Origin of the sequence: Vreelandella aquamarina, from assembly GCF_020075495.1 — a bacterium.
GTDB lineage: Bacteria > Pseudomonadota > Gammaproteobacteria > Pseudomonadales > Halomonadaceae > Vreelandella > Vreelandella aquamarina_A.
Genome location: NZ_JABYQT010000004.1, coordinates 1 through 113,358, shown reverse-complemented (window position 1 = coordinate 113,358; position 113,358 = coordinate 1). Strand labels below are relative to the sequence as shown.

Sequence of the window (113,358 nt, the reverse complement as noted above, 5' to 3'; positions counted from 1 at the left end):
CGCACAAAGTCTTGATCGCACTCGAGAAGCAACTCTGGGTGTGCTGGGTATTCACAATCCAGGCCTGCGCAATCACTTAAGCCAGAGTATGGTGAACATTTTAGGGGATGATGGATGTTTCCTGGCACCGCCAGTTTTTGAGCACACCTTTGGTTGGGAAGAGTCGAATTTAAAATTGCAAGATCTGCAGGGCAAGTTGCTTTCGAAAAGCCTGCTGGACACCTTGGAGAAGCCGCACTATCGACCAGATCCGAATCTTTCTGCCGAAAAGCGACCTTACAGATTCTCTAGGCACCAATCTCCCTACACCCATCAGCTAAAGGCCTGGCGTACTCTTCTCGACGAACACCCGCGCTCGGCTGTCATCACCACCGGTACCGGTTCGGGCAAGACTGAATGTTTCATGGTACCTATTCTTGAGGATTTGATTCGAGAACATGAGCGCAGCGAAGCTGCCCTGGTTGGCGTCCGCGCTCTTTTCTTATATCCGCTCAATGCACTAATCAATTCTCAGCAGGAGCGACTCGACGCCTGGACTTATAAGTACGGCAACAACATCCGTTTCTGCTTATACAATGGTAAGACTGAGGAACACGCTGATAAGGTCCGTAAGGATCAGCAGCAGAAGCCCAACCAGATTTTGTCGCGGGAGTTACTACGGAGAGAACCGGCCCCCATCTTGATGACTAACGCCACAATGCTGGAGTACATGCTGGTGCGTCAGGTGGACAATCCCATCCTGGAAATCTCGCGCCAGAAACAATCGCTACGCTGGATCGTACTTGATGAAGCGCACACATACGTGGGCTCCCAAGCTGCCGAGTTGTCCCTGTTGCTTCGGCGAGTGGTGCAGGCATTTGGTAAGCAGTCTGAGCAGATCCGCTTTGTTGCTACCTCAGCCACTATCGCTGGAGCAGATGCCAAGGAACGTCTGAAGCGCTATTTGGCAGACCTTGCGGATATACCGCTTGAGCAAGTAGATGTTATTGGGGGCTCGCGTGTCTGGCCGGATCTTGCCTTCGCTTCGTCAAACAAAGAAATAGCTCTGCAGACAATCCGTCAGCTCGAGCCGGAAGTTGAAGTATCACCGGCACGCTTCGAAATGCTTAGTCAAAGCAGTATCTCCCGACGTTTGCGTCACGCGGTTATTAGCTCAGATAAGCCTCTTGATCTCAATGATCTTATAAATGAGGTCGCTGACCAACTGCAGGGATACAGCAAGAGCGAACAGCAGCAGGAGGTACTCGACTGGCTCGATACCATGACGGGCACTCGACCAGCCGAAAATCAGCCGCCGTTTCTTAAGCTGCGAGTCCACCTGTTCCAACGCATGCTGCATGGCCTATGGGCCTGCGTCGATCCTAATTGCTCTGCCAAGTCCAATCATCTGCAGAGCTGGCCCTTCGGCAACGTCTATGTGAACCAGCGAACGCACTGCGTATGCCATGCGCCAGTTTATGAACTCGGCTTCTGCGACGATTGCAAGACGCCGCACCTGTTGGCAGAAGATCGCAGTGGAGAACTGCACCAGCCCAGCCCTTATGCAGGCGATGAGTTCGCCCTCAATCACGAAAACGGTGGCGAGGACACACCAGTCGAACTGCTGACATCGAGTGTCGCCAGCACGCGCCTGATCATTGCCGGGCTGGCGACTGCGCATGAACCTTACTTCTCGATCACTCTTGATCTTGAGAGCCGGAAGCTCGGAGTCGTGAACGCTGAACGCAATATCGGCATCATACTTACCGAGGAGAAGGATTGCTGCTGCAGCCACTGCGACAACTCGTCGTTTGGCACCAGTGATTTCCTGAGAAAGGCTTACCTCGGTGCACCGTTCTACATTGCCAACGCCGTGCCGACCGTCCTGGAATTCTGCCCTGATCCTGACAAGGCAGATTCCGAAGGCCGCTCCCCCGAAGAGCTCCCGGGGCGCGGGCGTAAGCTGATTACATTCACCGACAGTCGTCAGGGCACCGCACGCATGGCGGTGCGAATGCAACAGGAAGCCGAGCGCTCGCGGCTACGTGGGCTAGTGTTTGAAACACTAAGGAATGCACAAGCCAAGGCCGATGCTGTTCCTAAAGACACGCCTAACGGTAGTCCAGTTGAATTGCTCACTCTGGCTGAAAATCTGGAAAAACAAGGTTTGGCTGGCATGGCGGCAGAATTGCGTCAGCAAGCCGAACTTTTGCAGAGCGGCTCCGTACCTACCAAGGCCGAAATCATTCCGTGGCCACAGATGGCCGGCACTATCGCGGCAGCCAGGGATATCGACAAATTCATCCTGCGTTACAACCGCTATGCCAATCCGGCGCTGTTCGATGGCAGCGAAGGTGGTCTGACCATGGCGCGCCTGCTGATGGCCCGCGAGTTCTCCCGGCGACCCAAGAACCAAAATAGCACGGAAACACTGGGACTGATCAAGGTCGGCTACCAAGGGTTGGAGAAGGTGACGACCACTCCACCGCTGTGGGTTGATACACGCGCCATTCCCGCATTGGGCGCTGCAAATGATCCCCGAAGCGTTCTGACGCTGGATGACTGGCGCGATTTCCTCAAGGTTGCACTCGATTTCTACGTCCGAGAGAACACTTTCATTCCGATGGAAAACAAGATGCGCCGCTGGATGGGCAGCCGCTTCAGTCCTAAGGCGCTTTACTCGCCCAAAGGCGACGTGCAGGAAAGCAGTACCATCCGGAAGTGGCCGCAGATCAAGCCTGGCACGCCCCACCGTCTGATCAAGCTGCTCGAACTGGCAACCGGGCTGAATCGCGACATGAATGTGGATGCCGATAAGATCAATAGCTGGTTAGACGCGGCGTGGCTGGCGCTGGTCAATGCTGGTATTCTGGAGCCATCCGATACTGGTCACCGTTTGCGTTTGGAATCCCTTACCTTCTCGTTACCTACAGAAGGTTGGGTCTGCCCGTTGACCCGGCGCATCTTCGATAACACCTTCCGTGGATTGACACCCTATTTGCCGCGAAAGCTGCTAAATCAGGATTACCGTTGCCAGAAGATCCAGCTTCCTACCTTGAGCACTCTAATGCCGAACGGCTCACCAGTGCTCAAGCAAGCTCAGATCCGGCAGCTGGTTGCAAAAGATCCTGTCATCACTAATTTAAGAAAAGAAAGCCTGTGGACGGATATCAGTGACCGAACAGTCGAAGGCGGTTTCTACTACCGAACAGCCGAGCACTCGGCACAGCAGTCGGCAAAACGACTGGATGACTATGTCGAGGAGTTCAAGCGCGGCGATATAAACGTACTGAATTGCTCCACCACCATGGAAATGGGTGTGGATATCGGCGGTGTTTCTGCTGTGGTGATGAATAATCTGCCGCCCCATCCGGCCAATTACTTGCAGCGCGCAGGTCGCGCCGGACGACGCAGCGAAGCTCGGGCGATCGCATATACGCTATGCAAAGCCGATCCGCATAACCAGCGAGCATTCTCCCATCCGAAGTGGCCGTTTGTGACCGCAATTCCAGCACCGAGCATTACCCTCAGTTCTGCTAGGATCGTACAGCGTCATATCAACTCTCTGTTGCTTTCGTTATTCCTGCGTACGCACAGCAGCAATGATGGCGACCGAACAAAACTAACTCTGAAATGGTTCTTCGACTCAGACGAGTCGCCCTGTCAGCAGTTCATGGCTTGGCTCATGGCAAGCTCAGAAGAATATGGTAGTGCCGTGAAGCAACTTGCAAGGGGTACATGCCTGAAAGGACGTTCGCTCAGCTCAATCACTGGCGAAACACAACAGGCGGTGCGAGACATCAAGGAGTACTGGCTGGGTGAACACCGCAATATCGACCATAAGTTGAAGTCAGTCAGTGAGGGCCCCTATAAGAAAGCTCTGACTCTGGAGAAACAGCGCCATGAGAACGAGTATTTACTGCGTCATTTGGCATCATCCGCATTCTTGCCGGGCTACGGTTTCCCTACCGATGTTGTGAGTCTCAAGACATACAACGTAGAAGATTTCATGCATCTGCAGCGAAAGGACAATGTTAGCCGCGAGGACAACATTTTCAACAACAAGGAAATGCCATCGCGCAGCTTGAATATCGCCATTAGAGAATACGCCCCCGGCGCTCAGGTGGTTATTGATGGACGTGTTTATCGTTCTGCTGGGGTCAGCCTGCAGTGGCATGGCGACGGGAAGATCAATGAGGCACAAAAGTTCGATGTAGCTTGGCGCTGCCCGGAGTGCGGAAGTTCTGGGGTGATCGAAAATGCCTATTCTAACAATAGCGGATTGTGCTGTTCGCATTGTACAACCCCGATTCCGTCAGCCGAATTATGTATGGTGTTGCGTCCAGGTGGCTTCTTGACCGACTTTTACGAGGAAACCACCAACGATGTTACTTCGCAGAAATTCATCCGCGTTGAGCGTCCACGTATTCAACTGAATGGTGAAAGTACTGCGTTACCCGACCAACGCTGCGGATTTGTGCGTTTTGGTCATGATGGTAGCGTTTTTCACCATTCAACTGGCGAGTATGAAAAAGGATATGCTGTCTGCATGACCTGTGGACGTGCAGAGTCGATGCTTGCCTCGGGCGAAATTCCCAAGGACTTGCAACCTGATAAAAGCCACCGCCCGGTTGGTGGGTTAGCCGGTAGTCACAAGGAGCGCGATTGCTCAGGCGAAACGGTGAAGCCCAACATTCATCTGGGCTATCAGATTCGAACTGATGTGCTTGAAGTCTTCCTGAGAAATCCCATTACTGGAGAGTGGCTAAGCGATACTTCTGAAGGTCGTTTAGTCGCTACGACACTGGGTGTTGCTATGCGCGACGTTATCGCAGATCAGATCGGTATCGCCAGCAACGAAATGGGATTCGGCTATCGCCTGGACCGTGACAGGGAAACTAGGGAGGGCCGCGCTGTCATCCAGTTGTTCGATGAAGTCAGTGGGGGGGCCGGATTCGTACTGACTGGTTTGGCTGATATTTCGCTGCTGCTGAGTAAGACTTTGGATAGGTTACGATGCCCTGCCAACTGCGAGAATGTTTGCTCGCACTGTTTGGCCAGCCAGGATAGTCGTGTTGAACGTGAAGAACTGGATCGCAATTTGGCGTTGCAGTGGATGAACGATTCTAAACTGATTGAGCATCTGGGACTTCCCGATGTATTTACTGGTTTGCATGGTGCTCGCTACTGCTCGGTTGGTCCGTTGCGCGAACTGAGTTACGCCATCAACTCATTGGATCATCGTGATCAAACAGCATCGATTTTGCTTTGCCTTCACGGTTCCTGTGAAGATTGGGATATGGATCATCCCCGTTTCCGGGAACAGGTGCTGGCGTGGGCCATTTCAGAGAGACGCAAAGTCCGCCTTGGGATTGCGACGAATGCTCTGTTAAGCACCGAGCAAAAGGAAACCTTTGCACTGTTTGAGCGCTTAGGAATTGAGCTAATCAAGCTGAATCCCACAGAGTTTCAAGCTCCGTACCTAATTGCACAGCTCCCTTCACAATCTGGTGTTCAGAGCCTGTACAGTAGCACTGACAGCGTTGGAACACCTGGCTCCGACTGGCTACAAGGTCAGGCTGATGTGGTGTGGGCTACCAGCAAACTTATACCACCCGTCACCGGGAGTTCTATCGATAGCAGTAACTGGCACCAACAGCTACAACATGCGCGTGTCGTTGAAATTTCTACGCAGCTTGATGGGCCTGTCAATACTCTGGAAAAACGCCTTTATTCACTGGTCGAAGCTGAGATGCCAGAACTGGCCGACTTGATCTCCAATGACCAGGCGATTTCCATCAGTTACTCGGATCGCTACCTAAAATCGCCCTTGTCGCTGATGCTCCTTACGGGTTTCCTGGAGTTGTTCCGGAGTGATGAACTTCAGTCTCTATCAATACAGACGCTAGCACCGAGCAGTAACCAGCCCAGCTATCTGCTTGGCCATGACTGGATGCGAGCGGATGACCAGAAGACCATAATCAAGCTCTGGTTCGAAGAGCAGTTCGATATCGCACCGGACATTATCCTAATGAATAAACCACGTGATCTTCTGCACTGTCGAATCATTACTGTGAAGTGGGAGTCGGGTAAATCCAGCAAGATCCTGCTGGATCAGGGTATGGGCTACTGGCGTGGAAGGATGCCATACAGGGATCAAATGAACTTTGATTTCAATGCTTCACATCATGATCAGAGAGAGCTCATGTATGATAAATATAATTACGTTCAAATGCAGCCGGGTGGTGAATGGCCAACTTTCATGAGCTGTGTAATTGATTGATCAGAAAAGTCATTATTTGTTTTAAGCCGTTTAATTACGGCTTAACATACGATGTCTGGCATTCTTTTTTTCTCAGTCAAATGAATGACTATGATTACTAGTTGTTGAGTCAAAAAATAAAGCTTATCTCACTACTGGGGCTGCCTCGCTGGGCAGCCCCATTTTATTCAGGCATATCTCTACACATATCCCATTTCGGCGAACGATCTACACCCATCACTACCCACCACCACATGATCAATCACCCGAATATCCATCAGTCCAAGCGCTTCCTTCAGGCGCTCGGTAACCATCCCAAAAATCAGTGCATGCGTCATTAGAGTTCTCCGCCCTACAATAAGGTAAATGGAGAGCGACATGAAGAAATCACGGTACAGCGAGTTACAGATCGTCAAGATCCTGAACGAGGTTGAGAACGGTCGACTGGTCAAGGAAGTCTGCCGGGAGTACGGCATCTCCGAGGCGACCTACTACAACTGGAAGTCTAAATACGGCGGCATGGAAGCCTCTGACGTGAAGCGCCTCAAGAAACTTGAAGAAGAAAACCGTCGGCTGAAGCAGAGGTATGCTGAGCTGAGTCTGGATCACAAGCTGCTGAAGGATGTGATCGAAAAAAGCTGTAAAGCCAGCCGTTCGACGAGAACTGGTTGATTACCTCAAGCAGACTTATGGTGTCAGCATCCGTAGAGCCTGCCGAATCGCTGGCATCAGTGACTCTGTGTACCGGTATCGGCCCAACACCTCTCGGGATGAACCGGTGATGGCAGCGCTTCAAAGCGCCACTGACTGCTATCCCGCCTACGGCTTCAGCAAACTGTTCAAGGTGCTGCGACGCTGGGGTCATGGATGGAATCACAAGCGGGTCCACCGGCTGTATTGTGCACTCAACCTGAATAAACGGCGACGGGGCAAGAAACGGTTTCCGACACGCAACCCGGAGCCATTGAGCGTACCCGCCACCGTTAACCGATGCTGGTCCATGGATTTCATGAGCGACAGCCTGTTCTGTGGTCGCCGGTTCCGGACGTTTAACGTAGTGGACGACTTTAATCGGGAGGTATTGGCTATCGAGATTGACCTGAACCTGCCAGCACCGAGGGTCATACGGGTTCTGGAACGCATTATCGCTTGGCGAGGCTACCCAGCCAAACTACGCATGGATAACGGCCCGGAATTCATTTCGACTTTTCTGGCAGATTGGGCTGAGCAACACGGTATCGAGCTAGAGTTTATCAAGCCGGGCACATCGACTCAGAATTCGTATGTTGAGCGCTTCAATCGGACGTACCGGGATGAGAGCCTGAACATGTATGTCTTTCGGAACCTCACCGAAGTCCGAGAACTGACAGAATCGTGGATGACGGAATACAACGATGAGCGTCCCCACGCTTCACTGGGAGACCTGACGCCATGGGAATACCTAGCGAAACACCAGTGGGCGGAAAGCTCTAATCAGCGATGCCACTAAAACTGGGATGTTTACAGGGTGCTTGAGCCGCTTCTCTAATTCCTGATACCAATCGTCGAACAGATCCTGCACTGTACTGATGGTTATTTTTTCTTCACGTTTGCGCTCGGTAAGAGGGTCTTTACCGCTACGAATCGCCTTCTGAGTCTCAACCACTGCTCACGAGCTTCAGCTAAGGAAAGGTGAGAATATTTACCCAGCGACATACCCCGGCGCTTACCCGCGAAGGTATAACGGCACATCCAGTAGGCAGCTCCTGCCTTAGGAATCATCAAGTACAAGCCGTTGCCATCACCATAGCGCCCTGGTTTGGATTCTCTGATCAATGACTGAACCTTCGGCAGTAAAGCTTCCCATCCTCCCCTCCGCTAAAGTCCCAAGAATTTTCCATTTTTAACAATACATTCAATGTATTGTGCCAATACTGGGTAGTATTTTAACGATATCCTGTCTCACTGATGGGTAGCATGGTATTTTACTACCCACTTAGCGGTGGCTTAAGCTGGATCGTGGTAGATAAACGTAGACAACGTCTGATATTAAATAATTACAAAACAATATCTTATATATCTACATAGACAACCGTAGACATTACTCAATATTCTGAATCTGTTCCCGCATCTGCTCGATCAGTACCTTCAACTCCACCGCGCAGCGGGTCGTCTCCGCCACCACGGATTTTGACGAAAGCGTGTTGGCTTCGCGGTTGAGTTCCTGCATCAGAAAATCCAGGCGGCGGCCTTTGGGGCCTTTTTCGGTGAGCTGGCGGCCGACTTCTTCCACGTGGGCGCTCAGCCGGTCGAGCTCTTCGTCCACGTCGGCCTTTTGGGCTACCAGCACCAGTTCGGCTTCCAGGCGTTGGGGGTCGAGTTCGGTCTTGGCGATTTCCAGGCGCTCCAGCAGCTGGGCGCGCTGGCGTTCCAGAATGTGCGGCAGCAGGCGTTTGACCGTAGCCACCTGCTCGCTGACCGCCGTTAGCCGAGTCGTGATCATCTCGGCGAGCTTCTCGCCTTCGCGGGCGCGGGCGTCGATGAGTTCATCCAGCGCCTGGGTAAACAGCACCTTGGCCGTCGCCTTGATCGCATCCTGGTCCAGGTGCTGGGTTTCCATCACGCCGGGCTGGTTGAGCAGTGCCAGCGTGGTGGGCGCTACGGCGCTGGGCACCTGCTGCTGGATGGCTGCCAGAGCGTCGGCGATCTCTTTCAGCCGCTGGCCGTTTAGCGTGGGCGCCTGGGCAGTTTCTGCGCTCTCGAAGCGCACGCTGCACTCGACCTTGCCGCGAGCAAGGCGGCTTCGCAGGGCCTCGCGCAGTACCGGCTCAAGGTCGCGCAGGCTGTCCGGCAGGCGAAAGTGCGGCTCCAGGTAGCGCTGATTGACCGAACGAATCTCGATCTGCAGCGTGCCAAAGGGGGCGGCCTCTTCAAGGCGGGCAAACGCGGTCATGCTGTGTACGCGATGGGTCGTGGCCATGATTCAATCCTTTGAGAGCGCATTTTCTCTCAGTCTACCTGATAAGGGCGGGGTTGAACGGCAAGACGTGTACAATGGAAGGCTTTTCCTGATTACGCGCTTATATGAAGTGCTTTTTGTGAGGTGCCATGCGTCCTGATGTTGTCCGCCCCAGCAATCGCGCAGCTGACCAGCTGCGTGACATTCGCCTGACCCGCGATTATACCCGGCACGCGGAAGGCTCGGTGCTGGTCGAGTTTGGTGATACCAAGGTGCTGTGTAATGCAAGCGTGGAAGCGGGCGTACCGCGCTGGCTGCGCGGCAAGAACCAAGGCTGGATCACCGCCGAGTACGGCATGCTGCCCCGCGCTACCCATTCACGCAGCGGCCGCGAAGCCGCGCGTGGCCAGCAGGGTGGGCGTACGCTGGAAATTCAGCGCCTGATCGGGCGCAGCCTGCGTGCGGCGGTGAATTTGAAGAAGCTGGGCGAGTTCACCATCACCGTGGATTGCGATGTCATCCAGGCCGATGGCGGTACGCGCACCGCGTCGATTACCGGCGGCTGTGTGGCGCTGGTGGATGCGATTCGCTACCTGCAGCGGGAGAAGAAGATCAAGGGTGATCCCTTCAAGCAGATGGTCAGCGCGGTCTCGGTGGGTATCTACAAGGGCGTGCCGGTGCTGGATCTGGACTACCCGGAGGACAGCAAGGCGGATACCGATCTGAACGTGGTGATGACCGAAGGCGGCGAGCTGATCGAGGTGCAGGGCACCGCCGAAGCCGGCGCGTTCAGCCGTGCCGAACTCAACGCCATGCTGGATCTGGCCGAAAAGGCAGGTAGCGAGCTGCTTGAGCATCAGCGTGAGGCGCTGGGCATGCGCGGCTAGCGACGCGTGAAAGCATCAACGCAAAGAGCCGACCAGGGTCGGCTCTTTGGTAACGACGACGCGGGAAAGATGCTTAAAGGGCGAGATCGTACTCGACAATCAGCGGGGCGAATTCGGAGAACGTCGCCTCTTTATCGATCCATGCGTCAACCACGTGGCGACGGAAGTTGGGGCCGACCAGCTGGTAGTCGATCCGCCAGCCTTCCTGGCGATCACGCGGCACGTCCTGGTCGAGCTTCGGCCACCAGGTGTATTCGCCAGCGTCGCGATTGATTTCGCGGAAGGTGTCGATAAACCCGGTCGGGCCGAGCACCTGATCCATCCAGGCGCGCTCTTCGGGGCGGAAACCAGAGGTGAGCTGGTTGTCCGACCAGTTGGCTAGGTCAACGGTCTTGTGGGCAATGTTCCAGGTACCGCAGATGATGTATTCGCGGCGTTTGCGCGACATCTTCGTCAGGTACTCCTGGTACTGGTCCATGAACGCCTGCTTGGCCTTCTGGTCGCTGCCATCGGGCATCAGGAAGGTGGCGATACTGAAGCGGTCGTAGTCCGCCTGCAGAAAGCGCCCTTCATGATCGCACTGCGGAAAGCCCAGGCCGTACATGATGGCCTTGGGGATCTTGCGGCAGTAGAGCCCGACACCGGCAAATCCATCCTCTTCGGCATCCAGGAAGTAGCCTTCATAGCCTTCCGGATAGAGGATGTGGTCGCCTAATTCAAAACTCTTGGCCTTGATGTTCTGCACGCAGACCACATCGGCGTCCTGCTGAGCCAGCCAGTCCAGGAAGCCACGGTCGACGGCATCACGTATACCATTAACATTGATGCTGGCAATTTTCATAAATCGTCCCTTTTGCGTCGCTGCTGTATGATACCCGACGTTTAGACGTTTGGGTAAATAGACCCTCTCATTCTTGCCATTTACCTGCGTTTTATTGTCGCCTCAGTGCTGACGTAAATCCCCTGCCTAATGAGGAACGCCGTGGCTACCACTCTACAACCCTACCAGCGCGAATTCATTGCCTTTGCCATCGAGCAGGGTGTTCTCAAGTTTGGTGAGTTCACGCTCAAATCCGGCCGAGTAAGTCCTTACTTTTTCAACGCGGGCCTGTTCCAGACCGGCCGCGCTCTGGCCAAGCTGGGCCGCTTCTACGCCCAGGCGATCATGGACAGCGGCCTGCACGCCGACGTGCTGTTCGGCCCGGCCTACAAGGGCATTCCCCTGGCCGCCGTGACCGCCGCCGCACTGGCCGACCATCATGACCTGGACATGCCCTACGCCTTCAACCGCAAGGAGGCCAAGACCCACGGCGAAGGCGGCAGCATCGTGGGGGCCGCGCTTTCCGGCGATATCCTGATCATCGATGACGTGATCACCGCCGGCACTGCCATTCGTGAAGTGATGGGCATCATCGAGCAGAGTGGTGCCCGCGCCGGTGGCGTGATCATCGCGCTTGACCGCCAGGAGCGCGGTCAGGGCGAGCAGAGTGCCATTCAGGAAGTGCAGGCCGAATACGCCGTACCGGTGGTCAGCATTGTCTCGCTTGAGCAGGTACTCACTTATCTGGAAGAGCACGCCGGCGGCGAGATGCTCGCCTACGCCGAGGCCGTGCGTGCCTACCGTGACCGCTACGGCATCGCGGGCTGAACGGCTTTAGACCTCAAGCGCGCCAGCGTAGTTCTGCTGACGCCAGGCTTCGTAGCTCACGATGGCCACCGCGTTGGAGAGATTGAGGCTGCGATTGTTGGGCTGCATGGGAATGCGCAGCTTTTGTTTCTCGGGCAGTGCCTGGTGAACCTCGGCGGATAGTCCGGCGGTTTCCGAACCGAACAGCAGCACGTCGCCAGCAGCAAAATCCGCTTCGCTGTGCGCCCGTGTGCCTCGGGTGGTAATCGCCCAGATACGCCGGCCCTGCATTGCCTGTTGAAAGGCGGCAAAGTCGGCGTGGCGAGTCACGTTGGCCAGGTCGCGGTAATCCAGTCCCGCCCGGCGCAGCTTCTTCTCTTCAAGGTCGAACCCCAGCGGCTCGATCAGATGCAAACGACAGCCGTTGTTGGCCACCAGGCGCATGATGTTGCCCGTGTTGGGCGCCATGCGCGGCTCGAACAGCGCTACTTCAAACATTGCCTTCTACCCTGGTCATTGCCCTGGGTGTACTCACCCAGGGCCACTGATTGTAGTGAAAAAAGCCGTAGAAGATAACGCTACTCGCGCTGGCAACGCTAATCGGTGTGCGCTTCATCCTGCGGTGTTGCCAGCTTGTCGCGGGCAGCAAGCTGACTGCGAAGCTCGGCGACCCTTTCCACGCTGACCGGTGCGGCCCCATTTCCCCAGCTGTTGCGAACATGATCCAGCACGGTGGCGATCTCTTCGTCGTTCATTTTCCAGGCGAACGACGGCATACCGGCACCGGTCGGACGTGCCTGGGTATGTGCCGCGCGCCCTCCCATCAACATGACATGGATAAGGTTGGTGGGATCATCGGCCAGCAGTGCATTGTTGCCCTCGAAAGCAGGCACGATATTGGCCATACCTTCACCGGCCACGCCATGACAGGCCGAGCAGTTCACTTCATAAGCCAGCGCACCACTTTTCGGCCCCTCGTTATTCAGGGTCATCGGTTCGTGGCGCACGTTGCTGGAAGGCGCAGTGGCTTTCAAGTAACTGGCCACCGCCTCGAGATCATCATCGGTGAAGTACTGGGTGGAGTGCTCAATCGCCTCGGCCATCGGCCCTGTGGCAAAACTGGTGCTGTTAGCGCCGGTTTTAAGATATTCCACCAGCTCTTGGGTACTGGTGCTGCCGATTCCGGTATGCGGGTTCGAGGTAATATCCGGGGCAAACCAGATATCCAGCCCGCCGCCCGACAGATACTCACCGTCTTTCGGACCACCCAGAAAGTTACGTGATGTATGACAGGTAGCACAATGGCCTGGCCCATTCACGATGTAGCGGCCACGATTCCACTGTTCATCCTGATCCGGGTGTTCATCGAACCCTTCATTATCAAAGAAGAGAACGTTCCAGCCAGCCATCGCCAAGCGGATATTGTACGGAAAACCCAGATCGGCGATTTCATCGATAGCATTATCGACCGGCTCGATCGTGGACATATACGCCCACAGGTCGTGCATGTCACGATCAGTAAGCTTGGTGTATTCCGTATACGGCATGGCCGGGTAGAGCAGCCCCTTGGAGCCTCTGCCGTGGCGCAGGGCATTGAAGAAGTCGCGCTCGGTCATATTGCCGATGCCGCTGTCGATATCGGGCGAAATATTGGAGGCCACGATGCCACCAAAAGGGGTGGAAACCGTATAGCCACCACCAAAATTCTCCTCATGGCAGGCCATGCAATCTCCCAGGCGCATCACGTACTCGCCGCGGGCAATGGCGTCCTCATCCTGGCTGGTAAAGTCTGCCAGGCGCGTTTCATCATCGGCTACATCGGAGCGCGAAATATCAAACGTCGGCCATGCCCAGACGAACGCTCCCGCCACCACAACCGCCGCGCCAACCCCAAGGGCGATGGCCGTTCTTTTTCTATTCGACATCGCTTAGCTCTCCACCAGAGGACCGGGGTTTTGGACATAACGCTCATGAATCGCACGCGCCGTACGAATGGCTAGCGCCCCTACGGTACCGGTGGGGTTGTAGCCTGCGTTATTGGGAAAGGCGGAAGCGCCCACGACGAACAGGTTATGGGCGTCCCAGCTCTGCAGCCACGGATTGACCGCTGATGTAGCCGGGTCGGCGCCCATGGGCACGCCGCCAATCACGTGGTCAGAAGCGATCTTGGCCGTGGTAAAAGGCTCCGCGGCGAAATTGAATGGCGTGATGTGTGAAGCGCCCATCTGCTCGGCGATCTCTACCGCGCGATCCATGGTGTAGGCCGCCATGTTGCGGTCGTTTTGCGCGTAGTCGTAGGTCAAGCGCAAAAGCGGTACGCCGAACTTGTCCTTGTAGTTCGGGTCGAGGTCCAGATAGCCGGTACGCGTCGGCATCGAGCTGCCCTGGTTAAACAAGATACCGTAGTTCTGGTAATACTTGGCGTAGGCCTTCTTGAAATCACTGCCCCAGCGCGGCGTACCTTCCGGCAAACTTTCTGCCCGCGCAATCGGCAGACCATCGCGAGAGAGCGTCAGGATACCCGCCCCGCCGATGAAATCCAGATCGGAGTGATCAAAGTTGTCACCGTTATAATCGTCGATCTGCGAACCCAGTGCGCCTGCGCCGACGAAGGGGTTGATCTGCTCATCTTCGAACCACATGTGGGCGCCGGAGATGGTCTGGAACGAGAAGTTACGGCCAACCACCCCCTCTTGAGTATTGGGGTTGTAGGGTTCGCTGATTTCGGAGTTGAGCATGATGCGCGTATTGTCGACCATGAACGCGGTCAGACAGACGATATCCGCTGGCTGCTCGACCTCACGACCGCCCTTGTCGATATACGTGACACCGGTGACGGTCTGGCCATCTTCAGCCTTGTTGACGCGAATGACGCACCCTTCAGTGATGACGCTGAAATTGGGGCGGCGCATCAAAGCAGGAAAAATGCATGCCTGGGGCGATGACTTGGAGTAGTTGCCACAGCCGTAGGCCAGACAGAAGCCGCAGTAGCTGCAAGCGCCCATGGCAACGCCCAACGGGTTGACCCAAGGCTCGGAGAGGTTGGCCGCCGGAATAGTGAAAGGGGTATGTCCCATTTTACGAGTAGCGTCGTTGAAAATCTCCATCATGCGCAGGGTTTTCAACTCAGGCGTTGGATACTCGCGAGTACGCGGGCCTTCATAGGGATTGCCGCCGGGCTTGATTTCACCGTTGATATTGCCCGCAGTGCCTGAAATACCGGCAATTCGCTCGAAGCGGTCGTAAAAAGGTTCGAGCTCGTCGTAAGTGACGCCCCAGTCCTGCAACTGCAGCTCGCCATCTTCGGCGCGTTCGATACCGTAGCGCTCGATGGTGCGGGTACGTACTTCAAAATCCCACGGGTTGAACCGCCACGCCATACCAGCCCAGTGAAAGCCGGCTCCCCCCACGCCTTTGCCCAGCTCCAGGATACCGTAATCGCGCTGCGGTACCGCCACTTGATCAAGGCGATTACGAAAGGTCATGGTATTGTCTTTCGGCGGCGACAGTAGCTCCTTGCGACTGCTCCAGCGCAGCTCATCGGGGTTGACCGCCGGAGGGGTATGGGTCGAGGTGTCCTGCCAGGCGCCGCGATCGATCGCGACGACGTTGAGACCTGCTCGGGTCAGCTCTTCTGCCATTAGAGCCCCTGACCATCCGAGCCCGACGATGACGACGTCGGCTTTGGGTCGCTTGCTTGCCATGGTCTTGTTCCTACCGATTTTTTAAGTATAGAGGTTGCTGTCTGCCAGGAGCACTGCCGAATCTGGAAGCTCGGCAGCCGCTTGCCGTGACTAGTCCTGAGGGATCAAGCTAACCGGAATCAGGTCGAGTTTTTCACCAGTCCGATCCGCATAAAGACGGTAGTCGTAGCGAGCCCCGGGAAAACCGATCATCTTCCAGCCCGCCATATCACGGTTACCGCCATAAATGGGATCAGAGAAATAGCCTTCACGAACGCTGAGCAGCATCATTTCGAAAAACGCCTTGGTGTGAACCCCTTGACCAAGATCAATGTCTCCCTGCTCCATGCCTGTGAGAATCTCGTCCTGACGCTCAGGGGCAAGGTCGGCAAATTCCGCGTCTTCGTTGTCGCTAACCCACTTGTTCAGCGCCTCGAGGCCGGTTTCGTAGCGCTCGCGAGGGGTGGCGATAAACTGCGGCAACTGAGTAAGCTCTTCGGCATGAGGCTGAAGCGGCGTATCACGGTACATCGTGGCGCCTTCGCCCCAGGGGCCGGCGAGCTGTGCGTCCAGGAACTCGATACAGCCTGCCTGAGTGGCACTGGGGCCCAGCTCATCAGCAGGAATGAAGCGATCAAAAACCGCAGCCAATGTACGGCGATGCGCATCATTATTGAGTACCTGAAGGCCACCCGTATGCGAAGGGGTCGGCACGAACTCTTCATCGAGTACGGTTCCCTGCGGAAATCCTTTGACTTCGTTAGCCCCTAGATAGGGAGCAACAGTAACGGAGGCAGTTAGCGCGCCTAATGAGCGAAGCGCTTCTCGTCGATTCATTTTCATCATGGGCTCCTTACGCCAAGACCTACGGCACGATTACCAGAGAAGGGAGCATACAGACCTGTCGCACACCTGTAGCTACCTAGGGTTGCCATCGCGTGTGAGATCAGGTGGTTTTCGAGGGGAATGTTGTAGCGAGCATCAAGGCGGACATAGTTAGTTTGTTAATATTATATTCAATTTTCGACGGCTTTTGTTGATGGAATATAACTTTTTATAAGCTGGTGCAGCGGCGCTCGCCTTCAGGCGGCTTCTCCCGCTGGGGGCCGAGCCTGTATGATACGGGCTGAACGCCCAGCATCTTCCCTCTCTGTCAGGTCGCCTCAATGTCCAAGATTCTTGAACGCATCCAGCGCCTCAATCCGCGCCAGCAGGAAGCCGTGCGCTACATTGATGGCCCTTGCCTGGTACTGGCAGGTGCAGGCTCTGGCAAGACCAGCGTGATCACCACCAAGATCGCGTATCTCGTGCAGGAGTGCGGCATGAGCGCCCGGCGCATCGCCGCGGTCACCTTCACCAACAAGGCCGCCCGGGAAATGAAGGAGCGCGTGGGGCAGATGCTCAAGGGCCGTGAGGGGCATGGTCTGACCGTGTCGACCTTTCACACCCTGGGGCTCAACATCATCCGCGGCGAGCTGAAGACCCTGGGCTACAAGCCGGGCTTTTCTCTTTTTGACCCGGAAGACGCCAAGGCGCTGTTGCGTGACCTGATGAACAAGGATGCCCAGGTGGACGCCGAGCAGATCAATGCGGTGCAGGCGAAGATTTCCACCTGGAAGAACGACCTGGTGTTGCCGGGCCAGGCACTATCGTTTGCCGAAGACGAAGACGAGCAGTTCGCCGCGCGGGTCTACGAGGCCTATAACCGCCACCTGAAAGCCTACAACGCGGTGGATTTCGACGATCTGATCCTCTTGCCCGTGGTGCTTTTGCAAAACGACGGTGAGGCGCTGGCCCGCTGGCGGCGCAAGATCCACTACATGCTGGTGGACGAGTACCAGGACACCAACGTCTCCCAGTACCTGCTGGTGAAACTTCTGATGGCCGAGCGCTCGACCTTCACCGTGGTGGGCGACGACGACCAGTCGATCTACGCCTGGCGCGGGGCGCGCCCGGAGAACCTGGTGACCCTGGGCGAGGATTTCCCGCGCCTGAAAGTGATCAAGCTGGAGCAGAACTACCGCTCCACCGGCACCATCCTGCGCGCCGCCAACACCCTGATTGCCAACAACCCCCACGTCTACGACAAGACGCTGTGGTCGGACATGGGCGACGGCGCGCCGATCCGCGTGATCGTCAACCGCCACGAAGAGGCGGAGTCCGAGCGGGTGGCCAGCGAAATGCTCACCCGGCGCATCAAGGAGAAGGCCGAGTGGCGCGATTTTGCGGTGCTCTACCGCGGTAACTTCCAGGCCAGGCTTCTGGAGCTCAAGCTCCAGCACTACCAGATTCCCTACAAGCTCTCCGGCGGCACGTCATTTTTCTCGCGCAACGAGATCAAGGACGCCATGGCCTACCTGCGCCTTCTGATCAACCCCGCCGACGACAACGCCTTTTTGCGTATCGTCAACGTGCCGCGCCGCGAAATCGGCCCCGGCACGGTCGAAAAGCTCGCCAACTACGCCACCGAGCGCTCGATCTCGCTGTTCGCCGCCTGCCACGAACTGGGCCTCGAGCAGGTGCTGCCGACCCGTGCCGTGGAGCGGCTTTCACGCTTCACCCACTTCATCGACGGCGTGCGACAACGCATGGATCAGGGCGACGCGATTGCCGCCATCCGCGACATGCTGCGCGACATGGACTACGAGGCGTGGCTCTACCAGAACGCCAGCGCCCCCACCATCGCCGAGCGACGCATGGCCAACGTGTGGATACTGATCGACCAGCTCGAGAAGTCGCTCGACCGCGACCCGGAAGAGGACGACGACTCCACCGCCACGGAAACCGACGGCGTCGAGGCGGCGATTTCGCGCCTGGTGCTGCGCGATATTCTCGAGCAGCAGGCCGAAGAGGACGATTCGGACAAGGTGCAACTTCTCACCATGCACGCGTCAAAGGGCCTCGAGTTTCCTCACGTCTACCTGATGGGGCTGGAAGAAGACCTGCTGCCTCATAGAAACGCCATCGAAGTGGGCACCGTGGAAGAGGAGCGCCGGCTGGCTTACGTGGGCATCACCCGTGCGCGGCGCACGCTGACCCTGACGCTTGCCCGCCAGCGCAAGGCGTATGGTGAGTTGATGGATTGCCAGCCGAGCCGTTTTCTCGACGAGCTGCCGGCGGAGGATCTCGAGTGGGAGGGCCGTGCCGACAAGGAAGACCCGGACAAGAAACAGGCCAGAGGCAAGGACGCGATTGCCGGGCTGCGCTCGCTATTGGGCTAGCACTTAGCGCAGCCAGCCATAGGATATCGCTACCTTCGGCAACAGCGCTCTCACGCAACGAACCTATCCACAGGCGGATGCCAAAAGCGCCTGTGGATAGATCATTCGACCTCGCTGATCATGTAGTCGACCGCTGCCCTTATTTCATCATCGCTGAAGTTGAATCGACCACCCTTGGGTGGCATGGCGCCTAGCCCCTTGATGGCACTGGTGTAGAGCGCGTCGGTGCCCTTGGCAAGCCGCGCCGCCCAGGCGTCGTGATCGCCGGTGGCCGGGGCGCCCGCTATACCTGCCTGGTGGCAGGCACCGCAGCTGGCCCTGGCGTACAGTGCCTCACCATCCAACCCGGTGGCTTGCTCGCCTTGTTCAGGCGCGTCGTCTGGTTCATCACGCGTCTCGGAAGCCGCCTGCTGGGCTACGCTGCGCTGGCATGTCTGCCCTTCGAAACAGAGTGTACCCACCGGCGCGAGACGCTCGGCGAGCGCATCGTGCTCGGCGTCGCCGTCCGCCTGCGCCATCGTCGCGAAGAGTCCCAACGCCGCCATACCGCCCAATACACGCTTGAAATTCACTTGACCCCCTTCTGGCCGCGCCAGGAATTAACCACGGCTTACGTGCAGATACTACCCGCTTTTCAGCGGGCAGCAGGACGCATTTTTTTGACGCAAGACAACCAGATGATCGATAGGTGAAGCTCACCTATCGTCGAACGAGTAGAGAAGTGACCGAAAGAGCCGTATGGAAAGGGCAGTACGAGAAGAGCGATCAGAAGATCAGCTTGAAGACACCGGTGAGGGTCAGAAGGCCAACGGCAAAGATAAAGATAATAACCCACAGCAAGATTTTCATTTCTTTTCCTCCATGATTAAAAGAAGCATTCCTGAGTGATACGGCTCCAGTATAGAAGATAAATGCAAAGATTGGCTAACATCGCCCGCCGGCGCGCCAGGGCCTAGTTTCGCCACGCCAGCAGGCGCTGTTCGGCATGACAATCGAACCCTGCCTGTGCGTAAAGATGCCGGGCAGGCGCATTATTGGCATCTACGGTGAGCAGCAGTTCCGGCGCGCCCGCCTCACAAGCCATGCGCAACGCGGCAATCAGCACCGCCCGGCCAATCCCCCGGCCCCGCCAGCGGGGCGCCACGCCCATCAATAAAAGCTCCCACTCCGCCCCTGGTGCCAGCAACAGCACGCCCACCCGCTCGATGCCTACATTGACGCTATACCAGTGGCGCGGCGCCGCGGGTGCCCGTTGATGAAAACCGGCCAGCAGCGCTTCTGCCCCCAGCGCATCATACAGAGCGGGGCTGTCCAGCGAGCCCTGGCTGATCAGATCAAGCAACGCGTGTTGTGCCGATGCATTCAGCGCTTCAAAAGGCTCCAGCCGAATTGATACCGCAGGCTGACAGGTGTCTGCTTGGCCACCCAGCTTGACGGCCATGTGACGCAGCGCCGCCAGGCGAATCATGCCAAGGTCGAGCAGTGCAGTCTCCCAGGCGTAGTGGCTGGGCGGCAGTACCACGTGGCAAAGCGTCAGGCTGTTTTCTGCCACAAAAGTGCGTGCCGTCTGAAGCAGAGCCAGGCTTGCCGGACTCTGCTTCAGGGGAAGCCATAGCTGCGCTGTGGCATGGTCAAGCGGCTGCACCCAGAGTGCACCGGTAATGCGCCCCTGATGTTCAGCGATCCAGAGCCCGCGCCAGGCGGCCTGCCTTGCCTGCTGAAGGGCCTCGTGCAGTGCTGATTGCAGGGCGGGCTCGTGCACGGCGGCCAGATGCAGCAGCGCCTCACGGCGAAGCGTTGAAGGACACAGGCGCACCGAGGCGCCGCAGGTGGGCAGTTCAGCCATGAAAAAGGACGCCATTGCGTTGCTTTCGTTGACGTTAATCCTGACTGACTCCCCTTAACGATGCTACCTTTTGTTACTTCTTACCGGGCCCGTTACAGGAGTAACCGATACCATGCGCATACTGCTGGTTGAAGATGACGCCAGCTTGTCTTCGGGCATACGCCTGGCGCTCAAGCCGGAGCACTATACGGTCGACCACCTGGACAACGGCAACAGCGCCCTGCAGGCCCTCAAGGAGTCCGAGCCCTTTGATGCGGTGATTCTGGATCTCGGCCTGCCGGGCCTGGATGGTCTGCAGATCATCAAGGCCGTGCGGCGCCAGGGCAGCCAGATTCCCATTCTGGTGCTCACCGCCCGGGATGGCATCAACGACCGAATCGCGGGGCTCGATGCCGGCGCCGATGACTACCTGGTCAAACCGTTCGAGGTCGAAGAGCTGAAGGCTCGCCTGCGGGCGCTGCTGCGGCGAAGCCAGGGGCAGTTGGACAATCACCTGGAGTGCCGCGGCATTCGCCTCGACCCGCTGACCCTGAGCGTGCGCTATCAGGACAAGACCGTCACGCTCTCGCGGCGCGAATTTACCCTGCTTCAGGAGTTCATGGGCCACCCGGGGCGGGTATTTACCCGTGATACGCTGACCAGCCTGATCTACGGCTGGGACGAGGACGTGGAGAGCAACGCCATCGAGGTACATATCCATCATCTGCGCCGCAAGCTGTTTCCCGAGGTGATCCGCACGCTGCGCGGTATCGGCTACGTGATGGACAAGACGCCACCGGAGCACGCACGGTGAACTCCATTCGCCGGCGGACGCTGGGCCTTACCCTGCTGCTGTTTCTGCTCAGCATCATGGTGATCAGCGTGATCAGCTATCGCTATACCACCCATGAAATCCAGCGACTGCACGACGAAAGCCTGGCCCGCCACGCCCATCTGCTGGGCGAACTGCTGCAGGCCCCCATTCCGCCCGCCTACCAGCAGGCGCTGTTGAGAAGCGTGGAAAATACCCTGCAGACCGAGCTTCGCACCCCCGATGCGCTGGTCTTTCAGCTGTGGCAAGGCGATAAGCTGCTGCTGCGCTCGGCGGATGCACCGCTGGCGTCGCTGGTGACCTCCACGCAGGCGCCGGCGGCCGGCTATGCCCGCCAGCAGCACGCCTCCCAGACCTGGCAGACCTATACGCTGCCGCTGGCCCAGGGCGAGCGCCGAGTGATCGTGGCCGAGCGCGACGATGTGCGCCTGCAACTGATCAAGCGCGTGGCGCTGCGTACCCTGCTGCCGGAGTTTATCGGCCTGATTATCCTGGCGTCCTTGCTGTGGTGGAGCATCGGCTGGGGGCTTGCGCCGCTGTCGCGCATGGCCGAGCAGATTCGCAGCCGCGACCCGCATAACCTGCAGCCGCTCGAACTCTCGCCGCTGCCCTACGAGCTTGCGACCATTTCCGGTGCACTCAATCGTCTCTTGATGCGCATCCAGCGCTTGCGCGGGCGTGAAAAGCGCTTTATCGCCGATGCCGCCCACGAACTGCGTACCCCGCTTGCCGTACTCGACCTCCACGCCCAGAACGCGCTGGCGGCCAGCACTGCCCAGGACCGCGAAGAGTCACTGGTCTATCTGCGTCAGGGCGTTACGCGGGCCACGCACCTGGTCAGCCAGCTGCTGACCCTGGCCCGGCTCGACCCTGACGAGGCGAGCCCGCCGCGACGGGCGGTGGATGCGCTGTTTGAAGTACGCGACGCGCTCGCCAAGCTGTTGCCGCTGGCTCAGCAGCAGCAGCAGAACCTGCAGCTGGAAGCCGAGGAGTCAGGCCCCTGGGCGTTGAACGAAGTTCCCGGCGCACTGGGCACCCTGATTCAGAATCTGGTGGGCAACGCCATTCAGCACTCGCCGCCCAACGGCAGCGTTCATGTGCATCTCGAGGCAGGCGTCGACCATATCGTGCTGACCGTCGATGATCAGGGCCCGGGCATTCCGCCGGCGGCGCGAAAGGCGGTAACCGCGCGTTTTCACCGGGCAGGCCCGGGCGCCGGGTCAGGGCTCGGGCTGTCCATCGTCGAGCGAGTCGTCACCCAGCAGGGCGGCACACTGGCGTTCGATGACGCGCCTGGCGGCGGTCTGCGCGTCCAGATAACCCTTGAACGGCGATTATCCCCAGACTAGTTTTTACAACAATTCCTGTAACGGGTTTCGTGTCTTAAGGTTGTGGTAAGAATTCGCTGCAATTCTGAAGGTATCAGGCCGGCTGGCAGTCAGCAGTTGGCCATCCATAACAGGAGGTACCCTGATGAACCAAGTGGCTTTTTCTCCCAAATCACTGATCCAGTTCAGCACCGCGCCGCGTTTGACGTCTCCCGAGGCCAAGCGCCTGACCATGGAGAGTTCTGCGCTCGACGTACTGACCGACTTTCGTAACCTGAAGCCCCAGTCGGTCGCCGCCGATACGCCGATCGACGACGCGCACCTCAAGATGCGCCACAGCGGCGTCCGTCTGCTGTTCGTCACCGACAAGCAGGAACACTGCCTGGGCATTCTGACCTCGAAAGAGCTGATCGGCACCCGGCGTATCAACCTGGCCATGCAGCAGCGCAACCTGGACCGCGACGAGATCACGGCAGAGATGGTCATGACCTCCTGGAACAAGCTCAGCGCCATGCCCATCGAACAGCTTTCGGCGCTGACCATCGAGGATTTGGTACTGGTCATGGAAGACGTGACCGAGCAGCACCTGCTGGTTACCGAGCGCAACGCGCAGCGTGAATTGACCATTCGCGGGCTGGTGTCGGCAACGGACATTCAGAATGCGGTAGGCAAGGAAGTGAATACGGTTGTGCCCATGGCGCGCAGCTTTGCCGATATCTGCCAGGTCATTACCGGTCACGACCTGTAGGCAGCCGGTACAGCGCCGGTCAAGCGCTGGATGCTCCGAGGTTTTACTGCTTTTCCGGCCACCGTGCCCTCATGACAAAACGCCCCTTGCCGTCACCGGCAAGGGGCGTTTTCAATCTGTCAGCGCCACTCAGAACAACGAAGCGTTGATGAACAGATGCGTGGCGATACTGGCGGCATAGCCCAGCAAGATGGCGGGTACCCAGCGCAGATGCAGCATGAAGGTGTAGATGCCGCGCGCTTGCCCCATCAGCGCCACACCCGCCGCCGACCCCATGGAGAGCAGGCTGCCGCCCACGCCGGCGGTCAGAGTAATCAGCAGCCAGTTGCCCTCGGACATGTCCGGCGCCATGGAGAGCACGGCGAACATTACCGGAATGTTATCCACCACTGCAGAGATAAGCCCCAGTACCACGTTGGCCCAGATCGGGTTCCAGCTGCCATAGAGCGTTTCGGACAACAGGCTCAGGTAGCCCATGAAGCCAAGCCCTCCCACGCACAGCACTACCCCGTAAAAGAACAGCAGGGTATCCCACTCCGAGCGCGCGATACGACTGAAGATATCGAAGGGCACGACGCTGCCCAGTTGCTCGAGTTTCTTCCAGTCGCCCCGGCGTGAGTAGCGCTCGCGCTTGCGCTCCAGCGAGCGCGGAAGGCTTCGGCGCAGGTAGTAGCCGAAGAACTGCAGAAGCCCCAGGCCGAACATCATGCCCATGGCGGGCGGCAGATAGAGTACCGAGTGGCAGAGCACCGAAATGGCCACGGTAATCAGAAACAGGACGATGATGCGTCGCGCGCCGCGCTTCATCCAGACGTTCTCGGTCAACGCCGCCGGCTGACGGTTGATGATGAAGAAGTTCATGATGATTGCCGGCACCATGAAGTTGACGATGGCAGGCAGCAGCAGTACGAAGAAACCCTCAAAGGGCACCTGCCCGCCTTGCCAGACCATCAGCGTGGTGATGTCGCCAAACGGGCTGAACGCACCGCCGGCGTTGGAGGCCACCACCACGTTGACGCAGCACAGGCCGATGAACTTCTTGTCGTTTTCCGCCACCTTGAGCACCACGGCGCACATCAGCATGGCCGTGGTCATGTTGTTGGCAATGGCCGAGATGCCAAAGGCAAGAAAGCCGGTGATCCAGAACAGGCTTCTGTAGCTGAACCCCTTGCGCACCAGCCAGGCACGCAGCGCGTCAAAGATGCGCCGCTCTTCCATGGCGTTGATATAGGTCATCGCCACCAGCAGGAACAGCAGAAGCTCGGTGTACTCGAGCAGCGTTTCACGAAAGGCGGCTTCCGCCTCTTCGGGTATCCCCGCCTGCACGTATACCCACGCCACGATGCCCCAGATAAGGCCAGCTGCGACCAGTACGGGCTTTGATTTACGCATGTGGATAAGTTCTTCGGACATGACCAGGGCGTAGGCCAGAACGAAGATGAAGACACAGGTAATACCGGCAATCGATACGGTCAGATCAAGCGGGCCAGCAGCGGCATAGGAGAAGGAGGGAAAGGCAACAGCGCAAAGAGCAATCAACAACCAAGCGACCCGGCGAGCTGAGAGCCGAGTAGCGAGGACGTTTGGTGGTTTCATGACAGCGTGATCCTGGCAGGTTGGGAGAGATGGCGCCACGATGATAAGCACACTAACTAACTGCTGCAACGCAGCGACCGCGCATATGGTGCGGCTTAATGCCGCACCATGTAAAGCGGTTTTTAGAAGGGGGTTCTAACTTTTCTTGCGGGAATTATTCTACGGTCACGCTCTTGGCCAGATTGCGCGGCTGGTCGACGTCGGTGCCTTTCAGAACCGCCACGTGATAGCTCAAAAGCTGCAGCGGCAGCGTATACACGAGCGGCGCCAACGCCTCGTGCACGTGGGGCAGCTCGATCACCTGGATATTGTCCTGAGAGCGAATGCCCACGTTCTCGTCGGCAAACACGAACAGCTGGCCGCCCCGGGCGCGCACTTCCTGCAGGTTGGACTTGAGCTTCTCCAGCAGGTCGTCGTTGGGCGCGACGGAAATCACCGGCATCTCGCTGTCCACCAGCGCCAGCGGGCCGTGCTTGAGTTCGCCGGCCGGGTAGGCTTCGGCATGGATATAGGAGATTTCCTTGAGCTTGAGTGCGCCTTCCAGCGCAATCGGGTAGTGGGCGCCACGTCCCAGAAACAGCGCATGATGCTTTTCGGCAAACGCCTGGGAGAGCTGCTCGATCTGGCCGTCCAGCACCAGTACCTGCTCGCAGACCTTGGCGAGTGTCTGCAGCGCTTCCACGATCCCGGCATGCTCCTGCTGATGCCTGGCCTTGCTGATCGAGAGCGTCAGCAGCATGAGTGCGACCAGCTGGGTTGTGAACGCCTTGGTCGAGGCCACGCCGATCTCCGGGCCGGCGCGGGTCATCAGCGTCGTGTCGGATTCACGCACCAGGGAGCTTCCCGGCACGTTGCAGATCGCCAGCGTCCCTACATAGCCCAATGTCTTGGCAAAGCGCAGCGCGGCCAGCGTATCGGCGGTCTCCCCGGACTGGGAGAGCGTCACGAACAGACTGCCTTCGGGCACTACCGGATGGCGGTAACGGTACTCGGAAGCCACTTCTACCTGAACCGGCACACCGGCGTAGCGCTCGAGCCAGTAGCGCGCCACCAGGGCAGCATGATAGCTGGTACCGCAGGCAATGATGTGCACCTGTCGGGTCTTCTGGAACAGCGCCTGGGCATCGGGGCCGAAGCTCTCGATCAGTACGCTGTTGCCGCTCAGGCGGCCTTCGAGCGCGGCCTGTATGACGCGCGGCTGTTCGAAGATCTCCTTGAGCATGTAGTGGCGGTACTCGCCCTTGCTCGCCGCACCATCACCGTGCTCGAAAACCTGCACCGGCCGGGTCACCGTCTGGCCGCGACGATCCACGATGCGGATCGCGCCGTTTGCGCCAAGCTCCACCAGGTCGCCCTCTTCGAGGTAGATAAAGCGGTCGGTCACCTGCAAAAGCGCCAGCGGGTCGGAGGCCAGAAACGCCTCACCCATCCCCACGCCCACCACCAGGGGGCTTCCCTGGCGTGCGCCGACCACCACGCCCGGCTCTCTAGTGCTCATCACGCCCAGGGCGTAAGCGCCGCCCAGGCCGTTGACGATTTCCTGAGTCGCATCGAACAGGCTGAACCCGCTCTGCAGCTTGTCAGACAGCAAGTGAGCGATCACTTCGGTATCGGTTTCCGAGCTGAAGGCGTAGCCGCTGGCCTCGAGGGTCTCCTTGATGTATTCGTAGTTCTCGATGATGCCGTTGTGTACCACGGCCACCTGCTGGCCGCTATGGTGCGGATGGGCGTTGGCTGTCGAGGGCTTACCGTGGGTCGCCCAGCGAGTGTGGGCGATCCCTGAAAACCCGGGCAGAGCCGCATTGACCAGCTCGTCTTCAAGTGCCGCCACCTTGCCCAGCGCCCGGTGGCGGGTGAGTTGGTGCTCGTGGTTCAGCACCGTCATGCCGGCTGAGTCGTAACCGCGGTACTCCAGGCGCTTGAGCCCTTCCAACAGTATTTCCTGCACGTTACGCTGCGCAACAGCGGCGACGATGCCACACATAAGCGGTTCTCCGAGACGATTAAAAAAACGGTTAGGGGATCGATACCTTACCTGGAAGATTTCACAGGCCGCGGCCAGTCGGCCTTTTCCAGCTGCCTTGGCCGCGTGACGGCCAGGGCGTGTTCGCTGACATCCTTGGCAATCGTCGAGCCGGCGCCAACGGTCGCGCCCTTGCCGACGGTGACCGGGGCCACCAGCGCGCTGTTGGAGCCAATGAAGGCATTATCGCCTATCTCGGTATGGTGCTTGTTGGCGCCATCGTAATTGCAGGTAATGGTACCGGCCCCCACGTTCACATCGCGCCCCAGGCGCGCATCACCCACATAGCTCAAGTGGTTGATCTTGCTGCCTTCGCCCACGTCGGCATTCTTGGTTTCCACGAAGTTGCCCACCTTGGCGCTGGCCGCCAGGCGCGTACCGGGGCGAAGCCGTGCATAAGGGCCGATCTGGTTGTGCCCGGCGGCGACCGTACTGTCGATCACACTATGGCTTTCTACCTGGCTGCCGGCACCAATCCTGCTGTTCTTGATCACGCAGTAGGGCCCCACGCGTACCCCTTCGCCGAGTTCGACCGTGCCTTCGAAGATGCAGCCCACGTCGATGAACACGTCGTTCCCGCAGGTCAGGCTGCCGCGAACGTCAAGACGTGCCGGGTCTGCAAGTGCCACTCCCTGCTCCATCAGCTGGCTGGCCACCTGGCTCTGGTAGGCGCGCTCCAGGCGCGCCATCTGAGCGCGGTTGTTGACGCCTTCCACCTCAGCGGCACTGGCAGGCTGCTCGGTACACACCTTGATACCGTCATTGGTGGCCATCTCGATGACATCGGTCAGGTAGTACTCGCCCTGGGCATTGTCGGCGGAGAGCCGTGGCAGCCAGCGCGCAAGCTGGGTACTGGTCATCGCCATGATGCCGGTATTGCACTCGGTGATCGCAAGCTCCGCCGCCGTGGCATCCTTCTGCTCGACGATGGCCACCGCGCTGCCTTCGTCGTTGCGCACGATGCGCCCGTAGCCCGTCGGGTCATCCAGGGTAACGGTCAAGAGTCCCATATGCTGCTCGTCGACATGAGCCAGCAGCGCGCTTAACGTTTCACGCTGAATCAGCGGCACGTCACCGTAGAGCACCAGCACCTTGCCGCCGCCCAATTGCTCGAGCGCCTGGGCCACCGCGTGGCCCGTGCCTTTCTGTTCGGCCTGTACGGCAAACGTCACGTCATCGTTGGCCAGCGCCTCGCGCAGCTGCTCGGCGCCATGGCCGATCACCACGTGGGTACGCGTCGGCTGAAGGCCTGCTGCGGTTGCCAGCACGTGGCTTACCATGGGCTTTCCTGCCAGGGTGTGAAGTACCTTGGGCGTCTGCGAACGCATCCGCGTGCCCTTGCCCGCCGCGAGAACCACGACATCCAATTCGTTATGCATCCTGATTACCTTCTTGTGTTGCGCGCGCGTTAGGGTCTACCCACGGCTCGATGCCCAGTTCATCGACCAGGTCTTTGCCAAAATAATCCACAAAGGCAGGGCTTGCGACACTCTGCCAATGGTCGCCGTCACGCAGCAGCATCAAGGTACTCAGATCGTGATCGACGGCCATGCTCATGCCGGCCTCCTCCCCCACCACCAGCAGTGCCGTTGCCCAGGCATCGGCCCAGGCGTTGGAGGGGTGAAATACCGATACCGAGGCCAGCTTGTGGGTGACCGGGCGGCCGGTACGCGGGTCGATGGTATGCGAGAAACGCTGGCCGTCAGCCTCGAAGTAGTTGCGATAGTCACCCGACGTGGCTACCGATATATCGTGAAGCGGCACGACATGCTGTGCCTGGGGCGCACCTGACTGCGGGGTTTCGATCCCGACACGCCAGGGCGTCTGCTGATCGTCGCGATAGCCGCGCGCCAGCATGTCTCCACCCAGGTTGATCAGGTAATTCTCGATTCCTTCCTTGTCCAGATAGGCCGCGACACGGTCGGTGGCATGCCCCTTGGCAACGCCGGAAAGGTCCACGTAAACATCGCGGTCGCGGCGCGCCTGCATGGCCTGGGTATCCACTTCCACCGCGTCGAAGCCGACCTGGGCCAGGCGCTCATCAAGCAGCGCCTCGGAGGGGATCTCCTTGGGGCGCGCCTCGGGGCCAAAGCTCCACAGGTTGACCAGATCACCCACGGTCACGTCAAAGGCGCCGTTGCTCTCTTCGGCTATCGAACGGCTGATGGCCAGTACTTCGATCAGCTCGTTGGACAAGGGCTGCCACTGGTCAAGCGGTGCCTGGTTGAAGACGCTGAGTTCAGAGTCGTCGCGGTAGGTGGACATGGCGGCATCGACGCTTTCAAGCTCGGCCATGAACCCGCTTTCCAGCTGATCGGCCTGCTCCTGGGTCAAAGGAGCGTTGATCGAGACCTGGTAGAAGGTGCCAAAGATCCCTCCCTCCAGGCGTACCGGAGACTCAAGCGGGCGGTCCTTTTCCGAACAGCCGGCCAGGAGTACAAGGGCAGCGGCAAAAGCCGCATGTTTGATCAACCGCGTCGACCCAGGCATTGATGAGATCATGAGTTCGCTCTAGAAGTGAAAAAACCAGATAAGCCACGCACCAAACAGTACGCGATAGATGACGAAAGGCTGCATGCCCATTTTCTTGATCACCACCAGAAAATAGTGAATGCATAGATAGGCCGCTACGCCGGATAGCAGCGTACCGGCAGACAGCGAAAGCCAATCGATGGCCTGAGGCTGGCGGAGAAGCTTGATGGCTTCGAGCCCGCCTGCCAGCATGATGACCGGAATGGAGAGTAAAAAGGAGAACCGGGCGGCGGCTTCACGACTCATGCCGACCAGCAGGGCGGCGGTCATGCTGATGCCCGAACGTGACGTGCCGGGTATCAGGGCAAGCGCCTGGGAGAAGCCGATGATCAACACTTCCTTCCAGCCGATCTGGTACTCGGTCTGGGTGCCGCGTCTGGCGTAGTCGGCATAGCCCAGCAGCAGGCCAAAACCGATCAAGCTGATACCGATGATCAGCGTCGAGCGCATGTATAGCGAGATGGCGTCTTGAAGAAGAAAGCCGATAATACAGACGGGCAGGGTAGCAACGACAATCCAGAAACCCAAGCGAGCATCCTTGTCGATCTCGCCGCCCTTCATTACCTTGAAACTGCTGTCTGCTATTTGCAGGATTTCCTTTCGAAAGTAGATCATGACAGCGGCCAGGCTTCCCACATGAAGCGCCACGTCAAAGGCGAGTCCCTGGTCTTCCCAGTTGGTCAAAACCGGCACTAGAATCAAGTGGGCAGAGCTTGAAACGGGTAAAAACTCGGTGAGCCCTTGCACTGCGGCAAGCACCACAATCTGTAACCACTCCATGGGTCATCCTGTACGGGCAAAAAGTTGTTGAATGACAATGGCGCACAAGGATACACCTCCATCGGGCGCTTGTCCGCCAGGGCCATTGTCGTATCACGTTATACGAAAGCGAATACGCGTCGCAAAGGGCTTAAGGGATCATCAAGCGGTGCGCTACAATAACGTTTTATCGAACGCGTGCCCTCAGGTATTCCATGTCTCAGACCGTTGAAACGCCAGTGGTTCCCGACCGTGAGCAAGATAGTCACACCGCCAAGCGTGTAACCTATATCGGCGCGTGGCTTGACGGCGTGCTCAGCGTCGTAAAGGTGGCCGTCGGGTTTTTCGTAGGCTCGGCGGCCCTGATTGCCGACGGTATCCACTCGCTGTCGGATCTGGTGACCGATGGTTTCGTGCTCGCCGCCATTCATTATGGCCGCCAGGAGCCGGATAACGACCACCATTACGGGCATGGGCGTATCGAGACGCTGACTACTCTGCTGCTCGGCAGCGTGCTGATCTTCGTGGCCGGGGGTATCGCCTGGTCGAGCCTGACACGGCTGTTCAGTGGCACCGAGGTGACCGCGCCGGGCATGGTGGCGATTGCGATCACGTTTATTGCACTTATCAGCAAGGAGTGGATATTCCGCTACACCATGCGGGTGGCCAAACGTATTCAGTCGCGCCTGCTGGAAGCCAATGCCTGGCACTCGCGCAGTGACGCGCTCTCGACCGCCGTGGTGCTGGTAGCGCTGGTCGGCGCTCAGTTCGGTGTAGGCTGGCTGGACGCGGTGGCAGCCATCGTGGTTGGCCTGCTGGTAGGCAAGGTGGGCTGGGATCTTCTATGGGAGTCGGCCCGGGAGCTGGTCGACACCGCCCTGCCCGAGGATGTGCAGCAGCAGATGCACGATGTGGCCTGCAGCGTACCGGGCGTGGATAGCGTCCATGACTTGCGCACCCGCCAGTCGGCGGGCTGGGTGATGGTCGATCTGCACGTGGTGGTCGGGCCCAAGATCACCGTCTCGGAAGCTCACGAGATCGGCAATGAAGTCAGCCGCCGCCTGCGCCACGAATTCCCGCTGCTGACCGACGTCATCTTTCACGTCGACCCCGAGGATGACGCCGGCGAAGGCGACCCGAGCCGCCTGCCCGGCCTGCCGCTGCGCCCGGCTGTCGAAGCGGCGCTCAACGAGCGCTGGTACCTCCATCCGGTGTGGCGCACGCTGAACGAGCTGCAGTTGCACTACCTGGATGACAAGGTATCGGTATCGCTGATCATCGACGATGCGGTCAACCAGCCTCCCCAGTGCCTGGCCAGCCAGTTGAAGGCCCTGGCCAGCGATATCCCGTGGCTTGGGCACGTGGAAGTGATGTTCATTACCCGCGCGGCCAGCAGCTCGATGCGCTAGCCAGCCAGAACGCTCAGCGAGAAACGCGGTCCTATAGCGTCACGCCTTTCATCTCTCATCGATCATGACGCTCTGGACCCCATGGACACGCTCAATCTCGTGCTTTTTGACCTGCTCAACTCGCCGCCCGACTCCCCAGCCTGGCTGGTAACGATTGCCCACTGGTGCGCTTCGGACATCATCCTTGTGGTCCCGGTGCTTCTTGTCATTGGCTGGCTGCTCGGCAATGAACAGTACAAGCATGCGGTTCTGGAAGCGTTCATCGCCACGCTGCTAGCGCTGACGGCCAGTTGGATCATCGGTGTGCTATGGCCCCTGCCACGTCCTTTCATGGTGCCCATCGGCGAGTATCTTCAAGCGCATGCCGCCACGCCCGCCTTTCCCAGCAACCACCTGACGATCATGCTGACCGTGGCGTTCAGCCTGACGCTTCACGATCATACTAGGCGCATCGGCCGCTGCCTGCTGGTGCTGGCGCTGCCGGTAGCCTGGGCCAGGATCTTTCTGGGCATTCACTTTCCCCAGGACATGATCGGTGCGCTGATGCTCGCCCCGGTAGCCGCCGCGCTGACAGCAATAGGCCGTGCCTGGCTGGTAATGCCGCTTTATGAGCGCGTTGCGGTGAAGTGCTATCACCGAGTGTTCTCGCCACTGATCAACCGCGGCTGGGTACGGCGCTAGGGCCGTACCCGTAAAGCCCGGATTTACAGCTGGGAAAGAATGGCGGTCGCGATGGTGAAGTAGATCAATACGCCGGTGGCGTCGATCAGGGTGGTCACCAGCGGTGCCGAGGCGGTGGCCGGGTCGACCTTGAAGCGTTCGAGCACGAAAGGCAGGCACATGCCGATGAGGCTGCCGAACAGCACGATGGCCACCATGCTCAGCGCCACCACCATGGCAACGGCCTCACCGCCGCGGAAGATACCGATCGGCGCCACGGCGATCGCCATGGTGAGTCCCAGCGACCCGGCCACCAGAAGCTCTCGGCCAAGCATCTTGCTCCAGTCCTTCACGCCAATATCGCCGGTAGCCATCCCGCGTACCATCAGGGTGGCGGCCTGGGCGCCGGCGTTACCGCCGCTGCCGATCAGAAGCGGCAAGAAGAATACCAGGGCGACCTGAGCGGCAATGATATCCTCGAAGTAGGCAATGCCCGCGCCGGAAAACAGGTTGGCAAACACCAGCAGTACCAGCCAGGTGACCCGTTTACGGTAAAGGCTCCACAGCGGCACGCGGCTGACGCCATCCTCCAGCTGGCCGATGGACATCCCCTTGTGGATATCTTCGGTCGCCTCGGACTCGGCCACGTCCATCGCGTCATCGTGGGTGATGATCCCCACCATGCGGTTTTCGGCATCAATGACCGGTAGCGCCAGCAGGTCGTAGCGAGCCACGATTCGCGCCGCCTCTTCCTGCGCTTCATCGACAACGGTTCTGATCACATCCTTGATCATGATGTCATCGACCAGCGCACCCGGTCGCGCCACCATCAGCTGGCGCAGCGACATGGTGCCGATCAGCTGGCCATCGCTTGCCAGAATGTAAAGCTGATAGACCGTTTCGGCGTCAGGCGCCGTCTGGCGTACCCGCATCAGTGCCTGCGACACCGTCATGCCACTGGCTATGGCGACATAGTCAGAGGTCATGATGGCGCCGGCAGTGCCCTCTTCATAGCTCGACAGGCGCTTGAGATCCTCGCGCTCCTGATGGGCCATGCGCCGCAGCAGCGCCTCACGGCGGTCATCGTCGAGCAGATTGAACAGATCGACCCGCTCGTCCGAGCCCATCTCCTCTAAAAGCTTCAACACCTGGGTATCGGAGAACTTTCCGACGACTTCGAGCTGGCTCTCGCCGGGCAGATAACCCAGCACGTTGGCTGCCCGCTCGGTGGACAGCACGTTCAGCACCGCCAGCGCCGCCGACAGCTCTTCGTCTTCCTCGATCAGCTCTTCGAGCACTTCGCCGATATCGGCTGAGCGAATCTCCGCCAGACGGCCCGACAGTTGTTCCTTGCTTGGCGTCTCTTTTCCCAGCTCGTCGAGCAGCTCGGCTTTCAGCGCCTGCAGGGTTTCCTCATTCAATGCCATCGCTCTCCTCCTCGGTTGCCAACCAGCACTACGCCGTTGCGTACGCAGCATAGTAGCAAACAAAAAAAACGCTCCTTAAACCCTGCACGGGTTCAAGGAGCGTTTCATGAACGCCAGCGGCGTTTCTAGCCTTTACCCGCCTTCTTGCGCAGCTGCTGAATCGTTCGCAGCTGAGCAACGGCTTCGGCAAGCTCTGCCGCCGCACGAGTATAGTCAAGCTCGGCTGACTTCTCGTTGAAGGCTTGCAGCGCTTGCTGGCGTGCTTCTTCGGCAGCGGCCTCGTCGAGGTCGCTTGCCCGGGACGCCGCATCGGCCAGGATCGTCACGACATCGGGCTGGACTTCCATGAAGCCGCCCGAGACAAAGAAGTTCTCTTCCTTGCCGCCATCGTGGATCACACGGATCGGGCCCGGCTGAAGCTCGGTCAAAAGCGGTGCGTGACCCGGCAAGATGCCCAGGTCACCCATCAATCCAGAAGCCACTACCTGCTCGACGGTGCCCGAGAAGATAGATGCCTCCGCGCTGACGATATTGCAAGTGAAGCTATTCGCCATAGCGAATCCCCCTAATGAACGGGATTACTTCTTCATCTGGTTGGCTTTCTCGACCGCTTCGTCGATGGAGCCGACCATGTAGAAGGCCTGTTCCGGCATATCGTCGTATTCACCGGCGAGAATGCCCTGGAAGCCACGGATGGTGTCTTTCAGTGAAACATACTTGCCGGGCGAACCGGTGAAGACCTCGGCCACGAAGAACGGCTGCGACAGGAAACGCTGGATCTTACGCGCGCGGGCAACGGCCAGCTTGTCTTCGTCAGACAGCTCGTCCATACCCAGGATGGCGATGATATCCTTGAGTTCCTTGTAGCGCTGCAGAACACCCTGAACGCCGCGGGCGACGTTGTAGTGCTCTTCACCAACGACCAGCGGATCCAGCTGACGTGAAGTGGAATCCAGCGGGTCGATGGCCGGGTAGATACCCAGTTCGGCAATGGAACGTGCCAGTACGACGGTGGCATCCAGGTGCGCAAACGTCGTTGCCGGCGACGGGTCGGTCAAGTCATCCGCGGGGACGTAAACCGCCTGCACCGAGGTGATGGAGCCCGTCTTGGTCGAGGTGATACGTTCCTGCAGAACGCCCATCTCCTCGGCCAGGGTCGGCTGGTAACCTACCGCTGATGGCATACGGCCAAGCAGGGCGGATACTTCGGTACCGGCCAGGGTGTAGCGGTAGATGTTGTCGACGAACAGCAGAACGTCACGGCCTTCATCACGGAACTTCTCGGCGATGGTCAGACCGGTCAGTGCCACGCGCAGACGGTTGCCCGGCGGCTCGTTCATCTGGCCGTAAACCAGCGCTACCTTGTCGATAACGTTGGATTCGGTCATTTCGTGATAGAAGTCGTTACCCTCACGCGTACGCTCACCCACACCGGCAAATACAGAGTAGCCGCTGTGTTCGGTGGCGATGTTGCGGATAAGCTCCATCATGTTGACGGTTTTACCGACACCGGCACCGCCGAACAGGCCAACCTTACCACCCTTGGCGAACGGGCAGACCAGGTCGATGACCTTGATACCGGTTTCCAGCAGCTCGTTGGAAGCCGCCTGGTCGGCATAGCTTGGCGCCTTGCGGTGAATCGGCATGCGCTCTTGCTCGCCGATCTCGCCGGCTTCGTCGATCGGCTCGCCAAGTACGTTCATGATGCGGCCCAGCGTTTCCTTACCCACGGGTACGGAAATCGCGTCACCGGTATTTTCCACGCTCATGCCACGCTTCAAGCCCTCGGTGGAGCCCATGGCAATGGCGCGTACCACGCCGTCGCCCAGCTGCTGCTGGACTTCGAGGATGGTCTCTTTCTCGGAGACCTTCAGCGCGTCGTAGACCTTGGGCACAGAGTCCCGCGGAAACTCTACGTCAATCACCGCGCCGATGATTTGTACGATACGTCCGCTCATCTTGGTTCCTCTCAAAAACCTGCAAATGAAACCTGTCTGCCGGGAGCCTTTGAAACCTGGGCTCCCTTGGCGTTATACGGCTGAAGCGCCGCCGACAATTTCGGAAATTTCCTGGGTGATGGCAGCCTGGCGGGCCTTGTTATAGACCATTTCCAGATCATCAATCAGGTTGCCTGCGTTATCGGTGGCGCTCTTCATGGCGATCATACGGGCTGCCTGTTCGCAGGCACCGTTTTCGACTACCGCCTGATACACCTGTGATTCGACGAAGCGAACCAGCAGGCTATCAAGCAACGCCTTGGCATCCGGTTCATACAGGTAGTCCCAACTTCCGGGACGGGCGTTTTCTTCGTCGTGCTCGCTGACACCCATGTCGGGCGATAGCGGAAGAAGCTGACGAACCACCGGCTTCTGCGTCATGGTGTTGACGAATTCGTTGTACACCACGAACAGGCGATCGAGTCGTCCTTCATCATACGCTTCGAGCATGACCTTGATACTACCGATCAAACCCTCGACGGTCGGCTTCTCTCCCATGCCACTCTTGGCCGCAATCAGATTGCCGCCATAGTTGCGGAAGAAAGCACCGGCCTTGGAGCCAAGGGCACAGAAGTCCAGCTCGGCGCCTTCCTGTTTCCAGGCCACGGCGTCTTTCACCACGGCCTTGAACAGGTTGACGTTCAGTCCGCCGCACAGGCCACGGTCGGTGGAAACCACGATATAACCAACGCGCTTCACCTCGTTACGCTCGATCATGTAGTCGTGCGTGTATTCGGGGTTGGCGTTAGCCAGGTGGCCTACCACGTTACGGATCTGCTTGGCGTAAGGCTGGCTGGCCTTCATTAGATCTTGTGCTTTACGCATTTTCGATGCAGCCACCATTTCCATGGCGCTGGTGATCTTCTGCGTATTCTTGATGCTCCCGATCTGGGCGCGTATCTCTTTTGCAGCTGCCATAGCGATCTACCCTTCGTTCGTGGCTCTCAGAAAGTAGGCAAGCCCGCCCGGAGGCGGGCCAGACATTACCAGCTCTGAGTCGCCTTGAACTTCTCGAGACCCGACTTCATGCCGTCTTTAATCTCGTCGTTGTAGTCGCCGCTCTGGTTGATCTTGTCGAGCAGGTCGCCATGCTCGGACTTCATGTAACCGTGCAGGGCACGTTCGAAGTCCAGCACCTTGTCGACGCTCACGTCATCCAGGTAGCCTTCGTTGGCGGCATACAGCGAGAGAGCCATTTCTGCCACGGACATCGGCGAGTACTGGTTCTGCTTCATCAGCTCGGTGACACGCTGACCGTGCTCGAGCTGCTTGCGCGTGGCTTCATCGAGGTCAGAGGCAAACTGCGAGAACGCCGCAAGCTCACGATACTGAGCCAGCGCCAGACGCACGCTGCCGCCGAGCTTCTTGATGATCTTGGTTTGCGCGGCACCACCGACACGGGAAACCGACAGACCTGCGTTGATCGCCGGACGAATACCGGAGTTGAACAGGTTGGTTTCCAGGAAGATCTGACCATCGGTGATCGAGATCACGTTGGTGGGTACGAACGCGGAAACATCGCCGCCCTGGGTTTCGATGATCGGCAGTGCGGTCAGCGAACCCGTCTTGCCGGTCACTTCACCATTGGTGAACTTCTCGACGTAGTCGGCGTTGACGCGCGCGGCGCGCTCAAGAAGACGCGAGTGGAGATAGAACACGTCACCCGGGTAGGCTTCACGGCCCGGCGGACGGCGCAGCAGAAGCGATACCTGACGATACGCCACAGCCTGCTTGGACAGATCGTCATACACGATCATCGCGTCTTCACCACGGTCGCGGAAGTACTCGCCCATGGTGCAGCCGGAATACGCAGACAGGAACTGCATGGGTGCCGGGTCGGCCGCACCGGCGGCCACCACGATGGTATGCTCCATCGCGCCGTGCTCTTCGAGCTTGCGCACGATGTTGGCAATGGTCGACTGCTTCTGACCGATGGCCACGTAGACGCAGGTCACACCCTTGCCTTTCTGGTTGATGATCGCATCGATGGCGATGGCCGATTTACCGATCTGGCGGTCACCGATGATCAGCTCACGCTGACCGCGGCCGATCGGCACCATGGCATCGATGGATTTCAGGCCCGTCTGGATCGGCTCGTCGACCGACTGGCGGGTGATGACGCCCGGCGCCACTTTCTCGACGGCGTCGGTCATCTTGGCGTTGATGTCGCCCTTGCCATCGATCGGGTTACCCAGCGCATCGACAACACGGCCAACCAGCTCAGGGCCTACCGGTACTTCAAGAATGCGACCGGTACACTTGGCGGTCATGCCTTCTTCAAGCAGCAGGTAGTCGCCCAGGACAACGGCACCTACGGAGTCGCGCTCCAGGTTGAGTACCATGCCGAAAACGCTGTTGGGGAATTCAATCATTTCACCAAACATGGCGTCTTCGAGGCCGTGAATTTTCACGATACCGTCGGAAACGCTCACAATGGTGCCCTGATTACGGGCTTCGGATGCGACGTCAAGCTTTTCGATTCGCTGCTTGATGATGTCGCTGATCTCGGAAGGATTCAGTTGCTGCATGCCATGTCCCTCGGACTCAAACGGTCAGCGCTTCAGAAAGGCGGTTCAATCGACCACGTACCGACCCGTCGATGACGGTGTCGCCGGCACGCAGGATGACACCGCCGATAAGCGACTTGTCCACCTGAGTAGTAATGGAGATTTCGCGATTCAGACGTTTCTTGAGCGCGTTTGCTAGCTTGGTCTGCTCTTCGGCCGTCAGCGCATAGGCGGACGTTACCATGACTTCGATACGCTGTTCGTGGTCGGCGCGCAGGCGCTCGTACTGTTCAGCGATCGAAGGCAGTGCCGTCAAGCGGCCCTGGTCGGCCAGGGCTTCCAGAAAGCGAGTCAGCTCGCCGCTCTGCTGCTCGGGAAACATCTCGGCGAGCAGGGCGACTTTCTTTGCGTTCTCGATTTTCGGACTGCCCAGCAGACGATGCACGTCATCGTCTGCCACGGCGGCGCCAAGATACGAAAGCGCCTGCGACCAGCTATCAAGCGCGTCATGATCACGCGCGTGTTCAAACGCCGCCTTGGCGTAAGGACGAGCGACGGTATGTAATTCCGCCATGATTCACCTCCTTACAATTCAGCGGCCAACTTATCAAGCAGCTCGCGATGCGCTTTCTCGTCGACAGAGGCTTCTAGAACACGCTCAGCGCCAACGATCGCCAGGTGGGATACCTGGGCACGCAGCTCTTCTTTCGCGCGATTGACTTCTAGCTCGATCTCGGAACGTGCGCTCGCCATCAGGCGTTCACCTTCAGCGCGGGCCTGTTCGCGGGCTTCTTCGATCATCTGGGCAGAGCGCTTGTTGGCCTGCTCGAGAATCTGGGAAGCTTGCTCCTTGCTTTCACGCAGCGTCTGCTCTGCCCGTTCTTGAGCAAGCTCAAGATCACGGGTAGCACGACTGGCTGCATCCAAGCCATCAGCAATCTTCTTCTGACGCTCGTGAAGCGCGTTGCTGATCGGAGGCCACACGTACTTTATGCAAAACCAGACAAAGATCGCGAAGGCGATCGTCTGCCCGATAAGCGTCATGTTGATATTCACAGGGATGTACCTCTGACAAGTTCGTGGCGACCGGATTCAAACAAGACCGAGCGGTTTCCCGCCCGGTGGTGCTGTCATTAACCGGCTACAACGAAAATCAGGTACATCGCGATACCAACACCGATCATCGGCACCGCATCCAGCAGACCTGCCATGATGAAGGTCTTGGTTTGCAGCTGGTCGCCCAGTTCCGGCTGACGCGCGGTGGATTCGAGCAGCTTGCCGCCCAAGATGGCAAAGCCGATACCGGTGGCCAGAGCGCCGAGACCGATGATGATGGCAGCTGAGAGATAGACCATTTCCATGATGTTGCTCCTGAGTTCAAGTTTTGGTTAAGGGTTGAGGGTTAATGGAACCGTTGATATCACAAGCTTAATGATGTTCGTGTGCGGCGCTCAGGTAGACCACCGTCAATACGGTGAAGATGAACGCCTGCAGTGTTACGACCAGGATATGGAAGATTGCCCACGGCACGTCCAGTACCCAGATGGCCCAGAAGGGCAGCATGGCGATCAGGATGAAGATCACTTCGCCGGCAAACATGTTACCGAACAGACGCATCGCCAGACTGAACGGCTTGACCAGCAGGGAGACGACTTCCAGTACCAGATTGAACGGAATCAGCGCCCAGTGGTTGAACGGCGTCAGGGAAAGCTCACGAGCGAAACCGCCGGCGCCTTTCACCTTGATGTTGTAGTAGAGAATCAGAATGAAGACACCCAGCGCCATGCCCAGCGTCGCGTTGACGTCAGTGGTCGGCACGATCTTCATGTAATCCACGCCCAGCTTGGCAAACAGTACCGGGCCGAAGTCGACCGGGATGATCTTGAGGCTGTTCATCAACAGGATCCAGACGAACAGCGTCAAGGCCAGCGGGGCAATATGCGGGTTGCGGCCATGGAACGTCGAGCGCGTCAGGTTTTCGATGAACTCGACGACCATCTCGACGGCGTTCTGCAAGCCGCCGGGCACACCGGTCGTCGCCATCTTGCCCGCCTTGCGGAACAGCCAGATGAACAGCAGGCCCATGGCGATCGACCAGCCCATGGTATCCAGGTGAATAGCCCAGAACCCCATTTCACGGGCTTCTTCAGCAGAATCTGCAATCGACCAGCCGTTGATCGGGTGTTTTCCGAAGGTCAGGTTCTGCAAGTGGTGCTGGATATAATAAGTCGTCGAGACTTCGTTTCCTGCGGCCATAGCCATGTCACCTCAATCAATTGTGCGATGCCTGGACATCAGCGGCGTGAGCCAGTGCGCCAGGATGATCGCCACATAAGTACTAAAGAAGAAAGCGGGGTTTGAGGGGGGCACGGCCACGAACACGGCTGTAAACAGTGCCACCGTCAAACCAAACTTGCCTGCTTCGGCGCGAAACAGGTTAACAGCCTTCGACGCCCTGCGCCCGTTGCGCAAGATGCCCAGCCGCTGAATGAAAAAAGCCTGGGGCAGTAACGCGACCAGCGCCCCCAGAAGAACCGAGACGGCACCGGACAGCCCCTCAGCCCACAAGGCTGCCAGCATGCCGGTCAGCGCGATGACCAGCTGCGTAGCAGTCAGTCGAATGACGTGGGCCTTTCGCCGCTGGGTTTCAACACGCTGTTTCATTACCCAGCACCCTGGTAGCAAACGGCTGTTCATTCGATGTTCAAGAACAACCTGCGCAAATCTTGCGCGATTATAGGGAAGCGCTATCACACCTTCAACCGAAGTTGCGCGTATTTAACGGGTTTGAGCGGCGTCTTGCGACCAAAGGGTGAAAAAAGGGCGGCTTCTGACGCTATCTTAATAAGCCTGCTATTTAATATGCGCGAGGATACCGTCCAGCTCATCGAGGCTCGTGTAGCGGATGGTGACCTTGCCCTTGCCCTTGTTGCCGTGGTCGATCGAGACCGGCGCACCCAGCAGTTCACCCAGCTGGGTTTCGAGCCGCGAGACGTCTGCCGGCTTGCTGGATCGGCTGGGCGCCTTGGCGGTGGATTGGCCGGCTTGAACCTTCTTGACCAGCGCTTCGGTCGCACGCACCGTCAGATCGCCATTCACTACCTCGTGAGCCACCTGGCGCTGCTGGGCACTGCTCAGTGACAGCAGGGCGCGGGCATGGCCCATATCCAGATCGCCGCGTTCGAGAAGCGTCTGCACCTCGCCATCCAGCGCCAGCAGGCGCAGCAGGTTGGCAACCTGGGTACGCGACTTGCCCACTGCATCGGCGATCTGCTGCTGCGTCAGCTCGAACTCGTCGCCCAGGCGTTTGAGCGCCAGCGCCTCTTCAATGGCATTGAGATTCTCACGCTGGATATTCTCGATCAGGGCAAGTGCCAGCGCCACTTCATCGCTGACCTCGCGAATCACCGCCGGGATGACATCGAGCTCGGCCAGCTGAGCGGCACGCCAGCGACGCTCACCGGCAATGATCTCGTAGCGCTCCTCACCTACCGCGCGCACCACGATGGGTTGCATCACGCCCTGGGCGCGGATGGAGTCGGCAAGCTCTTCCAGGGCTTCGGGCTGGATATCGCGCCGCGGCTGGTATTTACCCCGGGCCAGCTGGCCAAGCGGCAGCCGCTCCAGACGATCGGGCGTGGCCTCACCGGGTACGGCAGTATCCACCGCTTCCTGGGCGGCTTCCAATACCGGGGCTCCGGTCAGTTCCAGAGTGTCGCGGCGACGGGCGCCCGCACCAATCAGGGCATCCAGGCCACGGCCTAGCGCGCGTTTACGCGTCATTCGCTTTCCCTCGCACCTATCAATACGTTATAGCGATAACCGTCGAATCATCTCTTTTGCCAGCACGCGGTACGCCTGGCTGCCCCGGGAGAAGCGGGCATACTGGGTCACGGGCTGCCCGTGGCTTGGCGCCTCGGCCACTTTCACGTTACGCGGAATCGTCGTCTTGAGCAGCGCGTCGCCAAAAAAGTCGCGCAGCTGCTTGTCCACTTCACGGGTAAGGCTCGTGCGCTTGTCGTACATGGTGCGCAGGATACCGGCAATCGCCAGATCCGGATTGACGCTCTGCTTGATCTGCTCGACGGTATCCAGCAGCGCCGAGAGCCCTTCAAGCGCATAAAACTCGCACTGCAGCGGAATCAGTACGCTGTTGGCCGCCGTCAGCGCGTTGACCGTCAGCATGTTCAGCGAAGGCGGGCAGTCGATCAGCACCACGTCGTAGCGGTCGGATACTGACGCCAGCGCCTGGGTCAGGCAACTTTCGCGCTTGTCCACATCCAGAAGCTCGACTTCTGCCGCGGTAAGGTCGCCATTGCCCGGCAGCACGTCGTAATTCACCGAAAGGCCGGTAGCGATGGTATCGCTGGCCGTTGCCTCGCCGAGCAGTACATCAAGAACGCTCTTGTCGAGTTCGTGCTTGTCGATGCCACTGCCCATGCTGGCGTGCCCCTGCGGGTCCAGGTCCACCAGCAGCACCCGCCGATCAAGGGCGGCGAGACTGGCGGCCAGGTTAACGGCCGAAGTGGTCTTGCCCACGCCGCCTTTTTGGTTGGTCAGGGCAATGATCTGGCTCACTTACTCAACTCCTTCCTGGGGTTCAGAATCAACGTTCAGAATCAACAACTGTCGCTCGGCCGTCTCGAAGGGGACTTTCAACAGGTGACGCGCTTTCAGCGTGATGCCATCCGGCAACTGGCGCAGTTCATCGTCGGCGCCGGGGCCCTTCATGGCCAGCCACTGACCGCCTGGCCTGGGCAGCTCGCGGGTCAGCGTCACGAAATCCACAAGGCTTGCAAACGCCCGGGATATCACCTGATCGAAGGGGGCCTCGCTGAGCGTTTCCACCCGTGCCTGGCTCGGGGTGACATTGGCAAGCCCAAGTTCCATGATCGCCTGGCGCTGAAAGCGAACCTTCTTGCCATTGCTGTCCACCAGCGTGACGGCCAGGGCAGGGTTCAAGATGGCCAGCACAATACCGGGCAGGCCGGGGCCTGCGCCCACATCCAGCAGCCGGGGACCGGTTACATGCGGGGCCACCGATGCGCTATCCAGCACGTGGCGGGCCACCATGTCATCGATATCACGGACAGCGGTGAGGTTATAAGCCTTGTTCCACTTGTGCAACAGGGCCACAAAACCCAGCAGCTGCTCGCGCTGATGGGTACTGACCTCAAGCTCCAGCTGGGCAAGCCCTTCATCCAGGCGCCTGGCAACGCTGGGCGGTAGATTGTTCAACAATGCATCGAAACCGCTCATCCGTTGGCTACCTCGGGAGAGGCGATCAGGCGACGCTTCTTGAGATGCACCAGCAAGATGGAAACCGCCGCCGGTGTCACGCCGGAAATGCGTGCCGCCTGGGCCAGGGTCTCCGGCCGGGCGTCGGCAAGCTTCTGGCGAATCTCGTTGGAGAGCCCCTCTACCCGCTGGTAATCCAGATCATCGGGGAGTGGCATCGCCTCGTGACGCTTGAGCTTGTCGATCTCGCCCTGCTGACGTTCGATGTAGCCTTCGTACTTGGCCTGGATCTGCACCTGCTCGGCGACCGCTTCGTCATCGATGAGGACGTTATCCAGCCCCGGCAGGTCGGTTAGGTCGGCATAGTCGAGCTCGGGGCGGCGAAGCAGATCGCTCAAGCGGTATTCACGCGTGAGCGGTTTGCCGATCTTTTCGGCAATTTTGGCGGCTGCCGGGCTTGTCGGCTGTACCCAGACGCTTGCAAGGCGGGCCGTTTCAAGCGCGATGGCTTCACGCTTTTCACTGAATGCCTTCCAGCGCTGGTCATCGACCAGGCCCAGTTCACGGCCCTTCTCGGTCAAACGCAGATCCGCGTTGTCTTCACGCAGCAGCAGGCGGTACTCCGCGCGTGAGGTGAACATGCGGTAGGGCTCCTTGGTGCCCAGGGTGATCAAGTCGTCTACCAGCACCCCCAGATACGCCTCGTCGCGACGCGGATGCCAGGCGTCCAGCTGCTTGGCACGCCGGGCAGCGTTCAGACCGGCCAGCAGCCCCTGGGCGCCGGCTTCCTCGTAACCCGTGGTGCCATTGATCTGACCGGCAAAGAACAGGTTGTGGATAAATTTGGTTTCCAGCGAGTGCTTCAGATCGCGCGGATCGAAGAAATCGTACTCGATGGCGTAACCCGGCCGGGTGATGTGCGCATTCTCGAGCCCCGTGATCGAGCGAACTACCTGCAGCTGTACATCGAACGGCAGCGAGGTGGAGATACCGTTGGGGTAGAGCTCGTGGGTGTCGAGGCCTTCGGGTTCGATGAATACCTGATGGCTCGACTTGTCTGCAAAACGGTGCACCTTGTCTTCGATTGACGGGCAGTAGCGCGGGCCAATGCCTTCGATGACGCCGGAATACATCGGCGAGCGGTCGAGATTCGCCATGATGATCTCGTGGGTGCGCTCATTGGTGTGCGCAATATGGCAGCTGACCTGCCGCGGGTGCATGTCCCGCGAGCCAAGATAGGACATCACCGGCGTTGGTGTGTCACCTGGCTGCTCTTCAAGCTTCGAAAAATCCACGCTCTTGGCATCAATGCGCGGTGGCGTACCGGTTTTCAGCCGGTCGACCCGAAACGGCAGGGCGCGCAGGCGTTCGGCCAGCGCATTGGAGGGCGGATCACCCGCCCGACCGCCGCGGCTTTGATCCAGACCGATATGAATGATGCCGCCCAGGAAGGTGCCGGTGGAAAGCACCACGGATTCGGCATGAAAGCGAATCCCGGTTTCCGTCACCACGCCGCGCACGGTGTCGTTATCCACAATCAGATCACCTGCCGCCTGCTGAAAGATGGTCAGGTTGGGCTGGTTTTCCAGCATGCCCCGAATCGCTGCCTTGTAGCGGATCCGGTCGGCCTGGGCGCGTGTGGCACGTACTGCCGGGCCCTTGCGGGCGTTCAGTACGCGAAACTGAATGCCGCCCAAATCAGTGGCAAGCCCCATTGCGCCACCCAGGGCATCGATTTCCTTGACCAGATGACTCTTGCCGATACCGCCGATGGCGGGGTTACACGACATCTGGCCCAGGGTTTCGATGTTATGGGTGAGCAGCAGGGTTTGACAGCCCATGCGAGCAGAGGCCAATGCGGCTTCAGTTCCCGCATGGCCACCGCCGATGACAATCACGTCAAAGCGGTCGGGGTAATTCAAGAGACACCTCGTCTTGTGCCAGTCGGCACGGATGATGTGGATCGGTGGGTAATCACCTGGATTCAATAAGCCCGCCAGTATAAACCCCCTGTGGGTAACCGTCAGGTTTTTCCACACCTCGTTGCGTTGATCACGCTCTATTAATAACAACATAAAAATAAAATAAGAGAAGTTCTGTAGATGTAGTAACTATTGGTGTGGACAATTTCTGTGGATAACTGATTTATTCAATTATATTTCATGAAGTTAAATTGTTGACATTGATGTGATCAAACGGCGAAGTGCCTGCGCAGAAGCGGTGCGGCCCCTGTGGATGAATGTGTCATTTACCCACAGCGCCACGAAAACACCGTTTATCCACCTGCCCATACCTGGCTTGTCACCGCACCTGTGAACAACGCCGACTGCTTCAGGTCGATCCTGCAGAAGACGGGCATGGCGGGCAATGCAGCGGGATTGACCGGGCGACGTGAAAAAAATTATCCACAGGCAAAAAAAATGGCCTGTCACGCGGACAGGCCATCAACAAGTACCGATTGTTGCGTTCTTTTACGCCATCTAGTGCTTTAGAACACGGGCAAGGAACGAGCGCGTATGGTCATTCTGAGGAGCACTGAAGAGTGCTTCCGGAGTGCCCTGTTCGGCGATTTCCCCTTTGTGAATAAAGATGATGCGGTCCGCCACTTCCCGGGCAAAGCCCATTTCGTGGGTGACGATCACCATGGTCATGCCCTCCTTGGCAAGTTCGCGCATGGCGTCGAGCACTTCGCCGATCATTTCCGGGTCAAGCGCCGAGGTTGGCTCGTCGAACAGCATCAGGCGCGGCTCCATGGCAAGTGCCCGGGCCAGGGCCACTCGCTGCTGCTGACCGCCGGAGAGCTGGCCTGGGTACTTGTCGGCCTGGTCGGCGATGCCTACCCGCTCGAGCAGGCGCCTGGCCGTGGCGAGCGCATCATCGCGTCTCCAGCCGCGCACCTTCATGGGCGCGAGGGTAATGTTGTCGATGACGCTGAGATGGGGAAACAGGTTGAACTGCTGAAATACCATGCCGACTTCGGTGCGAATGGTCTGCAGTGCCTTGCTGCTCTTGCCGTCGGGCTTCAGGATATTGCCGTCGACGCTCAAGGTGCCCGATTGAAACTCTTCCAGGCCGTTGATGCAGCGTATCAGGGTCGATTTACCCGAGCCGCTGGCGCCGATGATCACGACGACTTCGCCGGGCACGATATCAAGGTCGATATTGTTGAGTACGTGCAGACTGCCAAAGTGCTTGTTGAGCTTCTGCATGCGCACGATGGAAGATTCGGGGGACGTGGTAGGAGTCATTGTACGTGTCCTCATTGGCCGGCGATGCCGCGACGCTCGAGCTGGCGCAGCAGGATGGAGAGCGTCCAGGTGATCACCAGGTACATCAGCGCGACCATGAAGTAGACCTCAAGGGCGGTAAAGGTGGCAGCAATGTAGATCTGCCCCTGACGCACCAGCTCGCCCACGCCAATCACGGAAAACAGCGAGGTATCCTTGATGCTGATGATGCCTTGGTTACCCAGCGGTGGAATCATGCGGCGAAAGGCCTGGGGCCAGATCACGTAGCGAAACGCCTGCACCCGTGAAAGTCCGAGCGACAGTGAGGCTTCGCGCTGGCCACGCTCGATCGACTGCACGCCGCCGCGCACGATTTCGGAAATATACGCGCCGGAGTTGACCGCAATGGCTGCAATACCCGCCACCAGGGCGTTGATAGGGCTACCCAGCAGTTGGGGCAGGCCGTAGAAGATGAACAGCACCTGCACGAGAATGGGCGTGCCGCGAAAGATCTCTATGTAGCAGACGGCCAGCCAGCGCAGCCAGCGGATCGGGCTGATGCGTAAAAGGCCAAAGAAGATGCCGATAAAGAAACCAAATGCCAGGCCACCGAAGGAAATCAGCAGCGTCCAGGGGATGCCGGGCAGCAGGTAGGGGATCGATGCAAACGCTGCCGACCAGTCAAACTGAAAATCGAAATCCACGCGTTGTCTCCAGAAGCAAAAACGCCGTTATAACGACAAAGGGCCGGGGGATGGCCGCCCGGCCCTTTGACCAGTAGAGAGGTGAGTCAAGCCTTCCGGCCTGATTACTCTTCGCTGGGTGCTTCACCAAACCACTTGGTGTAGATCTCGTCGTAGGTGCCGTCTTCGCGCATGGCGGCCAGCGCTTCGTTGGCAGGCTCTACCCACTCGCTGCCCTTGTGAAAGGCGATGCCGTACTGCTGGCCTTCGTAAAGCGGGCCGACCACCTTGGTACGGCCTTCACCGCGGGTCTGCGTGAAGTAGGCGACGTTGGGAGCATCGTAGAGCACGGCGTCGACGTTACGGCCAAGTAGCGCCATGTACATGTCGGCAGAGCCGGGATAGGGCGTGATATCGGCGTCCTCGCCCAGCTCCTGCTGCAGGAAGTCGTGGCTGGTCGAGCCGATCTTGGTGGCGATGCTCAGATCCTTGAGATCCTCGAGCGAGGAGACGTCTTCGTTATCGGCACGCACGATGATCTGCAGGCCGGAGTCGTAGTAGGGGTCGGTGAAATCGACGATCTGAGCGCGCTCGTCGGTGATCGTGATGCCAGCGATGGCGATTTCCTGGCTGCCGGTCTGCACCGCCGGGATGATGCCGGAAAACTCCATGGTGGTCAGGTTGACCTCAAAGCCCGCGCGTTCGGCGATCTCATTGATGATATCCATATCGAAACCGACCATTTCACCGGTTTCCTGGTCCAGCATCTCAAAGGGGACAAAGCTCGGGTCGGTGGCAACGTTGACCGATGGCGTCTGGGCCATGGCGACCGTGGCGCTGGAAAGGCTCAGAGCAATCGCGGAGGCAATTGCTGTCTTGGTTGCTATTTTAATGGCTGAAGCTTTCATTCGTTTCCCCGTGTGTTATTGGCTCCGTTGCGTCTTATCGAGAGAGACTCTCGGCATGACGCCTGACGAGCGGTTGTTGACCTATCAACCTTGGCGAGAAACCGTCAAGGCGTCAAGTCACGAGGAACGCTTGCTGTAAACGCTGCTAGACCATGAAGGAGGCGCCACAGCCGCAGGTAGTCGTGGCATTGGGGTTCTGGACACGAAACCGTGCGCCGGCAAGCCCCTCTTCGTAATCCACGGTAGAGCCGACCAGATACTGGTAGGAGAGCGGGTCGACCACCAGGGTCGCGCTGCCGAACTCGATGACCGTATCGTCTTCGGCCACGCTGTCGGCAAAGTCGAAACCGTACTGGAAGCCGGAACAGCCGCCACCGGTGACGTAGACGCGCAGCTTCAGCGCGGAATTTCCCTCTTCATCCATCAGGGCGCCGATACGTTTACGCGCGCTGTCGGACAGCATCAAAGGGGTTGGAACAAAGGCTTCTGCACCGCTCATGGGTACCTCCCGCGAGCTTTAAGGACGAATAATCGGCATTGGGGGGTAATTATGGGTAATTCCGAGCAAAAGGGTCAACTATTGTGTTGGTACCTTGCGTGAAGGGCAACGTGGCGTTGCCCTTGGCAGGATGGTCAGGGGGGCGAGGCAGGCGCGCTCAAGGCATCAGCGCCGGCGCGTTCAGGCCCAGGGTTTCATCGAGGCCGAACATCAGGTTCAGGTTCTGGATGGCCTGGCCCGAGGCCCCTTTCACCAGGTTGTCGATCACCGACAGCACCACCACGGTATTGCCGCCTGCCGGGCGGTGCACCGCCAGGCGGCAGGTGTTATTGCCTTTGACGCTGCGCGTTTCGGGATGGCTGCCGGCGGGCATGACGTCGACGAAAGGTTCGTTGGCGTAGCGCTGCTCGAACAGGGTCTGCAGGTCATCTGCTTCTGTGGTGAGCTGGCTGTAGAGGGTGGCGTGAATGCCGCGAATCATCGGCGTCAGATGAGGAACGAAGGTCAGCCCCACCGGGCTTTGCTGCATGTCGTTGAGCCCCTGGCGAATTTCCGGCAGGTGGCGATGGCCCGAGGCGCCGTAGGCCTTGAACGATTCGCTGGCTTCGGCCAGCAGCGAACCCACCTTGGCCCCGCGGCCGGCACCGGTAACGCCGGATTTGCAGTCGGCAATCAGCTGCTGCGCATCGATCAGGCCAGCTTCCAGCAGTGGCAGAAAGCCCAGTTGCACGGCGGTGGGGTAGCAGCCGGGAACGGCAATCAGACGTGCGTTCCTGATCTTTTCACGGTGCATCTCGGGCAGGCCGTAGACCGCCTCGCCAAGCAGCTCAGGGGCGCCGTGAGCCTGGCCATACCATTCGCTCCATAGGTCGGCGTCGCGCAGCCGGAAGTCGGCGGAAAGGTCGATCACCCGCGTGCCATTGGTCAGGAGTTCGCCTGCCAGGGCATGGGCGACCCCGTGGGGCGTGGCGAAAAATACGGCATCCAGGGCACCGAGCTTTCGGGCATCGGGTTCGCTGAACGTCAGGGTGTCGCAGTGGCCGCGCAGGTTGGGGTACATGTCACACACCTTGACGCCGGTTTCCGAGCGCGAGGTGATGGCTTCAACGCTGACTTCGGGATGCTGGGCCAGTAACCGCAACAGCTCAACGCCGGTATAACCGGTACCGCCCACAATGCCGACTTTGATCACGAACCACTCCTTGCGAATTGCGCACTTGAGACACGTTAATAATTAACAGCCTAAACAGATTGCCGAAGGCTGTCGAAGCGTACCGGGCTATGATACACAAGAGAACTACAACACAAGAGCATAGGAAGGTCGTCGTGGCGCGTTTTTCCCGGTCTGATTTCACCCTAGAGAGCTTTCGGCGCCAGCTGGCCAATGTCGATGCACTACCGCAACTGTGCGTGCTCGGGCTGGTATCCGGGGTGATTACCGGGGCCGTGATGGTCGCCTTTCGGTTATTGCTCGAAGCCGGCGCGGTGCTCTACATGCCCGAGGGCAATCCAGAGGCATTCGAAGGGCTCGCCCCTTGGTTGCGCTCATTGTTGCCCCTGGTAGCCGTCAGCCTGATCGGGGTGCTGCTCTACCGGCAGAAGGCCAGCGCCCGCAAGCTTGGCGTAGGGCACGTGATCGAGCGGCTTTCCTATCACCAGGGCCGCTTTCCGGTGCGCAACTGGCTGAATCAGTGGTGGGTGGGCGTGGTGTCGGTGCTCGGCGGGCTCTCCGCCGGTCGTGAAGGCCCGGCGATTCATCTGGGTGCCGCGGCCTCGAGCGGGCTGGGAGAGAAACTTCGTCTGCCCAACAACAGTCTGCGCGTGCTGGTGGCCTGCGGCACCGCCGCGGGTATTTCGGCATCGTTCAATACGCCGATTGCCGGGGTCATCTTCGCCATGGAAGTGGTCATGATGGAGTACACCCTGATGAGCTTCATGCCGGTCATTCTGGCTTCCACCATGGCGGCCATGGTAGCTCAGGTGGTATACGGCAACGACCCGGCCTTTCGCATTCCCGAGGTGGCCCTGGGCTCGTTGATGAACCTGCCCTGGGTGGTGTTGCTGGGCCTCGTGGTGGGGCTGCTGGCCGGGCTGTTCATTCATGTGTCGCGCAATACTCGCCTGTCGCAGTGGCCGCTATGGCTTCGCCTGGGAGCGGTCGGCGTGGTGACCGCCGTGGCGGCGTGGTGGTTTCCCCAGGTGCAGGGGATCGGTTACGACAGCGTGGCTGCCGCTCTCAACAATCAGCTTGAAATCAAGGTGCTGCTGGCGCTGATGATCGCCAAGCTATTGATTACCGCACTGACCGTCTCCGGGGGAGTGCCGATCGGTATCATCGGCCCCGTGCTGGTGGTGGGCGCGGCGACCGGAGCGCTCGGCGGCATGCTGGGAGGCTGGATATGGCCCGAGAAGGCGGCCGACCCGGGGATCTACGCCATGCTGGGCATGGCGGCGATGATGGGGGCAGTGCTTCAGGCACCGCTGGCTGCCCTGATGGCCTTGATGGAGCTTACCCATACGCCCAATATCATGCTGCCTGGAATGCTGGCGGTGGTAGTGGCCTGCCTGACCTCGCGTCAGCTTACCGGCTGCGAAGGCTTTTTCATCAGCGCCGTGCGTTATGGCCTGCATCCGCTTCAGCAGCCGTTGATGCAGGCGCTTTCCCGGGTTTCGGTCCCTGCGGTGATGGAGCGCAGCCTGGTGCGCACCGAGCGCATGATAACCATCGAGCAGGCTCGGCGGCTGCTCGAATCCAACCCCATGTGGCTGGTGATCGAGCGCTCGAGCGAGGAGAAGAGCGTACTGGCCTTGAAGGCGGCCACGCTGGCGCGCTGGCTTCTGGAGCATGACGAAGCGCTGGAGGGTAATGACCCCCCTGAAGACGAGCGGGTGGATCTGCTCGAGATTCCCGGACAGCGTCTGGAGCTTTCGCCGATTGGCCTGCAAGCAACCCTTTCCGAGGCGTTCTTGAAACTGCAGGACGATGCCCTGGGCGCCCTTTACGTCGTGCATGGTTATCGGCCAAAGCAGCAGCGAATTTCAGGTATCATCACCCGGGGTGCCATCGAGCGTTACTACTATTACGCCGACCCGAAAGATAACGATTCCGCCGTGTAAGCAAGGAGAGACAATGTACATTTGGTTAAAGGCCCTGCACTTGATGGCCATGGTGACCTGGTTTGCCGCGCTGTTCTATCTGCCAAGGCTTTACGTGTATCACGCCATGGCGCGGGACAAGGGCGACGAGCAGTCCATGGCTTACTTCAAGACCATGGAGCGCAAGCTGTATCGCGGCATCATGACGCCGTCGATGATTCTGGTGTTGATCTTCGGCGGCGCCATGCTCTATCTAAATCCTTTCTGGTTCAGCCAAGGATGGATGCACGTCAAGCTCACCTTTGTGGTGCTGCTGGTGGCCTACCATCACGTCTGCCTGATCTACTTGAAGCAGTTCGCCCAGGACCGCTGCACTAAAAGCCACGTCTTCTTTCGCTGGTTCAATGAAGCGCCGGTGATCGCTCTGGTGGCGATCGTGCTGCTTGCCGTTGTAAAACCGTTCTGATGCGCCAGCCGCTTTCTCCTGTGGTACTGGTGCTGGCAGGTCACGACCCCACTGGTGGGGCGGGCCTGGTAGCCGACAGCGAAACCGTTGCCGCCTGCGGCGGCTGGGCGGTCACCATCCCCACCGCCCTGACGGTACAGAACTGCCATGACGTGACCCGGGTGATACCCGCGGATCCGGCACTGATGCGCCAGATGGCCGAAGCGCTGAGCGAGATGCAGGTTGCCGCAATCAAGCTAGGGCTGCTGGCCGATGAAGCCACGCTGCGCGCCGCCGAGCAGATCATCCGCCGTTTCCCCGGTATTCCGGTCGTTGCCGACCCGGTACTCAAGGCCGGGGGCGGCGCCAGGTTATCCACACCCCAATTGCAGAAACTCTACGTCGAGCGCCTGCTACCCCTTGTGGATATCTTGACGCCCAACCGGTTCGAGCTTGCTCAACTGACGCCGGACATTACCGAGCCATGGGACGACACGGCGCGCGCCGTGTCACTGTTGTCCCAAGGCTGCCAGGCGGTGCTGGTCACCGCCACCGACGAGCCGCTGCCGGGTAACGAGCAGCAGGTAAGGCACACGCTGCATTCACCCGACACCACCCGCCAATGGCAGTGGCCACGCCTGCCCGAGCAGTTTCACGGCTCGGGCTGCACCCTGGCCTCGGCCATTGCCGCGCGACTGGCCGTGGGTGAGCGCTTACTTACCGCCTGCGAACAGGCCCAGCACTTTACCTGGGAAAGCCTGTCTCACGGCTACCAGCCACCCAGCGGGCAGTGTCTGCCCAACCGCTTGCCACGCCCGGTCCGCTTTTGATCTCATTAAATGCCACTGATATTGAGGACGCCATGACCACATCTGCAGAACTGTTTGAGCTTGCCAGCCGCCATATTCCCGGCGGTGTCAATTCGCCGGTCCGTGCCTTCAAGGGGCTGCATCGTCCGCCGGTGTTCATGGAACGCGCTCAAGGTGCTTATCTGTTCGACGTGGAAGGCAATCGCTACGTCGATTACGTAGGCTCCTGGGGGCCGATGATTACCGGCCACGCCGACCCGGATGTGCTGGCCGCCGTGCGCGCCCGGCTGGATAACGGCCTCTCCTTTGGTACGCCCACCGCGGTGGAAACCACCATGGCGGATCTGATCTGCGAGATGATCCCTTCCATGGAGATGGTGCGCATGACCAGCTCCGGCACCGAAGCCACCATGTCGGCCATTCGCCTGGCGCGGGGAGCGACCGGGCGCGACAAGATCGTCAAGTTCGAAGGCAACTACCACGGCCACTCGGATTCACTGCTGGTCAAGGCGGGCTCTGGCGCGCTGACCCACGGCGAGCCCAGCTCGCCCGGTGTTCCCGCCTCGCTTGCCGAACACACCATCACGCTCTCCTATAACGATATCGAGGGTGTCGAGGAGTGCTTTGCAGACATCGGCGAGCAGATCGCCTGTATCATCGTCGAGCCGGTGGCCGGCAACATGAACTGCATTCCGCCCCAGCCGGGCTTTCTGGAAACCCTGCGCCGGGTATGCAACGAAAGCGGCAGCATCCTGATTTTTGATGAGGTGATGACCGGGTTCCGGGTGGCGCTGGGCGGCGCCCAGGCGCACTACCACATCACCCCGGATCTGACCTGTCTGGGCAAGATCGTGGGCGGCGGCATGCCGGTGGGGGCATTCGGCGGCAAGCGCGACATCATGCAGAATATCTCCCCCATGGGGCCGGTCTACCAGGCGGGCACGCTGTCGGGTAATCCGCTGGCCATGGCGGCGGGTATCGCGCTTTTGACCAAGCTTCAAGTACCGGGCTTTCACGATGCGCTCACCCAGCGGGTCGAAACGCTGTGCAGCGGTCTTCAGGAGCGTGCCAACGCGGCGGGTGTTCCCATGATGACGCAGTCCGCCGGGGGCATGTTCGGCGTCTTCTTTACTTCCCAGCGCCGGGTGGACAACTTTGCCCAGGCAACGGCCTGTGACCCGGAAGCCTTCCGCCGCTTCTTTGGCGCCATGCTCGACCACGGTGTCTACCTGGCACCGTCGGCATTCGAGGCAGGCTTCATGTCGAGTGCGCATACGCCGGAAGATATCCAGTTCACCCTGGACGCGGCGGAGAAAGCCTTCAGCCTCATGTAACAGGACGTGGCGCCTGCTGCACTCAGAAGCCGCTCATCCGGGCGGCTTCTGCACGCTTTGAGGTGTGCCTGCAAGGGAAGCAATATACATTCAGTAACACTTTGCTGGATAGGCAACGAATCGATTGAGCGTAAACTGGTTTTCCAATGCGTGGAGATACTCTGATGTCCGTGGTTAATACCCTTGTCCTGGCCAGCGGCAATGCTGGAAAATTGCGAGAGTTCAATCAGTTGCTGGCGCCTCTGGGGTTCGATGTTCGCCCGCAGGCCGATTTTGGCGTACACGATGTCGAGGAAACCGGGCTGACTTTCGTGGAAAACGCTCTGCTGAAGGCACGCGAAGCGAGCCGGGTCAGTGGCCTGCCGGCGCTGGCGGATGACTCGGGGCTTGAAGTGGACGCCCTGGCCGGCCAGCCCGGTATCTATTCGGCCCGCTACGCCGGCGAGCCCAAAAGCGATCAGCGTAACAACGAAAAACTTCTGGCGGCGCTGAGCGACTGCGCCGAAGGTCAGCGCACCGGGCGTTACTGGTGTGTGCTGGTCTATCTACGCCACCCGGCCGACCCGGTGCCGGTGATCGTGCAACGCAGCTGGGAAGGCGAATTGCTGGCGCACCCGCGTGGCGACCAGGGGTTTGGCTACGACCCGCTCTTCTGGCTGCCCGAGCAGGGCATGAGCGTGGCCGAATTGCCCAGCGAAATGAAGAACCGGTTGAGTCATCGAGGCCGCGCGTTGACGGGGCTGGTGGAGATGCTCAAGGTGGCGCATGGCTGAGCTACTGCCGCCGCTGTCGCTGTATATCCATACCCCGTGGTGCGTTCGCAAGTGCCCCTACTGCGATTTCAACTCCCACGAACCCCAGTCGCAAGCGCTGCCGGAAGACGCATATCTGGAGGCACTGCTGAAGGATCTGGATGGCGATCTTGCGCTCGTGGCCGGGCGTGAGATACAGACCATCTTTATCGGGGGCGGCACGCCAAGCCTGCTGTCTCCGGCGTTCTACCAGCGCCTTTTCAGCCAGATTCAGCAACGCCTGACGTTTTCAGAAACCATTGAAATCACTCTGGAAGCCAACCCAGGCACGACCGAACAGGCGCGCTTCATCGGCTATCGGGAAGCAGGCATCAACCGGCTCTCGCTCGGCACCCAAAGCTTTCAATCCGCTCAGCTCGACGCCCTGGGCCGTATCCATGGCGCCGATGAAGCGATCAGCGCGGTAGGTCAGGCGCGTTCGGCCGGCTTCGAGAATATCAATATCGATTTGATGCACGGCTTGCCCGGCCAGACACCAGCACTGGCGCTGGCCGATATCGACAAGGCGCTTGCGCTTTCGCCGGATCACCTCTCCTGGTATCAGCTCACGCTCGAGCCCAATACGGCGTTTCATTCCCACCCGCCGGTGCTGCCTGAAGAAGAGGCGCTTTGGGACATTCAGGAGATGGGCCATCAGCGCCTGGAGCAGGCCGGTTTTTCACGCTATGAAATTTCCGCCTATGCAGCGCCAGGCAAGCAGAGCCGGCATAACCTCAACTACTGGCAGTTCGGCGATTATCTGGGGATCGGGGCCGGTGCCCACGGCAAGCTGAGCGCAATCGATCGACACGGCCAATGGCATATCGAGCGGCGCTGGAAGACGCGCCAGCCCGACGCCTATCTGCGTCGCGTCAACGATCCCCGGGGGTTCGTGGCGGGTAAATCGATCATCCATGAAGCCGAGCTGCCGCTGGAGTTTGCCATGAACGCGCTGCGCCTGACCGAAGGCGTTGCCCTGGCCACCTGGGCGGCACATACCGGACAGCCTGAAGAGCGTTTGCTTGCCCGTTTGCAGACCGCTTCCAAAAAAGGACTTTTGATGGAAATGCCTGAAAAACTGCGTGCATCGCCGCAAGGTCTATTATTCTTGAATGAGTTGCTGGCCTCGATCAGCGACGAGTGACTAAAGCGCAAAGACAAACAAGGAGTGAGTGATGCGTATTTCTCGACTACTGACCCCGCTGGCGGCCGCCATTCTGGTAGCCGGCTGTGCGACTTCCGATCCTTACGGCGGCCAGACACAGCGCTCCAATACCGGCGTTGGCACCGGGATTGGTGCAGCGGTAGGCGCGGCGGCGGGCGCACTTTCCGGCGGCAGCGCCACCAGCCGCCGCGACCGTGCGTTGATCGGTGCTGCCGTGGGTGCCGCCGCCGGCGCCGGCGTTGGCGCCTACATGGACCGCCAGGAGAACCAGCTGCGTGAAAGCCTGCAGGGCTCGCGCATCGAGATCGACCGCCGCGGCGACGATATCGTGCTCAACATGCCCAGCAGCGTGACCTTCGGCTTCGACTCGTCCGAGCTCACAAGCCAGGCGCGCAGCTCGCTCAACGAAGTGGCCAACGTACTCACTCAGTACACCGACACCCGCGTCAACATTGCCGGCCACACCGACAGCACCGGCGCGGCCGATTACAACCAGCGCCTCTCCGAGCGCCGCGCCCAGGCGGTAGGCAACTACCTGAGCCAGAACGGCGTGTCGTCCTCGCGTCTGGCTACCCGCGGCTATGGGGCCAACCAGCCGGTGGCCAGCAACGACAACGACCAGGGCCGTGCGCAGAACCGCCGCGTGGAAATCACCCTGACGCCGACCGGTCAGGCTGGCCAAGGCCAGGGGCAGGGCAACTACTGATCACTTCCCCTCGAACGAGTAGGGTCTGACCCTCAAGCCCGCTATCATGGATAGCGGGCTTTTTTTCATCATCTGTGCGGATCACCATGCTCTCTTACCAACACGCCTATCACGCCGGCAACTTTGCCGATGTCCACAAGCACCTCACCCTTTACGCGGTGCAGGATCATTTATTACGTAAAAAAAGCGCCGTTACATATATAGACACGCACGCCGGTCGGGGGCTTTACCCGCTGGCAGCGAAAGAGGCGCTGAAGCTTCAGGAGCATCGTGAAGGCATCGACCCCTTGTGGCAGGCGCGCGCGCAGGTATCGGACCCGCTGCTTGCCGAGTGGCTATCCCACGTTGCAAGCGTCCAGCCGGATGCCGCTCGGCTGAGCCACTACCCCGGCTCGCCCTGGTGGCTTGCGCGCGGGCTCAGGGAGCAGGATGCGCTACGCCTTTGCGAGCTTCACCCCGGCGAGCACGCCGAACTCGACACCCAGGCGCTACCCGAGGCGGCGGTGCGCGTGTACGGCGACGGACTGGAGGAGCTCGAACGACGGGTACCGGTGAAAACACCGCGGCTTTGCGTGCTGATCGACCCGAGTTTCGAGTTGAAAACCGAATATCAGGCGGTGGCGGACAGCGTCGTCCAGGCGATGGAGAAGGCCCGCCACGCGGTGATCATGATCTGGTATCCGCTACTGCCCTCTGGCGCCCATCACACGCTGCTGGAGACGCTGAAGGGAAGCGGCGTGCGCAAGATCTGGCAAAGCGAGCTTTTCCTGCGCGAACCGGGCGGCGAGCGCCACGGCATGTATGCCAGCGGCATGCTGGTCGTGAATCCGCCCTGGGGGCTCGATGAGCGCATGCGCAGCGCGATGCGCGAGATCACCGCGCTGCTCGGTAACGAGAGCCGCTTCGACGCCCGCTGGCTGGTGGAGGAGTAGGCGGCTTCGCAGCCGCCTGGCCGCTACGCCAAAAGCACCTCCTGAGTGGTCTTGACTCGGTCCAGCGCCACCAGGGTGCGAAACCACTCGACGTTGGGATTGTCGTGAAACAGCGCGTCGCAGATCTGTCCAAAGCGGCTCATGCTGGGCACCAGCAGCACCAGCATGAAATCCGCCTCGCCGGTCACGTAGTAGCACTGCTGGATTTCCGGGCCGGAAAAGCGCGCTTTCAGCGCCTCGAGGTCGGCGGTGTGGGTTCTGCTGGCGCGCACTTCCACGAACAAAGTGATCACCTGGCCGAGCTTGTCCGGGTCGAGTACCGCCACGCTTGCCTGGATGTAACCCTCTTTCTTGAGCCGCTGAATACGCCGCTGTACGGAGGCCGTCGAAAGATGCACGGCCTCGGCCAGCTCGCGAAGCGGCGTCTGGCAGTCGGCCTGTAGATGGTTGAGCAGGGATATATCGAAGTCGTCCAGCGCCATGCGTGTTACTCGGTGAGAAAATTTATCGTGGTAAGCCCTTAATTCGAGCGCCTTTATCGTAGCGCGTGCAATAAAGTATCGCGACACTTCAGGTCTCGGAACTCATCATGCAAACCGCCCCGGATACCGCCCTCGGCGTCGCCTTGAACGTCGCAGGGTCGATCTTTTTTGCTCTCATGTTCGCCTACGCGCCTTTGCTCCACGCCCTTGATGGCGGCGAGATCTACGGCTGGCGCATGCTGCTCACCTTTCCCTGCCTGACGCTTTTCATCCTGTGGCGGGGGTATGGCGGGCAAATCACGGCGCTGATTCGGCGCCTCGCGCGGGAGCGCCTTTTCTGGGCCACACGGCTGCTCGGCGCGGGGTTGCTCGGTGTCCAGCTCTGGCTTTTCATGTGGGCGCCGGGCAACGGCCAGGGTTTGGCGGTATCGCTTGGCTACTTTCTGATGCCGATCACCATGGTGTTGATCGGGCGGCTGGCCTTCGGTGACCGGCTTTCGCGTCTGCAAATATTGGCCAGCCTGCTTGCCCTGGCGGGAGCCACGAATCAGCTGCTGGTGTCTTCATCGCTGGCCTGGCCGACCCTCGTGGTGTGTCTGGGCTACCCGCTCTATTTCTGGCTGCGCCGGGCAACCCATACCAACCACCTGGGCGGGCTCTGGTTCGACATGCTGCTGGCGCTTCCGGTCAGCGTCCATTTCATCCTGAGCGGCGGCGAGGTGGTGGGTGCGCCTGGTATCGAGTCCTCCTCGTGGGTGCTGGGCCTTGGCCTGCTCAGCGCCCTGGCGCTGGTATGTCAGGCGCTTTCCGCGCCGCTTTTGAATCTGAGCCTGTTTGGCCTGCTGGTTTACGTGGAGCCGCTGTTGCTGTTTCTGGTCGCCCTTTGCCTGGGGGAGTCGGTCGGGCCCGGCGAATGGCCGACCTATATCGCCCTCTGGCTGGCCGTGGCGGTGCTTTGTCTCGAAGGCGGCCTCGGGTGGCGCAATCACCGGCGAGCGGCGCTGACGACGCAGTGACGCCATTATTAAAAATATTCACGTCACATCAAAAAAAGATCACTTTTTTTCAAGAGTGCGTTGGGCGAGGATGTTGGTATCGAACATGGCACTCCAACAGGGCAGACCCTCATGAGTACACTGACCGCCCCCTTTCGCGCCGACGTGGTCGGCAGTCTTTTGCGACCCGCTTCCATCAAGCAAGCCCGCCTCGAACGCCAGGCAGGCGAGCTGGATTCGAAGGCGTTGCGCGAGGTGGAAAACGATGCCATCGAACGCGCCGTAAAAAGCCAGTGCCAGTGCGGCCTGCACGTGGTGACCGACGGTGAGTTTCGCCGCGCCTGGTGGCATTTCGACTTCTTTGAAGGACTCGACGGCGTGGAAGGCGTTGATGCCGACCAGGGCATCCAGTTCAACGGCATCCAGACCAAATCGCGCAGCGTGAAGGTCACCGGCAAGCTCGGCTTCACGGATCATCCGATGCTCGAGGACTTCAAATACCTCGCCAGCATCAGTCACGGCGCAACGCCCAAGATGACCATCCCGAGCCCCAGCGTGCTGCACTTTAGAAGCGGGCGAGACGCGGTCAGTCGTGAGGTCTACCCGGCTATCGAGGACTTCTTCGCGGATCTCGCAAAGGTCTACCGGCAGATAATCCAAGCCTTTTATAACGCGGGCTGTCGCTATCTGCAGCTCGACGATACCGTCTGGGCATATCTGTGCTCCGATGCCCAGCGCCAGCTCGTCATCGAGCGCGGCGAGGACCCGGACGAGCTCGCCGGGATCTATGCCCGCACGCTCAACAAGGCGCTCGAGGGCAAGCCGTCTGATCTGGTGGTCGGCCTGCACGTCTGCCGCGGCAATTTCCGCTCGACCTGGATCTCCGAGGGCGGCTACGAACCGGTGGCCGAGCTTCTCTTCGGCTCGGTGAACGTCGATGCCTTCTTTCTGGAGTACGACTCCGACCGCGCCGGTGATTTCGCGCCGCTGCGCTTCATCAAACCCGGCCATCAGAAAGCGGTGCTGGGCCTTGTCACCACCAAGAGCGGCGAGCTCGAAGACCCGGACGCCATCAAGGCGCGTATTCATGAGGCGGCGCAGTACGTGCCGCTGGAGCAGCTCTGCCTGAGCACTCAGTGCGGTTTCGCCTCCACCGAGGAGGGCAACTCGCTCAGCGAGGACGAACAGCAGGCCAAGCTCGAGTTGGTGGTTCAAATCGCCCGGGACGTCTGGGGCGAATAGCGCCGCCTCTGGTCATATCCCCCTCCCTGAACCCCGCCGGCGTCCCTGCGTCGGCGGGTTTTTCTTGTTTTATGTGCCTCGATGTATTTACCTACCTATCGGTAGGTAGTATATTGCGCAGCCTCTCCAGCAGCGCATCACGAGGTTCGTTCAAATGGCACGTTCAAAGGCGACCCAGCGTATCGTCGAGGCGGCGGTGACGCACTTTGCCGCGGCAAACTACGACGGCGCCTCGCTCTCCGCCATCGCCGAGGCGGTGGGCATCCGCAAGGCGTCGCTCTACGCCCACTTTGCGTCCAAGGAGGCGCTCTTCATGGCGGCCTTCGAGGAGGCGCTGAGCAAGGAGCGCGCCTTCGTCGACGACTGCTTTGCCGACGAAAAAAGCCAGGCGCTGCCCGGTTCTGGCTACTGTCAGGCGCTGGTGCGCCGCTTCGGTGACGTCGCGCATCTGCGCTTTTTCCTGCGCGCAAGCTACATGTCGCCCGCCGCGCTCGCCGAGCCGATCGACGCGCTGCACGAAGCGTATCTGGCGCAGTTGAAAACCCTCTTTCTGGACAAGCTGTCGCGCTGGGAAAAGGCGACCGTCACGCCGACCTCGACCCAGGTAGCACGATTCGGTGAAACCTATCTCGGCATCGTCGACAGCCTCCAGGTCAAGCTGATCTACACCACCGCCGAGCTCGGCGAGCGCCGGTTGGCGGCGCTTTTGAGCACGTTCGAAGACTCACTGACCCACCACCTCTACACGAGCACGACGTCATGACCCAGCAAGCGACACACCGCATCCAGTCCATCGGGGCCGGGCTTCTCATTCTCCTGGCGCTGATCACCGCGCTGGACGCCATGGCCATCGACATGTACCTGCCGGGCATGCCGGATATCGCCGAGGATCTCGGGGTGTCTGCCGGCCATATTCAGCAGACCCTGGCGGTCTTTCTGATCGGCCTGGCGGTCGGCCAGGCCATCTACGGGCCGCTGCTGGACCGCTTCGGCCGCCGCTGGCCGCTGCTGATCGGCCTTCTGGTCTTCATCGGCGGCTCGATTCTCGCAGCGCTGGCCCACTCCTTCGAGACGCTGATGGCCGCGCGCTTTCTGCAGGCCCTTGGCGCCTCGGCAGGGCTGGTGGCGCCGCGGGCGATCATCGACGACGTCTACGAACTCAAGGAGTCGGCGCAGAAGTTCTCCATTCTCATGCAGGTGATGATGGTCGCGCCGATCGTTGCCCCCGTGCTGGGCGGGCTGATCCTGCTCTACGCCGAGTGGCACACGATCTTCTGGACCATGGCGGCGCTTGCCTTGATCACGCTGGTGTGGGGGCTTGTCAGCGTGCCGGATACGCTTGCCCCGGAGCAGCGCGTGGCACTCAGCGCGGCGAGCATCGTGAAAGGCTACGCAAGGCTTTTCGTACAGCCGGTGTTCATGCTCTACAGCGTGGCAAGCGGACTGGTGCTGGGGGCGTTCTTCTCCTATATCAGCGGCTCGTCGTTCGTGTTCATGGAGCACTTCGGGCTCGATTCCACCCAGTACAGCCAGCTCTTCGCCGCCAACTCCGTGGGCCTGGTGGTCGGCGGGGCAGTCAGTAACGCGCTCATCAAGCGCGGCTGGTCGACGTTTCGCGTCATGATGGCGGGAACCGCGATCTACACCCTGGCCGGAGCGGCGCTCTGGGGCGTCAATACGCTCGGCGCGCCGACGCTCGTCACCTACGGTCTGATTCTGGGACTCGCGATCGCCTCGCTCGGTATGGTGTTCGGTAACGTGATGGCGCTGATCATGAACGCGGCGGATTCCCCCGCCGGCGTGGCCTCGGCACTGATGGGCGTACTTCAGTACCTGCTCTCCGCCGTGGTCGGCTTCGTGGTCAGCCTGACTACCGTCAATCCCGCGCAGCTGCCTGCGACTATCGCCATTTGCGGGGCGCTGGGGCTGGTGCTTTGCTGGATGGCGAGCGCCCGGGAAGAGCGTACCGTTTACCCGGCCTCTGAATCCGTCTGAAAACGGCAAATTCAACTGACGGCGAGGAGCCAACGATGAGTGATACAGGACGCGCCGTGGTGATCGGCGCTTCACGCGGCATCGGCCTGGGGCTTGCGGGCGAGTTTCTGACCCGGGGGTGGCAGGTCACGGCCACCGCCCGGGAGGGCGCGGATAACGAGGCGCTCAAGGCGCTCGGCGAACGTCATGGGGATCGCCTTGCGATCCGGTCGGTGGAGCTTGCCGACCTGAGCGGCGTCGAGCAGCTTGCCGATCACGCGCCCATCGATGCGCTCGTGATCGTGGCGGGCATCATGGGGCCTTCGCACCAGCGCGCCGAGCAGGCCACGCCGGCGGAGCTGGGCGCGCTTTTCTGGACCAACGCCGCCGCCCCCATCGCCCTGGCGCGCCGGCTGCTGTCCGCCGTGCGTCGCGGGGGAAGCGTTGTCTTTATCAGCTCGCGCATGGGAAGCGTAACGCTCAACGAGGAGGGCGACCGCGAACTTTACCGGGCCAGCAAGGCGGCGCTCAATAGTCTCTCTCGAGGGTTGGCCTGCCACGAGGCACGCGCTGCCGGCGTCGGCGTACTCAATCTTCATCCGGGCTGGGTGAAAACCGACATGGGCGGCGACGATGCGCCGGTCACCGTCGAGCAGAGCGCCTCGGGCATCGTCGATGTAGTGAGCGCTCACTTTAATAACCCCGGGCAGCGCTTTCTCGACTACACCGGGGCGCCGCTGGCCTGGTAAGACTCGGATCGATTCGGCTATTTGCCGATACAGAAGCTGCCGAAGATCTCGCCGAGCAGGTCGTCGGCGCTGAACTCGCCGGTGATTTCGCCAAGCGAGGCTTGCGCGTCACGCAGGTCTTCGGCGAGTAGTTCGCCAGCGCCAAAGCCTTCCAGCTGGGCGCGGCCGTTGTCCAGGGCTTCCATGGCCCGGTCGAGCGCGTCCAGGTGGCGGCGGCGGGCGGAGAAGCGGCCTTCGGTGGTGGCGGCAAAGCCCATCACGTCCTTCAAATGCGCTTTCAGGTTATCCACACCCGCCCCGGTTTTCGCCGACAGGCGCAGCGTCGGGGTGGGTGTGGATAAGTCGATGCCCGCCGCTTCCTCGCTTTCATCGATCTTGTTGCGCACCAGCGTCAGCCGCGTTCGATCCGGCAGGCGCTCGACGAACTCCGGCCAGATTGCCATCGGGTCCGTGGCATCGGTGGTCGCGGCGTCGACCATCAGCAGTACCCGGTCGGCACGCTCGATCTCCTCCCAGGCGCGGGCCACGCCGATCTTCTCCACCGCATCCGGCGTATCGCGCAAACCCGCGGTGTCGATGATGTGCAGCGGCATGCCGTCGATATGGATGTACTCGCGCAGCACGTCCCGGGTGGTGCCGGCGATGTCGGTGACGATGGCGGTGTCCTGCTCGGTCAGCGCGTTCAGAAGACTCGACTTGCCCGCGTTGGGGCGCCCGGCGATCACCACGCTCATGCCTTCGCGCAGCAGCGCCCCCTGGCCTGCCGCCCGGCGTACTTCACCAAGCGCCTGCTGAACGCCGGTGAGGTGGGTGGCCACGTGGCCGTCGGCGAGAAAGTCGATCTCCTCTTCCGGGAAGTCGATGGCGGCTTCCACGTACACACGCAGCTCGATGAGTCGGGTGACCAGCGCCGAGACACGGTTCGAAAACTCGCCCTGCAGCGAGCGCACGGCGTTTTCCGCCGCCGAGCGGGAGGTAGCGTCGATCAGATCGGCAATCGCTTCGGCCTGGGCGAGGTCGAGCTTGTCGTTGAGAAACGCCCGCTCGGAGAACTCGCCGGGACGGGCCAGGCGCGCGCCGAGCGCAACGCAGCGCTCGAGCAGCATGTCCATGATGATCGGGCCGCCGTGGCCCTGAAGCTCCAGCACGTCCTCGCCGGTAAAGGAGTTCGGGCCTTCGAAGAGCAGCGCGATCCCTTCGTCGATCGTGCCGCTCTCGCCGTGAAACGGCCCGTAGTGGGCGTAGCGCGGCGCCGGGCAGTGGCCGAGTACCGCGTCGGCAATCGCGCGGCAGGCGGGCCCCGAGACACGAATGATGCCCACACCGCCACGCCCGGGCGGGGTCGCCAGTGCCGTGATCGTATCCTGGGTATAAAGTCGTTCAGCCATGGCGCGCCTCTTTGATGGATCGATACATTGTGAATTTGTCGCCTATAAAACGCCAGACCCCCGCACGAAGGCGGGGGTCTGGTAGCGCAAGCGGAAGATTACTTGGTTCGTAATCCCTTGCCGACGCTTGGGTCGTTCTCGATGCGCTTGGTAATGAAGTACTGCTGCGCTACCGAGATGATGTTGTTGACCACCCAGTAGATGACCAGACCCGCCGGGAACCACAGGAAGAAGAAGGTGAAGATGATCGGCAGCATCTTCATGATCTTCGCCTGCATCGGGTCCGGCGGTGTCGGGTTGAGCATCTGCTGCACGAACATCGACACACCCATCAGAATCGGCAGGATGAAGTACGGGTCCTTGATCGACAGATCCTGGATCCAGAAGATGAACGGCGCGTGGCGAAGCTCCACGGACTCCAGAAGCATCCAGTACAGCGCGATGAACACCGGCATCTGGATGACGATCGGCAGACAGCCGCCGAGCGGATTGATCTTCTCCTTCTGGTAGAACTTCATCATCTCCTGAGACATCTTCTGGCGATCATCGCCATACATCTCCTTGAGACGCTGCATTTCCGGACCGAGCTTGCGCATCCGTGCCATCGACTTGTAGGCCTTGGCAGAGAGCGGGAAGAGAGCGGCCTTGACCAGCACGGTCAAAAGCACGATCGACCAGCCCCAGTTGCCCACGATGTCGTGGATCTTGTCCAGCAGCCAGAACAGCGGGTTGGCGATGAACCACAGCCAGCCGTAATCCACGGTCAGGCGCAGGTTGGGGGCTACCTGTTCCAGGTAGTCCTGAACCTTGGGACCCATGTAGAGCGTGGCGCCCAGCGTGGCTTCGCCTTCGGCGGCAATGGTGCTGGTCGGGCCGGCAAAGGCTACGACGTTACGATCGCTTGAATCGGTAGTGACGTAGTAGAGGTTCTGCTGATCCTGGGCCGGTGCCCAGGCAGAGACGAAGTAGTGCTGGATGATCGCGATCCAGCCGCCCTGCGCTTCGCGGTTTTCGAAGTTACGATTTTGAATGTCTTCAAAATCGATCTTTTCGTAACGCGCCTCCGGCGTGGAGTAGGCCGCCCCGATATAGGACTTCATGCCCAGGGCAACGCCGCTGGACGGATCGGGGCTATTGTCGCGTGCCAGCTGGCCGATAAAACGTGCGCTGACCGGCGCATCGGTGTTGTTGGCGACATAGTAATTCACGCCCACCGCGTAGCTGTCACGCTCGAAAGTCAGTCGCTTGATTACCTCGACACCGTTGACCTCAGCGCGCAGGTCGACATTCAGTTGATCCTGATCATCGGCCAGGCGGTAGGCATTGCTTTCCGGCGTGAAGGCGATACGGCTTGCCTGACCGTCCAGCTGCAGGCCGGAACGTGCGACGTAGCTGCGCGTGGCATTGTCCGAAAGCAGTACGTAGTTGCGTTCGGTATCCAGCGTCATCTTGTGCTGGGGCAGGGCAGCGTAGACGATATCGCCACCTTGCGGATCGATGCGCACGTCGAGAACGTCGGTAGTGACGGCGATGAAGTCGCGGCTCGAGGTTCCGCTTTGCGTATCGTCAGCCAGGCCATCACCTACCGCACCGCTTGGTGCAGACGTTGAAGGAACCGCCAGGTCATCATCGTTTTGTGCATTGCCCAAAGGGGCATTGCTGCTGCTTTGGGTTATTTCAGGCGTCGAGTCGTAATCTGTCGGCCCATAATCCTGATTCCACTGGATGACCAGCAGATAGGCAAGTACTGCCAGTGGAATCAGTAGGAGAAGTCGTTTTACGTCCATGAGGGGTCTGCCCGCTGGGTGATGAACATGCTATGGCGCAGTGTCATTTACTCGACCCATGACACACGAAAGCCTGCCGGGCGGCAGGCCGAGGTCGAGCGGCGAGGTGTGGCGTCAAGCGTCACGTGTCACGCCATCAAGCGGCGGTGATGCTGGTACCGTTTGGGCGTCACGCTGAAGGCGTTTCCACATGCCGTGTAGCTGGCGGCTAAGCGTTTCGTTATCGATGTCCTGCGCACCGCGCTTGGCCAATATCACGATATCCATGGAGGGAAGGTGATGCTGACGAAGTCTGGCGGACTCACGAACAAGACGCTTGAAGCGGTTTCGATCTACAGCGCGCTTTACATTTTTCTTGCCTACCACCAGTCCAAAGCGGGGATAACCCCGGGTACTCATGCGCGCCAGCGCCATCAACCCTTTGCCATGCACTTTGAGGTCGGCTTGCTCAAACACGTGACTGAAATCCCCGGCGTTCAAAAGGCGTAAACACCGGGGAAAGCCTTGATGCGGCACACGCAATCCGAGATCAGGCGCTCAGACGCTTGCGGCCTTTCGCACGACGGCGCGAGATAACGGCGCGGCCGTTCTTGGTTGCCATGCGAGCACGGAAGCCATGCGTGCGCTTGCGTTTGAGAACGCTGGGTTGAAAAGTGCGTTTCATAACTCGTAATTCCCACGTGGTTTAGGACGGATGTGAATCCAAAAGACCCGGTCCAGTGAGGAAACTAGCCGGGGAGTTTCAATTCAAGACCGGAAATTGTAGAGACTTCCCGCCTCGGGTGCAATTTTTCCTTGCATAAAAACCAGCAAAAAGGCAATGGGCCAAACCCGGATTACCCACCACCGTTTCTTCCACTGACCACTACTATTACTAGTTAAGGTTTTTAAATGATGTTGTTATTAATAGTGGGGATACTATTTGTGGATAAGTGATTATTCATTTTATTTATCAAATTATTAAAAATATAAAAACAGTGTGCATAAGTGCCGGATAACCGGTAGGTAAACTGTGAATTTGATGTGTGCAGGGATGTCTGGATACGCGAATACAGGTGCTGTCCCCATCTCGTTACCCGGTTTTCCCATGTGCTCACGATAAGTTGTCCACAGGCAGAAATCGTCGCCAAACCCGTGTGGATAACCGGGGCGTAGGGCGCTACAATGGTCGGCCGTTTTCAACCGATGGTGAGATGAGTGTCACTCGCGCTTTGGCAACAGTGTCTGGACTACCTGCAGGACGAATTGAATTCCCAGCAATTCAATACCTGGATACGTCCGCTGCAGGCAGAAGAAGGAGAGTCCAACGAGCTGCGCCTACTGGCGCCTAATCGCTTTGTGCGCGACTGGGTGAGTGACAAGTACGCCAAGCGAATCAGCGAACTGATCCGCGAGCTTGCGCCCTCCAAGCCTCCCAAGGTGAGCTTGACCGTGGGCAGCCGTCGGCCGGCTACCCCGGCGCCGGCGCCACGCGATCTGGGTAACCCGGTATCGGCATCGCCCGAGGCGCCCGCCGTACACACGCCGGCGCGCGGCGATATTGCCGATGAGCGTGAGATCGACCAGCTGCGCGAGCGTGAAGAAGCGCCACGGCGGCGCAACAACGAGCGCCAGGTTCAGGTAGAGGGCAGCCTCAAGCACGGCAGTGGGCTCAATACCAATTTCACCTTTGATACCTTCGTGGAGGGCAAGTCCAACCAGCTGGCTCGCGCTGCCTCGCGCCAGGTGTCGGAAAACCCGGGCGGAGCCTATAACCCGCTGTTCCTGTACGGCGGGGTCGGCCTGGGCAAGACCCACCTGATGCATGCGGTCGGCAACGCACTGGCGAGCCGCCGGGATAACGCCCGCGTGGTGTATCTGCACTCCGAGCGCTTCGTGGCCGACATGGTCAAGGCGCTTCAGCTGAACGCGATCAACGATTTCAAGCGCTTCTATCGCAGTGTCGACGCGTTATTGATCGATGACATCCAGTTCTTTGCTGGCAAGGAGCGCTCGCAGGAGGAGTTTTTCCATACCTTCAACGCGCTTCTGGAAGGTGGTCAGCAGATGATCCTTACCTCCGACCGCTACCCCAAGGAGATCAGTGGCGTAGAGGAGCGTCTCAAGTCGCGCTTCGGTTGGGGGCTGACGGTGGCCATCGAGCCGCCCGAGCTTGAAACCCGCGTGGCCATCTTGATGAAAAAAGCCGACCAAGCTAAGGTCGAGCTGCCTCATGATGCGGCGTTCTTTATCGCCCAGAAGATACGTTCCAATGTTCGTGAACTGGAAGGCGCGCTCAAGAAGGTCATCGCCGACTCCCACTTCATGGGCAAGCCGATCAACCAGGACTTCATTCGCGAATCGTTGAAGGACCTGCTTGCGCTTCAGGACAAGCAGGTGGGTGTGGACAACATCCAGCGCACGGTCGCCGAGTACTACAAGATCAAGGTGGCGGATCTGCTCTCCAAGCGCCGTTCGCGCTCGGTGGCAAGGCCCCGTCAGGTGGCCATGGCGCTGGCCAAGGAGCTGACCAACCACAGCCTGCCCGAAATCGGCGACGCCTTTGGCGGCCGAGACCATACAACGGTGCTTCACGCCTGCCGCAAGGTGAAGGCGCTGCAAGAGGAGAGCGCGGACATTCGCGAGGATTACAAGAATCTGCTGCGCCTATTAACCAGCTAACCATCCAAGGGATAGGCCTGCCGACTGCAGGTTTTCAGGATATATACCGGAGTGTTGATGAAATTTTCAATTTCCCGAGAAGCGTTGCTACGTCCGCTGACTCTGGTGGCGGGTGTGGTCGAGCGGCGCCAGACGCTGCCTGTACTTTCCAACGTACTCATACAGGTAGAGGACGACCAGGTGTCGCTGACCGGCACCGATCTCGAAGTCGAGCTTATCGGCCGTACCGTGGCAAGCCAGGTCGATCAGGCCGGTGGCGCTACCGTGCCTGCCCGCAAGCTGATGGATATCTGTAAATCGCTGCCCGATCAATCGGAAATTCACCTGGCAGTCGAAGAGGGACGCGCCGTCCTGCGCAGCGGCCGCTCGCGGTTCACGCTCTCTACGCTGCCGGTTGCAGAGTTTCCCAATATCGAAGATGGCGATGGCAGCCATGAGCTCAGCGTTCCCCGTGGAACCCTGAAGCATTTGATCGAGGCCACGTCGTTTGCCATGGCGCAACAGGACGTCCGTTACTATCTGAACGGCATGCTGCTGGAAATTCAGAGCAATCTGCTGCGTACGGTGGCAACCGACGGCCACCGTCTGGCCATGTGTTCGCGACCGGTGGAAGTGGCCGTCAGTCAGTCACAGAAGCTTATCGTGCCGCGCAAGGGCATCATGGAGCTGTCACGCCTGCTGGATGACAGCGACGAGCCGGTGAGCCTGACGCTGGGTTCGACCCACGTGCGCGCTCACACCGGTGACTTTACCTTTACCTCCAAGCTGATCGACGGCAAGTTCCCCGATTACGAGCGCGTGGTGCCACGCAACGGCGACAAGGTGCTGATTGCCGAGCGCGCCGAGCTGCGGCAGGTGCTCTCGCGTACGGCGATCCTCTCCAACGAGAAGTACCGCGGCGTGCGCCTTTATCTTGAAGAGGGCAACCTCAAGGTAATGGCGAACAACCCCGAGCAGGAAGAGGCCGAAGAGAACGTGGCGGTCGAATACAATGGCTCGGCGATGGAAGTGGGCTTCAACGTGGGCTATCTGGTCGATGTGCTGTCGGTGCTCAATGAGGACCGGGTGCAGATGACCCTGGCCGACCCTAACAGCAGCGCGCTGCTCGAAGAGCCAGGCGGCGGCGATGCCCTGTACGTCGTCATGCCCATGCGTCTGTAACGCATTGCCGAATCACTGTCGAGCAAGGGCGGCGCTTCTGGCAGCAGAAGCGCCGCCTTGTCTTATGGCGTGGCTGCGATTATCACCTGCGAGTTGTCATGAGCCTGAATCAGCTTAATTTCCAGGGCTTGCGGAACCTGGTGCCGCTCGAAATGCGTCCCTCTCCCGGCATCAACATTATCAGCGGGCCCAACGGCAGCGGCAAGACCAGCCTGCTCGAGGGTATCCATGTGCTGGGAATGGGGCGTTCGTTTCGTACCCGCCAGCTCAAGAATGCCATCCAGGCCGATATGCCGCATATGACGCTCTACGGTCGCCTCGCTGGCGAGCCGGAGGTGAGCATCGGCGTGCGACGTCTGAGGGCACAGCGCGAGCTGGAGCTGCGTTTACGGGGCGACAAGGAGGTACGCCTGGCCGAGCTTGTGGAGGCCATGCCGCTTCAGTTGATCAACCCCGACGCATTTCGGCTTCTGGAAGGCTCGCCCGCCGGTCGGCGCGAGTTTTTCGATTGGGGTGTGTTTCACGTGAAACATGACTTTCTTGACGCCTGGAAGCGCACTCGGCGTGCAGTGAAACATCGGAATGCGCTTCTCAGGCGTGGTAGAATGGATCCTCAGGAAATGACTGCCTGGGAGCAGGAGCTGGCGCTGTGGGGAGGCATTGTCGATAAGCTGCGCCTTGAATGGTTCACTGAATTTCTACCCGTATTCGAAGAGACGCTGGAAGTACTGCTTCCGCTGCCCGGTTTGAAGCTTGGCTATGCGCGAGGCTGGGACAGGCAGCGCGACCTTTCAGAGGTACTGGAGGGCAGCCGACTCACGGATCAGCAAATGGGGTTTACCCAGCAGGGCCCACAACGAGCCGATCTGCGCATAAGGCTCAACAAGCAGCCCGCGGTTGAGGTGCTTTCCAGAGGCCAGCAAAAGCTGGTGGTCAGCGCATTGAAGCTCGCCCAGGGGCGGTTTCTGGAAAGAACGGCACAGCGGCACTGCATCTATCTGATCGATGACCTGCCGGCCGAACTGGACGCGCAGCATCAACAGCGCTTTTGTCAGTTGCTTGAAGAGATGCAGTGCCAGGCATTTATTACCAGCGTTGAACCCACTGCACTACAACGCACATGGCAACCCGCGACGGCAGTGAGCATGTTTCACGTGAAACATGACGATCAAGGGTTCGGTCAGTTGATGCAGAGCGGGTAAACGACACGGAACGAGACAGACTTCACGACGGAGTGGTCAATGAGCGAGCAGGCTTACGATTCATCAAGCATCAAGGTGCTCAAAGGGCTGGATGCGGTACGTAAACGTCCCGGCATGTACATCGGCGATACCGATGATGGTACCGGGCTGCACCATATGGTTTTCGAGCTGGTGGATAACTCCATCGATGAAGCGCTGGCAGGGCATTGCAGCGAGATTCGCGTAGTGATCCACGCCGACGAATCGGTCACCGTCAGCGATAACGGCCGCGGCATTCCGACGGAACTTCACGAAGGCGAGGGTGTTTCTGCCGCTGAAGTCATCATGACCGTGCTTCATGCAGGCGGTAAATTCGATGACAACTCCTACAAGGTGTCCGGCGGCCTGCACGGTGTGGGCGTATCCGTCGTCAACGCGCTGTCTGAAGAGCTGCGCCTGACCATCTGGCGTCAGGGCGAAGTATTCGAACAGATCTATCATCATGGCGTACCCCAGGCACCGCTGAGCGTAGTGGGCAAGACGGAAAAACATGGCACCCGCGTGCAGTTTCGCCCATCTCCGGCGACGTTTGCCAATATCGAATTCCACTACGACATCCTGGCCAAGCGCCTGCGTGAATTGTCGTTTCTGAACTCGGGTGTTGCCATTCGCCTGATTGATGAGCGCAGCGGCAAGGAAGAGCTGTTCCACTACGAAGGTGGTCTCAAGGCCTTCGTCGATCACCTGAATTCCAACAAGACTGTACTCAACCCGGTTTTCCACTTCAGCGCCACCCGCGATGACGGTGTGGAGGTGGAAGTGGCCATGCAGTGGAGCGATGTCTTCACGGAAAGCATTTTCTGCTACACCAACAACATCCCCCAGCGGGATGGCGGTACGCACCTGGCTGGCTTTCGCACAGCGCTGACGCGGACGATGAACAACTACATCGAAGCTGAAGGCCTGCTGAAAAAAGCCAAGGTAAGCACGGCAGGCGACGATGCCCGGGAAGGACTGACGGCGATCATTTCCGTCAAGGTGCCGGATCCGAAATTCTCGTCGCAGACCAAGGACAAGCTGGTCTCGTCTGAAGTGAAGACCGCCGTCGAGCAGGAAATGGGACGTCTGTTTGCCGAATACCTGATCGAAAAACCCAACGAAGCCAAAGCCATCGTCAACAAGATGCTGGATGCTGCCCGCGCCCGTGAAGCCGCGCGCAAGGCGCGCGACATGACGCGGCGCAAGGGCGCGCTGGATATCGCGGGCCTGCCCGGCAAGCTGGCCGACTGTCAGGAGAAGGATCCGAGCCAGTCCGAGCTGTATCTGGTGGAGGGTGACTCCGCCGGCGGCAGCGCCAAGCAGGGCCGCGACCGGCGTACCCAGGCAATCCTGCCGCTCAAGGGCAAGATCCTGAACGTCGAAAAGGCACGCTTTGACAAGATGCTGTCATCTGCGGAAGTGGGCACGCTGATCACTGCGCTGGGCTGCGGTATTGGTCGCGAGGAGTTCAACCCGGACAAGCTGCGCTACCACTCCATCATCATCATGACCGATGCGGACGTGGACGGCTCGCACATCCGTACGCTGCTGTTGACGTTCTTCTTCCGTCAGATGCCGGAGCTGATCGAGCGTGGGCACGTCTTCATCGCACAGCCGCCGCTCTACAAGATCAAGCGTGGCAAGCAGGAACTCTACCTGAAAGACGAGCAGGCCATGGTCGACTACCTGACCACCACCGCGCTGGACGGTGCGGGGCTCTACGTCAATCCGGATGCACCCGGCATTACCGGTTCTCAGCTCGAAGCCCTGGTAAATCAATATCGCAACGTGATGAAGCGTATTGATCGCCTGGCGCGGGTGTACCCGCTCGAAGTGCTCAGGCAGATCATCCACGCCTCTGGCTTGCAGGGCGAAGCGAGTCTCAAGGACCGCGTTACCATGCAGAACTGGATCGCCGAGCTGCAAAAGGCGATGGACGACAGGGTCGCCTACGAAGGCGGTCCGCGCTATACCTTCTCTCTCAAGGAAGATGATGAGCGCGGCCTGCTGCTGCCCACGGTTTCGCTGGTTGCCCACGGCGTCACTACCGAGTACGAGTGGGGGCTGGACTTCTTCGAAAGCGCTGACTATCGCGCGGTGTCGGCACTTGGCGATACGCTTGACGGTCTTCTCGAAGAGGGCGCGTTCATTTCCCGCGGCGAACGCCAGCAGCCGGTATCGCACTTCTCCGAAGTGCTGGCCTGGCTGATGCAGGAGGGCCAGCGTGGTCTTTCCGTACAGCGCTACAAAGGCCTTGGCGAGATGAACCCGGATCAACTGTGGGAAACCACCATGGATCCGGACAGCCGTCGTATGCTGCGTGTAACCATCGAAGATGCGGTAGGCGCCGACAGAATGTTCAATACGCTGATGGGCGATGACGTCGAGCCGCGTCGTGACTTCATCGAGACCAATGCGCTGGTGGCGAACCTTGATGTATAGCCATGCCTGGCGAGTGTTTCACGTAAAACACTGAAACAAGAAAGCCGCGAACCAAGGTTCGCGGCTTTTTTATGTGCGCTATCGTAGTGCTGCACGAAAGAGCAGGAGGTATCAGTCGAGCGTTCCCGACAACAGCGCATCGGCAAAATCGGCCAGGTCAGCACACACCAGCGCATGCTCAAGACCAACACCTTTTGCAGCAGTCTTTTCCCCTTTGCCGGTTTTGACCAGCACTGTCCGGCAGCCGCAGGCTTCACCCGCCTGCAGGTCGCGAAGGCTGTCGCCCACCATCCAGCTGCCGGCCAGACTGTCCAGCGCCAATTCCTGCTGAATATCGTGGAGCAAGCCGGGCAGCGGTTTGCGGCAGCCACACGCATCGTCCGGCCCGTGAGGACAGTAGGCAATATGGGGGATACGGCCGCCGGCTTCTTCTACCAGTGAGTTCAACCGGGCGTGCATACGCGCAAGCTCGGTGTGTGTGTAATAGCCGCGGGCAATGCCTGACTGATTGGTCGCCACCGCCACCGTGAAGCCCGCCTGGGTCAAGCGGGCAATGGCATCGATGGCGGTGGGGTAGGGAATCCACTCTTCAAGCGATTTGATGTAAGCATCGGAATCCTGGTTGATGACACCATCACGATCAAGAATGATCAGCTGTCGAGGGGGAATCGGCATTGGAAGTCTCGTCAGAGTCGCTGGTTGAGAACGGCGAGCGCCTGCAGGGTAACGCTGATCTTGCGGCCGTCGCTCCCCAGAAACCTGAAGGGAAGACGCTGCAAGCGAAGCAGCTTTGGCAGAATCTCGCAGAAACGCTCGCGTACTTCCTGGTTGGCATTACGCAGACCTTTCAGTAGCGCAGGCGTCAAACGCTCGCACTGCATGGGTGACTTGTACAGTTTGCCATACAGCGAAAAGATGAAGCAGTACCAGTCACGCACCATGCAATCTACCGGCGGGTGTACCTGGCCGGGGTCGGTTTCAAAGTCGATGAAGACGGTCTTGTCCTCAGTGACCAGAATATTGCGGGCAAAGGCTTCGCTAAGGTAGCAGTTATGCTGATGAACACGGTTGAGCGCTTCGATGCTGAGTGCCAGGGTACGCTCGACCTGCTCAGGGTCATCACTACGCTTGAGTTTGTCGAGCAGCGTAACGGCAGGCTCCTCCGGCGTGCCGGCATCGGCCAGCAGCAGCGCCTGCGGCGTCTGCGCCAGGATGGTGGGTACCTGAATACCCGCTTGACCAAGGGTTTTGATGCGCCGAGCCTCGGTGATGATGCTCTGCTCGCCGCCGGTATTGGGCACGGGCTTGAGTACATCCAGCTTGAGCCAGGCGGCCAGTAGCTTGAGTGGCGCATAGGCCATGGACGAGTTGCGTCTGGCGGCACGCTTTAGCCATACACGCTCACCGTTGAGCGTATGGGCGGCCATGGTTGCCTGCTGCTGGCGTAGGGTGTCGAGCAAGAAGTGATCGTACATGCGGTTACCTCACGGCCGGGCTGAGCTTCAGCGGCGACCGTCGTTGTACTGAAACGACGGGTAGACAGAAAATAGTCGTTTAGACGAAATATCGATTATTTTACCTCCCTGTTTCACGTGAAACAAAAAAACCGATGGCGGTTGCCATCGGTTATTCAGTACGTAATTGACGCTTACTGCGGTAACAAGGAGATATCCGCCACTTCGAGGAACAGCGCCTGCAGGCTTGCCAGAAGCGCCAGGCGGTTACGGCGAATCGCTTCGTCATCGGCCATGACCATTACCTGATCGAAAAAGGCATCGACGGGCTCGCGCAGGGTGGCAAGTGCATCCAGCGCCTGCTGGTAATTACCTGCAGCAAACAGCGGTGCCACGTCGGTCTTGCGCTTGCTGACAGCATCGAACAGCTTGCGCTCGGCCTCTTCTTGAAGAAGGTGTTGATCGACCTCGGTGCTGCCGTCATGATCCTGCTTGCTCAAGATATTGGAAACACGCTTGTTGGCGGCGGCCAGGGCGGCGGCCTCCTCGCGCTGAGCAAATGCCTTGACAGCGCGCAGGCGGCGGGCGAAGTCGAGCGGCCGGGTGACCGGACGGGCGCGAACGGCCAGATACATCTCGGCGCTGATTCCCTCTTCCTGCCCCCAGGCGCGGAAACGGTCGAGCATGTAGGTCAATACATCTTCGACCAGACCTTCTGCGTTAGGCAGCCCCTGATGCTGTTCAGCGGCTACCTCGAGCAGCTCGCGCAGGTCGAGATCGAGCTCACCCTTCACCAGAATGTTCAAGATACCGATCGAGGCACGGCGCAGGGCGAAGGGGTCCTTGGCACCGGTGGGGCGCTGGCCGATACCGAAGATACCCACCAGCGTGTCCAGCCGGTCTGCCAGGGCAAGTGCCTGGCCGGTCGGGCTCTGCGGGATGGCGTCGCTGGCAAAGCGCGGCAGGTACTGCTCTTCGAGCGCCTGGGTTACATCGGCAGGCTCGCCATCCTGCTCGGCATAGTAGCGCCCCATGGTCCCCTGCAGTTCGGGGAACTCGAGGACCATTTCGGTAACCAGGTCGCACTTGGCCAGCGCCACGGCACGCTGGGCATTGGCAACATCGCCGTTGATCTTCTGGGCGATGAAGGTGGCAATCACCGTGCTGCGACGCGCCTTGTCCGCCAAGGTTCCCAACTGCTGCTGGAATACCACACTTTCCAGCTGCGCAATGCGTGAGGCCAGCGTACGTTTGCGATCAGTGTCGTAGAAGAAGGCCGCATCGGCCAGGCGTGGGCGAATGACCTTCTCGTTACCCGAAATCACCTGTTGGGGGTCGGCGCTGTCGATGTTCGAAATGGTGATGAACAGCGGCTTGAGCCTGCCCTGATCGTCCAGCAGGTGGAAATACTTCTGGTTGGCCTTCATGGACGAGATCAGGCACTCCGCGGGCACTTCCAGAAAGCGCTCGTCGAAGCTGCCGGTCAGCGCCACCGGCCACTCGACCAGACCGCTTACCTCGACCAGCAGGTCTTCATCGATCACGGCGCTGGCGTCCTGCACTTCGGCTTCGGCCAGTACCTGTTCGCGAATGCGCTCACGGCGCATCGAGCGATCTGCCAGCACGTAGGCGTTCTCGAGCGCTGTCAGGTAGCTGTCGGCATGCTCGAGCTGAATGGCGTCCGGCGCATGGAAGCGGTGGCCGTAGGTCGTGCGGCTGGCCTGCAAACCCAGTACGTCAGCGGCGATGACCTCAGCGCCGTAAAGCGCTACCAGCCAGTGTACCGGACGGGAAAACTCGACTCGCGAGGCGCCCCAGCGCATGTTCTTGGGGACCGGCAGCGCGCTTATGGCCTTGCGCAAGATGTCCGGCAGCAGTGCCTGTACGCTTTCACCCTGCTGCTGCTCGCGAAAGCCAAGCCAGGTGCCCTTGTCGGTTTCCAGGTGGATCAGCTCATCTACGCTGACCCCGCAGGAGCGGGCGAAGCCTTCGGCGGCCTTCGTCGGGGCGCCATCCTTGAAGGCGGCGGCAAGCGCCGGACCGCGGCGCTCGACTTCGCGGTCGGGCTGCTTGTCGGCAAGCGCGCTGACCTGAACCGCCAGGCGGCGCGGCGTGGCGTAGGCTGTCACGCCTTGAAATGCAATCTCGGCTTCCTGCAAGCCCTTTTCGATACCGGCGGCAAAGGCATCGGACAGGGCGTCCAGCGCTGTGGGGGGGAGCTCTTCGGCACCCAGTTCGAGTAAAAGTGTATCAACAGCCATCATGCGTCTCCCTGATCGGCTAACAGTTCGCGGCGAAGGGCTTCAGGGGCCATGGGGAAACCTTCTGCTTTGCGTGACTCATAGTAGGCGTGGGCAACGTCTCGGGCCATGGTACGCACACGCAGAATGAAGCGCTGGCGTTCGGTCACGGAAATGGCGTGGCGGGCGTCCAGCAGGTTGAAGGTGTGCGAGGCCTTGAGCACCTGCTCGTAGGCGGGCAGCGGCAGGTTGGCGGCCAGCAGCTTGGCGCACTCACGCTCCTGGTGGTCGAAGGCGGCAAACAGCTGATCGACGTCGGCGTGCTCGAAGTTGTAGGCCGACTGCTCGCGCTCGTTCTGCAGGTAGACGTCGCCGTAGGTGACCTTGCTGCCATCCGGGGCGATGGCCCAGACCAGGTCGTAGACGCTGTCGACGTTCTGCAGGTACATGGCGATACGCTCGAGCCCGTAGGTCAGCTCGCCGGTGACCGGGTAGCACTCGATGCCGCCGGCCTGCTGGAAGTAGGTGAACTGGGTCACTTCCATACCGTTGAGCCATACTTCCCAGCCCAGGCCCCAGGCGCCCAGCGTCGGCGACTCCCAGTTGTCCTCGACAAAGCGGATATCGTGGACCAGCGGGTCCAGACCCAGGCGCTTGAGCGAGCCCAGGTAAAGGTCCTGCAGGTTGCTGGGCGAGGGCTTCATCACCGTCTGGAACTGGTAGTAGTGCTGCAGGCGGTTGGGGTTCTCGCCGTAGCGGCCGTCGGTCGGGCGGCGGGAGGGCTGAACGTAGGCCGCGTTCCAGCTTTCCGGCCCGATCGAGCGTAGAAAGGTGGCGGGATGGAAGGTACCCGCACCGACCTCCATATCGAGAGGCTGAAGGATCACGCAGCCCTGTTCTGCCCAGTACTGTTGCAGAGCAAGGATCAAGCCTTGAAAGGTCGACACATCGGGTGTCGATTGGTTTGTCGAGACACTCATCGCAGAAAGCACCGTTGGCCATGAATTCATAAGCCGTCAAGTATACAATCCCAGGCAGATGGGTTATAGGCACGCATGAGAATAGGCACGCATGCCAACACAGCAGCTTTTGGTAAGGAGAACGCAATGATCGTTGTAACAGGCGGTGCCGGTTTCATTGGAGCCAATATTGTCAAAGCCCTCAATGGGCGAGGCCGCGATGACGTCATGGTGGTCGACGACCTGCGCGACGGTACCAAGTTCGTCAATCTGGCGGACTGCACCCTGGCCGACTACCTGGACAAGGATGATTTCCTTTCCCGAGTGAAAGCGGCACTGCGCGGCGACACCGTGGACCTGCCCAGAATCGAGGCGATTTTCCATGAAGGCGCCTGCTCCGATACCACGGAGTGGGACGGTCATTACATGATGGAAAACAACTTCGAGTACTCCAAGGTGTTGCTCAACTACTGCGAAAAATTCGGCATTTCGTTTCTGTACGCCTCTTCGGCGGCCACCTACGGCGGCAGCGACGTGTTCAAGGAGGCCCCGGAGCATGAGAAGCCGCTCAACGTGTATGGCTACTCCAAGCTTTTGTTCGACCAGCACGTACGTTCGCGCTGGGACAAGCTGACCACCCAGGTGGTCGGGTTTCGCTACTTCAACGTGTACGGTCCCCGCGAGCAGCACAAGGGCAAGATGGCAAGCGTGGCCTACCATAACCATCTGCAGATCCGAAACGGCGAAACGCTGAAGCTGTTTGGTGCCTACGGTGGCTATGAAGCAGGCATGCAGAGCCGCGACTTCGTCTATGTAGGCGATGTGGTGGACGTCAATCTGTGGTTTCTGGATAACCCGCAGGCGTCGGGCATCTTCAATCTCGGCACCGGTCGGGCGGAGCCCTTCAAGGCGATTGGCGAGGCGGTCATCGACTTTTACGGCAAGGGACAAATCGACTACATCGACTTCCCGGAGGAGTTGAAAGGTCGTTATCAGAGCTACACGCGCGCGGATATCAGCCACCTGCGCGACGCCGGGTGTGACGTCGAGTTCAAGACCGTGGCACAGGGCGTGACCGCGTACCTGGAGTGGCTGAATGGCTAACTCCGCCAAGCGGTTCCTGGTGGTTGGCCCTTCCTGGGTGGGCGATATGGTGATGGCCCAGAGCCTGTTCATGACGCTCAAGGCCCGCCACCCTGACGCGATCATTGGCGTCGTGGCCCCGGCCTGGTCGCAGCCGATTCTGGAACGTATGCCTGAGGTCGACGAAGTGCTGCCCCTGGCAGTGGGGCACGGTGAGTTCGGGCTGGCCAACCGGCGGGAGCTTGCCGGCCGGCTGAAGGGCTGCTTTGACCGCGCCATCGTGCTGCCACGCTCCTGGAAAGCGGCGCTGGTGCCGTTCATGGCGCGTATCCCCGAGCGGGTCGGGTTTCTGGGCGAGCATCGCTATGGGCTGCTCAAGGAGCGGCGCAAGCTCGACAAGCAGGTGCTGGATCAGACCGTCAAGCGCTTCGTGTCGCTGGGTCTGCCCCTGGATGAAGCCGAGCGGGGCGATTTCGCGATTCCCAAACCACGTTTGACCATTGACCGGGATAACCTGGTGAACCTGCGTCTGACCCACGCGCTGTCATCGCGCCCGGCAATTGGCATGATGCCGGGGGCCGAGTACGGCCCGGCCAAGCAGTGGCCGCTGGCGCATTTTCACGCGCTGGCCAAACGGTTGATAGATGACGGTTTCGAGGTACGCGTGCTGGGTGGGCCGAAGGACCATGCGGCAGGGGAGACGATCGTCGAGGGCTTGTCGCACGCGCATAACCTGTGTGGCAAGACCCAGCTGGCCGACGCGGTGGATCTCTTGGCCGACTGCCGCCAGGTAGTCACCAACGACTCGGGGCTGATGCACGTGGCCGCGGCGGTAGGCGTGCGCATTCATGCGCTTTACGGCTCATCCTCACCGGCCTATACGCCGCCGCTTACCGATAACGCCGTGATTCACTATCTAGGGCTTTCCTGCTCGCCCTGTTTTGCGCGCCACTGCCCGCTGGGGCATACCAATTGCCTCAATCAGCTGGGCGCCGAGCAGGTGTATCACGCCATGCGCGTCGACGCGCAGCGCGCCCGTGGCGTGATCGTCAGCGCATGATAGACACTTCGTCGGTCTGATCCGCCGGCGCTTCGAATATCTGCGAGGTCGGCGACTCCTCGACATCACGTCGCTGGGGGGCAAGGCCTTCCCACAGGCGGTGCTGCAGGGCCGTTTCTTCGCGCAGGCGCTCGTTGAGCACCTCGATACCGTGGACTTCCACCAGGGTGGGCTTTTCGCCAAGCAGTGATGCACCCAGCCCGGCGCGGTGCTCATCGAGCGTAAAGCCCAGCGCCTCCAGAATGGTAGGGAAGGCATCGAGCATGGTGGCATCCCGGCGGATACGCTGCGGGGCAATATGGTCACCCAGCATGATCAGCGTATTGTCGCGATCCAGCGCCGTAAGCTGGTCCCATACCGATACCCGCATGGTGAGGTGGTCGCTGAGCACGACCACCAGGGTATCGTCCAGCAGGCCTTCGCGCTCGAGCTGCTCGATGAATACTCGTGCTTCATGGGCCGAACACTCCACCGAGTAGAGGATATCCTGGCCATCGAAGGGCCCCTGCCGGTCCTGGCAGGTCTGGGAGGGAAAGCCGCTGGGGGCGTGGCCCGCGAGGTTGAGATTGATCACGGCCCAGGGGCCGTCATCTTCCGCGTCCAGGCGACGAATCTCGTCGAGCGTCAGGTCATAGAGCGTGTCGTCAAAAAGGCCCCAGCTGTTGAGGTACTCGGGATCCTCCATATCGGGAACGAAATCTTCCTTGCCCTTGACCGTATTGAACTGGTGACCGCGATAGAAAAGCCCCTTGCCGGCGAACTGGGTGCTGGCGCCACCCAGGTAGCTGAGCCGGTAGCCCTGAGCGGCCAGAATATCGCCCAGGCAGTCGACGCCGGGCACCACCTGGGTGAGCGGCTCGAACTGCGTGTCGTGCAAAAGCCCTGCCGGCATCAGCGGAACCCCACACTGGCTGGCAATCATCCCGGCCATGGTCCAGCCGGTATTGTCCATCTGACGGATACCTTCAAATACCAGGCCCTGCTCGCCGAGCGCGTTCAAATCGGCGTAGGCGTCGCCAAAGATCGGGTTGCTGTAGGTGCGCTCCAGACTCTCCAGGTACATGATCAGCAAATTGGGCGTACGTTGCGGCTCCTCTATGGGGGGAGAGACATAGCGTCGATCGAGCCACTCGCCGTCATCCGTGACGATGGCCACGCTGCGCTGACCCAGACCGTAGAGCAGCGGGTTGGCCGCCAGCAGGAGAAGCGCAAAGAAGCGCTCGGCCAGCCGCCAGCGCTGGTCGTGGCGGGAAAGCCAGGTGACCGACCATAAGATACCGGTCACGACAACGATATACACCACGGCTGAGAGCATCTTGCCGGCGCCGCCGTGCTCGGTCATGCCTGCCTGCAGATGAAAGAATACCGCGCCAAGATCGACGTTACCGAAGCTGTCCGCCAGATAGACGTACACGCCCGCAAGGCTGATAGGCACCAGCGACCAGGGCCACATCCTGCGGTAGCGGGCGTTGAGCGGCCGGCCCCAGGCAAGTTTTACGCCCAGAACAATCCAGACCACCGCAATGAGAAACAGGGTCCACCAGGGCAGACGGGTCAGGACGGTGGTGGCATAGCCCAGGCTGAAGCCAAGAATCGCCAGGGGCAGCCAAGGGGTAAGCCGGAGTGACATCGATGCGGGCATGCCGTATCCCTTCGAAAGCGCAAAGTAAGCCGTAGAGCTTACCAAATGTTGTCAGCCCGAGGGGCGATTCCTGCCTCCTGCGTGCTAGCATTGGACTTGATTTTTGATCGCCGAATACGCTCTCATACGCGTTTATCCACTCTGCTGGCAAAGGTGAGCCGTGCCGATTTCCGCCGTCCTGATTGTAAAGAACGAAGCGCATCACTTGCGCGAGTGTCTTGAGACGCTCGCCTGGGTCGATGAAATTGTCGTGCTGGATGCAGGTAGCCAGGACGATACCTGTGCCATCGCGCGCGAGTTCACCGCTAACGTCAGCGTGGAGGCGGACTGGCAGGGCTTCGGCGTTCAGCGCCAGCGGGCCCAGGCGCGGGCCAGCCACGAATGGATACTCATGGTGGATGCCGATGAACGGGTAACGCCTGAGCTGCGCGACAGCATCCTGCATGCCATACAGCAGCCACCGGCGGTCTACAGCGTCAGCCGCCTTTCCTGGTGTTTTGGGCGCTTCATTCGCCACTCCGGCTGGTACCCGGACCGAGTGCTGCGGCTCTACCCAAGCGCCAAGGCCGGCTACAACGCCTCACTGGTGCATGAGAAGCTCAAGGTACCGGAAGGGATGAGCATCAAGCGTCTTTCCGGCGATCTGCTGCACTATACCTATCGTGATCTGCGCCACTACCTGGAAAAGTCCGCCCACTACGCCCAGGCGTGGGCGGAGCAGCGCGCCGCTCAGGGCAAGACCGCAACGCTGGGCAGCGGGGTCACTCATGGGATCGCCTGCTTTCTCAAGATGTATGTGCTCAAGGCGGGCTTCAAGGACGGCAAGCAGGGGTTTCTGCTGGCCCTTCTTTCGGCGCACTCCACGTTCAACAAGTACGCCGATCTCTGGATACGCACCCGCACCTCACCCGTCGAGAAGCGCTGATATCTGCCTGGCCGCTGCATCGATATCGATCGCTGCCATATCCTGCTGGTCGGCGGAAGCAGGCGGGCTGAACGCCAGGCGCCGGTCGGCACCGTTGCAGGTTTGCCAGCGCAGCGGCGTTGCCGAGCGCTTGGCCGGGTAGAACCCGGCGGTGGCAATGTTCAGGCAGCCGGCAATATGCAGCGGGCCGGTCGAACCCGCGATCAACATATCGGTGCCGGCCAGCTGCTGGGCAAACTCGGCCACGCTGGTGCTTGCTGGTAGGCGCCGTGCGCCAATCCCGTTACTTTTCAACCGATCAATCAGCGACTGGGCACCCGCTTCCTCGCCGGGGCCTGCACTGATCAGCCAGTGAGTGGTCGAGCCATTCACCTGATGCTCGATACGCTCTATCAGCGCTGCATACTGGTCCACCGAAAGATTGACCGCCGAGCCGCCGCTGCCGGGATGAACCACTATCAGCCGGGCTGAGGATGGTGCTTCAGTAGCGCCTTCCAGCCACTGGCGCTGCTCGATTCTCCGGATGTCTGCCAGCGGCCAGAAAGGCGGGGTGGGCAGGGTGTTCAGCGTCAGTGAAAGGCGGGCGAGCAGCGCGCAGGCAAGATCGACGTTGTACTGGTACTCGGGCTTTTCCGAGCGCGAGCGCCGCTGGCGGATACGCACGTTGTAAAACAGCTGCGCCCACTTGGTTGCCGGGGCCACCCGCAGGGCGATACCCGCCCGAAACCCCAGCCAGCCGATCCGAGGCGTCGAAAAAAGCGTCAGCTGGGCATCAAACCGCGCGGCCTTGACGCTCTCGATCAGCCCTTTCTGGGCAGCTTTATTGGCCTGCGGGCCCGGATCGATGATGACGTCATCCACCCACGGACAGGCATGGGCCAAGGGAGCGGTATAGGAAGGCACCAGTACCGTCACGTGCGGGGCGGGCGATGCGCTTTTTAGACATGCCAGCGCTGGCCAGGCCAGCATGAAGTCACCGATCTTGTCATTGCGGACGACGAGCAATTTCTTCGCCATGATTAAAGCCCTGTTGATTGCAGCCTGTATACTACAAGAGATTGTATTCATTGTTTAACGGTGCGTATGGATGGTGTTGGAATGACAAATAAAGTGCTGCAACTGTGCATGTCGGATGGCAAGGGCGGAATGGAGCTCTATGTCGATCGAGTCATCGAGGATCTGAAGGAAGAGGGTTGGGAGGTTCTCGGCATCTGCCTTGAAAATACCAAGGTAGAAGCGTACATGCAGCGCAACGACGTGGCGTACAAGGCCTTCAAGAGCACCCTGGCAGCACTGGCTAACGTAGTGGGGATTCGCCGCTGGTTGGTCGATCAGGGCGTGAAAGTCATGCATTGCCATAAATCAAGCGATTTACGGCTGAGTTCATTATTGAAGTGCCTGATGCCGGATCTCAAGGTGCTGTATACCGATCACGTTGGCGGGCGCAGGCCCAAGAAGAACCCTTACCATCGGTTTGCCTATGGCAAGGTGGATCGCGTTCTGTCGATCAGCCAGGCCACCCACCAGCGCAACGTCAGCAACCTGCCCGTGCCGCGTGAACGCATCGTCTGCCTGCCTCATGGGGTGAATATCGACACCTACCGGCCCTGCCACGATGGGCAGGCGATCCGCGCCAAGCGTGATGCCCTGGGTGTGCCTGACGGGGCGGTGGTGATCGGCTTGCCGGGGCGCGTGACGCCAGGCAAGGGGCAGGATATCTGGGTCAAGGCGCTGCTCGCGCTTGACCCTTCGCTTGATTTTCACGCCCTTTCCATCGGTGGAACGGGCTATGCTTCCGGTGGGACCGAGAGTTTCTATGCCGAGCTACAGGCGATGATTGCCGGCACGCCGCTCGCTCAGAAAATTACCTTTCTGGGCCACCGTAACGATCTGACCGAGATTCTTCCCGTACTGGATCTGGTATGTATCCCTTCGGAAAACGAAGCCTTCGGGCTGACGATCATCGAGTCCATGGCCTGCGGCATGCCGATCATCGGCTCCAATACCGGCTCGCTGCCGGAACTGGTCGACAGCGCTTGCGGCGTGCTGGTGGGGCCGTATGACGTCAGCGCCTGGGCAAGGGCCATAGGTACCATGGTGCAGGATGAGGCCGGCCGCGAGGCGATGGGACGGGCTGCCAGAGAGCGCGTCGAGCAACGCTTCAGCAACAAGCGACATGTAAAGTGTTTAATAGAGTATTACGCAAGTAAGGTATAACCGACAAGCACTATGGGTAGAAGAAAGGGCGAATTAAGAAGCTGTCTGCATCTGAGTCACTAATTAATTAGCCCTCATCACTCGCACCCAATTTCGGCAAATTGGCCTCATACTGAGGCCGAAGTGTATTAGCCAAGTGGTTCGGTAGTAGAGGGGTACACCCGCTTGAATGCTTCAGCAACTCGTTCGGGAGTTAGTCCTTGCTCTACATGATTTGTTGAGTGGATGACTGCATGGAGGGTCGCTTGGGGCTGCCATGCGCTGTCAATGACTACATATACGCCAACAGTAGGACGGTTATAGGCACTAGCTATATGAATGATCGAAGTATCAGGTGAAAAAACAACGGTAGCATGTTTGACGAGCGCGGCTGAAACCAAGAGCGAACATTGCCCAGGAAATGTGTGCACAAATGGAAATTCTCGGGCTAGTTGCATGGCTTTTTGTTCGCCGCTGGGGGCATAGGGTATAACCAATGGCAGTCCTGTCGCTGCATAGACGGTATCAATTAACGATTTGGCTTTATCCAAGGAAATACTTCTATAGTCAACGCTTCCATCAAGGTTCAGAAGTACATAAGAGCCCAGCGAATTTGTCCACTGGCTCACTGCTTTATCAATATTGTCAGGAATAGGTAATTCAAAGTGCCCTGCAGAATTACCTAACCCGGCTTTTTCGATCAGTTTAGCCCATAGATCGGGCAGGGAGGTTTCATGCAAGATCGGCTGATCAAAATCAGCAAATGCCCGCATATTGTAGGCGCTATAAGTGAGATTCATTCTTGCTTTCAGTTTGCCTACAAAATAGATGCCGGGCGAGGTGGCATGGCCCGTTGCATCCACGCATAGGTCGATGCTCCCGTGACGAGCTCGAAGGTTAGTGGCGAGTTCTTTGACCGCTTTGTAATCTCTATCTCTTGGTACTGTTTGAATCTCAACTCCTTCTTTCTTTAGTGCTTCGAAGGCGGGAGCACTTTTATGCGAAGCCACTATACACAGCCATTCAAGATTACGTGCCTGCAAAGCTCGAATGACTGGATAAATGGCCATTCCATCACCAACGGCTTTTGGCGTAAAGATAACCGCCTTGCGAATGGTGTCGGGCTGCCAGCTGTCAGGAGTATAGTCGTACCAACGCTCAAGAATTTTTCGCCCGAGCATTTTGTTCCATCTTGCCATCGATCATTTTCCTTAGCTTTTTCTAGTGTTCGTTATTTTTTAGTTAGCCGATATCTCAAGAGATACTTCTTGATAGAAAGAAAATCCGTGTGAGTTTTATAAGTCGCACCTACGAACTTATCTAGTGTGTTGGCTCTCATGATAGGTTTCTGTCCGCTTCGCATAGCCTTGGTGTATGAAGGGCATGGTTTGCTTGGTGCTAAACTTTTCCATTGAGCGAGAGAGACGAGCCAGATTAGCAGCCTGCCATTTTCCTGGCGGGCGTAGACGGCAGCGATCCAGATCAATCAACCATGGTCTTTCTTTTAAATCGATTAAAATGTTGCGAGCATTGAGATCGACATGATCAAGTCCGATTTCATGAAAACGTTTGATCATGGAGCCTACTTGGCGAAGCAACGCATTGTCTGCTTCTTCATTGGCCAGTAAGCTCGCCAGTGCTCTGGCACCGGATATGCGTACGGTAATAAGCGCTGCCTCATAGGTCATGCCATAACGCGTCACGCAGCAGGCGACCGGCGTTGGCACTGGCAGGCTCTGCTCAAAAAGCGCCGCGGTTAAGCGTAGTTCCTGAAAAGCGCGAGTACGCTCGGCACCTGTCCACCAATAGCGCTTTTCGCTGAGCTTCGCTATCAGGCCTCCACGTCGATAGTGACGCAGCACCCACTGTTCGGTAGGTAAGGCTTGCAGGAAAAGACTGCTGCCCCGGCCTGGCGCTTCACCTACAATAAGATTCTTGTCGCGCCAATAATCGGCGCTAAATAGCCTAGACCCAACTGGATGCGATAGTTGGTGTGATCCCGGCGCGTCACTTAAACTGTCCGCATCATGTAAAATCAGACTATTTTTCTGCCGGAGTGCCGTTAAGCGCATGAAGCCCTCGTTGCCTGCTGAACCCAACCACATTGCCATTTTGCGCCTCTCTGCCTTGGGCGACGTGTGCAATCTCGTGCCGACGGTACGCGCTTTACAGCGCCAGTGGCCACGCGCGCGCATCACCTGGATTATCGGCAAGGGGGAGCACAGTCTACTGGCGGGGCTATCCGGGGTCGAGTTCGTTGTGTACGACAAGTCGACCGGCCTTGCCGGCATGCGCGCCCTGTGGCGTGAACTGGCCGATACGCGCTTTGACGTACTCTTGCACATGCAGCAGGCGATTCGCGCCAGCGTGCTTTCGCTGGGGCTGAAAGCCGACGTGCGCGTAGGCTATGACAAGGCCCGCGCCAAGGATGCCCAGCACTGGTTTACCCAGTACCAGCTGGCGCCTCGCGATCAGCCGCACGTGCTGGAGTCGTTCATGGATTTTGCCCGCCTGCTGGGTGTTACCGACACCCGCCTTGAGTGGGACATGCCGGTTCCCCAGACGGCTATCGACGAAGCCCGGGCGATCAGCGGCGAGGCGCCCTACCTGGTCATCAACCCGTGCAGTAACGCGCGCCTGCGCAATTTTCGCAACTGGTCGGTGGAAGGTTATGCCAGCGTCATTGAACATGCTTGGGTGCACCATGGTCTGAAAAGTGTACTGACCGGTGGCGGAAGCTCGCAGGAGCGCGAAATCGGCGAGCAGATCGAGGCCCTGTGCCAGCCCGGCAGCGTCATCAATGCCATCGGCGGCACCTCGCTGAAGGGGGTGCTGGCACTGATCGGCCAGGCACGCGCGGTGATTGCCCCGGACACCGGCCCGGCGCACATGGCCAACGCCATGGGAACACCGACACTGGGTCTCTACGCGACCACCAACCCGCAGCGCGCCGCTCCCTACTGCTGGCGTGATTTCGCCGTGAACGCCTACCCCGAGGCAGTACGCGCCTATCTGCATAAAGAAGTGGAGGCGGTGAACTGGGGGCAGCGAGTACGCCATCAGGACGCCATGGCGCTGATCAAGACCGATACCGTCATCGCCAAGCTCGACGCACTCTTGGCCCATACCGCCCCCGATACCGTTGCAGGATCCCGTCATGAAAGTTGATTTAACCGCTCTTGAACACGCTCACGTACTGGTAGTGGGCGACGTCATGCTCGACCGCTACTGGCACGGCGGCACCTCGCGCATTTCGCCGGAAGCGCCGGTACCTGTGGTGCGCGTGGAAGAGGCCGATGACCGCCCGGGCGGCGCGGCCAACGTGGCGCTTAACGTGGCGTCGCTGGGCGGGCACGCGGCACTGGCGGGTGTGGTCGGCGACGATGACAACGCCGATCTGCTGGAAGGTCGGCTGCATACGGCGAAAGTGAGCACTTACTTTCAACGCAGTGCCGATATACCCACGATTACCAAGCTGCGCGTGATGAGCCGCAACCAGCAGCTGCTGCGGCTCGATTTCGAGCAGCGTCTGGATCGCGTGGATACCACCGGCCTGCTCGAGCAGGTAGAAAACGCCCTGCCTGACTGCGACGTGGTAATTCTTTCCGACTACGGCAAGGGCACCCTCAATCAGGTCGAGCGGCTGATCACCCAGGCCCGCGCCCACGGCAAGCGTGTGCTGATCGATCCCAAGGGACAGGATTTCACCAAGTACCGCGGCGCAAGCCTGATTACCCCCAACCTTGCCGAGTTCGAAGCGGTGGTGGGGCACTGCGCAAGCGATGCCGAGCTTGCCAGGCGCGGTGAAGCGCTGCGCGCCGAGCTCGAGCTCGAAGCGCTGCTGATCACCCGCAGTGAAAAGGGCATGACCCTGATCTGTGCAGGCCAGCCGCCCATTCATCTGCCCACGCGTGCCCAGGAAGTGTTCGACGTCACCGGGGCCGGTGATACGGTCATCGGCCTGATGGGCCTGGCGCTGGCCGCCGGCCACGCGCTGCCGGAAGCCATGATGCTGGCCAACCTGGGCGCCGGGCTGGTGGTGGCCAAGCCTGGCACCGCCACGCTGTCGATAGCCGAGCTTTATACCGCGCTGCACGGCGACAAGCTCGCCGAGTTCGGCGTCATCGAACAGGCGCCGCTGATCGAGGCGGTACGCGCCGCCCAGCTGCGCGGCGAGCGGGTGGTCATGACCAACGGCTGCTTCGATATCCTGCACGCCGGGCACGTGGCGTATCTCGAGCAGGCCAGGCGCCTTGGCGACCGGTTGATCGTGGCGGTCAATGACGACGCTTCGATTGGTCGGTTGAAAGGTCCCAAGCGGCCGATCAACCCGCTCGATCGGCGCATGCAGGTGCTGGCAGGTCTTGGCGCCGTGGACTGGGTGGTGCCGTTCAGCGACGACACGCCACAGGCACTGATCGAGGCGGTGCTGCCGGATATCCTGGTGAAGGGCGGCGACTACCGGCCAGAAGACATTGCCGGCGGCGACGCGGTGCGCGCCCATGGCGGCGAGGTCAAGGTGCTGGGCTTTGAAGATGGCGTTTCCACCACGGCCATGATCAGCTCGATTCTGGATCGCGAGGGGTAGTGGCCAATAGCCCAAAGCGCCGCGCCTGGCCGCGGCTGGCCTACTCGGCAGCGCTGTATGCGCTGTCGCCCTTGCTTGGCCTTCGCCTCTGGCGTGAACAGGTACCCGGCTACTCGCGCGGGCAGCGGCTGGGCGTTCATCTGGGGACACTGCCCAAGGCGCCCCGGCTCTGGCTGCACTGTGCGTCGGTGGGCGAGGTGCGCGCCGCGCGTCCGCTGATCGAGGCACTGCTGGCGCACTATCCGCAGCATGGCCTGTTGCTGACCACCATGACCGCCACCGGCGCCCAGCAGGCCCAGGCGATCATCGATGAGCAGCATGATCCGGCGCGGCTCGCCCACTGTTTCTTGCCCATGGACTTTCCCGGCGCGGCGCGGCGCTTCGTACGCCGCGTGAAGCCCGCGCTTGCGATCATGTTCGAAACCGAGCTGTGGCCCAACTTGCTGCACGCCTGCCGATGCCTTGACGTGCCGGTGGCAGTGGTCAATGGCCGGCTATCGCCTCGAGCATTCAGCCGCTACCAGAAGATCACTCCGCTGATGGTTGGCGCGCTGGGTAATGTCAGCTGGCTGGCTGCCAAGTCCCCGGCCGATGCCCAGCGCTTTGAAGCACTAGGCTGTGTGCCTGAGAAAACCGCCATTGTCGGCTCGCTTAAATTCGAACAAGCAAGTCCCGAGGCGGCGCATGATGAGAGTAAGCGCTTACTTGATAGTTGGGGAAACCGGCCGGTGTGGGTGGCGGGTTCGACTCGCGATGGCGAAGAGGCCCTGCTGCTGGATGCTCACCGCCGGCTGCTCGAACGCTTTCCCGACGCGCTGCTGGTCATGGCGCCGCGCCATCCCCAGCGCTTTGACGAGGTCGCTGCCCTGTGTTCGGCCCAGAGGTTCGAGACTTGCCGACGCAGCCAGGGCCAGCGTGTCGCCGCAGGCACTCAGGTTTATCTGGGCGATACGCTGGGCGAGCTTGGTCTGCTGTATGGCGCGGGCCAGGTGGCTTTCGTGGGCGGCAGCCTGGTGCCCTTGGGCGGGCACAACGTGCTTGAACCCGCTGCCCTGGGCAAGCCGGTGCTGAGCGGCCCGTTCACGGAAAACTTTGCCGATGTAACCGAGCCGCTGCAGGCCGCGGGAGCGCTCACGGTCGTTGAAGACGTTGCAGCGCTTGTCCGCGCCCTGGAAGCCCGGCTCGATGATTCCGACCGCTGCAGGGAGGAGGGGCAGGCCGGTATCCGCGTCATCAAGGCGCACCAGGGGGCGCTGGCGCGCACCCTGGATGGCCTGGCAACGCTGATCGGCACCTAGGGCTGGGTGATGCGCTCGACGCCCTCCGCCCTGCCCAGCAGCAGCACGTCAGCGCCGCGCGCAGCGAACAGGCCGTTGGTGACCACGCCGACGATGGCATTGATCCTGGCTTCCATGGCCACCGGGTCGTCGATCATGAAGTCGTAGCAGTCGATGATCTGGTTGCCGTTATCGGTCACCACGCCCTGGCGGTAGACCGGGTCAGCCCCCAGCGCCACCAGTTCGCGGGCGACATACGAGCGCGCCATGGGGATGACTTCGACCGGCAGCGGGAAAGCGCCCAGGGTGGCCACGGACTTCGAGCCGTCGGCAATGCAGATGAAGCGCTTGGCGCAGGCGGCCACGATCTTCTCACGGGTCAGCGCTGCACCGCCGCCCTTGATCATGTGCAAGTGAGCGTTCACTTCGTCGGCGCCATCGATATAGTAGGGCACCGTACCCACATTGTTCAGCTCGAACACCTCGATACCCAGCGCTTCCAGGCGCTTGGCACTGGCTTCGGAACTTGCCACCGCGCCCTTGAAGCGGTCGCGCAGCGGGCCCAGCCGGTCGATGAACAGATTGGCTGTCGAGCCAGTGCCGATACCCAGTACGGTGCCCTTCTCAAGCCCGGGTTCGATCTCGTTGATAGCCGCATCGGCCACGGCGGCCTTGAGTTCGTCTTGCGTCATGGGGAGCCTTCAGGGGTAAGTCAGAGGATGGTCGGGATAGTATACCGGCCAAAGCGCCGCCTGCCGATGGAAACGCGGTAGACGCCGGTAGGCGTAATCTGCTACCAATACAGGCTTTGTTCGCGTTTCGATCACCCAACCTTCACGTTTCCCTTGGATACCCCCCATGCTTGAAGCTACCGTCAAAAAGATTCTCCAGGCCAATGTTTACCAGGCTGCTCGTGAGACGCCCATTTCTCCCGCTCCCTTTTTGTCGCGTCGCTTCAACAACCAGATTTTGATCAAGCGTGAAGACCTGCAGCCCGTGTTCTCGTTCAAGATTCGCGGGGCCTACAACAAGATGGCCCAGCTCTCCGAGGAGCAGAAGGCCAAGGGCGTGATTGCCGCCTCCGCGGGCAACCACGCCCAGGGGCTGGCCATGGCGGCCAGGCTGATGGGCGTGAAGGCGGTCATCGTGATGCCGCGCATCACCCCGGAGATCAAGGTGCAGGCGGTGCGCGCCCGTGGTGCCAAGGTCGTGCTCAAGGGCGATGCCTTCGCCGCCGCCGCCGAGCACGCTCGGGAGCTGATGGAAGAGCACGGCTACACCTATATTCCCCCCTTTGACGACATCGACGTGATCGCCGGCCAAGGTACCATCGGGGTAGAGATACTGCGCCAGCACAGTGGCCGGCTGGACGCCATCTTCGTGCCGGTCGGCGGCGGCGGGCTGATCGCCGGCGTAGCGGCCTACGTCAAGTACCTGCGCCCGGACATCCGGATCATTGGCGTTGAAGCAGAAGACAGCGCCTGCCTCAAGGCGGCCCTTGAAGCCAACGAGCGCGTGGTGCTGGATCAGGTCGGTGTCTTTGCCGAAGGAGTGGCGGTCGCCCAGATCGGCGAGGCGCCGTTTTTGCTGGTCAAGGACCTGGTGGACGAGGTGATCACGGTCAATACCGACGAGATGTGCGCTGCGGTCAAGGACATCTTCGAAGACACCCGCGCCGTGGCCGAAACGTCCGGGGCGCTCTCGCTTGCCGGCTTGAAGAAATACGTTCAGCAGACCGGGGTCGAGGGGCAGACGCTTTTATGCATCAACTCCGGCGCCAACACCAATTTTGACCGCCTGCAGCATATTGCCGAACGTACCGAGCTTGGCGAGCAGCGCGAAGCCATTCTGGCGGTCACCATCGATGAGAAGCCCGGCAGCTTCAAGAAGTTCTGTCGAACGCTCGGTAAACGCATGGTGACCGAGTTCAGCTACCGCTACGCGGATAGCAGCGAGGCGCATATCTTCGTAGGGGTGCAAGTCAAGCCAGGAGGCGAGGATCGCCGGGCAGTGATTGAAAGGCTGCAGGAAGGCGGCTACCAGGTGGAGGATCTGACCGACAACGAGCTCGCCAAGCTGCATATTCGCCATTTAAGCGGCGGACGCCCCAGCGAGCGGTTCGAGGAAGAGCTTTACCGCTTCGAGTTTCCCGAGCGCCCGGGGGCGCTGATGAACTTTCTCACGCAACTGCCTCACGACTGGAACATCTCGTTGTTCCACTATCGTAACCATGGTGCCGCCTATGGGCGGGTACTGGTTGGCATGCAGGTGCCCAGCAGCGACCGCACCCATGTGGCCGAGTATCTCGATGCCATTGGCTATCGCTACTGGCAGGAGAGCGATAATCCGGCGTATCGACTGTTCATGGCATGATGACCATGAACGCATGTAAGTGATCACTAACGTTGGGGCCAAGAGGTGCCAGGCGCCTGGAGGTTATCAAAAGGTATAAATAGGCCTGAAAACGGTTGGTTTTGCAGTTGTCATCCAGCCCCTTAAAGCCCTATAGTCGTCAGCGAAATTTATGCGGCGCGTCATCCTTGCCAAGCAAGCCGGGTGATACGCCAGTGCAAGGGCGCAAGGTGTTGGAGAGTCGGCATGCGGCGGAAAAAGCCTGATATGGTAATGGCGTTGACGGTGGTGTTTCTATTGGGCGTACTGGCCACTGGCTATGCCCAGGCGTTATCGGGGAGTTGACCCGGGCGCTTAAGCATTGCCGCCATTTACCGCAGGGCGATACGAGCTGACCTCATCAAGGTCAGCTCTTTTTTTTGCCCGCTCGCACCACGGCCTCATCACTTACCACCGCGCTGAGCGGCACGTCCCAGGGCTCCACGGGCAGCGTTTCTACCTGTTGGCAAGCGTGAGCCACGCCGATCAGGTTAGGCGCCGGGCCGCCTCGGCGCATGAAAGCCAGGCTGCGATCATAAAAGCCGCCCCCCATGCCCATGCGGTTGGCGTGGCCATCGAACCCCACCAGCGGCACGATCAGCGTATCCAGCGCCCAGGCCGGCAGGCGGTTACGGCGCTGCGCGGCAAACCGGGTATCGGGCTCGAGAATGCCGAAACGGTTTTTTACCATGGGTGTCTGCGCGTGATAGGCCACAAACCACAGCGAATTATCGCTTAACGGCCGTAGCACAGGCAGGTAGACCGCCACGTTGCGTTTGTGAAGCCAGGGTAAGAGTGGCGTAGGGTCGATCTCGCCATTGACCGGCAGATACAGGCTGATGCGCCGGGCGCGTTGAATTTCGGGCAGGTGCTTGAGATTGAGGCAAAGGTCGCGCGCGGCTTGGCACTGCTGCTGTTGTGTAAGCGCTGAACGCTGGCGGCGAAGCTGGCGGCGCAGGGCGCGCTTGGCGTCAGGATCGTGCAGGTTTTGCATAAGATGAGTGTTCCCCGGAGTGCCGCTGTCGTTCTGGCCCTGAACCTACTGGTTCAGAGTGGGTGGCCGCAGCCAGACCGTCAGGCTTTCCGACGCACGGACATGCACACGGGCCTGGCTAGCATTTGGCCCCCTGGGTACTGCGCATAGGCTCGAGGGACTATAACGACTGGCGTACACCCCAGAGAACCCCGTTATCCTACCAGACCCGTGGCTTATACCAAAGTGTTGAATAGACGGTGGGCTACGGTTTGCGCGTCTTGGCCAGGGCGCGTTCGAGGCGGTCGTTGAGACGGTTCAGATTGGCTTCGCTGGCGCGGTGTTCGTCGAGTGCTTCCAGCAGCTCATGGGTGATGTTCAGTGCCGCCATCAGCGTGACACGCTCGCTGCCCAGGGTACCGCTCTGGGCATTGATACCGTTCATGGCACGATCCAGATAGCGTGCCGCGCGCTCAAGCTTGGCTTCTTCACCGCTGTCACAGGCAATCATGTAGCTGCGCCCGAGTAGAGTGATCTCTTTCGTTGGCCGCTTGGCGTTACTCATTAAAGGCTCCGGCGCGGGCCAGCGAGGGGCCCAATGCGTTAACATCATGGCATAGGAAAAACTAACGTCGCTCACTATAAGAGAGGCGCTTGCGCGGGGTCAACGCGCAAGTACCCGCGGCACATTAACGTATGATCCATCAACACAGCGAGCCATCACTATGTCACTGATCGATGAACGTCAGGACTTTTCTGACGTTGCCGATGTTTTTCTGCTTCACGGCAGCATGCAGTCACCCGCCTTTCTGGACGGCCGCCTCTGCGCGCTGCTGGCGCTGCGCGATGTCAGCCCGCAGGCCTGGCTTGAGGAGGTCTGTATTAGCCTTGGCGTCGAGCAGCCCCGCGACGAAGCGAGCGCTGAACGCCTTCTGGGCTGGCGCAAGCAGACCCTGGAAGCCCTCAGTGCCAGCGACCTGAACTACGCACCGCTGCTGCCGGACGAGCTGTTCTCGCTGGGCGAGCAGGCCCAGGGGCTCAAGGAGTGGACGCTGGGCTTTATCGAGGTGGTTGACGACGTGGCCGACAGCGAGCTGCGCGAACGCTGGTCCCAGGCGCTGCGTGAGTCGATCGATGACCTGGAAGCGCTCAGCCGCATCGAAACCGATATCGACGACAGCCCGGAAAACGAAAACGATCTGTTTGCCTTGACCGAGCATGCACGCATGGCGGCCATGCTGCTGTATACCGAGCAGCACCCCGGCAAGCCTCAGGTCGAACAGACCGACGCGCCCGTCCACTAACCATCGGAGGCTGTATGTTGTTTGAGTCACTGCCAAGGCCCCCCGGCATCCGGGTGGACGAGTACCGCGCGCGCCGCGACGCGTTGATGGCGACACTGCCTGACGATGCCGCCGTGATACTGCCCGGCGCGTCGCTTGTCACGCGCTCCCATGACAGCGAATACGCGTTTCGTCAGAACAGCGATTTCTATTACTTGACCGGCATCGTCGAACCCGATGCGCTGCTGGTACTGTTGCCGGGGCGCGAGGCCGGGCAAAGCGTGGTGTTCTGCCAGGACCGTGACCCCACCATGGAAGCCTGGACCGGGCGGCGCCTGGGTGCCGCCGGTATCGAGCGTGAGCACGGCATCGATCAGGCCTTCGAAAATGCCGACCGCGATGCACAGCTGCCCGCCCTGCTCGAAGGCCGCGAACTGCTCTATCTGCCGCTTGATGACGGCGAGGCCCAGGGCATGGCAGAAGAGGCCTTCGCGGCCGCCAAGGCCGGGCTTCGCCGCGGCCGGCCGCCGCTCAAGGGTTGGCTGGACGTCAGCGCGCTGATTCACGCCATGCGTTTGATCAAGAGTGAAGCGGAAATCGCCCTGCTTCGCCACGCCGCATTGATCTCGGCGCGAGCGCACGTGCGCGCCATGCGGGCATCGCGCCCTGGCCTTCACGAGTACCAGCTCAAGGCCGAACTCGAGCACGAGTTTGTCTGGCAGGGCGGCAGCGGCCCGGCTTACAGCACCATCGTGGGCGGCGGCGCGAACGCCTGTGTATTGCACTATATTGAAAATCGTTCGGTGCTGGCTGATGACGTGCTGGTATTGATCGATGCCGGTGCCGAATTCGAGCTTTATGCGGGCGACATTACGCGCACTTTCCCCGTCAGTGGCCGGTTCAGCGACGCCCAGCGCGCGCTTTACCAGGTAGTGCTGGATGCCCAGGAGCGTGCCGTTGCTGCCGTCAAGCCCGGTGCTACTCTGGCAGATATTCATCAGGGGGTGGTCGAAGACCTGACGGCCGGGCTGATTACGCTTGGCCTTCTGGAAGGCGACGTTCAGGCGCGAATCGACGACCAGAGCTACCGGCGTTTCTACCTGCACTCGACGTCTCACTGGCTGGGCCTGGACGTTCATGATGTCGGCACCTACCGCCTGGATGAGCAAACCCCCCGTCCACTCGCGCCGGGCATGGTCCTGACCATCGAACCTGGCCTGTATATTCCCGATGAAGACGATATTCCCGCCGCCTTCCGCGGCATGGGGGTTCGAATCGAGGATAACCTGGTCGTTACCCAGGACGGACACGAAAATCTGACGTCTGAAGTACCCAAGCAGGTGGCGGAAATCGAAGCGTTGATGGTCAATAAATAAGCAGTTTGAACAGCGCTGAAAATTGTTTATGTAACTTACATTACGAAATTACGAAAAGCGATGAGTATGCAGGAGACGCCAATGCAGCAGCCTGAGCAGACGCCAGCGCAAGGGATTACCCACGATATCGTGATCGTGGGCGGCGGGTTGGTGGGCGCCAGCCTGGGCTGCGCGCTGGCGCCGCTTATCCAGCGCTACGGCTGGAAAGTCGCCATTATCGAAGCGGCACCGCTGGATGACGCCGCGTTGTCAGAGCGCTGGCAGCCAAGCTTCGACGCTCGGGCAAGCGCCATTGCCGAAGGCTCGGCTCAGCACTTTCGTCAGCTGGGCGTGTGGGAGGCCATGCAGGAAGAGGCCACGCCCATCCGGCAGATCCATATCAGCGAACGTGGCCGCCTGGGGGCGACACGGCTCAGTGCCCAGGAGCTTGGCGTAGCGGCACTGGGGCATGTCATCCCCAATGCCTGGATGGGACAGGTGCTGCATCGCCACTTGAGAGCCCTGCCCGTCGAGTGGTTTTGCCCCGCCACGGTAGAACAGCTCTCTCCGGAAGCGGATGCCCACTACCTGCGTCTTTCCGATGGCAGCGAGCTGCGCGCGGCGCTGACCGTGCTGGCGGACGGTGGGCGTTCGGGTCTCAAGGAGCAGTTGGGCATCAGCAGCCGGAACAACTCCTACGAGCAGACGGCACTGATTGCCCATGTAGGTATTGGCCAGCCTCATCAAGGCGTCGCCTACGAGCGTTTTACCGAGCAGGGGCCGATGGCGCTGCTGCCGCTGCCGGGTCAGGCAATGGAGCTGATCTGGACGCATCCGAGTGGCGAGGAGCAGGCGCTGATGGCGCTGCCCGAGCGCGAGTTTCTTGCCCAGCTGCAGGCCGCGTTCGGGGACCGCGTGGGACGCTTTACCCGAGCGGGCAAGCGCTACAGCTACCCGCTTTCGCTGATTACGGCCAAGGAACCGGTTCGTCCGGGATTGGCCGTGCTGGGCAACGCCGCTCATGCGCTGCATCCAGTGGCTGGGCAGGGGTTCAACCTGGCGCTGCGCGGCATCATGGATCTGGTGGAGGCGCTCGAGCAGGGTGAGCAGGCTCGCCGGCCGCTGGGTGACATGACCACGCTTCTGGCCTTCGAGAGCAAGCGCGCCCGTGACCGAGGCAATGTGATCCTCTTCAGCGACGGTCTGGTACGCCTGTTCGGCCAATCGCTGCCGTTGCTGTCTCACGCCCGGGCGGCGGGACTGATCGGCCTCAACCTGCTCGGTCCGCTACGCCGCGGCCTGGCACGCCGCGCCATGGGCCTCGAGCGCTAGCGGCAGGCCCTGATGGCAACCCTTCATCTCATACAGGAACGCTATGGATACGCTTGCAACGAAAACGGACCCGGCGAAAGACCTTGATGTCATTGTGGTAGGCGCGGGTATGGTGGGAACGGCGCTGGCTGCCTTGCTGGCCCAGGCCGGCATGCAGGTGGCGCTGGTGGAGGCGCGAGCCGAGCCGCTTGGTTGGCATGATGTCGATGATACGCAGGCCGGTGCGCGGGTGAGTGCTCTGACGCCGGTTTCCCAACGGCTGTTGACGCATCTGGGCGCCTGGCCTGCCATGGCTCGCTTCCGGGTAACGCCCTATCGCTACATGCAGGTCTGGGACGGTGAAGGTAGCGGCGAGATCCATTTTTCCGCGGATGAAGCGGGCGTGGCAGTACTTGGCCATATCGTCGAAAACGATGTGACCCAGGCGGCCTTGAACGATCTGGTGCGCGAGCATCCCAAGGTCGCGTGCTTCTTTGGCGCCGTGCCGAGGACACTGCAGACGACCGCGAGCGGACGCTGGTTGACGCTGGCTGACGGGCAGGTGCTGCATGCGCCGCTGCTGGTGGCGGCAGATGGCGCGCGCTCGGCGCTGCGTGACCTGGCTGAAATAGACGTGACCAGCGATGACATGAGGCAGGAAGCCGTCGTGACCACCGTCAAGTGCACCCAGACGCATGGCGGTACCGCCCGCCAGGCTTTCCTGGAAGGCGGACCACTGGCCTTTCTGCCGCTGACGCTCAATGACGACGCGCGCTTCTGTTCGATTGTCTGGTCGACCACGCCGGAGCACGCCGATACCCTTGCAGGCCTTACGCCCGAAGCGTTTGGGCAGGCACTCGGCGAGGCGTTTGGCCACCGTCTGGGGGGGGTGAGCGTCTGCGGTGGTATCTATCGGTTTCCGCTGGTGCAGCGCCATGCTCGCCAGTACGTCAAGCCGCACCTGGCGCTGGTGGGCGACGCCGCACACAGTATCCATCCGCTGGCCGGACAGGGGGTCAACCTGGGATTGATGGATGCGGCCGTGCTGGCCGAAGAGGTCATCAATGCCTGGTCGCGCGGGGCGCCCTGGGGCGAGCTGAGTACGCTTGACCGCTACGAGCGCCGACGGCGGTGGGATAACACCGCCATGCTGGGACTGATGAAGGGATTCAGAGAGCTGTTCGGTTCGCGCATGCCGGTGTTTACCCTGGCGCGTAATCTGGGCATGAGCGGCATGAACCGGCTCGCGCCGGTGAAGCGAATCGTCATGCGGCAGGCCACCGGAGAGCGCGGGCGCCTGCCGCTCAGCTGCCGTTAACGGCGGCGGTCCACCACGTTGAGCGCCTTGAGCAGGTTGAGCGCTTCGCTCATCTGGTAGTCATCGCGCAGACGTTCCGACGCCGACTGGCGCGCCCGGGAAGCCGGCTGCTGGGCGCCCAGGTGGCCATCGAGATTGGATTCGCGAAGCTCGAGCCGGCTTTCGGCAAGCTCTAGGCGACCACGCACCACTTCCACGTCCGGTTCGATACCCTGGGCCTGGATGGAGCGGCCATTGGGCGTGTAGTAGAGCGCCGTGGTGAGCTTGAGTCCTTCACCGTTGCCCAGCGGCATGATCTGCTGGACCGAGCCCTTGCCGAAACTGTCCGTGCCCATGATGACCCCGCGCCGCTGGTCCTGCAGGGCGCCGGCAACGATTTCCGCCGCCGAGGCGCTGCCGCTGTTGATCAGCACCACCAGAGGAACGTCGCCGGCGGGCGTATCTCTTGACGCCGAGAACGACATCGCGGTGTCGGCCAGACGCCCTTCGGTATACACGATCAAGCCGCTATCCAGGAACAGGTCGGCCACGCCCGCCGCGGCCTGCAGTACACCGCCGGGGTTGTTGCGCAGATCCAGGATCAAGCCTTCCAGCGGCGCATCTCGCTTCATGCGCTCAATGGCCCGGCGTGCCTGCTCTGGCGTGCGTGACTGAAACTGGCTGATGCGCAGGTAGCCGTAACCGGGTTCGAGAAGCTCGTGCTTCACGCTTTCACTGCGAATCACCTCGCGGTTCAGGGTGAAGGTGCGCGGGGTCTCTTCGCCTGAACGCAGCACGGAGATACGCAGTTCACTGCCCGGCTCGCCGCGCATCATGGTCACGGCTTCCTGCAGCGACATGCTGTCGGTGGGGGTGCCGTCGATCGCGATGATGATGTCACGCGATAGCAGACCCGCCCGAGAGGCCGGTGTGTCGTCGATGGGGGTGACCACCACCAACTGTCCGTTCTCCATGCCCACTTCGATACCGATGCCGCCAAACTCGCCTTGCGTGGATTCACGCAGGCTCTGGTACTCCTCTTCGTCGAGGTAGGCAGAGTGCGGGTCCAGCTCGCTGAGCATGCCGCGCATGGCGTTACGCAGCAGCGTGCGGTCGTCCACTTCTTCCACATAGCCGCGCTTGATACGTTCGAACACCTCGGCAAAGGTCTGGATCTCTTCAAGCGGCAGGTCGTCGGCGGGTACCTGGCTTGCGGGCTGGGCCAGCAGCGGCAGCGGAGCCGACAGCAGCGCAAGCGGCAGCAGGGCAGCCAAGAGGCGCTTGGCAGGGGCCGATAGGTTAGTAACAGATGGCGTCATGCAGACTCCGCAAGGCGATAGGCAGGCATAAGGCGCTACCCTGAGTTGACTGTTGATACGCTTCAGCTTATCCCGTCAGCGGCGCGCAATCCAACGCTGAGGGTTGATGGGTTCACCACGCTGACGTACTTCAAAGTAGAGCGCGGCACGGGATTGTCCACCGCTATCTCCCACGCGGCCGATTTCATCACCGCGGTTGACCTGCTGGCCGGGGCGTACGCTGAACTGCTGGAGGTGGGCGTAGAGCGTCATGATCTGATCGCCGTGGTCGATGATCAGCAGGTTGCCAAATCCGCGCATCCAGTCGGCAAACACCACTCGCCCGCTATGCACCGCGGCTACCTGGGTGCCGGCGCCGGCCTGTATGACGATACCATTATAGTGAACCCCGTCACGACGGTTAAACGACGAGGTGATATCTCCCTGCACCGGCCAGGGCAGATCGCCCTGGGTGCGTACGATATGGGTGGTGGGCGTAGGCGTTTCCAGGCGGGCAAGCTCGGCCTGAATGTCGCGCAGCTTGCGCTCGGCCTGCTCGCGGCTTTCGTTCAGGTCTGCCAGGCGGTCGGCTTCGCTGTCGTAACGATCATCTAGCGTCGCCACCACGTGGCGTCGCTCTTCAGAACGCTCGACCAGCCGCGCGCGCTGGGTGTCGAGCTCGTCGGCAAGGCTTGCCAGGCGTGTCTGGCGCTCGTCGAGCGCCTGTTCGGTGTCGGCAAGGGCGGTATCCAGGCGGGCGATATCGGCAAGGCGTTGGTTGCGCGCCTGGGTAAACCGGTTCAGGTAGGCCTGCATGCGGTCAAGCTCGGCCGGGTCGCCCTGGTTGAGCAGCAGCTTGAGCTGGGGCGTAGGCCCGAGTCGGTAGAGTGCAGCCAGCTGCTGGCCAAGAGCGGCATACTGGCTCGAGCGCTCGCCTTCCAGGCGGTCGCGGTGCTGGCGCAGCTGGGTCATCTCGTCATCCACCTGGCGTCGTTCGGCCTGCAGCGCATCCAGACGCTGGTGGGTTTCGGCAAGCTCGGTTTCCACGCCTTGCAGCTCGCGCTCGGCGCTGTCTCGGGCCTGGCCGGTGGCGCTCAAGCGCCCGGAAAGCGATTCGATCTCCTGGCCCAGCGCATCCAGCTGCGCCCGGGCCGCGCCCTCATCCGGCTGGGCAAGGGCGGGTGTCGAGCCGAGCAAGACCAGTAGCGCGCCAAGCGCCAGGGCAAGCCTGATCATCCGTTGAAACGGATCAGCGGCTTCCCGGTCATCGCTTCGGGAACGGGTTGGTCCATCATGGTAAGAAGCGTCGGCGCCAGGTCGCACAGCCGGCCCTCGTCAAGCGTACCGTCCCGCTCGCCCACGTAGACCAGCGGCACCACGAAGGTGGTGTGAGCGGTCTGCGGTGCGCCAGTATCGGGGTGCACCATCTGCTCGGCGTTGCCATGGTCGGCGGTGATCAGGCAGGCGCCACCGGCGCGCTCGATGGCTTCCACCACTCGGCCCACGCAGATATCCACGGTCTCGATCGCCTTGACCGCCGCGTCGAAATCACCGGTATGGCCGACCATGTCGCCGTTGGCGTAGTTGCACACAATCAGATCAAACTGCCCGGCGTCGATGGCCTCGACCAGTTTCTCGGTAATCTCGTAGGCGCTCATCTCGGGCTTTTCGTCGTAGGTGCGCACATCCTGCGGCGAGGGCAGCAGAATGCGTGTTTCGCCGTCGAACTCTGCCTCGCGTCCGCCGGAGAAGAAGAAGGTCACGTGGGGATACTTTTCGGTTTCCGCGATGCGCAGCTGCGTAAGCCCGCGCTTGGCCACCACTTCACCCAGGGTGTCGTTCAGGTCGAACGGCGGAAAGGCGGCCGGTGCCGGGATGTCGGCAGCGTACTGGGTCAACATCACCAGTCCCTTGCCGGCGAGCGCCGGGCAGGCCTTGCGCGAGAAGCCGGCGAAGTCGGGCTCCACGAAGGCACGGGTCAGTTCACGGGCGCGATCGGCGCGGAAGTTCATGAAAAACGCGGCGTCACCGTCTTGCAACGTGACCGGGTTACCGTCATGCACAACGCTGCTGGGGGCGACGAACTCGTCGGTTTCGCCGCGCTCGTAGGCGTCGCGCAGGGCGGTTTCGGCGCTGGCGGCATATACCTCGGCGTGGCCGTCGGTGAGCAGGCGATAGGCCTTCTCGACACGCTCCCAGCGGTTGTCACGGTCCATGGCGTAGAAGCGGCCGATCACGGAGGCGACGAAGCCGTTGTCGGCACCTACCAGCTCGGCCAAGCGAGCGTTGGCACGCTCGATGGAGGCCATGGCGCTTTGCGGTGGCATGTCACGACCATCCAGAAAGGCATGGACGAAGATGCGCTGGGCGCCGCGCCGGGCCGCCAGTTCCGCCATGGCGATGAAGTGGTCTTCGTGGCTGTGCACGCCTCCGGGAGAAAGCAGGCCCAGTAGATGAACGGCACGTCCGTTGGCGACGGCTTCATCCATCGGCCCGGTCAGGTTGTCGTTCGCGTCCAGGTCGCCTTCTTCGATTGCCTTGGTGATGCGCGTGAAATCCTGATAGACGATACGCCCGGCGCCGAGGTTCATGTGGCCGACTTCCGAGTTGCCCATCTGGCCATCGGGAAGGCCCACGTGGCCGCCATCGGTGTGCACGAAGGCGTGGGGGCGGTGGGCCCATAGATCGTCCATGACCGGGGTGCGGGCAGAGGCCACCGCGTTGTGTGCGTTGTCGGGGTTGTGGCCGTAACCGTCAAGGATGATCAGCGCAACGGGGCGCGGGGTAGAAGTAGCCATGAGAACCTCGTTGGGTGGTGTAAACCGGTTGGCGAGAAGAAAGCGCCATTGGCGACGAAGGCGTTGTTTAAAAAGTCCGGATGTGGCACTCCTGCCTTGTAGACAATGCCTTGGGGGTCGCGACGGGCGCACGCTTGGGGCATCATAACGTAGGCAACTGCCGGGCGTCATGACCAAGGCCTGCGCGGGGTGCCTCGTGACGTGTATACTTGTCGCGTTTTGACGGCGGCTTCGCCGCTTTTTTCCGCATAGACCAAGAGATTGAGTTCGCGATGATCGATCAGCTGTACGAATTCGTAATGAACCACCCACTGCTGGTGGGGGCGTTTTTCCTGGTACTGATCGCGTGGCTTGCCTATGAAATGCGCAGTGCTTCCACTGATGCCGTCACTTCCACGCAGGCGACCCAGCTCATCAACCGCGAAGACGCGGTCGTGCTGGATATCCGTGAAGGCAAGGAGTTCAAGGCCGGACATATCGCCGGGGCGCGCAACATCCCGCAGGCCAATATCGACAGCCGCATGCACGAGCTGAATAAAGTGAAGGGTCAGCCGATCATCGTGGTGTGCAAGCATGGCCAGAGCGCCGGCATGGTGCAGACCAAGCTGGCCAAGGCCGGGTTCGAGCGTGTCTCCAAGCTGAGAGGCGGCATGGCCCAATGGCAGGCGGATAGCCTTCCGGTCGTCAAGAAGTAAGCGCAGTTGCGCCTTTTATCTATTCAATGAACAACGAGGAGTTTTTCCATGGCGGAAGATAACAACACCCCGCAGGCGGGCGCTGGCGCGTCTGATGACAAGCCCCAGCTGAAGTTCTCTTTGCAGCGTATCTATGTAAAGGATATCTCCTTCGAGGCGCCCAACTCGCCATCCGTGTTCAAGCAGGCGTTCAAGCCCAAGGTCAACCTGGATCTGAACACCTCCAGCAGCAAGGTAGCCGACGACCAGTATGAAGTGGTCGTGAAGGTCACCGCTCAGGTCAACGACAGCGAAACCGGTACTACCTCGTTTCTGGCGGAAGTCGAGCAGGCGGGACTGTTCCGCATCTCGGGTATCGAAGGTGCCCAGCTCGAACAGACCCTGGGTGCGTTCTGCCCCAACCTGCTGTTCCCCTACGCGCGTGAGTGCGTGGACAACCTGGTCAACCGTGGCGGCTTCCCGCCGCTGATGCTGGCGCCGGTGAACTTCGAAGCCATGTACGCCCAGCGCAAGCAGCGCGAAGCGCAGCAGCAAGCCGAAGCAAGCACTCACTAAGCATGCAGGCCAGCAACTGGTATGCCCAGCACGGCAAGATGCCCCGCCTGTATGTGCCGGTGCCGTTTACGGTCGGCAAGGCGCTGGAGCTGCCGGAAGGCCCGGCGCGCCACGTCACCCGCGTACTGCGCATGGGCGAGGGCGCGCCGCTGGTGCTGTTCGATGGCCAGGGCCGGGAGGCCGGGGTTCGCCTGACGGAGGTGAGCCGCAAGCACACCACCGTCACAGTGGACGCGGTATGGCCGGGGGCGGGTGAATCGCCCCTGGCCGTTCATCTGGGCCAGGCGATCTCCAAGGGCGATCGCATGGACTATGCCATCCAGAAGGCCGTGGAGCTGGGGGTGGCCGCTATTACCCCGCTGTATACCGAGCGTGGCGATGTGCGCCTGAAAGGCGAGCGCGAAGCCAAGAAGTTGGCCCACTGGCAGGCCGTTGCGGCGAGTGCCTGCGAGCAGAGCGGACGGGCGGTCGTGCCGGTCGTGCATCCACCGCTGGGAATCGATGAGTGGTTGAAGGAGCGACAGGAGCCGCTGCGGCTGATGCTGCACCTGGCCACCGGTAACGCCTTCGATCACGCCGAGCGCCCGACGTCGGCAGCACTGCTGATTGGCCCGGAAGGTGGGCTGACCGAGGCGGACATCAGCGCCGCTCAAGCCTCCGGTTTCACGCCGCTGACGCTGGGGCCGCGCGTACTGCGTACTGAAACCGCTCCTGTCGTGGCGCTGACCCTGCTTCAGCACTACTTTGGCGATTTGTAAGCGCTCACTAACCCGATCTTCTCTTTCATGCGTTATCCGGCGGGCAGCGTCTTTTCGTTGCCTGCCTGGGTGTGGCCATGGGCGCGAGCAAGCCCGGCAAGCACCAGCGGCTTGAGCATGGAGAGCACTTCTCCTGACAGGCCGCTGATCACGGTGAGCTGATGCGTTCGCCCGGCGCGGTAGCCCAGCCAGCAGGGTAGCCATACCGGCGTGGGTGGCGTATCCAGCGCCTGGATACGCCATAGTCTGGGGGCCGCCATACGTTCCCATAGCCAGAGTCGTTGGGTGGCCTCAGGCGTGGGCGCCGTGGCACCGGTCAGTTGAATGCCCGTATCGGGGCGCTCGACCTGAACGGGCAGCTCGGCGCCGGTCAGCAGCAGCGCGCGCTGCATCTCTTTTGCACCCAGCAGCCACGCACCGGGTGATTTTCCCGTCATGCCCAGCGGAGCGGCCCACAGGCCCATCCAGGCAGGCTCCAGCGTGGTTGCGCCCAGTCGCCCGAGCCGACGCCGGGCGGCATGCGCATCAAGCTGGCGGGAAAGCGTCAGGCGCTCAGCCATTGGCCCACCGCTGCAGCAGGGCCAGCAGTCCCAGCATCACTACAAACCAGACAAGCAGGCCGATGCAGCGGCGCCGGGTCAGGCGGGCTTCCCGGCCTATTTCGGGGGCGTTGGCGCTTCGAGCGGCGAGAACGGCCTGCATGTCCGGGGCGGTTTCTTCGATGATGACGTCCGAGAGCTGCTCGGCGCGCGGGGCGGCGCTGGTCAGGCTGACCAGGTAGCCGACGGATACCGAGACCACGACGCCGATGGTGTTGTTATAAAGCCATGATACCTCCAGCAGGCTGGAGACCGACCAGACCGCCAACATGCCGGTGATCAGCCCGGCCACCGCTCCGCGTGCGTTGGAGCGGTGGCTGAAGATCGCCAGCAGGAAGGTGCCGAGCAGCGCGCCGTAGAACCATGAGCCGATCTGGTTGACCGCTTCGATCACCGGCCCCAGGTTGCCGGCAAAGAACGCAAACAAGGTAGCGTAAAGCCCCCAGAAGACCGTGGCCAACCGCGAGGCTTTCAGGTAGTGGGTGTCGCTGGCGCCTTGCCTGATGTAGCGGCTGTAGAAGTCGCGCACGGTCACCGCCGATAGCGAGTTGAGCGCCGAATCGAGGCTCGACATGGCCGCGGCAAACACGCCCGCGATGACCAGGCCGGCCATGCCGGTAGGGAAGGCGTTGACCACATAGCGGGGCAGCAGCTCGTTCAAGTCCTCCGGCGGCGTAAGGCCGTGCTGCTGATAGTAGGTTGCCAGGATGACGCCGATAAACAGAAACAGCAGCATCTGGGGAATCAGCAGGTAACCGCCGATCAGCAGCGAGCGCTGGGCATCCAGCACCGAGGGGCTCGAAAGCACGCGCTGAATCTGGCTCTGGTCGGTGCCGAAGTAGGCCACGTGCAAGAAGAGTCCGCCCAGCAGGCCCGCCCAGAGCGAGTAGGTCACGCTGGGGTCGAAAGACAGGTCGATGGCGTTGAACATGCCGCTCTGGGCGCCGAAGGTGAGCACGTCGCTCCAGCCGCCGGGCAGGCTGGTCACCAGCAGAAAGATGCTCATCAGCGCCCCGAGCCACAGCACGAACATCTGAATGACGTCGGTCCAGATGACGGCACTCATGCCGCCCAGCACGGTATAGCTGATGGCCAGCACGGCCATGATGATAATGGTCAGATTGACGCTCCAGCCGGTCACCACAGAAAGCACCAGCGCCGGCGCATACAGCACCACGCCGGTCGCAAGCCCGCGGGCGATCAAGAACAGCAGGGCGCTCAGCGTGCGGGTGGCGGGGCCGAAGCGTCGCTCGAGAAGCTCGTAGATACTGTAGATGCCCGCCCGGTGAAATACCGGCACGAAGACCAGGATCAGCACGATCATCGCCAGCGGCACGTTGAGGAACGTGACCAGCCGCTCAAGACCGCCTTCAAAGCCCCAGCCGGGGGCGCCGATGAAGGTGATGGCGCTGGCCTGGGTGGCCATCACCGACAGGCCGATGGCCCAGCCGGGGATCTTGCGTCCGCCCAGAAAGTAGTCTTCGGGGCTATGCTGGTCCTTGCCAAAGCGTGAGCCGATCCAGGCGATCAGGCTGATATAGACGATCAAGACCGTCATGTCGATGGGGGTAAAACCTTCCATGGGCTGTTCCTGTCGGCTAATTCCGCTGATGTTTTGAGCGTAGCAGGTTGTGGTGAGCCTGCTATTGCTTTGCCCTGTGCGCTTCTGGCGCCATAATGCAGGTTCACTTTTTAAGGACGGTATCCATGGTCCGTGAATCAACGACTCCCCCTCGCGCTGCCAGTGACGCATCTGCTCGGATCGGCGAAGTGGCGTATCTGACGGTGACGGCGGTGAACAACACCGGCGCCTTTCTGCGCTGGGGGCAGCCCAAGGACGTCTTGCTGCCCTATAGCGAGCAGCGCTTTCGCCCGGACCCGGGCAAGCGTGTGCTGGTCATGTTGTATGAAGACGATCAAGGGCGCCCGGTCGCCACCATGCGCCTTGACCGCTTTTTGACCGACGATGCCTGGGCGCTGACCCAGGGCGACGAGGTGGCTGTGGTGGTCGCCGACCGCACCGACCTGGGGATGAAGGTGGTGGTCAATCATCGCTACTGGGGGCTTATCTATCAGGACGATATCAGCCAGCCGCTGCGCCGCGGGCAGTCGCTGACCGGTTACGTGAAGCAGCGCCGCGACGATGGCCGGCTGGACATTTCCCTGCTGCCGCCGGGAGCGGCACGCCTGGATGTGGTGGGTGAAAAGATACTCAAGGCGCTGCGTGAAAGCGGTGGCTACCTGCCGTTGGGTGACAAGAGTTCGGCCCAGGACATCAAGGCGCGCCTGGGGGTCAGCAAGAGTGCGTTCAAGCAGGCCATCGGGCGGCTCTACAAGCAGCAGCTGATTACGCTTGCGCCGGATGCCATACGCCTGACGCCAGGCGCGCTTGCCCCGTAGCGGCGCCAACGGTTGGAGCCGGCCAGGCAGTGCGGCATACTGCTTGCCTATTGTTCATGTATGGATTGTGCCCCGATGAGTCAATCAAATCTGCATCTCGGCGTCGTGATGGACCCCATCAGCGATATCGCCTACAAGAAAGATACCACCCTGGCCATGCTGTGGGCGGCCCAGGAGCGCGGCTATACCCTGCACTATATGGAGCAGGAGGATCTTTTCTTGAACGCGGGGCAGGCCTGCGCGCGCATGCGGCCGCTGACGGTTCATCGCGACCCCGAGCACTGGTACGACCTGGGCGAGCCGACCCACCGCCCGCTTGCCGAGCTTGACGTGGTATTAATGCGCAAGGACCCGCCGGTGGATGCGGACTTCACCAACGCGGTGCATCTTCTGGGCTTTGCCGAGCGTGAAGGCGTGCTGGTCGTGAACCCCACCGCTGCGCTTTTGCAGTGCAACGAGAAGCTGTTTGCCCAGCAGTTTCCCGATTGCTGCACGCCGACGCTGGTATCGAGCCGCGATGACGTACTGCGTGCTTTTCATGCCGAGCACGGCAACGTGATCTTCAAGCCGCTCGATGGCATGGGGGGGACCGGTATTTTTCACATTGGCCCCGAAGGGCGCAATATCGGGGCCGTCATCGAGCAGCTCACCCTGCGCGGCCAGCGGCAGATCATGGTTCAGCGCTACCTGCCGGAGATCAAGGATGGCGATACGCGCATTCTGCTGGTCGACGGTGAGCCGGTGCCTTTCGGCCTTGCGCGCATCCCCTCGGCCGGTGAGACCCGCGGCAATCTGGCCGCTGGCGGGCGCGGCGTGGCGCGCGAGCTGACCGAGCGCGACCACTGGCTGATCAAGCAGGTGCAGCCCATGATCCGTGAAAAGGGCCTGCTGTTCGTGGGGCTTGACGTGATCGGGGACTACATCACTGAAATCAACGTGACGAGCCCTACCTGCGTGCGCGAGATCGATGATCAGCGCGGTACCGACATTGCCGGATTGCTGCTCGACGCTATCGAACGCCGCCTGAGCACCGCCCAACGCGTCTGATTCACCACTGACAAGAGGTCTGTCGGCAAGGTCGACAGGCCATAGGAGCCGCATGCAAAGCCTGAAACACCATTTCCTGATGGCGCTGCCCCATCTGGACGATCCCAATTTCGAGGGCAGCCTGATCTATCTTTGCGAACATGATCACAACGGCTGCATGGGAGTGATCACCAACCGTGTGCTGGATATCACGCTGGATGCGCTATTCGATCAGCTGGAGCTCGGCGGCGACGAAAGCCCGCATCGCAATGCGCCGGTCTACTATGGTGGGCCGATGCACAAGGACCGTGGCTTTATCCTGCACCTTGGCGACAGCCAGGCGTGGGACTCCAGCATTCAGGTAGAGGACGGCATCGCGCTGACCACCTCCATGGATATTCTCCAGGCCCTGGCGAACGGCGAAGGCCCGGAGCACTTTCTGGTCTGTCTGGGCTGTGCGGGATGGGAAGTGGGGCAGATGGAAGGGGAGCTCAAGGAAAATTCCTGGCTGACCGTGGAAGGCCGCGCCGAGGTGCTGTTCAGCACACCGCCCGCTGAGCGTCTCACGGCGGCGGCCGGGCTACTCGGGGTCGATCTCAACCTGATGACCCGAGACGCAGGACACGCCTGATGGCAGCAACTGGTCAACGTTTGATCCTTGCCTTTGACTACGGCACACGGCGCATCGGCGTGGCCGTCGGCAACGAGCTGCTCAAAAGCGCTCGTGAACTTGCCCCGCTGACCGCGCGTGACGGCATTCCTGACTGGAACAAGGTGGAGCAACTGCTCAAGGAGTGGCAGCCGGACCTGCTGGTCGTGGGGTTGCCGCTCAATATGGACGGCAGCGAATCGGACATGAGCAAGCGGGCGCGCAAGTTCGGCAATCGCCTGCATGGACGCTACGGTAAACCCTGCGTGATGGTCGATGAGCGCGGCTCCACCCGCGAAGCCAAGCAGATCGCCCGCGATGCGGGGCATCGGGGCAACTATCGTGAAGAGAGCGTGGATGGGATCGCAGCGGTGTTGATACTGGAGGGCTGGTTTGCCCATCAGGAAGGCCTTCCCGATGGGCGCGCTATCTATTAACGCTTAACGGTCCAGCGTGCCAAGCTGGTTGGGTACGAACCAGGGTACGGGCCGCATATCCTTTTCGATCAATTCATCGACTTTCAATAGCGTGGCAAAGATGGCCATGCGCATGGGGATGCCGTTGTCGGTCTGGCGAAAGATCGCCAGGCGCGGGTCGCCGTTGAGATCCACGTTCAGGTCATTGGCCCCGGCGCGGCTGTCGCGGGGCAACGGGTGCATCACGATGGTCGAATCGCTGCAGCGTTGATCCAGGAATGCCTTGTTGATCATGAAGTCATCCGAGACGCCCTTGAAACTCTCGTTCATCTCTTCGGTAAAGCGCTCTTTCTGAATCCGTGTGGTGTACACCACGTCTAGGTCGCTGAAATCCGCTGCCAGATGATCGCGCACCTCTACCTGGTGGCCGCGGGTGGTGACCAGGTCGATCAAGGATGTAGGCATTTCAAGGCCCGGTGGTGACACCAGCGTGATGCGCAGCGGATCATAGAGAGAGAGCAGCTTGATCAGCGAGTGCACGGTACGTCCGTACTTGAGATCGCCGGTCAACAGGATATGTGCCCCGCCAAGCGACTTGTCCAGACGCTGAAACTCCTTGTCGATGGTATAGAGATCCAGCAGTGCCTGACTTGGATGTTCGCCCGGGCCGTCACCACCGTTGATGACAGGCACGTTGGTGGCAGCGGCAAACTCGGCAACCGAGCCCTGATCGGGGTGGCGCATCACGATCGCGTCGCAGTAGCCGCTCATGACCCGGCTGGTGTCGTAAAGTGACTCGCCCTTGGCCATGGAGGAGAAGGTAAACCCCGTTGTATCGCATACGCTGCCGCCCAATCGGCAAAATGCCGCATGAAAACTTACTCGGGTACGCGTACTGGCTTCAAAAAAGAGATTGCCCAATACTGCCCCTTCCAGCACTCGCGTTACCTGGCGGCGGCTGGCAATCGGCTCCATGCGTGCGGCCACGCGCAAAAGGTGGTCAACGCTATCACGGTTCAATGAATCAACGGTCAACAGGTGCTGGCTCATCATGGACCTCATAACATAATAAGTGGGCGGGGCATGCATGGCGCTAAGTGTAACTGCCAACCTGAGGTCATCGAAGCGCTTTCAGCGACTAAATAAGGTGTTGCTCAAACTTTTTTCGCCGGTTTGCAAAAAGCGCTTGCACAACCGGCAGTGAATCCGTAAAGTACGCATCCGCTGCCGGGGACGCCCAGCGTTACCAGCGGTGAATGAAGGTGAAAACCTTCGGTTTGTCAGGTAGTTAGCGGTTTTAGATGGAGCTGGTTTTACATCGAAAACAACGCCCTTGACAACCACCAGGAAATGCGTAGAATACGCCTTCCTCGCTGAGGCAAGCGGCTCCGGTCATCGAGCCAGGTATTGATAGGTCTTCAGCGAAACAGCTCTTTAACAATTTGATCAGGTAATTCATGTGGGCGTTTGCCGATGAGGGTGACAAGTCACCGAATATCAAGGCAAGCGACACATCGATACTTTTTATCTTTTTATTAAGTATCACAGTGAATTCGTTTGAACCTTGAGCCAAGTTTGATCCGCTTTTGTTGCCTTCGGGCAGCACGTAAGGATCACAATGATTTTAAACTGAAGAGTTTGATCATGGCTCAGATTGAACGCTGGCGGCAGGCTTAACACATGCAAGTCGAGCGGTAACAGGGGAAGCTTGCTTCCCGCTGACGAGCGGCGGACGGGTGAGTAATGCATAGGAATCTGCCCGGTAGTGGGGGATAACCTGGGGAAACCCAGGCTAATACCGCATACGTCCTACGGGAGAAAGAGGGCTCCGGCTCTCGCTATCGGATGAGCCTATGTCGGATTAGCTGGTTGGTGAGGTAACGGCTCACCAAGGCGACGATCCGTAGCTGGTCTGAGAGGATGATCAGCCACATCGGGACTGAGACACGGCCCGAA

The 113,358-nt window shown here is 60.2% G+C and carries 103 protein-coding genes, 1 rRNA gene and 1 other RNA gene (1 of these 105 only partly in view); 48 read left to right on the top strand and 57 right to left on the bottom strand.

Annotated features, from left to right (window positions below; translation table 11 throughout):
- Positions 1–6,262: the 3' portion of a DEAD/DEAH box helicase gene (locus tag HW452_RS08070; protein ID WP_224105594.1), read on the top strand. Its footprint begins 23 nt before the window's first position; the window shows 6,262 of its 6,285 coding nt (coding positions 24–6,285); the start codon falls outside the window, past its left edge; its stop codon occupies positions 6,260–6,262.
- A gap of 179 nt (positions 6,263–6,441) precedes the next feature.
- Here the strand turns inward: HW452_RS08070 and HW452_RS08065 are convergent, their stop codons facing one another.
- A complete protein-coding gene (locus tag HW452_RS08065; RefSeq protein ID WP_425348097.1) occupies positions 6,442–6,579 on the bottom strand; it encodes a JAB domain-containing protein in 138 nt (45 codons plus the stop codon).
- A gap of 40 nt (positions 6,580–6,619) precedes the next feature.
- On the opposite strand from HW452_RS08065, the gene HW452_RS08060 reads away from it, so the two are divergent.
- Positions 6,620–7,730, top strand: a protein-coding gene (locus HW452_RS08060; protein WP_224105593.1) for an IS3 family transposase whose coding sequence is annotated in 2 segments (ribosomal slippage) — positions 6,620–6,873 and positions 6,872–7,730 — 1,113 coding nt in all. Because the reading frame shifts where the segments join, the coding sequence is not laid out codon by codon here.
- 83 nt (positions 7,731–7,813) lie between these two features.
- Here the strand turns inward: HW452_RS08060 and HW452_RS17695 are convergent.
- Together HW452_RS17695 and HW452_RS08050 are read right to left on the bottom strand one after the other, a co-directional pair.
- Positions 7,814–8,002, bottom strand: a complete 189-nt coding sequence (locus HW452_RS17695; RefSeq protein WP_425348099.1) for an Arm DNA-binding domain-containing protein — start codon at positions 8,000–8,002, stop codon at positions 7,814–7,816.
- 319 nt (positions 8,003–8,321) lie between these two features.
- Entirely contained in the window at positions 8,322–9,200 is an 879-nt protein-coding gene (locus HW452_RS08050; RefSeq protein WP_224105591.1) for a YicC/YloC family endoribonuclease, read from the bottom strand.
- A 128-nt stretch (positions 9,201–9,328) separates the two neighbouring features.
- Between HW452_RS08050 and rph the strand changes: the two genes are divergently transcribed.
- Positions 9,329–10,066, top strand: coding sequence for a ribonuclease PH (rph, locus tag HW452_RS08045; protein ID WP_224105590.1), 738 nt, complete (start codon positions 9,329–9,331; stop codon positions 10,064–10,066).
- Positions 10,067–10,139: 73 nt separating this feature from the next.
- Here the strand turns inward: rph and HW452_RS08040 are convergent, their stop codons facing one another.
- On the bottom strand, positions 10,140–10,907 hold the full coding sequence (locus HW452_RS08040; protein ID WP_224105589.1) for an exodeoxyribonuclease III: 768 nt from the start codon (positions 10,905–10,907) through the stop codon (positions 10,140–10,142).
- 141 nt (positions 10,908–11,048) lie between these two features.
- Between HW452_RS08040 and pyrE the strand changes: the two genes are divergently transcribed.
- Entirely contained in the window at positions 11,049–11,714 is a 666-nt protein-coding gene (gene pyrE / locus HW452_RS08035) for an orotate phosphoribosyltransferase (protein WP_224105588.1), read from the top strand.
- Between the two features lie 6 nt (positions 11,715–11,720).
- Here pyrE and HW452_RS08030 read toward each other — a convergent pair whose 3' ends face one another.
- The 4 genes from HW452_RS08030 to HW452_RS08015 all read right to left on the bottom strand — a co-directional run bounded on the left by HW452_RS08030 (position 11,721) and on the right by HW452_RS08015 (position 16,219).
- Positions 11,721–12,191, bottom strand: coding sequence for a tRNA (cytidine(34)-2'-O)-methyltransferase (locus HW452_RS08030; protein ID WP_224105587.1), 471 nt, complete (start codon positions 12,189–12,191; stop codon positions 11,721–11,723).
- A gap of 98 nt (positions 12,192–12,289) precedes the next feature.
- Entirely contained in the window at positions 12,290–13,618 is a 1,329-nt protein-coding gene (locus HW452_RS08025) for a c-type cytochrome (RefSeq protein WP_224105586.1), read from the bottom strand.
- A 3-nt stretch (positions 13,619–13,621) separates the two neighbouring features.
- Positions 13,622–15,397, bottom strand: coding sequence for a GMC family oxidoreductase (locus tag HW452_RS08020; protein WP_224105585.1), 1,776 nt, complete (start codon positions 15,395–15,397; stop codon positions 13,622–13,624).
- Positions 15,398–15,487: 90 nt separating this feature from the next.
- Complete coding sequence (locus tag HW452_RS08015) at positions 15,488–16,219, bottom strand: gluconate 2-dehydrogenase subunit 3 family protein (RefSeq protein WP_224105584.1); 732 nt, start codon at positions 16,217–16,219, stop codon at positions 15,488–15,490.
- 323 nt (positions 16,220–16,542) lie between these two features.
- Between HW452_RS08015 and rep the strand changes: the two genes are divergently transcribed.
- Positions 16,543–18,597 (top strand): DNA helicase Rep, encoded by a 2,055-nt coding sequence (gene rep, locus HW452_RS08010; protein ID WP_224105583.1) that lies wholly within the window; start codon positions 16,543–16,545, stop codon positions 18,595–18,597.
- Positions 18,598–18,698: 101 nt separating this feature from the next.
- On the opposite strand, the gene HW452_RS08005 is transcribed toward rep, so the two are convergent.
- Entirely contained in the window at positions 18,699–19,169 is a 471-nt protein-coding gene (locus HW452_RS08005) for a c-type cytochrome (RefSeq protein WP_224105582.1), read from the bottom strand.
- A 166-nt stretch (positions 19,170–19,335) separates the two neighbouring features.
- Here HW452_RS08005 and HW452_RS08000 point away from each other — a divergent pair, with 166 nt between their 5' ends.
- Positions 19,336–19,485 carry a hypothetical protein gene (locus tag HW452_RS08000; RefSeq protein ID WP_224105581.1) on the top strand — a complete coding sequence of 50 codons (150 nt, stop codon included), beginning with the start codon at positions 19,336–19,338 and terminating at the stop codon, positions 19,483–19,485.
- 64 nt (positions 19,486–19,549) lie between these two features.
- On the opposite strand, the gene HW452_RS07995 is transcribed toward HW452_RS08000, so the two are convergent.
- Entirely contained in the window at positions 19,550–20,443 is an 894-nt protein-coding gene (locus HW452_RS07995) for a GNAT family N-acetyltransferase (RefSeq protein ID WP_224105580.1), read from the bottom strand.
- A gap of 112 nt (positions 20,444–20,555) precedes the next feature.
- Here HW452_RS07995 and HW452_RS07990 point away from each other — a divergent pair, with 112 nt between their 5' ends.
- The 3 genes from HW452_RS07990 (at position 20,556) to HW452_RS07980 (ending at position 23,330) form a co-directional block, all read left to right on the top strand.
- Positions 20,556–21,236, top strand: coding sequence for a response regulator (locus HW452_RS07990; protein ID WP_224105579.1), 681 nt, complete (start codon positions 20,556–20,558; stop codon positions 21,234–21,236).
- Positions 21,233–22,603, top strand: coding sequence for an ATP-binding protein (locus tag HW452_RS07985; protein ID WP_224105578.1), 1,371 nt, complete (start codon positions 21,233–21,235; stop codon positions 22,601–22,603). The genes HW452_RS07990 and HW452_RS07985 overlap by 4 nt, the downstream gene beginning before the upstream one ends.
- Before the next feature lie 124 nt (positions 22,604–22,727).
- On the top strand, positions 22,728–23,330 hold the full coding sequence (locus tag HW452_RS07980; protein WP_224105577.1) for a CBS domain-containing protein: 603 nt from the start codon (positions 22,728–22,730) through the stop codon (positions 23,328–23,330).
- A gap of 129 nt (positions 23,331–23,459) precedes the next feature.
- Here the strand turns inward: HW452_RS07980 and nhaD are convergent, their stop codons facing one another.
- The 5 genes from nhaD to HW452_RS07955 form a co-directional block, all read right to left on the bottom strand.
- Complete coding sequence (gene nhaD / locus HW452_RS07975; protein ID WP_224105576.1) at positions 23,460–24,926, bottom strand: sodium:proton antiporter NhaD; 1,467 nt, start codon at positions 24,924–24,926, stop codon at positions 23,460–23,462.
- 154 nt (positions 24,927–25,080) lie between these two features.
- Entirely contained in the window at positions 25,081–26,910 is a 1,830-nt protein-coding gene (gene glmS, locus HW452_RS07970; RefSeq protein WP_224105575.1) for a glutamine--fructose-6-phosphate transaminase (isomerizing), read from the bottom strand.
- A 47-nt stretch (positions 26,911–26,957) separates the two neighbouring features.
- On the bottom strand, positions 26,958–28,328 hold the full coding sequence (glmU, locus tag HW452_RS07965; RefSeq protein WP_224105574.1) for a bifunctional UDP-N-acetylglucosamine diphosphorylase/glucosamine-1-phosphate N-acetyltransferase GlmU: 1,371 nt from the start codon (positions 28,326–28,328) through the stop codon (positions 26,958–26,960).
- Positions 28,321–29,439: an FAD:protein FMN transferase gene (locus HW452_RS07960; protein ID WP_224105573.1), complete on the bottom strand. Its 1,119-nt coding sequence runs from the start codon at positions 29,437–29,439 to the stop codon at positions 28,321–28,323. Before HW452_RS07960 ends, glmU begins: the two co-directional genes overlap by 8 nt.
- A gap of 21 nt (positions 29,440–29,460) precedes the next feature.
- A complete protein-coding gene (locus tag HW452_RS07955; protein WP_224105572.1) occupies positions 29,461–30,261 on the bottom strand; it encodes an undecaprenyl-diphosphate phosphatase in 801 nt (266 codons plus the stop codon).
- A gap of 194 nt (positions 30,262–30,455) precedes the next feature.
- On the opposite strand from HW452_RS07955, the gene HW452_RS07950 reads away from it, so the two are divergent.
- Both HW452_RS07950 and HW452_RS07945 read left to right on the top strand, forming a co-directional pair.
- Positions 30,456–31,649, top strand: coding sequence for a cation diffusion facilitator family transporter (locus HW452_RS07950; RefSeq protein WP_224105571.1), 1,194 nt, complete (start codon positions 30,456–30,458; stop codon positions 31,647–31,649).
- A gap of 81 nt (positions 31,650–31,730) precedes the next feature.
- A complete protein-coding gene (locus tag HW452_RS07945; RefSeq protein ID WP_224105570.1) occupies positions 31,731–32,330 on the top strand; it encodes a phosphatase PAP2 family protein in 600 nt (199 codons plus the stop codon).
- A 23-nt stretch (positions 32,331–32,353) separates the two neighbouring features.
- Here HW452_RS07945 and mgtE read toward each other — a convergent pair whose 3' ends face one another.
- From mgtE to argC, 19 genes are all read right to left on the bottom strand, one after another.
- Positions 32,354–33,736, bottom strand: a complete 1,383-nt coding sequence (mgtE, locus tag HW452_RS07940) for a magnesium transporter (RefSeq protein WP_224105569.1) — start codon at positions 33,734–33,736, stop codon at positions 32,354–32,356.
- 125 nt (positions 33,737–33,861) lie between these two features.
- On the bottom strand, positions 33,862–34,290 hold the full coding sequence (locus HW452_RS07935; RefSeq protein WP_224105568.1) for a F0F1 ATP synthase subunit epsilon: 429 nt from the start codon (positions 34,288–34,290) through the stop codon (positions 33,862–33,864).
- 24 nt (positions 34,291–34,314) lie between these two features.
- Complete coding sequence (gene atpD / locus HW452_RS07930) at positions 34,315–35,694, bottom strand: F0F1 ATP synthase subunit beta (RefSeq protein WP_224105567.1); 1,380 nt, start codon at positions 35,692–35,694, stop codon at positions 34,315–34,317.
- A 72-nt stretch (positions 35,695–35,766) separates the two neighbouring features.
- Complete coding sequence (gene atpG / locus HW452_RS07925) at positions 35,767–36,651, bottom strand: F0F1 ATP synthase subunit gamma (protein ID WP_224105566.1); 885 nt, start codon at positions 36,649–36,651, stop codon at positions 35,767–35,769.
- A 65-nt stretch (positions 36,652–36,716) separates the two neighbouring features.
- A complete protein-coding gene (gene atpA, locus HW452_RS07920) occupies positions 36,717–38,261 on the bottom strand; it encodes a F0F1 ATP synthase subunit alpha (protein WP_224105565.1) in 1,545 nt (514 codons plus the stop codon).
- 16 nt (positions 38,262–38,277) lie between these two features.
- On the bottom strand, positions 38,278–38,814 hold the full coding sequence (locus HW452_RS07915) for a F0F1 ATP synthase subunit delta (RefSeq protein WP_224105564.1): 537 nt from the start codon (positions 38,812–38,814) through the stop codon (positions 38,278–38,280).
- A gap of 11 nt (positions 38,815–38,825) precedes the next feature.
- The gene (locus HW452_RS07910; protein ID WP_106374612.1) at positions 38,826–39,296 is read right to left on the bottom strand and encodes a F0F1 ATP synthase subunit B; all 471 of its coding nucleotides are present in this window, start codon (positions 39,294–39,296) and stop codon (positions 38,826–38,828) included.
- Positions 39,297–39,373: 77 nt separating this feature from the next.
- Positions 39,374–39,601, bottom strand: a complete 228-nt coding sequence (atpE, locus tag HW452_RS07905) for a F0F1 ATP synthase subunit C (protein WP_018918432.1) — start codon at positions 39,599–39,601, stop codon at positions 39,374–39,376.
- Positions 39,602–39,668: 67 nt separating this feature from the next.
- Positions 39,669–40,496, bottom strand: coding sequence for a F0F1 ATP synthase subunit A (gene atpB / locus HW452_RS07900; protein ID WP_224105563.1), 828 nt, complete (start codon positions 40,494–40,496; stop codon positions 39,669–39,671).
- Positions 40,497–40,508: 12 nt separating this feature from the next.
- A complete protein-coding gene (locus tag HW452_RS07895; protein WP_224105562.1) occupies positions 40,509–40,904 on the bottom strand; it encodes an ATP synthase subunit I in 396 nt (131 codons plus the stop codon).
- 189 nt (positions 40,905–41,093) lie between these two features.
- Positions 41,094–42,023, bottom strand: a complete 930-nt coding sequence (locus HW452_RS07890) for a ParB/RepB/Spo0J family partition protein (RefSeq protein WP_224105561.1) — start codon at positions 42,021–42,023, stop codon at positions 41,094–41,096.
- Between the two features lie 27 nt (positions 42,024–42,050).
- Complete coding sequence (locus tag HW452_RS07885; RefSeq protein ID WP_224105560.1) at positions 42,051–42,818, bottom strand: ParA family protein; 768 nt, start codon at positions 42,816–42,818, stop codon at positions 42,051–42,053.
- Positions 42,819–43,499 carry a 16S rRNA (guanine(527)-N(7))-methyltransferase RsmG gene (gene rsmG / locus HW452_RS07880; protein WP_224105559.1) on the bottom strand — a complete coding sequence of 227 codons (681 nt, stop codon included), beginning with the start codon at positions 43,497–43,499 and terminating at the stop codon, positions 42,819–42,821. It abuts the gene before it with no gap.
- On the bottom strand, positions 43,496–45,400 hold the full coding sequence (gene mnmG / locus HW452_RS07875; RefSeq protein ID WP_224105558.1) for a tRNA uridine-5-carboxymethylaminomethyl(34) synthesis enzyme MnmG: 1,905 nt from the start codon (positions 45,398–45,400) through the stop codon (positions 43,496–43,498). The genes rsmG and mnmG overlap by 4 nt, the downstream gene beginning before the upstream one ends.
- A 558-nt stretch (positions 45,401–45,958) precedes the next feature.
- Positions 45,959–46,726 (bottom strand): amino acid ABC transporter ATP-binding protein, encoded by a 768-nt coding sequence (locus tag HW452_RS07870; RefSeq protein WP_263433596.1) that lies wholly within the window; start codon positions 46,724–46,726, stop codon positions 45,959–45,961.
- 11 nt (positions 46,727–46,737) lie between these two features.
- Positions 46,738–47,409: an amino acid ABC transporter permease gene (locus HW452_RS07865; RefSeq protein WP_224105557.1), complete on the bottom strand. Its 672-nt coding sequence runs from the start codon at positions 47,407–47,409 to the stop codon at positions 46,738–46,740.
- 104 nt (positions 47,410–47,513) lie between these two features.
- Complete coding sequence (locus HW452_RS07860) at positions 47,514–48,296, bottom strand: transporter substrate-binding domain-containing protein (RefSeq protein ID WP_224105556.1); 783 nt, start codon at positions 48,294–48,296, stop codon at positions 47,514–47,516.
- Between the two features lie 145 nt (positions 48,297–48,441).
- Positions 48,442–48,795, bottom strand: coding sequence for an iron-sulfur cluster insertion protein ErpA (gene erpA / locus HW452_RS07855; RefSeq protein WP_224105555.1), 354 nt, complete (start codon positions 48,793–48,795; stop codon positions 48,442–48,444).
- A gap of 157 nt (positions 48,796–48,952) precedes the next feature.
- Positions 48,953–49,987: an N-acetyl-gamma-glutamyl-phosphate reductase gene (argC, locus tag HW452_RS07850; RefSeq protein WP_224105554.1), complete on the bottom strand. Its 1,035-nt coding sequence runs from the start codon at positions 49,985–49,987 to the stop codon at positions 48,953–48,955.
- A gap of 134 nt (positions 49,988–50,121) precedes the next feature.
- Here argC and HW452_RS07845 point away from each other — a divergent pair, with 134 nt between their 5' ends.
- The 8 genes from HW452_RS07845 (at position 50,122) to HW452_RS07810 (ending at position 58,073) form a co-directional block, all read left to right on the top strand.
- Positions 50,122–51,912 carry a chloride channel protein gene (locus HW452_RS07845; RefSeq protein ID WP_224105553.1) on the top strand — a complete coding sequence of 597 codons (1,791 nt, stop codon included), beginning with the start codon at positions 50,122–50,124 and terminating at the stop codon, positions 51,910–51,912.
- A 13-nt stretch (positions 51,913–51,925) separates the two neighbouring features.
- Positions 51,926–52,357: a protoporphyrinogen oxidase HemJ gene (gene hemJ / locus HW452_RS07840; protein ID WP_224105552.1), complete on the top strand. Its 432-nt coding sequence runs from the start codon at positions 51,926–51,928 to the stop codon at positions 52,355–52,357.
- Positions 52,357–53,166, top strand: coding sequence for a bifunctional hydroxymethylpyrimidine kinase/phosphomethylpyrimidine kinase (gene thiD, locus HW452_RS07835; protein WP_224105551.1), 810 nt, complete (start codon positions 52,357–52,359; stop codon positions 53,164–53,166). The genes hemJ and thiD overlap by 1 nt, the downstream gene beginning before the upstream one ends.
- Positions 53,167–53,198: 32 nt before the next feature.
- On the top strand, positions 53,199–54,479 hold the full coding sequence (gene hemL / locus HW452_RS07830) for a glutamate-1-semialdehyde 2,1-aminomutase (protein ID WP_224105550.1): 1,281 nt from the start codon (positions 53,199–53,201) through the stop codon (positions 54,477–54,479).
- 164 nt (positions 54,480–54,643) lie between these two features.
- The gene (gene rdgB, locus HW452_RS07825) at positions 54,644–55,252 is read left to right on the top strand and encodes an RdgB/HAM1 family non-canonical purine NTP pyrophosphatase (protein ID WP_224105549.1); all 609 of its coding nucleotides are present in this window, start codon (positions 54,644–54,646) and stop codon (positions 55,250–55,252) included.
- Positions 55,245–56,414, top strand: coding sequence for a radical SAM family heme chaperone HemW (hemW, locus tag HW452_RS07820; protein ID WP_224105548.1), 1,170 nt, complete (start codon positions 55,245–55,247; stop codon positions 56,412–56,414). Before rdgB ends, hemW begins: the two co-directional genes overlap by 8 nt.
- 31 nt (positions 56,415–56,445) lie before the next feature.
- Positions 56,446–57,141: an OmpA family protein gene (locus tag HW452_RS07815; protein WP_224105547.1), complete on the top strand. Its 696-nt coding sequence runs from the start codon at positions 56,446–56,448 to the stop codon at positions 57,139–57,141.
- Positions 57,142–57,227: 86 nt separating this feature from the next.
- Entirely contained in the window at positions 57,228–58,073 is an 846-nt protein-coding gene (locus HW452_RS07810; protein WP_224105546.1) for a 23S rRNA (adenine(2030)-N(6))-methyltransferase RlmJ, read from the top strand.
- A 23-nt stretch (positions 58,074–58,096) separates the two neighbouring features.
- On the opposite strand, the gene HW452_RS07805 is transcribed toward HW452_RS07810, so the two are convergent.
- The gene (locus tag HW452_RS07805; protein WP_224105545.1) at positions 58,097–58,555 is read right to left on the bottom strand and encodes an Lrp/AsnC family transcriptional regulator; all 459 of its coding nucleotides are present in this window, start codon (positions 58,553–58,555) and stop codon (positions 58,097–58,099) included.
- A gap of 107 nt (positions 58,556–58,662) precedes the next feature.
- On the opposite strand from HW452_RS07805, the gene rarD reads away from it, so the two are divergent.
- The 5 genes from rarD (at position 58,663) to HW452_RS07780 (ending at position 63,515) form a co-directional block, all read left to right on the top strand.
- Positions 58,663–59,571 carry an EamA family transporter RarD gene (gene rarD, locus HW452_RS07800; RefSeq protein ID WP_224105544.1) on the top strand — a complete coding sequence of 303 codons (909 nt, stop codon included), beginning with the start codon at positions 58,663–58,665 and terminating at the stop codon, positions 59,569–59,571.
- A gap of 111 nt (positions 59,572–59,682) precedes the next feature.
- The gene (locus tag HW452_RS07795) at positions 59,683–60,792 is read left to right on the top strand and encodes a cobalamin-independent methionine synthase II family protein (protein ID WP_224105543.1); all 1,110 of its coding nucleotides are present in this window, start codon (positions 59,683–59,685) and stop codon (positions 60,790–60,792) included.
- 154 nt (positions 60,793–60,946) lie between these two features.
- Positions 60,947–61,555 carry a TetR/AcrR family transcriptional regulator gene (locus HW452_RS07790; protein ID WP_224105542.1) on the top strand — a complete coding sequence of 203 codons (609 nt, stop codon included), beginning with the start codon at positions 60,947–60,949 and terminating at the stop codon, positions 61,553–61,555.
- Positions 61,552–62,787: a multidrug effflux MFS transporter gene (locus HW452_RS07785; RefSeq protein WP_224105541.1), complete on the top strand. Its 1,236-nt coding sequence runs from the start codon at positions 61,552–61,554 to the stop codon at positions 62,785–62,787. The genes HW452_RS07790 and HW452_RS07785 overlap by 4 nt, the downstream gene beginning before the upstream one ends.
- 35 nt (positions 62,788–62,822) lie before the next feature.
- Positions 62,823–63,515 (top strand): SDR family oxidoreductase, encoded by a 693-nt coding sequence (locus tag HW452_RS07780; protein ID WP_224105540.1) that lies wholly within the window; start codon positions 62,823–62,825, stop codon positions 63,513–63,515.
- Between the two features lie 17 nt (positions 63,516–63,532).
- Here the strand turns inward: HW452_RS07780 and mnmE are convergent, their stop codons facing one another.
- The 4 genes from mnmE to rpmH form a co-directional block, all read right to left on the bottom strand.
- A complete protein-coding gene (mnmE, locus tag HW452_RS07775) occupies positions 63,533–64,903 on the bottom strand; it encodes a tRNA uridine-5-carboxymethylaminomethyl(34) synthesis GTPase MnmE (RefSeq protein WP_224105539.1) in 1,371 nt (456 codons plus the stop codon).
- 98 nt (positions 64,904–65,001) lie between these two features.
- Positions 65,002–66,690, bottom strand: coding sequence for a membrane protein insertase YidC (gene yidC, locus HW452_RS07770; protein WP_224105538.1), 1,689 nt, complete (start codon positions 66,688–66,690; stop codon positions 65,002–65,004).
- Between the two features lie 114 nt (positions 66,691–66,804).
- A complete protein-coding gene (rnpA, locus tag HW452_RS07765) occupies positions 66,805–67,206 on the bottom strand; it encodes a ribonuclease P protein component (protein WP_224105537.1) in 402 nt (133 codons plus the stop codon).
- Positions 67,207–67,219: 13 nt separating this feature from the next.
- Positions 67,220–67,354, bottom strand: a complete 135-nt coding sequence (gene rpmH / locus HW452_RS07760) for a 50S ribosomal protein L34 (protein WP_087106981.1) — start codon at positions 67,352–67,354, stop codon at positions 67,220–67,222.
- Positions 67,355–67,887: 533 nt separating this feature from the next.
- Between rpmH and dnaA the strand changes: the two genes are divergently transcribed.
- From dnaA to gyrB, 4 genes are all read left to right on the top strand, one after another.
- Positions 67,888–69,351 carry a chromosomal replication initiator protein DnaA gene (gene dnaA, locus HW452_RS07755; RefSeq protein ID WP_224105536.1) on the top strand — a complete coding sequence of 488 codons (1,464 nt, stop codon included), beginning with the start codon at positions 67,888–67,890 and terminating at the stop codon, positions 69,349–69,351.
- 57 nt (positions 69,352–69,408) lie between these two features.
- Positions 69,409–70,512 carry a DNA polymerase III subunit beta gene (gene dnaN, locus HW452_RS07750; RefSeq protein ID WP_224105535.1) on the top strand — a complete coding sequence of 368 codons (1,104 nt, stop codon included), beginning with the start codon at positions 69,409–69,411 and terminating at the stop codon, positions 70,510–70,512.
- 98 nt (positions 70,513–70,610) lie between these two features.
- On the top strand, positions 70,611–71,714 hold the full coding sequence (gene recF, locus HW452_RS07745; protein WP_224105534.1) for a DNA replication/repair protein RecF: 1,104 nt from the start codon (positions 70,611–70,613) through the stop codon (positions 71,712–71,714).
- 39 nt (positions 71,715–71,753) lie between these two features.
- Positions 71,754–74,174 (top strand): DNA topoisomerase (ATP-hydrolyzing) subunit B, encoded by a 2,421-nt coding sequence (gene gyrB / locus HW452_RS07740; protein WP_224105533.1) that lies wholly within the window; start codon positions 71,754–71,756, stop codon positions 74,172–74,174.
- 111 nt (positions 74,175–74,285) lie between these two features.
- Here the strand turns inward: gyrB and gmhB are convergent, their stop codons facing one another.
- The 4 genes from gmhB to glyQ form a co-directional block, all read right to left on the bottom strand.
- Positions 74,286–74,849 carry a D-glycero-beta-D-manno-heptose 1,7-bisphosphate 7-phosphatase gene (gmhB, locus tag HW452_RS07735; protein WP_224105532.1) on the bottom strand — a complete coding sequence of 188 codons (564 nt, stop codon included), beginning with the start codon at positions 74,847–74,849 and terminating at the stop codon, positions 74,286–74,288.
- 11 nt (positions 74,850–74,860) lie between these two features.
- The gene (locus HW452_RS07730; RefSeq protein WP_224105531.1) at positions 74,861–75,649 is read right to left on the bottom strand and encodes a hypothetical protein; all 789 of its coding nucleotides are present in this window, start codon (positions 75,647–75,649) and stop codon (positions 74,861–74,863) included.
- Positions 75,650–75,822: 173 nt separating this feature from the next.
- Positions 75,823–77,889: a glycine--tRNA ligase subunit beta gene (gene glyS, locus HW452_RS07725; RefSeq protein WP_224105530.1), complete on the bottom strand. Its 2,067-nt coding sequence runs from the start codon at positions 77,887–77,889 to the stop codon at positions 75,823–75,825.
- The gene (gene glyQ / locus HW452_RS07720) at positions 77,889–78,848 is read right to left on the bottom strand and encodes a glycine--tRNA ligase subunit alpha (RefSeq protein ID WP_224105529.1); all 960 of its coding nucleotides are present in this window, start codon (positions 78,846–78,848) and stop codon (positions 77,889–77,891) included. Before glyQ ends, glyS begins: the two co-directional genes overlap by 1 nt.
- Positions 78,849–78,974: 126 nt before the next feature.
- On the opposite strand from glyQ, the gene rfaD reads away from it, so the two are divergent.
- Both rfaD and waaF read left to right on the top strand, forming a co-directional pair.
- On the top strand, positions 78,975–79,931 hold the full coding sequence (gene rfaD, locus HW452_RS07715; protein WP_224105528.1) for an ADP-glyceromanno-heptose 6-epimerase: 957 nt from the start codon (positions 78,975–78,977) through the stop codon (positions 79,929–79,931).
- Positions 79,924–80,970 carry a lipopolysaccharide heptosyltransferase II gene (gene waaF / locus HW452_RS07710; RefSeq protein ID WP_224105527.1) on the top strand — a complete coding sequence of 349 codons (1,047 nt, stop codon included), beginning with the start codon at positions 79,924–79,926 and terminating at the stop codon, positions 80,968–80,970. The genes rfaD and waaF overlap by 8 nt, the downstream gene beginning before the upstream one ends.
- Here the strand turns inward: waaF and HW452_RS07705 are convergent.
- Positions 80,960–82,612: a sulfatase-like hydrolase/transferase gene (locus tag HW452_RS07705; protein ID WP_224105526.1), complete on the bottom strand. Its 1,653-nt coding sequence runs from the start codon at positions 82,610–82,612 to the stop codon at positions 80,960–80,962. The two genes, waaF and HW452_RS07705, sit on opposite strands and share 11 nt — an antisense overlap.
- A 160-nt stretch (positions 82,613–82,772) precedes the next feature.
- Here HW452_RS07705 and HW452_RS07700 point away from each other — a divergent pair, with 160 nt between their 5' ends.
- Positions 82,773–83,537 carry a glycosyltransferase family 2 protein gene (locus HW452_RS07700; protein WP_224105525.1) on the top strand — a complete coding sequence of 255 codons (765 nt, stop codon included), beginning with the start codon at positions 82,773–82,775 and terminating at the stop codon, positions 83,535–83,537.
- Here HW452_RS07700 and HW452_RS07695 read toward each other — a convergent pair.
- Complete coding sequence (locus HW452_RS07695) at positions 83,517–84,554, bottom strand: glycosyltransferase family 9 protein (RefSeq protein ID WP_224105524.1); 1,038 nt, start codon at positions 84,552–84,554, stop codon at positions 83,517–83,519. The two genes, HW452_RS07700 and HW452_RS07695, sit on opposite strands and share 21 nt — an antisense overlap.
- A gap of 81 nt (positions 84,555–84,635) precedes the next feature.
- Here HW452_RS07695 and HW452_RS07690 point away from each other — a divergent pair, with 81 nt between their 5' ends.
- Positions 84,636–85,754: a glycosyltransferase family 4 protein gene (locus HW452_RS07690; RefSeq protein ID WP_224105523.1), complete on the top strand. Its 1,119-nt coding sequence runs from the start codon at positions 84,636–84,638 to the stop codon at positions 85,752–85,754.
- 128 nt (positions 85,755–85,882) lie between these two features.
- On the opposite strand, the gene HW452_RS07685 is transcribed toward HW452_RS07690, so the two are convergent.
- Positions 85,883–86,932: a glycosyltransferase family 9 protein gene (locus HW452_RS07685; protein WP_224105522.1), complete on the bottom strand. Its 1,050-nt coding sequence runs from the start codon at positions 86,930–86,932 to the stop codon at positions 85,883–85,885.
- 117 nt (positions 86,933–87,049) lie between these two features.
- Positions 87,050–87,805 (bottom strand): 3-deoxy-D-manno-octulosonic acid kinase, encoded by a 756-nt coding sequence (locus tag HW452_RS07680; RefSeq protein ID WP_224105521.1) that lies wholly within the window; start codon positions 87,803–87,805, stop codon positions 87,050–87,052.
- Between HW452_RS07680 and HW452_RS07675 the strand changes: the two genes are divergently transcribed.
- The 3 genes from HW452_RS07675 to waaA are packed head-to-tail and all read left to right on the top strand — an operon-like array spanning position 87,804 to position 91,619.
- Complete coding sequence (locus HW452_RS07675; protein ID WP_224105520.1) at positions 87,804–88,901, top strand: glycosyltransferase family 9 protein; 1,098 nt, start codon at positions 87,804–87,806, stop codon at positions 88,899–88,901. The two genes, HW452_RS07680 and HW452_RS07675, sit on opposite strands and share 2 nt — an antisense overlap.
- Positions 88,891–90,321 (top strand): bifunctional D-glycero-beta-D-manno-heptose-7-phosphate kinase/D-glycero-beta-D-manno-heptose 1-phosphate adenylyltransferase HldE, encoded by a 1,431-nt coding sequence (gene hldE, locus HW452_RS07670; RefSeq protein ID WP_224105519.1) that lies wholly within the window; start codon positions 88,891–88,893, stop codon positions 90,319–90,321. The genes HW452_RS07675 and hldE overlap by 11 nt, the downstream gene beginning before the upstream one ends.
- On the top strand, positions 90,321–91,619 hold the full coding sequence (gene waaA, locus HW452_RS07665; RefSeq protein WP_224105518.1) for a lipid IV(A) 3-deoxy-D-manno-octulosonic acid transferase: 1,299 nt from the start codon (positions 90,321–90,323) through the stop codon (positions 91,617–91,619). Before hldE ends, waaA begins: the two co-directional genes overlap by 1 nt.
- On the opposite strand, the gene rpiA is transcribed toward waaA, so the two are convergent.
- Positions 91,616–92,290, bottom strand: a complete 675-nt coding sequence (rpiA, locus tag HW452_RS07660) for a ribose-5-phosphate isomerase RpiA (protein ID WP_224105517.1) — start codon at positions 92,288–92,290, stop codon at positions 91,616–91,618. The two genes, waaA and rpiA, sit on opposite strands and share 4 nt — an antisense overlap.
- 166 nt (positions 92,291–92,456) lie before the next feature.
- On the opposite strand from rpiA, the gene ilvA reads away from it, so the two are divergent.
- Complete coding sequence (ilvA, locus tag HW452_RS07655) at positions 92,457–93,971, top strand: threonine ammonia-lyase, biosynthetic (protein ID WP_224105516.1); 1,515 nt, start codon at positions 92,457–92,459, stop codon at positions 93,969–93,971.
- Positions 93,972–94,356: 385 nt separating this feature from the next.
- Here the strand turns inward: ilvA and HW452_RS07650 are convergent, their stop codons facing one another.
- From HW452_RS07650 to HW452_RS07640, 3 genes are all read right to left on the bottom strand, one after another.
- A complete protein-coding gene (locus HW452_RS07650; RefSeq protein WP_224105515.1) occupies positions 94,357–94,983 on the bottom strand; it encodes a 5-formyltetrahydrofolate cyclo-ligase in 627 nt (208 codons plus the stop codon).
- 7 nt (positions 94,984–94,990) lie between these two features.
- A non-coding RNA gene (gene ssrS / locus HW452_RS07645) (6S RNA) lies at positions 94,991–95,174 on the bottom strand.
- Positions 95,175–95,227: 53 nt separating this feature from the next.
- Positions 95,228–95,527, bottom strand: coding sequence for a cell division protein ZapA (locus tag HW452_RS07640; RefSeq protein WP_224105514.1), 300 nt, complete (start codon positions 95,525–95,527; stop codon positions 95,228–95,230).
- Positions 95,528–95,687: 160 nt separating this feature from the next.
- On the opposite strand from HW452_RS07640, the gene HW452_RS07635 reads away from it, so the two are divergent.
- The 4 genes from HW452_RS07635 (at position 95,688) to HW452_RS07620 (ending at position 100,229) form a co-directional block, all read left to right on the top strand.
- Positions 95,688–96,266, top strand: coding sequence for a UPF0149 family protein (locus tag HW452_RS07635; protein ID WP_224105513.1), 579 nt, complete (start codon positions 95,688–95,690; stop codon positions 96,264–96,266).
- A 14-nt stretch (positions 96,267–96,280) separates the two neighbouring features.
- Positions 96,281–97,621: a Xaa-Pro aminopeptidase gene (gene pepP, locus HW452_RS07630; RefSeq protein WP_224105512.1), complete on the top strand. Its 1,341-nt coding sequence runs from the start codon at positions 96,281–96,283 to the stop codon at positions 97,619–97,621.
- 81 nt (positions 97,622–97,702) lie between these two features.
- The gene (gene ubiH, locus HW452_RS07625; protein WP_224105511.1) at positions 97,703–98,932 is read left to right on the top strand and encodes a 2-octaprenyl-6-methoxyphenyl hydroxylase; all 1,230 of its coding nucleotides are present in this window, start codon (positions 97,703–97,705) and stop codon (positions 98,930–98,932) included.
- A 43-nt stretch (positions 98,933–98,975) separates the two neighbouring features.
- Positions 98,976–100,229 carry a UbiH/UbiF/VisC/COQ6 family ubiquinone biosynthesis hydroxylase gene (locus HW452_RS07620; protein WP_224105510.1) on the top strand — a complete coding sequence of 418 codons (1,254 nt, stop codon included), beginning with the start codon at positions 98,976–98,978 and terminating at the stop codon, positions 100,227–100,229.
- Here the strand turns inward: HW452_RS07620 and HW452_RS07615 are convergent.
- From HW452_RS07615 to gpmI, 3 genes are all read right to left on the bottom strand, one after another.
- A complete protein-coding gene (locus HW452_RS07615; protein ID WP_224105509.1) occupies positions 100,226–101,527 on the bottom strand; it encodes a S41 family peptidase in 1,302 nt (433 codons plus the stop codon). The genes HW452_RS07620 and HW452_RS07615 overlap by 4 nt on opposite strands.
- A gap of 75 nt (positions 101,528–101,602) precedes the next feature.
- A complete protein-coding gene (locus HW452_RS07610; RefSeq protein WP_224105508.1) occupies positions 101,603–102,742 on the bottom strand; it encodes a murein hydrolase activator EnvC family protein in 1,140 nt (379 codons plus the stop codon).
- Positions 102,739–104,304 carry a 2,3-bisphosphoglycerate-independent phosphoglycerate mutase gene (gene gpmI, locus HW452_RS07605; protein ID WP_224105507.1) on the bottom strand — a complete coding sequence of 522 codons (1,566 nt, stop codon included), beginning with the start codon at positions 104,302–104,304 and terminating at the stop codon, positions 102,739–102,741. The genes HW452_RS07610 and gpmI overlap by 4 nt, the downstream gene beginning before the upstream one ends.
- Positions 104,305–104,576: 272 nt before the next feature.
- On the opposite strand from gpmI, the gene HW452_RS07600 reads away from it, so the two are divergent.
- From HW452_RS07600 to HW452_RS07590, 3 genes are read left to right on the top strand one after another with little or no spacing between them, the layout of a single operon-like run.
- Entirely contained in the window at positions 104,577–104,999 is a 423-nt protein-coding gene (locus HW452_RS07600) for a rhodanese-like domain-containing protein (protein WP_224105506.1), read from the top strand.
- Positions 105,000–105,047: 48 nt separating this feature from the next.
- Complete coding sequence (gene secB / locus HW452_RS07595; protein WP_224105505.1) at positions 105,048–105,554, top strand: protein-export chaperone SecB; 507 nt, start codon at positions 105,048–105,050, stop codon at positions 105,552–105,554.
- Between the two features lie 2 nt (positions 105,555–105,556).
- Positions 105,557–106,312, top strand: a complete 756-nt coding sequence (locus tag HW452_RS07590; protein WP_224105504.1) for a 16S rRNA (uracil(1498)-N(3))-methyltransferase — start codon at positions 105,557–105,559, stop codon at positions 106,310–106,312.
- Positions 106,313–106,344: 32 nt separating this feature from the next.
- Here the strand turns inward: HW452_RS07590 and HW452_RS07585 are convergent, their stop codons facing one another.
- On the bottom strand, positions 106,345–106,872 hold the full coding sequence (locus tag HW452_RS07585) for a hypothetical protein (RefSeq protein ID WP_224105503.1): 528 nt from the start codon (positions 106,870–106,872) through the stop codon (positions 106,345–106,347).
- A complete protein-coding gene (locus HW452_RS07580; RefSeq protein WP_224105502.1) occupies positions 106,865–108,493 on the bottom strand; it encodes a sodium:solute symporter in 1,629 nt (542 codons plus the stop codon). The genes HW452_RS07585 and HW452_RS07580 overlap by 8 nt, the downstream gene beginning before the upstream one ends.
- A gap of 125 nt (positions 108,494–108,618) precedes the next feature.
- Here HW452_RS07580 and HW452_RS07575 point away from each other — a divergent pair, with 125 nt between their 5' ends.
- The 4 genes from HW452_RS07575 to ruvX all read left to right on the top strand — a co-directional run bounded on the left by HW452_RS07575 (position 108,619) and on the right by ruvX (position 111,423).
- Positions 108,619–109,311 (top strand): CvfB family protein, encoded by a 693-nt coding sequence (locus HW452_RS07575; RefSeq protein ID WP_224105501.1) that lies wholly within the window; start codon positions 108,619–108,621, stop codon positions 109,309–109,311.
- A gap of 75 nt (positions 109,312–109,386) precedes the next feature.
- A complete protein-coding gene (gene gshB / locus HW452_RS07570; RefSeq protein WP_224105500.1) occupies positions 109,387–110,358 on the top strand; it encodes a glutathione synthase in 972 nt (323 codons plus the stop codon).
- 52 nt (positions 110,359–110,410) lie between these two features.
- Positions 110,411–110,968 (top strand): YqgE/AlgH family protein, encoded by a 558-nt coding sequence (locus HW452_RS07565; RefSeq protein ID WP_224105499.1) that lies wholly within the window; start codon positions 110,411–110,413, stop codon positions 110,966–110,968.
- A complete protein-coding gene (ruvX, locus tag HW452_RS07560; RefSeq protein ID WP_224105498.1) occupies positions 110,968–111,423 on the top strand; it encodes a Holliday junction resolvase RuvX in 456 nt (151 codons plus the stop codon). Before HW452_RS07565 ends, ruvX begins: the two co-directional genes overlap by 1 nt.
- A 3-nt stretch (positions 111,424–111,426) precedes the next feature.
- On the opposite strand, the gene pyrB is transcribed toward ruvX, so the two are convergent.
- Positions 111,427–112,452, bottom strand: coding sequence for an aspartate carbamoyltransferase (pyrB, locus tag HW452_RS07555; RefSeq protein ID WP_224105497.1), 1,026 nt, complete (start codon positions 112,450–112,452; stop codon positions 111,427–111,429).
- 576 nt (positions 112,453–113,028) lie between these two features.
- On the opposite strand from pyrB, the gene HW452_RS07550 reads away from it, so the two are divergent.
- Positions 113,029–113,358, top strand: a 16S ribosomal RNA gene (locus HW452_RS07550); the annotation flags it as partial.

What these genes read in the sequence shown, in the direction of transcription:
- HW452_RS07955 (WP_224105572.1), bottom strand. Translation starts at nt 30,261, where the DNA reads ATGGAGTGGTTACAGATTGTGGTGCTTGCCGCAGTGCAAGGGCTCACC.
- rep (WP_224105583.1), top strand. Translation starts at nt 16,543, where the DNA reads ATGTCCAAGATTCTTGAACGCATCCAGCGCCTCAATCCGCGCCAGCAG.
- nhaD (WP_224105576.1), bottom strand. Translation starts at nt 24,926, where the DNA reads ATGAAACCACCAAACGTCCTCGCTACTCGGCTCTCAGCTCGCCGGGTC.
- HW452_RS07790 (WP_224105542.1), top strand. Translation starts at nt 60,947, where the DNA reads ATGGCACGTTCAAAGGCGACCCAGCGTATCGTCGAGGCGGCGGTGACG.
- recF (WP_224105534.1), top strand. Translation starts at nt 70,611, where the DNA reads ATGAGCCTGAATCAGCTTAATTTCCAGGGCTTGCGGAACCTGGTGCCG.
- HW452_RS07620 (WP_224105510.1), top strand. Translation starts at nt 98,976, where the DNA reads ATGGATACGCTTGCAACGAAAACGGACCCGGCGAAAGACCTTGATGTC.
- HW452_RS07795 (WP_224105543.1), top strand. Translation starts at nt 59,683, where the DNA reads ATGAGTACACTGACCGCCCCCTTTCGCGCCGACGTGGTCGGCAGTCTT.
- HW452_RS07980 (WP_224105577.1), top strand. Translation starts at nt 22,728, where the DNA reads ATGAACCAAGTGGCTTTTTCTCCCAAATCACTGATCCAGTTCAGCACC.
- HW452_RS07615 (WP_224105509.1), bottom strand. Translation starts at nt 101,527, where the DNA reads ATGACGCCATCTGTTACTAACCTATCGGCCCCTGCCAAGCGCCTCTTG.
- thiD (WP_224105551.1), top strand. Translation starts at nt 52,357, where the DNA reads ATGCGCCAGCCGCTTTCTCCTGTGGTACTGGTGCTGGCAGGTCACGAC.
- hemW (WP_224105548.1), top strand. Translation starts at nt 55,245, where the DNA reads ATGGCTGAGCTACTGCCGCCGCTGTCGCTGTATATCCATACCCCGTGG.
- HW452_RS07590 (WP_224105504.1), top strand. Translation starts at nt 105,557, where the DNA reads ATGCAGGCCAGCAACTGGTATGCCCAGCACGGCAAGATGCCCCGCCTG.
- HW452_RS07675 (WP_224105520.1), top strand. Translation starts at nt 87,804, where the DNA reads ATGAAGCCCTCGTTGCCTGCTGAACCCAACCACATTGCCATTTTGCGC.
- HW452_RS07635 (WP_224105513.1), top strand. Translation starts at nt 95,688, where the DNA reads ATGTCACTGATCGATGAACGTCAGGACTTTTCTGACGTTGCCGATGTT.
- HW452_RS08025 (WP_224105586.1), bottom strand. Translation starts at nt 13,618, where the DNA reads ATGTCGAATAGAAAAAGAACGGCCATCGCCCTTGGGGTTGGCGCGGCG.
- HW452_RS08040 (WP_224105589.1), bottom strand. Translation starts at nt 10,907, where the DNA reads ATGAAAATTGCCAGCATCAATGTTAATGGTATACGTGATGCCGTCGAC.
- HW452_RS07580 (WP_224105502.1), bottom strand. Translation starts at nt 108,493, where the DNA reads ATGGAAGGTTTTACCCCCATCGACATGACGGTCTTGATCGTCTATATC.
- pepP (WP_224105512.1), top strand. Translation starts at nt 96,281, where the DNA reads ATGTTGTTTGAGTCACTGCCAAGGCCCCCCGGCATCCGGGTGGACGAG.
- HW452_RS07785 (WP_224105541.1), top strand. Translation starts at nt 61,552, where the DNA reads ATGACCCAGCAAGCGACACACCGCATCCAGTCCATCGGGGCCGGGCTT.
- ubiH (WP_224105511.1), top strand. Translation starts at nt 97,703, where the DNA reads ATGCAGCAGCCTGAGCAGACGCCAGCGCAAGGGATTACCCACGATATC.
- HW452_RS07815 (WP_224105547.1), top strand. Translation starts at nt 56,446, where the DNA reads ATGCGTATTTCTCGACTACTGACCCCGCTGGCGGCCGCCATTCTGGTA.
- atpG (WP_224105566.1), bottom strand. Translation starts at nt 36,651, where the DNA reads ATGGCAGCTGCAAAAGAGATACGCGCCCAGATCGGGAGCATCAAGAAT.
- HW452_RS07730 (WP_224105531.1), bottom strand. Translation starts at nt 75,649, where the DNA reads ATGTACGATCACTTCTTGCTCGACACCCTACGCCAGCAGCAGGCAACC.
- HW452_RS07950 (WP_224105571.1), top strand. Translation starts at nt 30,456, where the DNA reads ATGTCTCAGACCGTTGAAACGCCAGTGGTTCCCGACCGTGAGCAAGAT.
- HW452_RS08000 (WP_224105581.1), top strand. Translation starts at nt 19,336, where the DNA reads ATGGAAAGGGCAGTACGAGAAGAGCGATCAGAAGATCAGCTTGAAGAC.
- HW452_RS07945 (WP_224105570.1), top strand. Translation starts at nt 31,731, where the DNA reads ATGGACACGCTCAATCTCGTGCTTTTTGACCTGCTCAACTCGCCGCCC.
- HW452_RS07600 (WP_224105506.1), top strand. Translation starts at nt 104,577, where the DNA reads ATGATCGATCAGCTGTACGAATTCGTAATGAACCACCCACTGCTGGTG.
- rph (WP_224105590.1), top strand. Translation starts at nt 9,329, where the DNA reads ATGCGTCCTGATGTTGTCCGCCCCAGCAATCGCGCAGCTGACCAGCTG.
- rsmG (WP_224105559.1), bottom strand. Translation starts at nt 43,499, where the DNA reads ATGAGCGGTTTCGATGCATTGTTGAACAATCTACCGCCCAGCGTTGCC.
- atpE (WP_018918432.1), bottom strand. Translation starts at nt 39,601, where the DNA reads ATGGAAATGGTCTATCTCTCAGCTGCCATCATCATCGGTCTCGGCGCT.
- HW452_RS07805 (WP_224105545.1), bottom strand. Translation starts at nt 58,555, where the DNA reads ATGGCGCTGGACGACTTCGATATATCCCTGCTCAACCATCTACAGGCC.
- HW452_RS07860 (WP_224105556.1), bottom strand. Translation starts at nt 48,296, where the DNA reads ATGAAAGCTTCAGCCATTAAAATAGCAACCAAGACAGCAATTGCCTCC.
- HW452_RS07895 (WP_224105562.1), bottom strand. Translation starts at nt 40,904, where the DNA reads ATGAAACAGCGTGTTGAAACCCAGCGGCGAAAGGCCCACGTCATTCGA.
- secB (WP_224105505.1), top strand. Translation starts at nt 105,048, where the DNA reads ATGGCGGAAGATAACAACACCCCGCAGGCGGGCGCTGGCGCGTCTGAT.
- dnaN (WP_224105535.1), top strand. Translation starts at nt 69,409, where the DNA reads ATGAAATTTTCAATTTCCCGAGAAGCGTTGCTACGTCCGCTGACTCTG.
- gmhB (WP_224105532.1), bottom strand. Translation starts at nt 74,849, where the DNA reads ATGCCGATTCCCCCTCGACAGCTGATCATTCTTGATCGTGATGGTGTC.
- HW452_RS07640 (WP_224105514.1), bottom strand. Translation starts at nt 95,527, where the DNA reads ATGAGTAACGCCAAGCGGCCAACGAAAGAGATCACTCTACTCGGGCGC.
- erpA (WP_224105555.1), bottom strand. Translation starts at nt 48,795, where the DNA reads ATGAGCGGTGCAGAAGCCTTTGTTCCAACCCCTTTGATGCTGTCCGAC.
- glmU (WP_224105574.1), bottom strand. Translation starts at nt 28,328, where the DNA reads ATGCATAACGAATTGGATGTCGTGGTTCTCGCGGCGGGCAAGGGCACG.
- HW452_RS07685 (WP_224105522.1), bottom strand. Translation starts at nt 86,932, where the DNA reads ATGGCAAGATGGAACAAAATGCTCGGGCGAAAAATTCTTGAGCGTTGG.
- HW452_RS07585 (WP_224105503.1), bottom strand. Translation starts at nt 106,872, where the DNA reads ATGGCTGAGCGCCTGACGCTTTCCCGCCAGCTTGATGCGCATGCCGCC.
- atpD (WP_224105567.1), bottom strand. Translation starts at nt 35,694, where the DNA reads ATGAGCGGACGTATCGTACAAATCATCGGCGCGGTGATTGACGTAGAG.
- rpmH (WP_087106981.1), bottom strand. Translation starts at nt 67,354, where the DNA reads ATGAAACGCACTTTTCAACCCAGCGTTCTCAAACGCAAGCGCACGCAT.
- glyS (WP_224105530.1), bottom strand. Translation starts at nt 77,889, where the DNA reads ATGGCTGTTGATACACTTTTACTCGAACTGGGTGCCGAAGAGCTCCCC.
- HW452_RS07960 (WP_224105573.1), bottom strand. Translation starts at nt 29,439, where the DNA reads ATGCCTGGGTCGACGCGGTTGATCAAACATGCGGCTTTTGCCGCTGCC.
- HW452_RS07870 (WP_263433596.1), bottom strand. Translation starts at nt 46,726, where the DNA reads ATGACTCCTACCACGTCCCCCGAATCTTCCATCGTGCGCATGCAGAAG.
- HW452_RS07890 (WP_224105561.1), bottom strand. Translation starts at nt 42,023, where the DNA reads ATGACGCGTAAACGCGCGCTAGGCCGTGGCCTGGATGCCCTGATTGGT.
- HW452_RS07935 (WP_224105568.1), bottom strand. Translation starts at nt 34,290, where the DNA reads ATGGCGAATAGCTTCACTTGCAATATCGTCAGCGCGGAGGCATCTATC.
- hemJ (WP_224105552.1), top strand. Translation starts at nt 51,926, where the DNA reads ATGTACATTTGGTTAAAGGCCCTGCACTTGATGGCCATGGTGACCTGG.
- HW452_RS07780 (WP_224105540.1), top strand. Translation starts at nt 62,823, where the DNA reads ATGAGTGATACAGGACGCGCCGTGGTGATCGGCGCTTCACGCGGCATC.
- gpmI (WP_224105507.1), bottom strand. Translation starts at nt 104,304, where the DNA reads ATGGCTACTTCTACCCCGCGCCCCGTTGCGCTGATCATCCTTGACGGT.
- yidC (WP_224105538.1), bottom strand. Translation starts at nt 66,690, where the DNA reads ATGGACGTAAAACGACTTCTCCTACTGATTCCACTGGCAGTACTTGCC.
- hldE (WP_224105519.1), top strand. Translation starts at nt 88,891, where the DNA reads ATGAAAGTTGATTTAACCGCTCTTGAACACGCTCACGTACTGGTAGTG.
- atpA (WP_224105565.1), bottom strand. Translation starts at nt 38,261, where the DNA reads ATGCAGCAACTGAATCCTTCCGAGATCAGCGACATCATCAAGCAGCGA.
- HW452_RS08020 (WP_224105585.1), bottom strand. Translation starts at nt 15,397, where the DNA reads ATGGCAAGCAAGCGACCCAAAGCCGACGTCGTCATCGTCGGGCTCGGA.
- HW452_RS17695 (WP_425348099.1), bottom strand. Translation starts at nt 8,002, where the DNA reads ATGATTCCTAAGGCAGGAGCTGCCTACTGGATGTGCCGTTATACCTTC.
- HW452_RS07565 (WP_224105499.1), top strand. Translation starts at nt 110,411, where the DNA reads ATGCAAAGCCTGAAACACCATTTCCTGATGGCGCTGCCCCATCTGGAC.
- HW452_RS07575 (WP_224105501.1), top strand. Translation starts at nt 108,619, where the DNA reads ATGGTCCGTGAATCAACGACTCCCCCTCGCGCTGCCAGTGACGCATCT.
- HW452_RS07650 (WP_224105515.1), bottom strand. Translation starts at nt 94,983, where the DNA reads ATGCAAAACCTGCACGATCCTGACGCCAAGCGCGCCCTGCGCCGCCAG.
- HW452_RS07990 (WP_224105579.1), top strand. Translation starts at nt 20,556, where the DNA reads ATGCGCATACTGCTGGTTGAAGATGACGCCAGCTTGTCTTCGGGCATA.
- rdgB (WP_224105549.1), top strand. Translation starts at nt 54,644, where the DNA reads ATGTCCGTGGTTAATACCCTTGTCCTGGCCAGCGGCAATGCTGGAAAA.
- HW452_RS07995 (WP_224105580.1), bottom strand. Translation starts at nt 20,443, where the DNA reads ATGGCTGAACTGCCCACCTGCGGCGCCTCGGTGCGCCTGTGTCCTTCA.
- HW452_RS07695 (WP_224105524.1), bottom strand. Translation starts at nt 84,554, where the DNA reads ATGGCGAAGAAATTGCTCGTCGTCCGCAATGACAAGATCGGTGACTTC.
- mnmE (WP_224105539.1), bottom strand. Translation starts at nt 64,903, where the DNA reads ATGGCTGAACGACTTTATACCCAGGATACGATCACGGCACTGGCGACC.
- ruvX (WP_224105498.1), top strand. Translation starts at nt 110,968, where the DNA reads ATGGCAGCAACTGGTCAACGTTTGATCCTTGCCTTTGACTACGGCACA.
- gyrB (WP_224105533.1), top strand. Translation starts at nt 71,754, where the DNA reads ATGAGCGAGCAGGCTTACGATTCATCAAGCATCAAGGTGCTCAAAGGG.
- rpiA (WP_224105517.1), bottom strand. Translation starts at nt 92,290, where the DNA reads ATGACGCAAGACGAACTCAAGGCCGCCGTGGCCGATGCGGCTATCAAC.
- glmS (WP_224105575.1), bottom strand. Translation starts at nt 26,910, where the DNA reads ATGTGTGGCATCGTCGCCGCTGTTGCGCAGCGTAACGTGCAGGAAATA.
- HW452_RS07915 (WP_224105564.1), bottom strand. Translation starts at nt 38,814, where the DNA reads ATGGCGGAATTACATACCGTCGCTCGTCCTTACGCCAAGGCGGCGTTT.
- gshB (WP_224105500.1), top strand. Translation starts at nt 109,387, where the DNA reads ATGAGTCAATCAAATCTGCATCTCGGCGTCGTGATGGACCCCATCAGC.
- HW452_RS08050 (WP_224105591.1), bottom strand. Translation starts at nt 9,200, where the DNA reads ATGGCCACGACCCATCGCGTACACAGCATGACCGCGTTTGCCCGCCTT.
- waaF (WP_224105527.1), top strand. Translation starts at nt 79,924, where the DNA reads ATGGCTAACTCCGCCAAGCGGTTCCTGGTGGTTGGCCCTTCCTGGGTG.
- rfaD (WP_224105528.1), top strand. Translation starts at nt 78,975, where the DNA reads ATGATCGTTGTAACAGGCGGTGCCGGTTTCATTGGAGCCAATATTGTC.
- HW452_RS08015 (WP_224105584.1), bottom strand. Translation starts at nt 16,219, where the DNA reads ATGAAAATGAATCGACGAGAAGCGCTTCGCTCATTAGGCGCGCTAACT.
- HW452_RS07690 (WP_224105523.1), top strand. Translation starts at nt 84,636, where the DNA reads ATGACAAATAAAGTGCTGCAACTGTGCATGTCGGATGGCAAGGGCGGA.
- HW452_RS07810 (WP_224105546.1), top strand. Translation starts at nt 57,228, where the DNA reads ATGCTCTCTTACCAACACGCCTATCACGCCGGCAACTTTGCCGATGTC.
- HW452_RS07680 (WP_224105521.1), bottom strand. Translation starts at nt 87,805, where the DNA reads ATGCGCTTAACGGCACTCCGGCAGAAAAATAGTCTGATTTTACATGAT.
- HW452_RS08065 (WP_425348097.1), bottom strand. Translation starts at nt 6,579, where the DNA reads ATGACGCATGCACTGATTTTTGGGATGGTTACCGAGCGCCTGAAGGAA.
- HW452_RS07705 (WP_224105526.1), bottom strand. Translation starts at nt 82,612, where the DNA reads ATGCCCGCATCGATGTCACTCCGGCTTACCCCTTGGCTGCCCCTGGCG.
- pyrB (WP_224105497.1), bottom strand. Translation starts at nt 112,452, where the DNA reads ATGAGCCAGCACCTGTTGACCGTTGATTCATTGAACCGTGATAGCGTT.
- ilvA (WP_224105516.1), top strand. Translation starts at nt 92,457, where the DNA reads ATGCTTGAAGCTACCGTCAAAAAGATTCTCCAGGCCAATGTTTACCAG.
- HW452_RS08030 (WP_224105587.1), bottom strand. Translation starts at nt 12,191, where the DNA reads ATGTTTGAAGTAGCGCTGTTCGAGCCGCGCATGGCGCCCAACACGGGC.
- atpB (WP_224105563.1), bottom strand. Translation starts at nt 40,496, where the DNA reads ATGGCCGCAGGAAACGAAGTCTCGACGACTTATTATATCCAGCACCAC.
- glyQ (WP_224105529.1), bottom strand. Translation starts at nt 78,848, where the DNA reads ATGAGTGTCTCGACAAACCAATCGACACCCGATGTGTCGACCTTTCAA.
- HW452_RS07610 (WP_224105508.1), bottom strand. Translation starts at nt 102,742, where the DNA reads ATGATCAGGCTTGCCCTGGCGCTTGGCGCGCTACTGGTCTTGCTCGGC.
- rarD (WP_224105544.1), top strand. Translation starts at nt 58,663, where the DNA reads ATGCAAACCGCCCCGGATACCGCCCTCGGCGTCGCCTTGAACGTCGCA.
- hemL (WP_224105550.1), top strand. Translation starts at nt 53,199, where the DNA reads ATGACCACATCTGCAGAACTGTTTGAGCTTGCCAGCCGCCATATTCCC.
- mgtE (WP_224105569.1), bottom strand. Translation starts at nt 33,736, where the DNA reads ATGGCATTGAATGAGGAAACCCTGCAGGCGCTGAAAGCCGAGCTGCTC.